The sequence below is a fragment of the Micromonospora sp. NPDC023888 genome (genome assembly GCF_040639415.1).
Classification (GTDB): Bacteria; Actinomycetota; Actinomycetes; order Mycobacteriales; family Micromonosporaceae; genus Micromonospora.
Genome location: NZ_JBEZZW010000004.1, coordinates 112239 through 224038 on the forward strand (window position 1 = coordinate 112239; position 111800 = coordinate 224038).

General features: G+C 72.1%; 107 protein-coding genes and 1 tRNA gene (2 of these 108 cut by a window edge). 68 read left to right on the top strand and 40 right to left on the bottom strand.

Annotated elements, in window-relative coordinates; all coding sequences use genetic code 11:
• On the bottom strand, positions 1 to 3936 hold the 5' portion of the coding sequence (gene eccCa / locus AB0F61_RS05065) for a type VII secretion protein EccCa (protein ID WP_357803419.1). Its footprint begins 45 nt before the window's first position; only the first 3936 of its 3981 coding nucleotides appear in the window; its start codon is at positions 3934 to 3936; its stop codon lies off the left edge, out of view.
• 101 nt (positions 3937 to 4037) lie between these two features.
• On the opposite strand from eccCa, the gene eccD reads away from it, so the two are divergent.
• A complete protein-coding gene (eccD, locus tag AB0F61_RS05070; protein WP_357803421.1) occupies positions 4038 to 5441 on the top strand; it encodes a type VII secretion integral membrane protein EccD in 1404 nt (467 codons plus the stop codon).
• Positions 5442 to 5472: 31 nt separating this feature from the next.
• Here eccD and AB0F61_RS05075 read toward each other — a convergent pair whose 3' ends face one another.
• Positions 5473 to 5979: an inorganic diphosphatase gene (locus AB0F61_RS05075; protein ID WP_109816465.1), complete on the bottom strand. Its 507-nt coding sequence runs from the start codon at positions 5977 to 5979 to the stop codon at positions 5473 to 5475.
• Positions 5980 to 6555: 576 nt separating this feature from the next.
• Between AB0F61_RS05075 and dacB the strand changes: the two genes are divergently transcribed.
• The 3 genes from dacB (at position 6556) to tilS (ending at position 10198) form a co-directional block, all read left to right on the top strand.
• The gene (gene dacB, locus AB0F61_RS05080; RefSeq protein WP_357803683.1) at positions 6556 to 8022 is read left to right on the top strand and encodes a D-alanyl-D-alanine carboxypeptidase/D-alanyl-D-alanine-endopeptidase; all 1467 of its coding nucleotides are present in this window, start codon (positions 6556 to 6558) and stop codon (positions 8020 to 8022) included.
• Between the two features lie 102 nt (positions 8023 to 8124).
• Complete coding sequence (locus tag AB0F61_RS05085; RefSeq protein WP_357803423.1) at positions 8125 to 9195, top strand: zinc-dependent metalloprotease; 1071 nt, start codon at positions 8125 to 8127, stop codon at positions 9193 to 9195.
• A gap of 10 nt (positions 9196 to 9205) precedes the next feature.
• A complete protein-coding gene (gene tilS / locus AB0F61_RS05090; protein ID WP_357803425.1) occupies positions 9206 to 10198 on the top strand; it encodes a tRNA lysidine(34) synthetase TilS in 993 nt (330 codons plus the stop codon).
• Between the two features lie 9 nt (positions 10199 to 10207).
• On the opposite strand, the gene AB0F61_RS05095 is transcribed toward tilS, so the two are convergent.
• Positions 10208 to 11170 carry a helix-turn-helix domain-containing protein gene (locus tag AB0F61_RS05095; protein ID WP_357803426.1) on the bottom strand — a complete coding sequence of 321 codons (963 nt, stop codon included), beginning with the start codon at positions 11168 to 11170 and terminating at the stop codon, positions 10208 to 10210.
• A 138-nt stretch (positions 11171 to 11308) separates the two neighbouring features.
• Between AB0F61_RS05095 and AB0F61_RS05100 the strand changes: the two genes are divergently transcribed.
• The 4 genes from AB0F61_RS05100 (at position 11309) to folE (ending at position 15329) form a co-directional block, all read left to right on the top strand.
• A complete protein-coding gene (locus AB0F61_RS05100; RefSeq protein WP_355032650.1) occupies positions 11309 to 11458 on the top strand; it encodes a hypothetical protein in 150 nt (49 codons plus the stop codon).
• A 100-nt stretch (positions 11459 to 11558) separates the two neighbouring features.
• A complete protein-coding gene (gene hpt, locus AB0F61_RS05105; RefSeq protein ID WP_357252898.1) occupies positions 11559 to 12134 on the top strand; it encodes a hypoxanthine phosphoribosyltransferase in 576 nt (191 codons plus the stop codon).
• 475 nt (positions 12135 to 12609) lie between these two features.
• Entirely contained in the window at positions 12610 to 14628 is a 2019-nt protein-coding gene (ftsH, locus tag AB0F61_RS05110; RefSeq protein ID WP_357803429.1) for an ATP-dependent zinc metalloprotease FtsH, read from the top strand.
• A gap of 35 nt (positions 14629 to 14663) precedes the next feature.
• Complete coding sequence (gene folE / locus AB0F61_RS05115) at positions 14664 to 15329, top strand: GTP cyclohydrolase I FolE (protein WP_139583250.1); 666 nt, start codon at positions 14664 to 14666, stop codon at positions 15327 to 15329.
• A gap of 99 nt (positions 15330 to 15428) precedes the next feature.
• On the opposite strand, the gene AB0F61_RS05120 is transcribed toward folE, so the two are convergent.
• A complete protein-coding gene (locus tag AB0F61_RS05120; RefSeq protein WP_357803431.1) occupies positions 15429 to 16154 on the bottom strand; it encodes a hypothetical protein in 726 nt (241 codons plus the stop codon).
• Positions 16155 to 16182: 28 nt separating this feature from the next.
• Positions 16183 to 18744, bottom strand: coding sequence for an FtsK/SpoIIIE domain-containing protein (locus tag AB0F61_RS05125; protein ID WP_357803433.1), 2562 nt, complete (start codon positions 18742 to 18744; stop codon positions 16183 to 16185).
• Positions 18745 to 18938: 194 nt separating this feature from the next.
• Here AB0F61_RS05125 and AB0F61_RS05130 point away from each other — a divergent pair, with 194 nt between their 5' ends.
• Positions 18939 to 19496: a hypothetical protein gene (locus AB0F61_RS05130; RefSeq protein WP_357803685.1), complete on the top strand. Its 558-nt coding sequence runs from the start codon at positions 18939 to 18941 to the stop codon at positions 19494 to 19496.
• A 2-nt stretch (positions 19497 to 19498) separates the two neighbouring features.
• Here the strand turns inward: AB0F61_RS05130 and AB0F61_RS05135 are convergent, their stop codons facing one another.
• The 7 genes from AB0F61_RS05135 to AB0F61_RS05165 all read right to left on the bottom strand — a co-directional run bounded on the left by AB0F61_RS05135 (position 19499) and on the right by AB0F61_RS05165 (position 27966).
• A complete protein-coding gene (locus AB0F61_RS05135) occupies positions 19499 to 20098 on the bottom strand; it encodes a hypothetical protein (RefSeq protein ID WP_357803435.1) in 600 nt (199 codons plus the stop codon).
• A gap of 13 nt (positions 20099 to 20111) precedes the next feature.
• Positions 20112 to 21287, bottom strand: a complete 1176-nt coding sequence (locus tag AB0F61_RS05140) for a M23 family metallopeptidase (protein WP_357803437.1) — start codon at positions 21285 to 21287, stop codon at positions 20112 to 20114.
• Positions 21284 to 21841 (bottom strand): hypothetical protein, encoded by a 558-nt coding sequence (locus AB0F61_RS05145; RefSeq protein ID WP_357803438.1) that lies wholly within the window; start codon positions 21839 to 21841, stop codon positions 21284 to 21286. The genes AB0F61_RS05140 and AB0F61_RS05145 overlap by 4 nt, the downstream gene beginning before the upstream one ends.
• Positions 21838 to 23787 (bottom strand): MFS transporter, encoded by a 1950-nt coding sequence (locus tag AB0F61_RS05150; protein ID WP_357803440.1) that lies wholly within the window; start codon positions 23785 to 23787, stop codon positions 21838 to 21840. Before AB0F61_RS05150 ends, AB0F61_RS05145 begins: the two co-directional genes overlap by 4 nt.
• A 1-nt stretch (position 23788) precedes the next feature.
• Positions 23789 to 27205 carry an ATP-binding protein gene (locus AB0F61_RS05155; RefSeq protein ID WP_357803441.1) on the bottom strand — a complete coding sequence of 1139 codons (3417 nt, stop codon included), beginning with the start codon at positions 27203 to 27205 and terminating at the stop codon, positions 23789 to 23791.
• A 70-nt stretch (positions 27206 to 27275) separates the two neighbouring features.
• Positions 27276 to 27638: a hypothetical protein gene (locus tag AB0F61_RS05160; RefSeq protein ID WP_139583242.1), complete on the bottom strand. Its 363-nt coding sequence runs from the start codon at positions 27636 to 27638 to the stop codon at positions 27276 to 27278.
• 13 nt (positions 27639 to 27651) lie between these two features.
• Positions 27652 to 27966 (bottom strand): hypothetical protein, encoded by a 315-nt coding sequence (locus AB0F61_RS05165; protein ID WP_074315118.1) that lies wholly within the window; start codon positions 27964 to 27966, stop codon positions 27652 to 27654.
• A gap of 355 nt (positions 27967 to 28321) precedes the next feature.
• Here AB0F61_RS05165 and folP point away from each other — a divergent pair, with 355 nt between their 5' ends.
• The 7 genes from folP to AB0F61_RS05200 all read left to right on the top strand — a co-directional run bounded on the left by folP (position 28322) and on the right by AB0F61_RS05200 (position 32937).
• Positions 28322 to 29218 carry a dihydropteroate synthase gene (gene folP / locus AB0F61_RS05170; protein WP_357803443.1) on the top strand — a complete coding sequence of 299 codons (897 nt, stop codon included), beginning with the start codon at positions 28322 to 28324 and terminating at the stop codon, positions 29216 to 29218.
• Positions 29215 to 29583 (top strand): dihydroneopterin aldolase, encoded by a 369-nt coding sequence (folB, locus tag AB0F61_RS05175; RefSeq protein ID WP_357803445.1) that lies wholly within the window; start codon positions 29215 to 29217, stop codon positions 29581 to 29583. Before folP ends, folB begins: the two co-directional genes overlap by 4 nt.
• Entirely contained in the window at positions 29580 to 30107 is a 528-nt protein-coding gene (gene folK / locus AB0F61_RS05180) for a 2-amino-4-hydroxy-6-hydroxymethyldihydropteridine diphosphokinase (protein ID WP_357803447.1), read from the top strand. The genes folB and folK overlap by 4 nt, the downstream gene beginning before the upstream one ends.
• Before the next feature lie 19 nt (positions 30108 to 30126).
• Positions 30127 to 30666 (top strand): DUF3180 domain-containing protein, encoded by a 540-nt coding sequence (locus AB0F61_RS05185; RefSeq protein WP_357803449.1) that lies wholly within the window; start codon positions 30127 to 30129, stop codon positions 30664 to 30666.
• 119 nt (positions 30667 to 30785) lie between these two features.
• Complete coding sequence (locus AB0F61_RS05190) at positions 30786 to 32018, top strand: ABC transporter permease (protein ID WP_357803450.1); 1233 nt, start codon at positions 30786 to 30788, stop codon at positions 32016 to 32018.
• Positions 32019 to 32071: 53 nt separating this feature from the next.
• On the top strand, positions 32072 to 32380 hold the full coding sequence (locus tag AB0F61_RS05195) for a hypothetical protein (protein WP_357803452.1): 309 nt from the start codon (positions 32072 to 32074) through the stop codon (positions 32378 to 32380).
• A gap of 65 nt (positions 32381 to 32445) precedes the next feature.
• Positions 32446 to 32937: a hypothetical protein gene (locus tag AB0F61_RS05200; RefSeq protein WP_357803454.1), complete on the top strand. Its 492-nt coding sequence runs from the start codon at positions 32446 to 32448 to the stop codon at positions 32935 to 32937.
• Between the two features lie 72 nt (positions 32938 to 33009).
• On the opposite strand, the gene AB0F61_RS05205 is transcribed toward AB0F61_RS05200, so the two are convergent.
• Positions 33010 to 34014 carry an ATP-binding cassette domain-containing protein gene (locus AB0F61_RS05205; protein WP_357803456.1) on the bottom strand — a complete coding sequence of 335 codons (1005 nt, stop codon included), beginning with the start codon at positions 34012 to 34014 and terminating at the stop codon, positions 33010 to 33012.
• A 2-nt stretch (positions 34015 to 34016) separates the two neighbouring features.
• Between AB0F61_RS05205 and AB0F61_RS05210 the strand changes: the two genes are divergently transcribed.
• The 4 genes from AB0F61_RS05210 (at position 34017) to AB0F61_RS05225 (ending at position 38575) form a co-directional block, all read left to right on the top strand.
• Positions 34017 to 34703 carry an ABC transporter permease gene (locus tag AB0F61_RS05210; protein ID WP_357803458.1) on the top strand — a complete coding sequence of 229 codons (687 nt, stop codon included), beginning with the start codon at positions 34017 to 34019 and terminating at the stop codon, positions 34701 to 34703.
• Positions 34700 to 35440: an ABC transporter permease gene (locus tag AB0F61_RS05215; protein ID WP_357803460.1), complete on the top strand. Its 741-nt coding sequence runs from the start codon at positions 34700 to 34702 to the stop codon at positions 35438 to 35440. The genes AB0F61_RS05210 and AB0F61_RS05215 overlap by 4 nt, the downstream gene beginning before the upstream one ends.
• A 201-nt stretch (positions 35441 to 35641) precedes the next feature.
• Positions 35642 to 36646, top strand: a complete 1005-nt coding sequence (locus AB0F61_RS05220) for a glycine betaine ABC transporter substrate-binding protein (RefSeq protein ID WP_357803462.1) — start codon at positions 35642 to 35644, stop codon at positions 36644 to 36646.
• A gap of 108 nt (positions 36647 to 36754) precedes the next feature.
• Positions 36755 to 38575, top strand: a complete 1821-nt coding sequence (locus AB0F61_RS05225; protein WP_357803464.1) for a hypothetical protein — start codon at positions 36755 to 36757, stop codon at positions 38573 to 38575.
• Between the two features lie 18 nt (positions 38576 to 38593).
• On the opposite strand, the gene AB0F61_RS05230 is transcribed toward AB0F61_RS05225, so the two are convergent.
• From AB0F61_RS05230 to AB0F61_RS05240, 3 genes are all read right to left on the bottom strand, one after another.
• Positions 38594 to 39781: an NADH-quinone oxidoreductase subunit D gene (locus AB0F61_RS05230; RefSeq protein WP_357803466.1), complete on the bottom strand. Its 1188-nt coding sequence runs from the start codon at positions 39779 to 39781 to the stop codon at positions 38594 to 38596.
• Positions 39778 to 40785: an SAM-dependent methyltransferase gene (locus AB0F61_RS05235; protein ID WP_357803468.1), complete on the bottom strand. Its 1008-nt coding sequence runs from the start codon at positions 40783 to 40785 to the stop codon at positions 39778 to 39780. The genes AB0F61_RS05230 and AB0F61_RS05235 overlap by 4 nt, the downstream gene beginning before the upstream one ends.
• 182 nt (positions 40786 to 40967) lie before the next feature.
• Positions 40968 to 41879, bottom strand: coding sequence for an SDR family oxidoreductase (locus AB0F61_RS05240; RefSeq protein ID WP_357803470.1), 912 nt, complete (start codon positions 41877 to 41879; stop codon positions 40968 to 40970).
• A gap of 118 nt (positions 41880 to 41997) precedes the next feature.
• Between AB0F61_RS05240 and AB0F61_RS05245 the strand changes: the two genes are divergently transcribed.
• From AB0F61_RS05245 to nadC, 7 genes are all read left to right on the top strand, one after another.
• The gene (locus AB0F61_RS05245; protein ID WP_357803472.1) at positions 41998 to 42570 is read left to right on the top strand and encodes a TetR family transcriptional regulator; all 573 of its coding nucleotides are present in this window, start codon (positions 41998 to 42000) and stop codon (positions 42568 to 42570) included.
• 112 nt (positions 42571 to 42682) lie between these two features.
• Entirely contained in the window at positions 42683 to 43639 is a 957-nt protein-coding gene (locus tag AB0F61_RS05250) for a Rossmann-like and DUF2520 domain-containing protein (protein WP_357803474.1), read from the top strand.
• On the top strand, positions 43636 to 44484 hold the full coding sequence (gene panC, locus AB0F61_RS05255) for a pantoate--beta-alanine ligase (protein ID WP_357803476.1): 849 nt from the start codon (positions 43636 to 43638) through the stop codon (positions 44482 to 44484). Before AB0F61_RS05250 ends, panC begins: the two co-directional genes overlap by 4 nt.
• A gap of 43 nt (positions 44485 to 44527) precedes the next feature.
• Positions 44528 to 44956, top strand: a complete 429-nt coding sequence (gene panD / locus AB0F61_RS05260) for an aspartate 1-decarboxylase (protein WP_357803478.1) — start codon at positions 44528 to 44530, stop codon at positions 44954 to 44956.
• 96 nt (positions 44957 to 45052) lie between these two features.
• Entirely contained in the window at positions 45053 to 45949 is an 897-nt protein-coding gene (locus AB0F61_RS05265; protein WP_357803480.1) for a septum formation family protein, read from the top strand.
• Between the two features lie 98 nt (positions 45950 to 46047).
• A complete protein-coding gene (locus tag AB0F61_RS05270) occupies positions 46048 to 47742 on the top strand; it encodes an L-aspartate oxidase (protein WP_357803482.1) in 1695 nt (564 codons plus the stop codon).
• On the top strand, positions 47739 to 48635 hold the full coding sequence (gene nadC / locus AB0F61_RS05275; RefSeq protein WP_357803484.1) for a carboxylating nicotinate-nucleotide diphosphorylase: 897 nt from the start codon (positions 47739 to 47741) through the stop codon (positions 48633 to 48635). The genes AB0F61_RS05270 and nadC overlap by 4 nt, the downstream gene beginning before the upstream one ends.
• Positions 48636 to 48653: 18 nt before the next feature.
• Here nadC and AB0F61_RS05280 read toward each other — a convergent pair whose 3' ends face one another.
• Positions 48654 to 49745 carry a hypothetical protein gene (locus AB0F61_RS05280; protein WP_357803486.1) on the bottom strand — a complete coding sequence of 364 codons (1092 nt, stop codon included), beginning with the start codon at positions 49743 to 49745 and terminating at the stop codon, positions 48654 to 48656.
• Between the two features lie 118 nt (positions 49746 to 49863).
• Here AB0F61_RS05280 and AB0F61_RS05285 point away from each other — a divergent pair, with 118 nt between their 5' ends.
• Positions 49864 to 50622: a type III pantothenate kinase gene (locus tag AB0F61_RS05285; RefSeq protein WP_357067967.1), complete on the top strand. Its 759-nt coding sequence runs from the start codon at positions 49864 to 49866 to the stop codon at positions 50620 to 50622.
• A 38-nt stretch (positions 50623 to 50660) separates the two neighbouring features.
• On the opposite strand, the gene AB0F61_RS05290 is transcribed toward AB0F61_RS05285, so the two are convergent.
• Complete coding sequence (locus AB0F61_RS05290) at positions 50661 to 51401, bottom strand: class I SAM-dependent methyltransferase (RefSeq protein ID WP_357803488.1); 741 nt, start codon at positions 51399 to 51401, stop codon at positions 50661 to 50663.
• An 88-nt stretch (positions 51402 to 51489) separates the two neighbouring features.
• Here AB0F61_RS05290 and lysS point away from each other — a divergent pair, with 88 nt between their 5' ends.
• The 3 genes from lysS (at position 51490) to AB0F61_RS05305 (ending at position 56492) form a co-directional block, all read left to right on the top strand.
• Positions 51490 to 52998, top strand: coding sequence for a lysine--tRNA ligase (gene lysS / locus AB0F61_RS05295; protein ID WP_357803490.1), 1509 nt, complete (start codon positions 51490 to 51492; stop codon positions 52996 to 52998).
• 111 nt (positions 52999 to 53109) lie between these two features.
• Positions 53110 to 53454, top strand: coding sequence for an Lsr2 family protein (locus AB0F61_RS05300; protein WP_110563841.1), 345 nt, complete (start codon positions 53110 to 53112; stop codon positions 53452 to 53454).
• 494 nt (positions 53455 to 53948) lie between these two features.
• On the top strand, positions 53949 to 56492 hold the full coding sequence (locus AB0F61_RS05305) for an ATP-dependent Clp protease ATP-binding subunit (protein WP_357803493.1): 2544 nt from the start codon (positions 53949 to 53951) through the stop codon (positions 56490 to 56492).
• Positions 56493 to 56707: 215 nt separating this feature from the next.
• Here the strand turns inward: AB0F61_RS05305 and AB0F61_RS05310 are convergent, their stop codons facing one another.
• Positions 56708 to 57619 (bottom strand): A/G-specific adenine glycosylase, encoded by a 912-nt coding sequence (locus AB0F61_RS05310; RefSeq protein WP_357803495.1) that lies wholly within the window; start codon positions 57617 to 57619, stop codon positions 56708 to 56710.
• Between the two features lie 96 nt (positions 57620 to 57715).
• Between AB0F61_RS05310 and AB0F61_RS05315 the strand changes: the two genes are divergently transcribed.
• The 3 genes from AB0F61_RS05315 to AB0F61_RS05325 all read left to right on the top strand — a co-directional run bounded on the left by AB0F61_RS05315 (position 57716) and on the right by AB0F61_RS05325 (position 59656).
• Positions 57716 to 58228, top strand: coding sequence for an ACT domain-containing protein (locus AB0F61_RS05315; RefSeq protein WP_357803497.1), 513 nt, complete (start codon positions 57716 to 57718; stop codon positions 58226 to 58228).
• Positions 58225 to 58809 carry a peptide deformylase gene (locus AB0F61_RS05320; protein ID WP_357803499.1) on the top strand — a complete coding sequence of 195 codons (585 nt, stop codon included), beginning with the start codon at positions 58225 to 58227 and terminating at the stop codon, positions 58807 to 58809. Before AB0F61_RS05315 ends, AB0F61_RS05320 begins: the two co-directional genes overlap by 4 nt.
• A 118-nt stretch (positions 58810 to 58927) precedes the next feature.
• Positions 58928 to 59656, top strand: a complete 729-nt coding sequence (locus AB0F61_RS05325; RefSeq protein WP_357803501.1) for a hypothetical protein — start codon at positions 58928 to 58930, stop codon at positions 59654 to 59656.
• Positions 59657 to 59662: 6 nt separating this feature from the next.
• Here the strand turns inward: AB0F61_RS05325 and disA are convergent, their stop codons facing one another.
• The 4 genes from disA to AB0F61_RS05345 form a co-directional block, all read right to left on the bottom strand.
• On the bottom strand, positions 59663 to 60847 hold the full coding sequence (gene disA, locus AB0F61_RS05330; protein WP_145778622.1) for a DNA integrity scanning diadenylate cyclase DisA: 1185 nt from the start codon (positions 60845 to 60847) through the stop codon (positions 59663 to 59665).
• Positions 60848 to 60979: 132 nt separating this feature from the next.
• Positions 60980 to 62437: a DNA repair protein RadA gene (gene radA / locus AB0F61_RS05335; RefSeq protein WP_357803504.1), complete on the bottom strand. Its 1458-nt coding sequence runs from the start codon at positions 62435 to 62437 to the stop codon at positions 60980 to 60982.
• 85 nt (positions 62438 to 62522) lie between these two features.
• Positions 62523 to 63326, bottom strand: coding sequence for a hypothetical protein (locus tag AB0F61_RS05340; RefSeq protein ID WP_357803506.1), 804 nt, complete (start codon positions 63324 to 63326; stop codon positions 62523 to 62525).
• Positions 63327 to 63466: 140 nt separating this feature from the next.
• On the bottom strand, positions 63467 to 64306 hold the full coding sequence (locus tag AB0F61_RS05345) for a UbiA family prenyltransferase (protein WP_357803508.1): 840 nt from the start codon (positions 64304 to 64306) through the stop codon (positions 63467 to 63469).
• Positions 64307 to 64352: 46 nt separating this feature from the next.
• Here AB0F61_RS05345 and AB0F61_RS05350 point away from each other — a divergent pair, with 46 nt between their 5' ends.
• The 4 genes from AB0F61_RS05350 (at position 64353) to AB0F61_RS05365 (ending at position 68144) form a co-directional block, all read left to right on the top strand.
• Positions 64353 to 65123, top strand: a complete 771-nt coding sequence (locus tag AB0F61_RS05350) for a methyltransferase domain-containing protein (protein ID WP_357803510.1) — start codon at positions 64353 to 64355, stop codon at positions 65121 to 65123.
• 42 nt (positions 65124 to 65165) lie between these two features.
• Entirely contained in the window at positions 65166 to 66332 is a 1167-nt protein-coding gene (locus AB0F61_RS05355) for an acyl-CoA dehydrogenase family protein (protein WP_357803512.1), read from the top strand.
• A gap of 85 nt (positions 66333 to 66417) precedes the next feature.
• Positions 66418 to 67476, top strand: coding sequence for a type III polyketide synthase (locus AB0F61_RS05360; RefSeq protein WP_357803514.1), 1059 nt, complete (start codon positions 66418 to 66420; stop codon positions 67474 to 67476).
• Positions 67477 to 67508: 32 nt separating this feature from the next.
• Positions 67509 to 68144, top strand: coding sequence for a hypothetical protein (locus AB0F61_RS05365; protein ID WP_357803516.1), 636 nt, complete (start codon positions 67509 to 67511; stop codon positions 68142 to 68144).
• Between the two features lie 7 nt (positions 68145 to 68151).
• Here AB0F61_RS05365 and AB0F61_RS05370 read toward each other — a convergent pair whose 3' ends face one another.
• Positions 68152 to 68838 (bottom strand): hypothetical protein, encoded by a 687-nt coding sequence (locus AB0F61_RS05370; protein ID WP_357803517.1) that lies wholly within the window; start codon positions 68836 to 68838, stop codon positions 68152 to 68154.
• Between the two features lie 328 nt (positions 68839 to 69166).
• Between AB0F61_RS05370 and AB0F61_RS05375 the strand changes: the two genes are divergently transcribed.
• The 4 genes from AB0F61_RS05375 to AB0F61_RS05390 are packed head-to-tail and all read left to right on the top strand — an operon-like array spanning position 69167 to position 71941.
• A complete protein-coding gene (locus tag AB0F61_RS05375; protein WP_007073334.1) occupies positions 69167 to 69652 on the top strand; it encodes a CarD family transcriptional regulator in 486 nt (161 codons plus the stop codon).
• Positions 69653 to 69707: 55 nt separating this feature from the next.
• On the top strand, positions 69708 to 70403 hold the full coding sequence (ispD, locus tag AB0F61_RS05380) for a 2-C-methyl-D-erythritol 4-phosphate cytidylyltransferase (RefSeq protein WP_357803519.1): 696 nt from the start codon (positions 69708 to 69710) through the stop codon (positions 70401 to 70403).
• Between the two features lie 13 nt (positions 70404 to 70416).
• Complete coding sequence (gene ispF / locus AB0F61_RS05385) at positions 70417 to 70902, top strand: 2-C-methyl-D-erythritol 2,4-cyclodiphosphate synthase (RefSeq protein ID WP_357803687.1); 486 nt, start codon at positions 70417 to 70419, stop codon at positions 70900 to 70902.
• Positions 70903 to 70912: 10 nt separating this feature from the next.
• Positions 70913 to 71941: a tetratricopeptide repeat protein gene (locus AB0F61_RS05390; protein ID WP_357803521.1), complete on the top strand. Its 1029-nt coding sequence runs from the start codon at positions 70913 to 70915 to the stop codon at positions 71939 to 71941.
• Positions 71942 to 71955: 14 nt separating this feature from the next.
• Here the strand turns inward: AB0F61_RS05390 and AB0F61_RS05395 are convergent, their stop codons facing one another.
• The gene (locus AB0F61_RS05395; RefSeq protein WP_357803522.1) at positions 71956 to 73122 is read right to left on the bottom strand and encodes a homogentisate 1,2-dioxygenase domain-containing protein; all 1167 of its coding nucleotides are present in this window, start codon (positions 73120 to 73122) and stop codon (positions 71956 to 71958) included.
• A 94-nt stretch (positions 73123 to 73216) separates the two neighbouring features.
• Between AB0F61_RS05395 and AB0F61_RS05400 the strand changes: the two genes are divergently transcribed.
• The 6 genes from AB0F61_RS05400 to AB0F61_RS05425 all read left to right on the top strand — a co-directional run bounded on the left by AB0F61_RS05400 (position 73217) and on the right by AB0F61_RS05425 (position 78153).
• Positions 73217 to 74086 carry a hypothetical protein gene (locus AB0F61_RS05400; RefSeq protein WP_357803524.1) on the top strand — a complete coding sequence of 290 codons (870 nt, stop codon included), beginning with the start codon at positions 73217 to 73219 and terminating at the stop codon, positions 74084 to 74086.
• Entirely contained in the window at positions 74083 to 75279 is a 1197-nt protein-coding gene (gene fahA, locus AB0F61_RS05405) for a fumarylacetoacetase (protein WP_357803526.1), read from the top strand. Before AB0F61_RS05400 ends, fahA begins: the two co-directional genes overlap by 4 nt.
• 174 nt (positions 75280 to 75453) lie before the next feature.
• Positions 75454 to 75663, top strand: a complete 210-nt coding sequence (locus tag AB0F61_RS05410) for a DUF397 domain-containing protein (RefSeq protein WP_357803528.1) — start codon at positions 75454 to 75456, stop codon at positions 75661 to 75663.
• A 143-nt stretch (positions 75664 to 75806) separates the two neighbouring features.
• Entirely contained in the window at positions 75807 to 76286 is a 480-nt protein-coding gene (locus AB0F61_RS05415; RefSeq protein WP_357803530.1) for an SRPBCC family protein, read from the top strand.
• Between the two features lie 96 nt (positions 76287 to 76382).
• The gene (locus AB0F61_RS05420) at positions 76383 to 77639 is read left to right on the top strand and encodes a PQQ-binding-like beta-propeller repeat protein (RefSeq protein ID WP_357803532.1); all 1257 of its coding nucleotides are present in this window, start codon (positions 76383 to 76385) and stop codon (positions 77637 to 77639) included.
• A gap of 103 nt (positions 77640 to 77742) precedes the next feature.
• Positions 77743 to 78153, top strand: coding sequence for an LPXTG cell wall anchor domain-containing protein (locus AB0F61_RS05425; protein WP_357803533.1), 411 nt, complete (start codon positions 77743 to 77745; stop codon positions 78151 to 78153).
• Positions 78154 to 78227: 74 nt separating this feature from the next.
• On the opposite strand, the gene AB0F61_RS05430 is transcribed toward AB0F61_RS05425, so the two are convergent.
• The 6 genes from AB0F61_RS05430 to hppD form a co-directional block, all read right to left on the bottom strand.
• The gene (locus tag AB0F61_RS05430) at positions 78228 to 79109 is read right to left on the bottom strand and encodes a hypothetical protein (RefSeq protein ID WP_357803535.1); all 882 of its coding nucleotides are present in this window, start codon (positions 79107 to 79109) and stop codon (positions 78228 to 78230) included.
• A 160-nt stretch (positions 79110 to 79269) separates the two neighbouring features.
• On the bottom strand, positions 79270 to 79824 hold the full coding sequence (locus AB0F61_RS05435) for a hypothetical protein (RefSeq protein ID WP_357803537.1): 555 nt from the start codon (positions 79822 to 79824) through the stop codon (positions 79270 to 79272).
• A gap of 123 nt (positions 79825 to 79947) precedes the next feature.
• On the bottom strand, positions 79948 to 81051 hold the full coding sequence (gene hisC, locus AB0F61_RS05440; protein ID WP_357803539.1) for a histidinol-phosphate transaminase: 1104 nt from the start codon (positions 81049 to 81051) through the stop codon (positions 79948 to 79950).
• Positions 81048 to 82031: an RDD family protein gene (locus AB0F61_RS05445; RefSeq protein ID WP_357803541.1), complete on the bottom strand. Its 984-nt coding sequence runs from the start codon at positions 82029 to 82031 to the stop codon at positions 81048 to 81050. Before AB0F61_RS05445 ends, hisC begins: the two co-directional genes overlap by 4 nt.
• A gap of 156 nt (positions 82032 to 82187) precedes the next feature.
• Positions 82188 to 82910 carry an RDD family protein gene (locus AB0F61_RS05450; RefSeq protein WP_357803543.1) on the bottom strand — a complete coding sequence of 241 codons (723 nt, stop codon included), beginning with the start codon at positions 82908 to 82910 and terminating at the stop codon, positions 82188 to 82190.
• 11 nt (positions 82911 to 82921) lie between these two features.
• Positions 82922 to 84127, bottom strand: a complete 1206-nt coding sequence (gene hppD / locus AB0F61_RS05455; RefSeq protein ID WP_357803545.1) for a 4-hydroxyphenylpyruvate dioxygenase — start codon at positions 84125 to 84127, stop codon at positions 82922 to 82924.
• Between the two features lie 139 nt (positions 84128 to 84266).
• On the opposite strand from hppD, the gene AB0F61_RS05460 reads away from it, so the two are divergent.
• The 5 genes from AB0F61_RS05460 (at position 84267) to AB0F61_RS05480 (ending at position 92742) form a co-directional block, all read left to right on the top strand.
• Positions 84267 to 84758, top strand: a complete 492-nt coding sequence (locus AB0F61_RS05460) for an Lrp/AsnC family transcriptional regulator (protein ID WP_357803547.1) — start codon at positions 84267 to 84269, stop codon at positions 84756 to 84758.
• 78 nt (positions 84759 to 84836) lie between these two features.
• The gene (locus AB0F61_RS05465; protein ID WP_357803549.1) at positions 84837 to 86273 is read left to right on the top strand and encodes a PQQ-binding-like beta-propeller repeat protein; all 1437 of its coding nucleotides are present in this window, start codon (positions 84837 to 84839) and stop codon (positions 86271 to 86273) included.
• A gap of 114 nt (positions 86274 to 86387) precedes the next feature.
• Positions 86388 to 88055 (top strand): fumarate hydratase, encoded by a 1668-nt coding sequence (locus tag AB0F61_RS05470; protein WP_357803551.1) that lies wholly within the window; start codon positions 86388 to 86390, stop codon positions 88053 to 88055.
• 263 nt (positions 88056 to 88318) lie between these two features.
• On the top strand, positions 88319 to 91297 hold the full coding sequence (locus AB0F61_RS05475) for a BTAD domain-containing putative transcriptional regulator (protein WP_357803553.1): 2979 nt from the start codon (positions 88319 to 88321) through the stop codon (positions 91295 to 91297).
• 35 nt (positions 91298 to 91332) lie between these two features.
• A complete protein-coding gene (locus AB0F61_RS05480; protein ID WP_357803555.1) occupies positions 91333 to 92742 on the top strand; it encodes a class II fumarate hydratase in 1410 nt (469 codons plus the stop codon).
• A gap of 11 nt (positions 92743 to 92753) precedes the next feature.
• Here AB0F61_RS05480 and AB0F61_RS05485 read toward each other — a convergent pair whose 3' ends face one another.
• Positions 92754 to 93047, bottom strand: a complete 294-nt coding sequence (locus AB0F61_RS05485; RefSeq protein ID WP_357803557.1) for a hypothetical protein — start codon at positions 93045 to 93047, stop codon at positions 92754 to 92756.
• A gap of 293 nt (positions 93048 to 93340) precedes the next feature.
• On the opposite strand from AB0F61_RS05485, the gene AB0F61_RS05490 reads away from it, so the two are divergent.
• From AB0F61_RS05490 to AB0F61_RS05500, 3 genes are all read left to right on the top strand, one after another.
• Positions 93341 to 94153, top strand: a complete 813-nt coding sequence (locus AB0F61_RS05490) for a helix-turn-helix transcriptional regulator (RefSeq protein WP_357803558.1) — start codon at positions 93341 to 93343, stop codon at positions 94151 to 94153.
• Entirely contained in the window at positions 94144 to 94326 is a 183-nt protein-coding gene (locus AB0F61_RS05495; RefSeq protein WP_357803560.1) for a DUF397 domain-containing protein, read from the top strand. The genes AB0F61_RS05490 and AB0F61_RS05495 overlap by 10 nt, the downstream gene beginning before the upstream one ends.
• A 175-nt stretch (positions 94327 to 94501) precedes the next feature.
• Positions 94502 to 95086: a GNAT family N-acetyltransferase gene (locus tag AB0F61_RS05500; protein WP_357803562.1), complete on the top strand. Its 585-nt coding sequence runs from the start codon at positions 94502 to 94504 to the stop codon at positions 95084 to 95086.
• On the opposite strand, the gene AB0F61_RS05505 is transcribed toward AB0F61_RS05500, so the two are convergent.
• Positions 95053 to 95598, bottom strand: a complete 546-nt coding sequence (locus tag AB0F61_RS05505) for a CGNR zinc finger domain-containing protein (protein WP_357803564.1) — start codon at positions 95596 to 95598, stop codon at positions 95053 to 95055. The two genes, AB0F61_RS05500 and AB0F61_RS05505, sit on opposite strands and share 34 nt — an antisense overlap.
• An 87-nt stretch (positions 95599 to 95685) precedes the next feature.
• Here AB0F61_RS05505 and AB0F61_RS05510 point away from each other — a divergent pair, with 87 nt between their 5' ends.
• Positions 95686 to 96651: a DMT family transporter gene (locus AB0F61_RS05510; protein ID WP_357803566.1), complete on the top strand. Its 966-nt coding sequence runs from the start codon at positions 95686 to 95688 to the stop codon at positions 96649 to 96651.
• Positions 96652 to 96664: 13 nt separating this feature from the next.
• Positions 96665 to 97372, top strand: a complete 708-nt coding sequence (locus AB0F61_RS05515; RefSeq protein ID WP_357803689.1) for an HAD family hydrolase — start codon at positions 96665 to 96667, stop codon at positions 97370 to 97372.
• 89 nt (positions 97373 to 97461) lie between these two features.
• Here AB0F61_RS05515 and AB0F61_RS05520 read toward each other — a convergent pair whose 3' ends face one another.
• On the bottom strand, positions 97462 to 98064 hold the full coding sequence (locus AB0F61_RS05520) for a DUF559 domain-containing protein (protein ID WP_357803567.1): 603 nt from the start codon (positions 98062 to 98064) through the stop codon (positions 97462 to 97464).
• Between the two features lie 279 nt (positions 98065 to 98343).
• Here AB0F61_RS05520 and AB0F61_RS05525 point away from each other — a divergent pair, with 279 nt between their 5' ends.
• Positions 98344 to 98841 (top strand): hypothetical protein, encoded by a 498-nt coding sequence (locus AB0F61_RS05525; RefSeq protein ID WP_357803569.1) that lies wholly within the window; start codon positions 98344 to 98346, stop codon positions 98839 to 98841.
• A 150-nt stretch (positions 98842 to 98991) separates the two neighbouring features.
• On the opposite strand, the gene AB0F61_RS05530 is transcribed toward AB0F61_RS05525, so the two are convergent.
• The gene (locus tag AB0F61_RS05530) at positions 98992 to 99612 is read right to left on the bottom strand and encodes a helix-turn-helix domain-containing protein (RefSeq protein ID WP_357803691.1); all 621 of its coding nucleotides are present in this window, start codon (positions 99610 to 99612) and stop codon (positions 98992 to 98994) included.
• 201 nt (positions 99613 to 99813) lie between these two features.
• Between AB0F61_RS05530 and cysS the strand changes: the two genes are divergently transcribed.
• Complete coding sequence (gene cysS, locus AB0F61_RS05535) at positions 99814 to 101229, top strand: cysteine--tRNA ligase (RefSeq protein WP_357803571.1); 1416 nt, start codon at positions 99814 to 99816, stop codon at positions 101227 to 101229.
• The gene (gene rlmB, locus AB0F61_RS05540) at positions 101229 to 102380 is read left to right on the top strand and encodes a 23S rRNA (guanosine(2251)-2'-O)-methyltransferase RlmB (RefSeq protein WP_357803572.1); all 1152 of its coding nucleotides are present in this window, start codon (positions 101229 to 101231) and stop codon (positions 102378 to 102380) included. Before cysS ends, rlmB begins: the two co-directional genes overlap by 1 nt.
• 51 nt (positions 102381 to 102431) lie before the next feature.
• Here rlmB and AB0F61_RS05545 read toward each other — a convergent pair whose 3' ends face one another.
• Both AB0F61_RS05545 and ugpC read right to left on the bottom strand, forming a co-directional pair.
• Positions 102432 to 103013, bottom strand: a complete 582-nt coding sequence (locus AB0F61_RS05545; protein ID WP_357803574.1) for a hypothetical protein — start codon at positions 103011 to 103013, stop codon at positions 102432 to 102434.
• 168 nt (positions 103014 to 103181) lie between these two features.
• Complete coding sequence (gene ugpC, locus AB0F61_RS05550; protein ID WP_357803576.1) at positions 103182 to 104273, bottom strand: sn-glycerol-3-phosphate ABC transporter ATP-binding protein UgpC; 1092 nt, start codon at positions 104271 to 104273, stop codon at positions 103182 to 103184.
• Between the two features lie 340 nt (positions 104274 to 104613).
• Between ugpC and AB0F61_RS05555 the strand changes: the two genes are divergently transcribed.
• Positions 104614 to 104690 (top strand) — tRNA-Thr (locus AB0F61_RS05555).
• 140 nt (positions 104691 to 104830) lie between these two features.
• Here the strand turns inward: AB0F61_RS05555 and AB0F61_RS05560 are convergent.
• Positions 104831 to 105211: a VOC family protein gene (locus AB0F61_RS05560; RefSeq protein WP_357803577.1), complete on the bottom strand. Its 381-nt coding sequence runs from the start codon at positions 105209 to 105211 to the stop codon at positions 104831 to 104833.
• 186 nt (positions 105212 to 105397) lie between these two features.
• Here AB0F61_RS05560 and AB0F61_RS05565 point away from each other — a divergent pair, with 186 nt between their 5' ends.
• From AB0F61_RS05565 to AB0F61_RS05580, 4 genes are all read left to right on the top strand, one after another.
• Entirely contained in the window at positions 105398 to 105901 is a 504-nt protein-coding gene (locus tag AB0F61_RS05565; protein ID WP_357803579.1) for an SRPBCC family protein, read from the top strand.
• A gap of 121 nt (positions 105902 to 106022) precedes the next feature.
• Complete coding sequence (locus AB0F61_RS05570; RefSeq protein ID WP_357803581.1) at positions 106023 to 106424, top strand: AraC family transcriptional regulator; 402 nt, start codon at positions 106023 to 106025, stop codon at positions 106422 to 106424.
• A 34-nt stretch (positions 106425 to 106458) separates the two neighbouring features.
• Positions 106459 to 106878: a VOC family protein gene (locus tag AB0F61_RS05575; protein ID WP_357803582.1), complete on the top strand. Its 420-nt coding sequence runs from the start codon at positions 106459 to 106461 to the stop codon at positions 106876 to 106878.
• A 52-nt stretch (positions 106879 to 106930) separates the two neighbouring features.
• Positions 106931 to 107575 (top strand): histidine phosphatase family protein, encoded by a 645-nt coding sequence (locus AB0F61_RS05580; protein ID WP_357803584.1) that lies wholly within the window; start codon positions 106931 to 106933, stop codon positions 107573 to 107575.
• On the opposite strand, the gene AB0F61_RS05585 is transcribed toward AB0F61_RS05580, so the two are convergent.
• Positions 107563 to 108093 carry a hypothetical protein gene (locus AB0F61_RS05585; protein WP_357803586.1) on the bottom strand — a complete coding sequence of 177 codons (531 nt, stop codon included), beginning with the start codon at positions 108091 to 108093 and terminating at the stop codon, positions 107563 to 107565. The two genes, AB0F61_RS05580 and AB0F61_RS05585, sit on opposite strands and share 13 nt — an antisense overlap.
• A 165-nt stretch (positions 108094 to 108258) precedes the next feature.
• Here AB0F61_RS05585 and AB0F61_RS05590 point away from each other — a divergent pair, with 165 nt between their 5' ends.
• Positions 108259 to 109023: an enoyl-CoA hydratase/isomerase family protein gene (locus tag AB0F61_RS05590; protein ID WP_357803588.1), complete on the top strand. Its 765-nt coding sequence runs from the start codon at positions 108259 to 108261 to the stop codon at positions 109021 to 109023.
• A 112-nt stretch (positions 109024 to 109135) separates the two neighbouring features.
• Positions 109136 to 110608 carry a protein kinase gene (locus tag AB0F61_RS05595; protein ID WP_357803590.1) on the top strand — a complete coding sequence of 491 codons (1473 nt, stop codon included), beginning with the start codon at positions 109136 to 109138 and terminating at the stop codon, positions 110606 to 110608.
• Between the two features lie 166 nt (positions 110609 to 110774).
• Here AB0F61_RS05595 and AB0F61_RS05600 read toward each other — a convergent pair whose 3' ends face one another.
• A protein-coding gene (locus tag AB0F61_RS05600; RefSeq protein ID WP_357803592.1) for a hypothetical protein crosses the window boundary here: on the bottom strand, positions 110775 to 111800 show its 3' portion. 186 nt of this gene lie beyond the right edge of the window; only the last 1026 of its 1212 coding nucleotides appear in the window; its start codon lies beyond the right edge, outside the window; the stop codon is at positions 110775 to 110777.

Sequence of the window (111800 nt, forward strand, 5' to 3'; positions counted from 1 at the left end):
CCGCCGGGTGACCAACCGACCACGCCCCGGCGGCAGCGGGCCCGGCCGCACCGGCCCGACGAGCGCACCCTCCTCCGGGCTGCCCGCCATCACCAGACCGGCGGTGGACAGCTCCCGCAGCCGCTGCACGATCGGCTCGTACTGGGCCCGCCCCGCGCCACCGGAGCGGCGGGCCAGCACCAGGTGCAACCCGACGTCCCGAGCGTGCGGCAGGTGCTCCTCAAGCGCCCGCAGCGGGTTCGCCGGCCCGGCCGCCACCAGGTCGTAGTCGTCGACGAGCACGAACAGCTCCGGCCCGGACCACCAGGATCGGTCCCGCAGTTGTTGCGGGGTGACCTCCGGCCCGGGAGCCCGCCGCTCCAGGTAACCGGCGGCCGACTCGATCAGCTCGGCGGTGTGCGCCGCGGCGGTGCCGTACCCGATCAGGTGTGGCGTCTCGATGGCGCCGAGCAGGCTGCGCCGGTAGTCGACCAGGATTACCCGGGCCTGCTCGGGGGTGAACCGGGTGATGATCGACGTGGCAAGCGCCCGCAGGAACGACGACTTGCCGCACTCCGAGTCCCCGAAGACCACGAAGTGTGGCTCGGTGGCGAAGTCGAGCAGCACCGGGCGCAGATCCGCCTCCGCGATCCCGATCGGCAGCCGCAGCCCGGTCGTCGCGGCGAGGTCCAGATCGGCGTACGGCAGTACCGGCGGGAGCAGCCGCACCCGGGGCGCCGGCGGGCCACCCCAACTGCCGGCGACCCGTTTGACCAGATCGGCGGTGTCCCCGTTGTCGGCGAGTTGGGGCAGCGCGGTGAGGAAGTGCAGGCCCTCCGCTGTCACCCCCCGACCGGCGCGCTCCGGCACGTTCGCGGCGGCCCGCCGGGCCACCAGCGAGTCGGACGGGTCACCGAGGCGCAACTCCAACCGGGAGCCGAACAGGTCCCGGATGGCCGGCCGGAAGTCCAACCAGCGCAACGCGGTGGCGACCACGTGCAGCCCGTACGACAGACCCCGGGTGGCCAGGTCGGTGACGAGCGGTTCCAGGTCGTCGTACTCGCCGCGGACCGTGCTCCAACCGTCGATCACCAGGAACACGTCGCCGAACGGGTCAGCGCCCGGCTGACCGATCGTTCCCGCCGCGGCACGACGCTGCCGGTACCCGGCCATCGACTCCACGCCCAGCTCCGCGAAGCGACGTTCCCGATCGGCCAGCAGGGTGCTCATCTCGCCGACGGTGCGCCGGACGGCGGTCGGGTCGGCCCGACCGGTCACCCCGCCCACGTGCGGAAGGTCGCGCAGCGCGGCCAGCCCGCCGCCACCGAAGTCGAGACAGTAGACCTGCACCTCGGCCGGGGTGTGGGTGAGCGCCAACGCGCAGATCAGCGTGCGCAGCGCTGTGGACTTGCCGCTCTGCGGCGCACCGACCACCGCGACGTGCCCGGCGGCGCCGTCAAGTGCCAACCAGAGCAGGTCCCGGCGCTGCTCCAACGGCCTGTCCACGACGGCCAGTGGCACCCCGAGCGCGCCGTGCAGCTCCGGGTTGCCCACGGTCAGCCCGCGCCTCTGGTCCACCTCGACCGGGCCGAGCAGCTCGTCCAGGGCCGGTGGCGGGCCGAGCGGCGGGAGCCAGACCTGGTGGGCCGGCGGGCCCTGCCCGACGAGCCGGTCCACCAGCAGGTCGAGCAGTGTCTCCCGGCCCCCCTCCTCCACCACGAGGGGCTCGGCCGGGGTTGCCGGCTCGGGCACCGGCACGACATGAGTGGTGAAGGTGAGCAGCCGGGCACCCCCCTCGGCGGGGACGCCGGCCGGCACGGCCCGACGCCGGACGGCACCGGAGACGTACGCGGCCTTGAACCGGGCCAGGGGATCGGTGCCGGCGCGCAGGTAGCCGTGACCCGGCGAGCGGGGCAGCTCGTGGGCGTCGGCCACCCCGAGCACGGTGCGGGATTCCAGCGCGGAGAATGTACGCAACCCGATCCGGTAGGAGAGATGGGTGTCCAGCCCGCGGAGCCGCCCCTCCTCCAGTCGCTGGCTGGCGAGCAGCAGATGCACGCCGAGCGACCGACCCAGTCGGCCGATCTGCACGAACAGGTCGATGAAGTCGGGCTTGGCGGACAGCAGTTCGGAGAACTCGTCGCAGATCAACAGCAGCGACGGCAGCGGGGCCAGTGGGGTGCCGGCCGCCCGGGTCCGCTCGTAGTCGCGCACGCTCGCGAAGTTGCCGGCGCGGCGCAGCAGCTCCTGGCGGCGGACGAGCTCCCCGTTGATGGCGTCGACCATCCGGTCGACCAGGGGTAACGCGTCGGCCAGGTTCGTGATCACCGCGGCGGTGTGCGGCAGCCGGTCGAACGAGGCGAAGGTGGCCCCGCCCTTGAAGTCGACGAGCACGAAGTTGAGCTGCTCGGAGCTGTGCGTGACGGCCAGCCCCAGCACCAGCGTGCGGAGCAGCTCGGACTTGCCGGAGCCGGTCGCTCCGATGAGCAGGCCGTGCGGGCCCATCCCGTCCTGGGCGGACTCCTTCAGGTCCAGCTCGATGGCGCCGCCGTCCACGCCGACCCCGATCGGCACCCGCAGCCGGTCGCGTGCCGAGCGCGGCAACCAGCCCTGCTCAGCGGTGAAGCTCTCCGGGTCGCCGAGCCCGAGCAGCTCGGGAAGGCCCAGGTCGGCCTGGAGCGGGGAGTCCGGTCCGCGGGCCGCGCCGGCCAGCCGCAGCGGCGCCAACCGTCGTGCGACCGCCTCGGCGTCGGCGAGGTCGAGCTGGTCGGCGGTGCCCACCTCGGCGTGCCCGTCGGACGACCACGAGTGCAGCCGCCGGCCGTGCAACTCCAGGAGCAGCGCGTACCTGTCGAGCAGCCGGGGCGGCGGGGTGTCCAGGTCCAACACGGTGACCGCGTCGATGCCGCCGTCACCGGTCAGGTCACTGGCACCGGTCAGGTCGCCGCCGTCGAGGACCACCACCACGTGCGGGCCGTCGGTGGCCGGGCCGGCCGGGCTGAACCGCGATCGGCTGGACAGCACGTCGGCGAGCAGCCGTTCCAGGTCGGCGGCTGAGCTGGTGACCAGCCGTACCGGGCCGAGCGCGTCGGTGCGGCCGGGATGGTGGGCGTGCGGGAGCCACTTCACCCACTCCCAGCAGGTTCTGCGTTCCGGCCCGGCGCAGACCGCGACGAGCAGCTCGTCGGGGGCGTGGAAGACCGCGAGCTGGGTCAGCACCGCCCGGACCAGCGCCTGCGTCGCCGGGTCGCCGGTGGGTGACCCACTGGTGGTCGGGGTGCCGCCCCCGGTCCGGCCGGCGGGCCGGACGTGCACCCGGGCGAAGCTGCGCAGCGACAACGCCACCGGCAGGTCCGGCACCACGGAGTACGCGTCCAGAAAGCGGCGCAGCGCGCCCGCCGTCATCGGCTCCAGCTCCTCCAGCGGCCGGGTGACCGGTGGGACGAGCGGGGTGGCCAGGGTCTGTGGGCCGACGGCGACCCGCACCACCGCGAAGTCCGGGTCGGCGGGGCGTCGTTCCCAGACCCGGTGGCTGTCCACGGTCGACCAGAGCCCGCCCGGGTCGGGGTGCCGGTAGTACAGCCCGGCCCGCTGCTGTTCCGCGGTCCGGCGGACCCGCCGCCGCAGCGTCGCGAGGTGGCGCAGGTACTCCCTGCGGGCGGCCATCATCTCGGACTTCTTCGGCGTGCCCGAGGCGCTGCCCCAGGAGGTCACCAGCATCGCCAACGAGGAGAGCCCGAACATCCCACCCACCACGTACGAGTAGGCGCCACCGCCCCGGCCGAACATCATCGCCATCGCCACGGTGCCACCGAGCATGGGCAGCAGCATGAGCATCTGCTGCCACCGCCCGCCGGTCACCACCGGGATCTCCGGCGGTGCCTCGACCGGGAGTTCGCCGGCGGGGATCTCCGGCGCCGGTCGACGCGGCGGGCGCTTGATGACGACTGTCGACACTCGGCCTCCTGACAGCGCTGGGTAACCCGAGCCGGACTCATCGTAGGTAAAGTCCTGTCGTCCGCGCAGCCTCCGATCCCCCTCGATATGGAGCCAAGTCGATGACTACCGGTCTGGCCCGCGTCACGATCAGCGCGCCGCAACGACGGGTGGACGTCGCCCTGCCGGAGCAGGTGCCCTTGGCCGAGCTGCTGCCCGACGTGCTCCGGCACGCCGGTGTCGGGCTGGCCGACGACGGCGAGCAGCACGGCGGTTGGGTTCTGCGCCGCACCGACGGAGCGCTGCTGACGACCGCTCAGGCACTGCTGCCGCAGGGGGTCCGTGACGGTGAGGTGCTGCACCTCGTGCCGGCCCGCGCGCACTGGCCCGAGCTGGAGTACGACGACGTGGTCGAGGCGATCGCCGACGGTGCCCGCCGCCGCGGCGGCGCCTGGTCACCCACCGCCACCCGGGCCGCCGGTCTGGCCGGTGCGGCAGTGCCGCTCACCGTCGGGCTGCTCGCCCTGCTCGTCGGCGGCCCGACGTACCGGGCTGGCTGGCTCGCGGCCGCCGTGGTGGCGCTGCTGCTCACCGTGGCCGGTGCGGTGGCCTCCCGCGCCAACGGCGACGGCACCGCCGGGGCGACACTCGGTGGCTACGCGCTGCCGTACGCGTTCACGGCCGGCGCCCTCGCGGTCGGCTCCGGCGACCCGGTCGGGCCGTTCGGGCCGGTCCGCTGGGTGGGCGCGCCCGAGCTGCTGGCCGGCTCGGTGGCGCTGTCGCTGGTGGCGCTGATCGGCCTGCTCGGGGTGGCCAGCCGGCTACGGGTCTTCGTGGCCGGTGTCACGGTCGGCCTGATCGGCGTCGCGGCGGCCCTCGGTGGGCTGCTGCTGACCCCGGCCGGCGCGGCGGCGGTGCTGCTCAGCGCGCTGGTCTTCGCCGTCGGCGTGATCCCACTGCTGGCCATCCGGCTGGGCAAGCTGCCCCTGCCGCCGATCACCCTGCCGACCTCGGCCCCCACCGAAGGGCCGGAGCGGGCCCGGGATCTGCCGGACCGGAGCCGGGTACACGCCGCGGTGACCCGCACCGAGGAGGTGCTCACCGGGATGTTGATCGGGCACGCCCTGCTGGCGGTGGCTGCCGCGGTCGTACTCGGGGTTGCCGGCGCGACGGCCGGTCGGGTGCTGCTGGCGGTCACCTCGGCGGTGCTGCTGCTGCGGTCGCGGCTGTTCGTGGCGTTGCGGCACCGGGTCCCGACGGTGCTGGCCGGGCTGGCCGGCTACGCCGTGCTGGGCGCGGTGCTGGTCGGCCGGGCCGACGACGTCGGGCGGTTGGCGCTGGTCCTGGGCGGCGCGGCGCTGGCCCTGGTGGCCGCCGCCAGCGGCACCGCATACGCCCGCCGGCCGGTCTCGCCGTACCTCGGGAGGGTCGCCGACCTCACCGACACGGCCCTGGCGGTCGCCGTGGTGCCGATCGCCTGCGCGGTGCTCGACCTGTACGACCGGGCCCGAGGGTTGCTCGGTTGAGCGACCCTCGGGCCCGGTACGTCAGCGGTCGTCAGTGGGCGGATTCGCCGCGCGCCTCGGCGTCCCTGGCCCGCTGGTAGGAGGCGTGGATCTCGGCCTCGGCCTCGGTGCGGCCGACCCAGGTCGCGCCCTCCACCGACTTGCCGGGCTCCAGGTCCTTGTACACCTCGAAGAAGTGCTGGATCTCCAGCCGGTCGAACTCGCCGAGGTGGTGGATGTCGCGCAGGTGCTCCTGGCGGGGATCCTCGTAGGGCACGCAGAGGACCTTGTCGTCCCCGCCCTTCTCGTCGGTCATCCGGAACATGCCGATGGTGCGGCAGCGGATCAGGCAGCCCGGGAAGGTCGGCTCGGGGACCAGCACCAGCGCGTCAAGCGGGTCACCGTCCTCGCCCAGGGTGCCCTCGATGAACCCGTAGTCGGCCGGGTACTGGGTGGAGGTGAAGAGGGTGCGGTCCAGCCGGATCCGGCCGGTCTTGTGGTCCACCTCGTACTTGTTCCGGTGACCTTTGGGGATCTCAACCGTCACGTCGAAATCCATCTGCACGCTCCCTCGTCTGCCCACGCTGGCTAACGGAACCACTGGCGGCCCCTCCGGACAGGTGAATGCCCACCCGCCGACTCCGGCCGCCGCATAGTCTTCGGACCGAAGTAGTGTCACCCAAGCCGATTTTCGCTGGGGGAGGAGGGGGTCGTGGGGAGGGAAGATTCACACTACCGCCCGGACGGGGGCTCCGCGCACGGTACCGGACGATCCGGCTCGGGTGGTGCCACGGGCCGGGTCCCGGTGCCCGGGGCCCACCTGCCACGGGCTCCCGAGCCAGGGACCCCGGCCCCTGAGACACCCCCACCACTGCCCTGGAATCCCCCGGCCGGCTCGCCCCCACCCAGCCCGAACAACGGTCGCTTTCCGGCGGTCGGCGGTGATCGGCCGACGAGCGGCCCGCCGCGTGGTAGCGCGTCGGTTCCGGTGAGTCCGGCTCCGCCGGCTCCGACCTCGGGCGGCCCGTCTCGTGGTAGCGCGTCGGTTCCGGTGAGTCCGGCCCCGCCCGGCCCGTGGCCCGGGTCGAGCGCCGCCCCCGGTGACGTTCCACCGCTGGGTCCGCCGATCTCCGCGCTGCCGTCGCCCGCCGGTGCCGCGCCGGCGCCCACGCCCGCCGCGCCGGCTCGACGGCGGCTGCTGCCGGTGGTGCTGGCCGTCGTGCTGCTGCTCGTGCTCGCCGGCGTCGGAGTCGTCGTCGTCCGACCCGGCCCGGTCGCCGGATGGCTGGGCGACGACGCCGGGTCCGCGCCGAACGCCGTTGGCGGGACCCCGGAGCCGGACCCGTCGGACGTGCTGCCCGGCCCGGACCCGAACGCTCCGACACCCACCCCGGACGGGCTTCGCGCCGCGCTCGACCCGCTGGTCGGGGCGTCCGCCCTGGGTGATCGGGTGAACGTCTCGGTGGCCGACGTCATCTCCGGTCAGACGCTCTTCGACAAGGGGGCGGACGACGGCACCGTGCCCGCCTCGGTGACCAAACTGGCGACCGCGGTGACGGCGCTGGCAGCCCGAGGACCGGGCTACCGGATCCCCACCCGCGCGGTGGCCGGCGCGAAGGCCGGCGAGGTGGTGATCATCGGTGGTGGCGATCCCACGCTCGCGATCGACAAGAAGGGCTACTACCCGGGCGCGGCGCGGCTCGACGACCTGGCCGCCCAGGTGCGTACGGCGCTCGGCAGCACCACCCCGACGAGCGTCACGGTCGACGGATCGGTCTACTCCGGCCCGGTCTACGGCCCGGGGTGGGACGACGACATCCCCACCGGTGGGTCTGGTGGCGCGGTGACGGCGTTGATGACCGACGGCGCTCGCCGGGACCCGAGCGCCCCGCACGGGGCCGCGGAGCGGTTCGCCGAGCCGGACCTGGCCGCCGGCAGGTCGTTCGCCCGCCTGCTCGGTGTGCCGGGCGACGCCGTGAAGCGTGGCACGGCACCGGCGCCCGCCGCAGCCGGTGGCGCCCCGGCGCCGGGCACCGAGCTGGGTGTGGTGCAGTCTCCGCCGATGATCCGGCTGGTCGACATCATGATCAGCGAGAGTGACAACCTGGTGGCCGAGGCGCTGGCCCGTCAGGTCGCGTTGGCCCGCAACCAGCCGGCCTCGTTCGACGGCGGCGCTGCGGCGATGGACGCGGAGGTGGCCGAGCTGGGCCTGCCCGCCGAGGAGATCACCCTCTCCGACGGCAGCGGGCTGTCCCGCAACAATCGGATCAGCCCGTCGTTGCTTACCGACCTGATCCGACTGGCTGCCAGCCCGGACCATCCGGAGTTGGCAGGTGTCTTCGGCGGTCTGCCGGTGGGTGGCTGGTCCGGGACCCTGAATGAGCGCTACCGCGCCGCCGGCACCGCCGCCGGGGCTGGCAGTGTGCGGGCGAAGACCGGCACCCTGACCGCTGTGCACTCCATCGCGGGCCTGGTCACCACCGCCGATGGTCGGCTGCTCACCTTCGCGGTGCTCACGGATCGGGTGCCCGGCGGGAAGGAAACCGCCCAACCGGCGCTGGACCGGATCACCGCCGCGCTGGCCGGCTGCGGCTGCCGCTGACCGTCACCGCCCGGGGTCTCCGCCCCGGAGCGAAACCGCCATCGGCGTCGATCGGGGACGCGAGCCCGGGCCGGGGTGTCGCGGCGCGGGTACGGTGGGTCCATGGCGCAGTTCGTGGACTGGGATCTGGCCGCCGCCACCGCGGGGGCGTTGAGCAAGTCGGGCCCCCGGGTGTCGTACGCCGAGGCCACCGACGTGGTCGGTGACCTGCGCCGGCTGACCGATGAGGCGGCCGGGCACGTGGCTGACTACACGGGGTTGCGGGCGCAGGTGGCGCACCCGCCGGTCCGGGTCGTCGACCGGCGTGACTGGGCCGCGACGAACATCGCCGGCCTTCGCGAGGTGATCACTCCGCTGGTGAGCCGGCTGTCCGGCGACAAGCAGCCGAGCGCGTTGACCGAGGCGGTCGGGTCCCGGCTGACCGGGGTGCAGGCCGGCACGGTGCTGGCCTACCTCTCCGGCCGGGTGCTCGGCCAGTACGAGGTCTTCTCGGCCGACCCGGGCCAGCTACTGCTGGTCGCGCCGAACATCGTCGAGGTGGAGCGCAAGCTCGGCGCGGATCCGCGCGACTTCCGGCTCTGGGTGTGTCTGCACGAGGTCACCCACCGGACCCAGTTCACCGCCGTCCCGTGGATGCGGGCCTACTTCCTCGGCGAGGTGCAGGCGTTCGTCGACGCCTCGTCCAGCGGCAGCGAGCACCTGGTCGAGCGGCTGCGGCGCGGGGTGGCCACGCTGTCCGAGGCGGTCCGTGACCCGGAGAGCCGCACCAGCGTGCTGGACATCGTGCAGACTCCGGCGCAGCGTGCGGTGCTCGACCGGCTCACCGCGTTGATGACCCTGCTGGAGGGGCACGCCGAGTTCGTGATGGACGGCGTCGGTCCGCAGGTGATCCCGAGCGTGGAGCGGATCCGGGCGTCGTTCAACCGGCGTCGGGAGGCGGGCAACCCGCTGGAGAAGGCGATCCGCCGGCTGCTCGGGGTGGACGTCAAGATGCGCCAGTACGCCGAGGGCCGCAAGTTCGTGCACGGCGTGGTGGAGCGGGTCGGCATGGAGGGGTTCAACTCGATCTTCAACTCGCCGCTCACGCTGCCCCGGTTGTCCGAGTTGGGCGACCCGGACGCCTGGGTGGCCCGGGTGCACGGCCCGGCCGGCACCATTCCGGCCGCTGGCTGACCGCCCGCCGGTGGCCGCGCTCGCCCCGCCGGTGGCCGCGATCCGGGTGGCGGTCCGTCGCGCGCTGACCGGTCTGCCGTCCGGTGGGCCGGTGCTTGTCGCCTGTTCCGGCGGAGCCGACTCGCTCGCCCTCGCGGCGGCCACCGCGTTCGTGGCGCCCCGACTGGGCCGCGCCGCCGCGCTGGTCACCGTCGACCACGGCCTGCAGGACGGCTCGGCGGAGCGTGCCGAGGCGGTGGCCGCCTGGGCCGGTGGGTTCGGGTTTTCGTCGACGACAGTGGTGCGGGTGGAGGTGGCGGGTCGTCCGGGTGGGCCGGAGGCGGCCGCCCGGGAGGCCCGTTACCAGGCGTTGACCGAGGTGGCCCGGGAGCAGAACGCGGTCGCGGTGCTGACCGGGCACACCCGCGACGACCAGGCGGAGACGGTGCTGCTCGCGCTCGCCCGGGGCGCCGGTCCGCGCGGGCTGGCCGGGATGCCGGCCCGGCGGGACCTGAACGGGGTGCCGCTGCTGCGTCCACTGCTGGAGATCGGCCGGGAGCAGACGCGCGCCGCGTGTGCCGTGCTGGGGTTGAGCCCGTGGCAGGACCCGCACAACACCGACCCGTCGTACGCCCGCTCCCGGGTTCGGGCCGACCTGCTGCCGGCGCTGGTGCGGGCGCTCGGGCCCGGCGTGGTGGACAACCTCGCGCGTACCGCCGGTCTGGTGGCGGCCGACAACGCCGCGCTCGACGAGTTGGCGGCGACGGCGCTGGCGGGGGCCCGTTGTCCCGACGGGGGGCTCCGGGTGTCGGCGCTCGCCGGTCTGGTTCCCGCGGTGCGGGGCCGGGTGCTGCACGCCTGGGCGCGGGAGTTGGGCGCCCTGCCCGGTGCGTTGTCGCACCGGCACGTCAACGCCCTGGACGCGCTGGTCACCGCTTGGCACGGTCAGGGCCCGACCGACCTGCCCGGGGGTGTCCGGGTGCTCCGTCGTGCCGACCGGTTGGCGCCTGTCCTCCCGGGGTGAGAGACCTGCTCAGTCGTTGTGCGTCCGGTCCCGGAAGGTGGTCCGGTAGCTGTGTGGGGTGGCGCCGACCCGGCGACTGAAGTGGTGGCGTAGCGCCGCGGCGTCGCCGAAGCCGGACTGGTCGGCGACGGCCTCCACGCTCAACGGGGTCTCCTCCAGCAGCCGCCGGGCGAGCAGCACCCGTTGGTTGGTGAGCCAGTCGTGCGGCGTGGTGCCGGTCTCGGCGCGGAACCGGCGGGCGAACGTGCGTGGTGCCATGCCGGCGCGGGCGGCCAACTCCTCCACGGTGGTCGTCCGGTCCAGGTGACCCATCAGCCACTCCAGCACCGGTTCCAGGGTGGGCGCCTCGGGCGCCTTCGGGATGGGCGCCTCGACGTACTGTGACTGGCCGCCGTCGCGGTGCGGGGGGACCACCATCCGCCGGGCCAGCCGGGTCGCGGTGGCCGAACCGTGCTCCTGACGGATCAGGTGCAGGCAGGCGTCGATGCCGGCGGCCGTGCCGGCGCTGGTGAGCAGCCGGCCGTCCTGCACGTAGAGCGAGTTGCAGCGCACCCGGGCGCGTGGGTGGCGGCGTTGCAGTTCGTCCACGTACCGCCAGTGGGTTGTGCATTCCCGGTCGTCGAGCAGGCCGGCCTCGCCGAGCAGGAAGGCGCCCGAGCAGACGCTGAACAGGTGCGCTCCGCGGGTGTCGGCCCGGCGCAGCGCCTCCAGCACCGGGTCGGGAACGGTGGTGCCCTGGCTGTGCGCGGGGATGGCCACCAGGTCGGCCTCGTCGACCGGGCCGAGGTCGGCGTGCGGGGTGAGGTGGAAGCCGGACGACGTACGCACCGGAGCGCCGTCGGGGCTGCACACCTGGAAGCGGTAGCCGGGGAAACCGTCGGCGGTGCGGTCGGTGCCGAACACCTCGGCGAGCACGCCGAGTTCGAAGGGGGCGACCTGGTCGAGCGCGAGGACGGCGATGGACCGGAGCATGTGACGAGGGTAACCCGACAGGTGGCAGTAAATCGATGACCAATGGCATTGCTGCCACTGTCCGGTCGGCGTGAGCGGGCGCAGACTTGTCTCAGTCCGGTGCGCACCGGCGGCGAAACCGACAGCAATCATGCGAAAGTGAGCGCCGCCATGGAGTTCCTGCTCTTCCTCCTCTTCCTCGTCCTGCTCGTCGCCGCCTCGGCGGCTGGGCTGACCGTCGACAGTCACGATTCGGCCGACTGGAAGCCCAGCGACGACGGCCGCCGCTGGCGGTCCCGTACCAACTGATGCGATTAGCATCGTTTGCCCAGAAAATCCCCGGCGGGACCGCGCCAAAAGGTGCGGCCCCGCCGACGGAGGCCATCCGACGTACGGCAGGCTAGGAGTCATGGCTGACGGCTCCTGGTACGACGCCGACATCGACCACGTGATCATTTCCGAGGCGCAGATTCGCGAGAAGACGGCGGAGCTGGCCAAGCAGGTCTCCGCCGACTACTCCCACGTCAACGACGGGCTGCTGCTCGTGTGCGTGCTCAAGGGTGCGGTGATGTTCATGGCGGACTTCGCCCGGGCGTTGGGCCGTAACGGCCCCCCGGCCGAACTCGACTTCATGGCCATCTCCTCCTACGGCCAGGGCACCACCTCGTCCGGGGTGGTCCGCATCCTCAAGGACCTGGACCGGGACATCGCCGGTCGGCACGTGGTGGTCGTCGAGGACATCGTCGACTCCGGGCTCACTCTCTCCTGGCTGCTGCGCTACCTGGAGTCCCGCTCGGCGGCGAGCGTCGAGGTCGTCGCGCTGTTCCGCAAGCCGGACGCGGTCAAGGTGCCGGTCCCGGTCAAGTACGTCGGCTTCGACATCCCCACCGAGTTCGTGGTCGGCTACGGCCTGGACTTCGGCGAGCGCTACCGGGAGCTGCCGTACGTCGGGGTGCTCAAGCCCGAGGTCTACGCCCGCTCCTGACGCCGGCCGCGCCCCGCCGGGGTGCCCCGGAGGGGGCGTGAGGCCGACTCGCATCGGCATCCATCGAGCCGACGTTCAGCGCGCTCTCAGCTCTTGCGGCTACCGTGGACCCGGTGGCCCGGAGGTTACTCCGTGCCCGACCCCCCTCGGCCGCGTGATCGGGCCGTCGGGTGGCCGGGCCGGACTCCCCGCCACGCCGGTTTCCACCCGGACCCGCCGTACGCGGGTGGCGGGGCTGGTGGGCCTGCCCACGGTGCGCGCCATCGATATGAAAGGTGCGCCCAGTGCGGGGCTCGCGAGCTCACTCCTCGCGTACACGGTGTACCGTCGAATGACCGCGGCGCGGCAGTTTTCGCGTCTCGGGGTCGAGGCCGCCCCGCATGGCAGCTCCGACCGCCGCTCACCGCGGCGACACCAATCAGATGGTCAGGACGTCGATCAGGAGGATGCGGGCGCTCCGGCGCTCGACAACAGTATGGAACGTACGCGTTTCTTCCGCCGACCGGTGGTCTGGATCATCCTGGTCATCCTCGGCGCAGTTGTGCTCAGTCAGCTGTTCACCGCTGGTCCCAGCTACCACCGCGTGGACACTTCCGTTGCGCTCGACCAGCTCCACACCGCCAAGATCAACAAGGTGGTCTTCCAGGACAAGGAGCAGACGCTCCAGTTGGACCTGGCCCAGAAGACCAGGTTCGGCAAGACCGAGACCAACAAGATCGAGGCTCAGTTCCCGTACCAGGTCGGTGACGAGATCTGGAACGAGGTGCTGGACGCCAAGGCGGCCAACCGGGTCACCGGCCCGGCCGACGCCAAGGTCTCGTCGGACAGCATCTGGGTGAGCCTGCTGGTCAACCTGCTGCCGATCGCGTTGCTCGTCCTCCTGCTGCTGTTCTTCATGTCGCAGATGCAGGGCGGCGGCTCCCGGGTGCTCAACTTCGGCAAGTCCAAGGCGAAGATGATCACCAAGGACACTCCGAAGACGACCTTCGCGGACGTCGCGGGCGCCGAGGAGGCCGTCGAAGAGCTGTACGAGATCAAGGACTTCCTGCAGAACCCGGCCAAGTACCAGGCCCTGGGCGCCAAGATCCCGAAGGGCGTGCTGCTGTTCGGCCCGCCCGGCACTGGTAAGACGCTGCTGGCCCGCGCCGTCGCCGGCGAGGCCGGGGTGCCGTTCTACTCCATCTCCGGCTCCGACTTCGTGGAGATGTTCGTCGGTGTCGGCGCCAGCCGGGTCCGCGACCTCTTCGAGCAGGCCAAGACCAACGCTCCGGCGATCGTCTTCGTCGACGAGATCGACGCCGTCGGTCGACACCGTGGCGCCGGCATGGGCGGCGGTCACGACGAGCGCGAGCAGACGCTCAACCAGTTGCTCGTCGAGATGGACGGCTTCGACACCAAGGGCGGCGTCATCCTGATCGCGGCCACCAACCGGCCGGACATCCTCGACCCGGCGCTGCTGCGCCCGGGCCGGTTCGACAGGCAGATCCCGGTGGACGCCCCCGACATGGAGGGCCGCAAGGCCATCCTGCGGGTGCACGCCAAGGGCAAGCCGTTCGCCCCCGACGTCGACCTCGACTCGGTGGCACGGCGTACCCCGGGCTTCAGCGGCGCCGACCTGGCCAACGTGATCAACGAGTCGGCCCTGCTCACCGCCCGCAAGGACCAGCGGGCGATCAGCAACGACTCGCTCGAAGAGTCGATCGACCGGGTGATCGCTGGTCCACAGCGACGGACCCGCGTGATGAGCGACCAGGAAAAGAAGATCACCGCGTACCACGAGGCTGGGCACGCGCTTGTCGCCTGGGCGCTGCCGCACGCCGCGCCGGTGCACAAGGTGACGATCCTGTCCCGTGGTCGCTCGCTGGGCCACACCCTGGTGCTCCCGACCGAAGACAAGTACACCCAGACCCGCGCCGAGATGATCGACACTCTGGCGTACGCGCTGGGCGGTCGGGCCGCCGAGGAGCTGGTCTTCCACGAGCCCACCACCGGTGCCGGCAACGACATCGAGAAGGCCACCCAACTGGCCCGCGCGATGATCACCCAGTACGGCATGAGCTCGAAACTCGGCGCCATCAAGTACGGCACCAGCGGAGACGAGCCGTTCCTCGGCCGCAACATGGGCCACGAGCGGGACTACTCGGACTCCGTGGCCGCCGAGATCGACGGTGAGATGCGGGCACTCGTCGAGCTGGCGCACGACGAAGCCTGGGAGATCCTTGTGGAATACCGGGATGTCCTGGACAACATCGTGCTCGAACTGATCGAGAAGGAAACCCTTTCCACGGCCGACATGGCGCGGATCGGTTCCCGGGTGGTCAAGCGCCCGCCGCTGGCGCCCTACAACGGCTTCGGTAAGCGCCAGCCGTCCACCGAGCCGCCCGTGCTCACCCCCGCGGAGAAGGACAAGCTCAAGGCGCAGGCCCAGGCCGACGGCGCGCAGGCGTCCGTTGGCGGTGGCGCACCGTCCAACAACTCGGACGGTACGCACTGAGCAACGACCCGACGGCCAGCTCCCCCCACCGGGAGCTGGCCGTCTCCGCGACCGAGCCCGACGGCGACGACGGGCTGGACTACGTTGCCGCCCGGCTGATCAGCGGCCGGCTCACCGGCCGGCCCGTCGAGGACGCCGTCGACCTCGGCCGTATCGAGAAGGCCGTCCGGGAGATCCTCATCGCGGTCGGTGAGGACCCGGACCGCGACGGGCTCCAGCAGACCCCGGCCCGGGTCGCCCGCGCGTACGCCGAACTCTTCGCCGGCCTGCGGGTCGACCCGGCCCAGGTGCTCAGCACCACCTTCGAGGCCAACCACGAAGAGCTGGTGATCGTCCGGGACATCGACGTGATGAGCCTCTGCGAACACCACCTGCTGCCCTTCCGCGGCAGCGCGCACATCGGCTACATCCCCGGCCCGGACGGACGCATCACCGGCCTGTCCAAGCTGGCCCGGCTGGTCGAGGTCTTCGCCCGCCGACCCCAGGTGCAGGAACGGCTCACCTCGCAGGTCGCCGACCTGCTGATGAGCAAACTCGCCCCCCGCGGCGTCGTCGTCGTGCTGGAGTGCGAGCACATGTGCATGGCGATGCGCGGCATCCAGAAATCCGGCGCCAAGACCATCACGTCGGCGGTACGCGGCATCCTGCAGACGGACTCCAAGTCCCGTGCCGAGGCAATGGCGCTGATCATCCCGCGCTGACAGCCGACGCATCCCGGCCGGTCGACCCCTGCGGGGGACGGCCGGCCGTCGCCTTTCCACCCGTCCGCTCTCCTGCCCGCCGCCGACCAGCCGGGCAGGTCAGCCGGCGAGCAGGACCAGCAGCAGGCCCGCCGTCACCAGCACCGCCGGCACCAGGCACACAAGCGCGCCGAAGCGCACCGTGCGGTCCAGTCGCTCGGCGGGGCTCACCCGGAACAACCGCCCAATGCCCACCCAACCGGCGACGAACGCGACCGCCGGCATCGGCAGCCCACAGATCAACGCTGCCACACTGGCCGGTCCCACCCCCGTCGCCGACCACACCGCGACCTGGATCAGCGGCACCACGAGCGCCAACGGCCCGTACACCAGAAGGTTGCGCACCCGCGCCGGCCAGGACCCCGGCCGGAAGAACCGGCGTCGCGCCGCGAGGGCCGCGTCCGCCGCCTCGGCCCGCCCCCGCGCGGCCCGCAGCGCCGCCAGCACGGCCGCCGGACCGCCCGCCATCGACCGGGACGCCTCGGTCAGTTCCGGCGGTGACGGCACCAGCGAAATCGCCGGTACGCCCAACTCGCGCAGCCGTTCCTGCTGGCTCGCCAGCCCGGTACGGACCACCGTCAGCTCCTCCCGGGCGGTCTCCGCCGACCTGGCCTGCTCACCGGCGGCGGCAGCCGCACTGCGGCGTACCCCGTCAAGCTGGCGGGCCGCGGCCAGGTACTCCCCCCAGGCCGTGCCGGGCTCGACCGCAGCCTGAGTGGCGTCCCCGGTCGCCGCGGCGACCCGCTGCCGCCCCGGCCCGGTCACCGTCGTCGCCTCCGGAGTCATCTCGACATCCCCTGCCCGCGCCACCGGATCACCCGGCCTCGTCGGCGAACGGCACCAGGACCGTGCCCCGCTCGTCCGGACCATCCCAGAGCACCGCCCGGTCCGGTCGAGCCCGCCACTCCACAGTTCGACCGAAGACCGCGGTGAGCTGCCCGACCGGCACATCCAGCACGACCACGGCGGCCAACTTGTCGACCTCGCCCGGCGGCTCGAACAGCGCCGCGAACGGGGGCACCGCGCGCCACCAGCCCAACAGGTGTCTCCCCGTCGGCGGCCCGTTGCGCAGCAGCGCACGCAACCGCTCCACCGGCAGCTCCCGAGGGCCCGGCCGGTCCAGACCGAAGGCCACCAGGTACGTCGGCAGGTCGTCGGCCGGAGCCGCGAGCAGCGTCGGCAGATCCACCAGTTCGGCCGGATGCCGGGCAGCCAACTCCGCCGTCAACGACTCCGCCAGCGCCCGAGCGCCCGGGTCCGCCACCGCCACCAGGAAACGGGCGGTGCCCGGCGCATGATGGTCCGCGGTGCTCCGGGCCGCCGTCGCCAGCAACCCGCCCGCCGCGGCACCCGACCCCAGCACCGCGAGGTTGCGGCCCGCGGCCGGCCCCAACGGTACGGCGACCGTCGAGCGGGCCACGTCCACCGCGCGGCCCAACAGGGCAGCCGGCCCGTGCGCCTGCCCCGCCAACGCCGCCCGGTGTCGCGGATCGTTGCCCAGCAGCGGGCGAGCGTAACCGGCGAAGACGACAGGCGGCACCGACCCGGCCGGCCGAGCCGCCCACAGCTCGTGCCGCAGCTCCTCCACCACCGCCGGATGGTCCTGCGGATCAGGGTGCCGGATCAGCCGCTCATGACCTCGGGTCGCGCCCCGGGGACCGCCGAGGCCGCCTGCGGTGTTCACCACCGCACTGCCCACCGGCAGCCCGGCGGCCGAGTCGTTCGTCGGCTCCAGGACCGGACTGCCACCCGGCAGCGCCACCCGTACCGGAAACTGCCCGAGCACCGAATCCCGATGACCCGCATCCGCGCGGGCACTCAACCCCAGCTCACCCGCACCGGCCAACACCAGGTGCACGCCGTACGCCCGACCGGCCCGAGCCAGCCCGTCCAACTGGGCGGCCACCTCGGCGGCCAACCGGTCCCGCTCGGCGAAGAGGAACGGCACATTGTCCAACACACAGACGACCCGGGGCAGCTTCTGGTGCTGCCGCAACTCGGCGAAGCGTTGGCCGCCGGCCCGCGCCCCAGCCTCCGTCCTACGCTGCACCTCGGCCGTCAACTCGTCGAGCAGGTCCCGGACGTACTCCCGATCCGCGGCCATCGCGGCGGCGCGCACCTGCGGAATCCACGACCGGTCCCGCTCGGTCTGCAGAAACTCCACGAACGACTCACCATCGCCGAGATCCACCAGGTAGAGCGCCAGGTCGTCCGGGCCGTACCGGGCGGCCAACCCCAGCAACGCGGTGGTCAGGAACGCCGAGCGACCCGCCGCGGACCGCCCACTGACCAGCCAGTGCGGAGTCAGCTCGGTGAAACCCAGCGGCACCGACCGCCCCCCGGCATCACCGACCGTGGTGGTCATCCCCTCCGCGGAATCCGACTCCCACAGACGCTCACCCGTCGGCGGCAGCAGAGCCGCCAACCCCAACCGCGAACCGGCCTCCACCTGCTCGGCCAGCCGCCGACACACCGCGTCGACCAACTCAACCGGCGGGTCCGCCTCGACGAAGACCGGTGAGTTCAGTCCACCCGGTGGATCCGCGCCCGGACTGGCGAAGGACGCCCTCGGTGGGTCACCGAGCAGCGCGTACGCGTTGCGCAGCGCCAACGGTGTGCTGTGCGGCAGCGCGGCCCGAGTCGCGTACGGGCCGGCCGGAGGCCAGCCGGCCACCACCAGATGCAAGCCGGCGGCAGGCCCCTGCTCGGCGAGCGCCTCGATCCGTGCCAGATCGGTCGGGCTGGTCGACTCCGGCAGAGCGGCGAACACGAGCAACAGCGTGCGATCGTGCCGACGTCGTCCACTGGCCCCCGGCGTGACCCACTGCTCCGCCTCCGTCAGCACCGCCCGCAGACCCGCCACGTCCACCGCCGGCGGCGGCAGCAGGCCAGCATCAGCGAGCGCCCCGAACGGGGTCAGCGCCGCACCCGTGGCATCCACCGCGCGAATCAACAGCGCACCCGCCGGCGTCGCCGCCAACAACCGCAGGAGTACGGCCCGGAGCAACCCCGCCACCCGAGGCTCCCGAGCGTCAGCGTCCACGCTCAGATGACCGGTGCCGACAAGTGGCACCAACGCGGGAAAACGGGCATCGTCCAACGGTGCCGCCGTGCCGACCCGCACGAACGGCGGCGGGCCGTCACCCGCCGGAGAGTCCACGGTGAGCGAGTCCAACGCGGCGCCCGACCAACCCGGGGCCAACCGCGCGGCGGCCACTCGGAGACGATCGGCCAGCTCGTACTGGCGGCGCTGATCGGCAGGGGCCGGCCGGGTCTCGTCCAGAATTCCGGCCGCAGCGGTCGCGACGGCCGCTGCCCGGCGATGCAGCGCAGCGGCGCGGTTCGTACGTGCCTTCGGACCGGCCACCGCGTCCACCCCCTCTGCCCGAGGTTGGCAACCCCTCCCGAGCAGAGACGGTATCCCAGCCGAGGCTGCTCCTTCGGGAGGTGGCACGGCGCTGCGCCAGTGATGTCGTGGATCTCACCGATGGATAGGGGTCCGTCACGATCCGCTGGATCTGAGGCATTGGCTCCGGGGCGTCCAGCCGATAACGTCAGGAGGTGGAATCAGTGCAGCCCCCCGCCGGTTCCCAGGTCTCCCACGTACCGGCCCAACGGGCACCCTCGGAGCAGCTTCCACCCGCCCCGGTGCCACCGGAGACGCAGCCACCACGCCGCCGAATGCGGACGGTGCTCACGGTCGTCGCCGGGGTGCTTGCGCTGCTCTGCGTCGGCGGGCTCGCCATGGGCCTTGTGCTGTATCACCGCGCGTCCGCCCCGGACCGCAGCGCGCCCGACGTGGTGGTGGACAACTATCTGCGTGCGTTTCTCGTCGATCGCAACGACGCGAGAGCAGACCTCTTCACCTGCGAGGGCGGGTCGCAACTGCAGTCGCTTCGCTCGCTGCGAGCCGACCTACTTACGCGTGAGCAGGAACTTAACGTCACAATCTTGGTTAGCTGGGGCAGCCTTGAGGTCAAAGGCGAAGGCGATGCGGCCTCCGTCGTGACGGTGATCCGGCGTAGCGCCACAGTCGATGGTATCCAGCAGAGCCTAACGGACACCTGGCAGTTCGACGTGAGAAAACAGGATGACTGGCGGGTGTGTGGAGGCATCAAAGTGGCTTAGCTTCATTCAATCCAGAGCAGGTGGACCGGAACCTCCAATGTGGTGGGTGACTGGCCGCGCCAGGCCCAGCGGTACCACTCCACCTCCGGAGTGATCCGGACGCAGATGTCTCCCTCGGCACCCGAGTAGGTCTCGGTGACCGCCCGCAGGTCGCGGTGCTCCAGACCGCCCTCGACGTGCACCACCCGGCGGCCGGTGACGGCGTCCGCCTCGAAGACGGGTGTGGGGACCCGATGTGCCGGGCCGTCCAGCGAGACCAACCGGATGCCAGTTTCGCGAGGGCTCTCCGATTCCGGCCGGCTGCCAACGGTCTCGACCCAGACCCGTTCCACCGGCACCAGGGGCGCGAACACCTCGACCTGGTCGGCCTCGGCCCGGTACCACTCGTGCTCGGGAATCACCGGCACATAGGTCCGGGCGCTCTGCACCACCCGGTCGTCCGCGCGCAGGTCCCCTCGCCAACCCAACCCCGGCAGACCGACCAGCACCCGTCGCCCGCGTAGTTCCACCCGCTCGGTGGCGGGAACCATGGACAGCGGGCGGGGTGGTCGGGGAGCCCAGTCGGGCTGGTCGGCGAACGGGTCCGGCAACGGTCCGGTCATACCCGTGGTGGCCTTACTCGGCAGCGCGCAGCGGGGCACCCCGCTCGCGCATGAACGGGATCGGATCGATCGCACCGCGGCTGGACCGGTCGCTGCGCAGGTGCACCTCGAAATGCAAATGTGGGCCCGACGAGTTTCCACTGCTGCCGACCTGCCCGATGACCTCACCGGCCGGCACGATCTGGTCCGGTGCGACTCGGGGACGGACCACCATGTGGCAGTACCGGGTGATGTTGCCGCCAGCGTGCAAGAGGTCGACGAACCACCCGCAGCCACCCTTGCCGGGGTACCCGTCCACGTCGCAGTTCCGCCGTCCCTGGTTGTCCGGGTCGCAACGGGCCACCAGCACCCGCCCGGCGGCCGCGGCTCGGATCTCGGTGCCCTTGGCCGCCCCGATGTCGACCCCGTTGTGGCTGGGGCGGTCGGCGGTCCGGAATCCGGAACCGACGTCACCGGGGATCGGGGCGGTCCAGCCGGAGGCGGCAATCTCGCCGTGCTCGGCCGCGTTGCACACGGCCTTGCCGTTGATCTCGACGGTGCGGGCCGCCCCGCCAGCAAGGGCGTCGACGATTTTGCTTGCCAACTCCTCGTGCTTGGCGTACGCGTCTGGATAGGCGCTGACCTGCACCTGCTGCGCCACCACGGTCAGTGGCCGGCGTTGCCAGCTCCGCACCTTGACGAGTTTCTCGTAGAACTTGCGAGCGGTGTACGCGGGTGTCATCCGCTCGGCGACGGACCCCCAGCCCGGCCGTTGTTGAAAAAGGCCAAGCGAGTCGTGGTCGGCTCCGACTCCCTCGTGTGGCAGGGCCAGAGACGCGGGAACGTCGCTGTTCGCCAGGTTGCGCAGGGCCGACTCCTGCATCGCGGTGGCCAGGGCGATCACCCAGCCCCGTGAGGGCACCCCCATGTCCTGGCCGATCTTGATGATGATCGCGGCATTGCGGACCTGGGCGTCGCCGTACTCGGTGAACCGTGGCAACTCGCCGGCGATGTCTACCGGACGGACCGGGCCGCAGCCCCAACCGGCCAGGGTGTCCCCGTTCTCGGCGTCGCCACCGAGCCCACTGAGGAAGAACGCGGCGGTGCCGCCGGTGCAACAGAGCAGGAGTAGTACCCCGGTGAGGATCGTGGCGATCACCCCGATCCGCAGGCGCCGACGCGGAGGGGCCGCGTCACCGCCGACGGTCATTGCCGTTCCCAATCCACCACGTCGACCAGCCAGCCGCCGTCGGCGGCGACCAACTCCAGCCGGAGCCGACCGCTGTCGAGCGGCAACAGCACCTCGACGAACGTCTGGGTGCGTGCCCGCACCTCCGGTGGCCCGGTGACCTCCTCGGCCGGAACTCCGCCGGGGTCGGCACCGGACAGCTTCTCCGTCAACGCCGGTGTCGACAACGGCCGAAGGCCGGCCTGCCACTGCTCGGCGGCTAGCCCGGGCCGGCCGAGCCAGGCCTTGGCGAACCGGTCGGCGGTCTGCTCAGGTGTGCGGGCACCCGCCCGAGTGACCGGCGACGGCGGAGCCTCGGTGGACTTCACGCCATCGTCACCGGCCGTCGGGTCCACTGTGGTGATCGGTCGGTCCGGCCGGTTGCTCAGTCCGTCCGTCGGATCGGGCGGGCCGGAGACCAGGCGTGCAGCCCCGATCACACCGAAGATGAGCACCGCGATCACCAGCGCCACCCCCAGCCGGGACCGCAGCGCCCGGGTGAAGAGAAACTCCAGGGCCCGTCGCATCGCCGTCACCGGGCCTCTGAGCGCACCCGCGGTCCGGTACGGTCCGGCACGCGCTCCGTGGAGCCCGGTCGGTAGACCACGAACGACGGGTTCTCGGCCGGCACGTCGGGCTCGGTCCAGGTCGCCGGCTGCCGCCGCCGAGGCTGAGGCGGGACCTTGCGGCCCCGGCCGCCGGTCTCCTCCTTCGTGGCCTCATCAGCGCGTTCCTGACCGTCCGGTCGCACGTTGCCGGTCCGTTCGGACCCGACCGGAGCGGCTGGCGCCGGCGCCGGGTCCTCCCTGCGCGCCTCTGGGCGCAGTCGGGTCTGCTCGGCGACCGGCGACCGGCGACGTCCACCCACCGGCTCCGCGGTGCCGCCGGGCTCGACCACGTCGAGCCGCGCCGCGACGCGAATGTCCCGGAAGAACCGACGGTGCCAGGAGCCCGCCGAGCTGACCGCCTCGCTGCTGTCCTTGCCGCCGAGCTGGGTTATCCGCCGGTACGGGCGCAGCAACAGCCAGCCGACCACCCCGCAGAGCCAGACCAACACCACCTGGAGCCAGCCGGGCAGGGTGGGCGTACTCATGATCAGATCGACAGCGAACAGATAGATTGCGGCCCCGGTGCCGAAGATCGCGATGTTGAAGACTGCGGCGACCACGGCGTTCGCCAGGCGGCGCAGCCCGGCGCTCGCCGGCCGGAGCAGGCCGACCGTGCCCAGGATGGGTGCCGCGATCACCGCCCACCGGAAGATCAGGAACCCCAGCAGAACCAGCAGCGACGCGGTCAGGTCGAACATGGCGAAGAGCACCGAGGCCAGCACGGCAATGAACCCGGCACCGACCCGGTCCATGTCCCGCACTCCCTGGAGGTACTCGTAGGCCTCCGGGTCCTCGGTCTGGATCTGCTGGGCCACCCGCGCCCACTGCTGCTGCTTCGCCTTGATCGTCGGTTCGCGGGTGGCCGGGTTGGCGCGTAACTTCTCGACTTCATCCCAGGACAGCGCCTTGGCGTCGTAGAGCGCCGGGCCATACTTACGAGCAGTTTCACTGTCAGCCGAGCCGAGTACCCCTCGCACCCAGTTCCGGTAGAGCATGGTTTCGGTCGCGGTGTCGCTGGCTCGGACGGCAGGGGTCCTGAGGTCCTTGCACCGATCAGCATCGATGCATCTTCCTGGGGCCGGTTCCTTTGCCTGCGGGCCGACTGCGTCGTGCACAACTCCGAGACTGGTGACGAGCGCACCGTCGGCGACGTTGGCTGACTTGACTGGCCAAGCGGCCAGCGCCGTGACCGCGACCATCACCAACAGGGCCCACCCGGCGGTGGTCATCGCATTGCTCATGTCGGACTGACGGGACCGCCAAAGGAGGTACAGCCCCACTACGCACAGGGTGACGATCCCGAAGACGCTGAATACCTTCTCGTACACAGCCTTCGTCGCTTGCTCGACAAGCGGGTCAGCCCAGCCCCACATCGAGCCGGGATCCCACGCGCGCTCTCTGAGTGCGTTCGAGGCGCCGATGACGGCCGTAGCGGCCATGAACTCGCCGTTCGCGATCGTGGTGGTGAACTTGTAGTCCGGATGTAGCACGCTCGACGCGCAGCCACCGTCTATGTCATAGGTGTTATAGCTGTAGCCCGCATATCCGTAGAGGCTGTACCGACCAGCTACTCCGTTCGCAGCCTCTGTTGGCGGCGCGGCGGCGAACCAGCCGGCGAGGCCGGAATCCGGCGTACCCGGGGTCGGCGCGTTACGGCACTTGACCTCGTCCTCACTGACCGCTTGCAGTTTCCCCACGCAGGTGCGGAAGTCGGCCTGCCATTCCTGGGTCGTGCAGAGGTCGGCGCGGGCCTGGGCGGCGGGCGGCGCGGCGGCTGCGGCCCCAGCGCCGATCAGCGGCCAGGTGAGAGTGGCCCCGGCCAGTACGCCGAGGGCGAGCAGGAACGACGCGATCCTTGCCCAAGCCCTCGCCATGTCACGCCTCCAGATCCGGCAGGGAGATGCTCGGCAGCACGCCGGCTGCCGCGGCTATCGCGGCGGGCGTCGTGTCGAGGTGGTCCAACAGCCCTTCGACGTACGAGACGTCGACGCGGACCTTCTGCACCCGGCCGTCGACGTCGCGCATCACGAACTCGCGGAAGCCGAGACGGCTGGACGAGCTGGTGTCGGCGGCGGAGAGTGAGGCCAGGGTTGCTTCGTACCCGTCGTTGACCGGCACCCGCAGCAGCCGTAGCGCTTCGGAGGCGATCTCGGCGTCCTCGGCGATCCGGCCGACGAAGACGGTGGAGACGAGGTTTTGCACGTCGAGGCCGAGGATGTCGCGGGGGTTCTGCGAGGCGACCAGGGCGGCGAGGTTCCATTTGCGGGAGTCCCGGGCGAGCCGGACCAGGAACGAACGCCCGGAGCGCCAGCCCTCCATGAAGTGCGCCTCGTCGAGGCCGACGAGCTTGCGTGACGACATCGACCCGCCGTAGCAGCGGCGGACGGCGAGCCGGTGCGCGGTGTGCAGCATCGGCAGGGCGAGCGCCTCCTCGGCGGACCAGTACTCACGTTCGATCTTGAGGTCGGGCAACCGCAGCCCCGCCATGGTGATCACGGTGAGTGCGGCGTCGGCGCCGAGCAGCCCTTCGGGTGGCCGGCCGAAGAAGAGCATGGCCAGTGGCATCTCGGCGGTGTCCAGCAGGAGGTTCGCCAGCTCCTTGCCGGCGTCGTCGTCGAGACGACCGAGGCAGCTCACCACGTCGTCCAGGGTGGACGTCTCCTCGGCGGGGACCTGCCGGACCGCGTGCCGGAACAGGGTGGCGGTCGACGCCTCGCGGGCCACCTGCGGCGGAACGAGCATCATGCAGATGTCCTGGACGAGCATGCGCCGCTCGGCCCGGGCGTTGGAGACCGCGATCTCGAACTCCCGGTCACCAGACGCGCCGGCAGCGAACTCGGTACGCAGCGGTGTGGGGATGAGGGAGTAGGGCGCCAGGGTGCCGTGCTCCGAGCCGGTCAGGTTCAACACCCGGGAGTACGGTCGCAGCTCGGGCATCGCGCAGAGCCGGGCCAGCGGCCCGGACGGGTCGAGTAGGGTCACCTGGACACCTCGGCGGGCGGCCAGGTAGCCGAGCGCGCCGAGCAGGGTCGACTTGCCACCTCCCGGTTCGGCGACGAAGACCGCCAGCCCGGAGCGTTCCCGGACCTCCATGGGGAAGTGCAGGTCGAGGAAGACGGGCCGGCGGCAGGTGCCGGCGGTCCGGCCGATCAGGTCGCCCCGCCGGTCGCCGACGTTCGAGGCGGCCTGGGGGAGCGCGGCGGCGAGCAGTGGCACCGGCATGCGTCGGACGTAGCCGGTGTTGGCGATCGGCTCGCCGGGGATGAACTCGCGGGCCAGCCAGTCCTGGTTCTTCGGGTGTTGCAGGGAGATGCGCAGCTCCCGGGAGTAGAGCTGGATGAGCCGGCGGGCGCGCTCCAGGCATTCCTCCCTGGTCCGGCCGCCGACGGCGATCCGGTGCCAGCCGTGTGCGCGGGCCGAGTCGACCGGCAGGCCGGTGGTCATCTCGTCGCCGATCACCAGCGCGCGCTTGGCAAGTCGTTCCAGCTCCGGGGGTGCGTCGATGCCGTGCTCGGCGTAGTCGAGCTGCTGCGAGCGGATCATCCGCAGCCGGTGTTCGAGATTGCGGAAGGAGTCACCGGAGCCGAGGATGTCGACGCGGGTGGAAATCTCCATCGGCCACGGCAGCCGCTCGTGGAAGTGCAGCCAGGGCTCGTGCCGCTCGGGGATTTCTAGCGGCTCCATCCGGCCGACGGCGAGCACGGCGACGTGCCGTTCCTCGCCGGTCATCCGGTTGACGAGTTTCACCGTCGAGCCGTACGGGGTGCGGTAGCGCTCCACCTGTTCGGTCAGGGCGAGCAGGTCACCGCGTTCCCAGCGCCCGTCGGTGACCGGCGAGAGCGTGCCGGGCGGGGACATGCACAGCGCCACCGAGCGGTAGAGCAGCCACTCCAACTCCTGGGCGGTGACCCGCCGGCCGCGCATGCCGAACGCACCGAGCACCTCGTCGAACTGCTCCACGGTGCGGCCCAGCTTGCGGCGTTCGCCCTCGGCGGTGCCTCGGCCGAAGGTACGCAGCAACCGCTCGGTGAGCGAGTCGCCGAGGGAGCGGCGGGCGAAGGTGACGCCCAGATAGGTCTGCCCCTCGGCGTGGTTGACCGCCATCAGGTGCCGCTGGGCGGCGACCAGGTGATCGGCCCAACCGGTGGTGCCGGCCACGTCGGCGAGCGGCGCGGGGGTGTGTGCGTCGATGGTGCGCGCCCACTCGTCGGCGGGGAACGGCCGGGTGGTGCGGCGCAGGTGCAGCCGGAAGCCCGCCAGGCCGGCGTACTGCTCGGAGATGGCTGACAGGAGCGCTTCACGTTCGGCGTCCGGCCGGAATGCCCAGCGGACCTCGGGCAGCCAGTACCAGGCGGTCACGGTGTTGGGGGTGAAGGTCAGGTGACCGGCGATCTCGGTGATGGCCAGCTCGACCGACGGGTCCCGATCGCCGAATTTGATCTTCGGGGCGCGGACCCGGGTCGGTTTGGTCGGCCGGTCCGGTCGGCTCGCGGCGCGCTGTCGGGACGGCGCGATCTCGCGCCCGGTCGGCCCGGTGCCCGAGCCCCTGGGTCGATCCGGGTCGGCGGCGCGCCGTGGCGTGCGCTCCAGCGCCGGCCGATCCGTCGGCCCGGCGTTGGCTGGCTGCTCGGCCGTGGGCGTCGGCCGGGCCGTCTGGGCAGCCGGTCGGCTTGGAGTTGCCTGCCGATTCGCCGGCGCGGCCGTCGGACGGCTGTCCGGCGTGGCGTTCGCTGGCCCGCTGACGGGACCGGTGCTCGCCGGTGTGGTGGGGGTCGGGTCGGGCTCATCCGAAGGGCGGAGCATCGGCAGTCGGTCGCCGGCCTGGTGGGGCACCCGGGGCTCGCTGGCCGGGTGGACACCGCCGTGCCGTGGCTCGGTGGACCGGCGGCCGGGCTTGTCGTCGGGCGTCCATGGTGGTTCCAGCTCGGGAACCGGCCGGGCCGGTGTCTGGACAGCCTGCGGTGGGACCGTTGGCTGCTCCGGGGTGCTCGGGCCGGCCGTGACAGCTCGCGCGGCGCTCGGCCGTGCCCCGCCGAAGAGGTCAAGGAAGGGCGAGTCGATGTCGGCGTTCTCGCCGGCCGACACCGCACTGGGCTCGGCGGGTGGGGTTCGGCGGGGGATCGGCCGGGGCGCCTGGAACACGCCCACCGCGCCGTGACCGGGCGACGTCACGAGGGCAGGGTCGAGCGCCACCTCGTCCTCGTCGTCGGTGTAGTCGAACGATTGCGCACGGTGACCGGCCGGCACGGCCGGGTGGCCGGCCGGGGAGCCCGGCGTGGACGAGCGACTCATGCGACCGCCTTCGCGAATGGCGGCAGGCTCTCACCCGCGTCGTGTGACGAACCGATCGGCGTACGCCCGGTCATGCCAGCTCCTCCCGGATCCTGATCCGGCTGCCGACCAGGCGCGGGTCGCGCTGCTCGACCGCCGGCTCCCGGGTGCGTCGCCAGTCGGTGAGCGCGGTGCGGATGACCACCCGCGCCGGCCGATCGGGGTCGACGTGCCGGAAGATGAACGACGTGGTCACGATGGCGAGCGCGATCTCCCAGGCCGGGAAGAGCTCGACCGTGAACGTGAACAGCCAGTGGATGAACATGTAGAGGGGGACCAGCAGCATGAAGAGCCCGTACTGGGCGTAGGGCAGGTGGACCGGAAGGGTGTAACCGGGCGGCCCGAGGTAGACCAGGCGGGCCCGGTAGATGTCGTCGTCGGTGCGCAGCCGCATCTGGTGAACGCGCCTATTCGAAGATCAGGTCGATCAGGTAATCGCCGACGAAGAAGAGTGTTGCCGCGCCGGCGATGAAGGCGAGCCCGACGATCGCGATCGCGGAGCTGGTAAGCACCTTGGAGATCTCGCCCCGGCTGGCTCGGCCGATGAAGATGACGCCCAGGACGGCGAGCAGGATCGGCGCGATCTTGCTGGCGAAGAAGGTGACCACACTGTTGGTGTCGATCCCCTTCGGTGCCGGCTCCGCGAGCGGAGTCGACGCCAGGGTGGAGAGCGCGTGGGCGACGCCTGACGACGCCGTCTCCATGAGCTCGAAGGCGATCACTGGAACCTCCCCATAGCGCGGCCGGCGGTGCCGCGGCGGTGCGATAGGCAAGCCTGACGGGAAATCTGCTCCACAGGGCATGGCGTTCTTGACCCTGCGTTCGTTACTCACCACGGAGGGTGGCGAGGTTTGGGCGGATTTTCCCCGCTTCGGCCCTCCCTCCAAGCTTCGCCATCTCGATGCTGGGCAATTCCAAAGCGTACGGGCCGCCCCGGATTGCGACAAGCCGTGAAGGGACTGCCCGATACTGCCCGGATGACCGATCGTACACCTGTTCTAACTAGCACGTCAGGGGTGGTCGGTTGAGCCGACCCGGGTCGGTTGGCGCCGCTGCCGCGACCGGTACCGTCTAGTCGTGACCGATCTGGTGCGGGCCTCGGGCCCGGTGGTGATGGGCGTCCTCAACGTCACACCGGACTCCTTCTCCGACGGCGGACGGTACGCCGACCTCGACTCGGCCGTCGGACACGGCGTCCGACTGCGCGACGCCGGGGCGCACCTGATCGACGTCGGCGGTGAGTCGACCCGTCCCGGCGCTGAACGGATCGACGCCGCGACCGAGGTCGCCCGGGTGTTGCCGGTCATCCGCGAGCTGACGGCCGCCGGCGTGGCGGTCAGCATCGACACCACTCGCGCCCGGGTGGCGGAGGCCGCCCTGTCCGCCGGGGCGGCTGTGGTGAACGACGTCTCCGGCGGGCTGGCCGACCCGGACATGGCCCGAGTGGTTCGCGACGCACACTGCCCCTGGGTGTTGATGCACTGGCGTGGCCCCTCCCGCACCATGCGCGAGCTGGCCAGCTACGGGGACGTGGTGGCCGACGTCCGGGCCGAGCTGGCCCAGCGGATCGACGCGGCACTGGCCGCCGGAGTGGCCGCCGACCGCCTCATCGTCGATCCGGGCCTCGGTTTCGCCAAGACCGCCGCGCACAACTGGGAACTCAGCGCCCGTCTGCCGGAGCTGCTGGACCTCGGCTTTCCGCTGCTCTTCGCGGCCAGCCGCAAGTCGTACCTCGGCCGGTTGCTTGCCGCCCCGGACGGCACCCCGCGACCGACCGCCGAACGGGAGGCGGCCACCGTGGCCACCAGCCTGCTGGCGGTCGCCGCCGGCGCCTGGGGCGTACGCGTGCACGACGTGCGGGCCACCGTCGACGCGCTGGCCGTCTGGGCCGCGACCGGCAGCCCGCGCCTGGCGATGCCGTCGCCCGGCGAGGAGCGGACACGACACGATCACGAGCAGGAGGTGCGGCGATGACACCCGACCGGATCCACCTGACCGGCCTGCGGGCGCGCGGCCGACACGGGGTGTACGACTTCGAGCGGGCCCAGGGGCAGGACTTCGTGGTCGACGCCGTCCTCGAGATGGACCTGGCCCCGGCGGCGGCCAGCGACGACGTCACCGACACCGTCCACTACGGCGAGCTGGCCGAACGCCTGGTCGCAGTGGTGACCGGCGAGCCGGTGAACCTGATCGAGACCCTCGCTGATCGGCTCCTCGCGGTCTGCCTGGCCGACGAGCGGGTCCGCACCGCCACGATCACCGTCCACAAACCGGAGGCCCCGGTGCCGCACACCTTCACCGACGTGGCCGTCACCATGACCCGGACGCGGGACCGGTGACCAGGGCCGTGCTGTCGCTCGGCAGCAACCTGGGCGACCGGCTGGGCCACCTGCGCACGGCGGTCGCCACGTTCGGCGACACCGTACTCGTGCTCTCCGGGGTGTACGAGACTCCACCGTGGGGCGACGCCGACCAGCCCGCGTACCTGAACGCCGTGTTGCTGGCCCAGGACGCGACCGCGACCCCCCGCGACTGGCTGGAGCGGGCTCGCGACGCGGAGCGCGCGGCCGGCCGGGTCCGCGACCCGCGGCGGCGGTTCGGGCCGCGCACCCTCGACGTGGACGTGATCGCGGTCTGGGGCGACGACGACGAGCCGGTGTTCAGCGACGAGGAGGAGCTGACCCTGCCGCACCCCCGGGCGCACCTGCGGGCCTTCGTGCTGCGGCCGTGGATCGACATCCAGCCGTACGGTCGGCTGCCCGGCCACGGCTGGCTGACCGACCTGCTCACCACCGGCCCCGCGGCAGACGACGCGCTGGAACTGCGTCCCCGGCCGGAGTTGGCGTTAGAGTCGACGGCATGACCGAGCGGAGTCGGCCGGCATGACGCAGGCGAAGTCCCCACCACCGGGCGGGTCGGGCCCGGATCGGTCCCGGATGGGCCCCACCCGGATTTCGACACTTGTCGTGGCCGCACTGGCCGCGGCGGCGGTGGCCTGGCTGCTGATCAGCAGCCTCTACTACAGCGGCGTCCCCCGGCTGCCCTGGCTGCCGGTGGTGACGCTCGCCGGGCTCGCCGTGCTCGAGGGGTACGCCGCGATCAACACCCGGGGCCGGATCGAGCGCAAGCCCGGCCGGGATCCGGTCGACCCACTGCTGGTTGCCCGTCTCGTGGTGCTTGCCAAGGCGTCGGCGCTGGCCGCGGCCATCTTCGCCGGCTTCTACGCGGGGCTCACCGGCTGGCTCTTCCTGGAGACCACCCGGGCGGCCCTGGACGATCGACCGGCCGCTGGCGGGGGTCTGCTCGCCTCGCTGGCTCTGGTTGGTGCCGCGCTGTGGCTGGAGCGCTCGTGTCGGGTGCCGGAACGCCCTGACGACGAACACGAGCAGGACCCCCGGGAGAGCCGTCCCGGCCAGCGCTGAGCAGGGGGTTACGCCCGGCTCCGAGCGCGGGTACGGTGCCTGCGATCGGAGAGCAAGGGCCGCCCATGGTCCGTCCGCGCGCCGGACCGGGGCCGGCCGGCCACTGGGGAGGCGGCGTGATGGGTTACGAAGAAGGGGGCCGGGACCGCTCGGCCGAGCCCTCGTCCGGGGTGCCCGCCGCCGTCCTGGAGAACGTCTTCGACGACCCCACGCATGGTGAGCCCGGCCGGGACCGGATCGGCGTGCAGGTGGGCTGGGAGTTCGTGCTGCTGGCCGGGCTTGCCGCCGTGGGCTGGCTGCTCTGGCAGGAGGATCAGGCCGCCCTGCGCGCCGACAACCTGCGCACGTTGCTCGTCGACGCGGTCGGGTTGGGGTTGCTCGCCCTGGCCGCCGGGCTGAGCCTGCGGACGGCCGCACCGAACCTGGCAGTCGGGCCGGTCGCGGTCGCCGCCGCCCTGCACTACGCCGAGCAGGGTGACCGGGGCCTGCCGGCGTCGGTCGGCCCGGCCGTGGCGGTCGCCGCGCTGGGCGGGCTCGCGCTGGCGCTGACCGTGGTGGTGCTGCACGTGCCGGGCTGGGCCGCCAGCCTGGCCGGCGCGGCGGGTGTGGTGGTGTTCATCGAACGCCGTTCGGCGAGCGTGCTGGTGCAGGGCGACTACGACCCGGGGCGCAGCGCCGGATACCTGTTCGCCGGCTTCGCGGCGTTGGCCGTTCTTGGCGGGTTGTTCGGCGCGGTCCGGGCGATCCGCCGACTGGTCGGCCGGTACCGGCCGATCGCCGACCCGGCCCGCCGGCGGGGCGCGGTGGCCGCCGTGGTCACCGCGGTCGCGCTTGTCGGCTCCACCGTGCTGGCCGCCCTCGCCGGTGTCCTCATCGCCGCCAACAACCCCGGGTCGGCCACGGAACCCGGGTCGGTCGCGCCCACCTCGGGGCTGGACCTGACGGTCCTGGCGATGGGGGTGGCCCTGCTCGCCGGCACCAGCGCGTACGGCCGTCGCGGCGGTGTGTTCGGCACGGTGCTCGCGGTCAGCCTGGTCACCGTCTTCCAGGCGTACGCGCCGGAGCGTGGTTGGACGCTGAGCACCTGGGCGGTGGGTGGTGCCGCGCTCGGCGTCGGGTTGCTCGTCACCCGGCTGGTCGAGACGTTCGGTCGGCCCCGACCGGGCCACACCGACAAACCCGAACCGGTCACCGACGGCACGATCAGCACGGGTTGGACCATGCCGCAGTCGCAGTCGGTGGACAACTGGCCGCCGACGCTGCCGACGCCGGCCGCGCCGCAACCGGTCGACCCGTGGCGGGATCCGCGTTGGGAGGACAGCCCGCGTCGGTGGGACGCCGACGAGCGGTGACCAGGGTGGCGTCCGCCGAGCCGGAGCTGATCTCGACCGTTAGGCTCGGCGGCATGACCGACACACCTGCCGCCACCCCCGGCGGAACCTCGTTCGCCGAGCTTGACGCGCTGTCCACCGAGGAGTTGCGGGAGCGGGCGTTCGCGCTGGCCCGGGAGCGTCACGACGTCAAGTTCTACTGGTCGGTGCTGCGGCACCTGCCGAACGCGGACGAGGCCATGGTGCTCGACGGCGCGCCGAACTCGATCGGCCCGACCATCGACGAGGCCAACGCGCTGTGGCGGGAGCTGACCGGTCACGGTTACGAGGAGTCCGCGCCGCTGCTGCGGGCCGCCTTCATCGACTACCTGCTGAAGCACTGAACCGCTCGGGGCAGCCCAGGTCCGCCCGAACGACGGGTTCGGGGCCTGGGCGGATGGCGTCGCTCATGCACCGCTCGGGCCGGGTCAGCCGCTACGGCACGGCCGCCGGCACCGGCGCGCTAGCCGTGTTGTTGCTGGTCGGGATCTGTGGCAGCCCGGCGTACACCGGTTGGGCCGCCACCCAGACCGACCCGGAGTCGGCCGGCGCCTTCTATCTGCGTCTGCTCGCATGGCCGGCCTGGCGGCTCGACGCGGACGGGCAGGCCGGCGGCTTGTTCGCCGCCGACCTGCGGGCCGTGCTGCTTGTGGTCCTCGCGGTCGCTCTGCTCTACCTGCTGCCCGCCGCGCAGGTGGCCCGGGTGCCCGGCTCGGTCAGCCAGTTCCTCTCCGGCTGGGCCGCGTACGTGCTCGCCGGAGGGCTCGCCGCCGTGCTGGCGGCGCTGCTCAGCCCGGGTCCGTCGCTGCTGGACGCACTCCAGGGCGCCAGCACCGGTGCCGGCTACGGCTTCCTCACCGGGTGGATCATCGGCACCGCCAGCCTCGGCGGTCGCGCCTGAGCTGACCCGGCAAGGTCGTCCGGAGGTGGCCGGGACCGGGCCGCCGACCGCGGCAGCCCGGTCGCCGTCAGGTCAGTTCGCCGGTCGGCCCAGGTCGAGCAGGCGGTGCCGGCTGAGCGCACCCACCGGTCGGCCGGCGTCGGTGACCACGAGCTGGTCCCGTCCCGAGGTGAGCAGCACCGCGAGCGCGTCGTACGCGGTGCCGTCCAGTGCCACGGTGGGCAGGTCCGCGGCGGCGTCGCCGGGTACGGGCTCCAGGGACTCCCGGTCGAGTGGGGTCACCGCCAGCCGGCGGATTCCCCGGTCGGCTCCGACGAACTCGCGGACGAACGGGGTGGCGGGTGCGCCGAGCAGCGCGGCGGGCGTGTCGTACTGCTCCAGGTGCCCGCCCTCGGAGAGGACCGCGATCCGGTCGCCGAGCCGGACCGCCTCGTCGAGGTCGTGGGTGACCAGGACCGTCGTCTTGCGGACCTCGGCCTGAAGGCGGAGGAACTCCTCCTGTAGGCGGGTCCGGACGATCGGGTCGACGGCCGAGAACGGCTCGTCCATCAGCAGCACCACCGGGTCGGCGGCGAGCGCGCGGGCCACCCCGACCCGTTGCCGCTGGCCACCGGAGAGCTCGTGCGGGTAGCGGCCGCCGAACTGGGCCGGGTCCAGGCCGACCAGGTCGAGCAACTCGTCGACCCGGGCCCGGGTCTGCCGCTTGGGCCACCGCAGCAGGCCCGGCACTGTGGCCACGTTGGCCCGGACGGTCTGGTGTGGAAAGAGGCCGACGTTCTGGATCACGTACCCGATTCGGCGGCGCAGCCGCACCGGGTCGGCGTCGGTGACGTCCTCGTCACCGAGCGTGATCCGGCCGGCGGTCGGCTCGATCAGGCGATTGATCATGCGCAGCACTGTCGACTTGCCGCAGCCGGACGGGCCGATCAGCACCATCAGCTCGCCGGCCCGGACGTCCAGGCTGAGATCCCGGACGGCCTCGGTGCCGTTCGGGTAGCGCTTCTGGATGCCCTGTAGGGAGATCGACGCCGCGCGAGGGGATCGGGCCGCCTCGGCAGCCTCCGGGGTAACGTCCACGTATGTCCTTCCGCCTGAGCTACCGGGCCGACCCGGGTAACCCCTGGTTCTCCTGGCAGTACGTGCGGGACAACTCTGACACGATCCTCGTCGCCGTGCGTGAACACGCCTCCCTCACCGGGCGGGCGGTGCTGCTCGCCGTGTTGATCGCGCTGCCGTTGTCCGTGCTGGCGTACTGGTTCCGGCCGCTCGCCGGCCCGATTCTGGCCGTCAGCGGGGTCGTCTACACCATCCCGTCGTTGGCGCTCTTCGCGTTTATCGCGCCCTACCTGGGCACCGGGACCACCACCGTGCTGGTCGGGCTGGTTCTCTACGCGCTGCTGTTGATCGTGCGCAACGTGGTGGCCGGGCTCAACCAGGTGCCCCCGGAGGTCGGGGAGGCCGCCGAGGGGATGGGGTACGGCCGGTGGGGGCGGCTGTTCCGGATCGACCTGCCGCTGGCGCTTCCGGGCATCGTGACGGGTGTGCGGTTGGCGACCGTCTCGACTGTGGCGTTGGTCACGGTCGGCGTGCTGGTCGGGCATGGCGGCCTCGGGCAGTTGATCTTCGCGGGCTTCCAGAACAACCTCTACAAGGCCGAGATCATGACCGCCGCGCTGCTCTGCGTGGCGCTCGCGGTCGTGCTCGACCTCCTGCTCGTCCTGGTCGCCCGGCTGGTGACCCCCTGGTCCGCCCGGAGGGCACGGTGACCGTCGCGGAAAATCCGATCGGCCAGGCGATCACCTGGATCAACGACCCACTGAACTGGACAAACCCGGGCGGCATGCTGGACCGGCTCGGTGAGCACCTGACGATCTCGGCCCTGGCGGTGGCGCTCGGCTGCCTGGTGGCCTGGCCGCTGGGCCTCTGGCTGGGGCACCTCGGCCGCGGCGGCGGCCTCGTGGTGCTGGTGTCCAACGCCACCCTGGCCATCCCCACCCTGGCGCTGCTCACCATCCTGCCGGTGGCCTTCGCCAGCGGCTTCGGGCGGACGCCGGTCGTGGTGGCCCTGGCCGTCTTCGCCGTGCCGCCGCTGCTGGCCAACGCGTACACCGGGGTGCGACAGGTGGACCCGGAGGCACGCGACGCGGCCCGGGGGATGGGCCTGTCCGGCGGGCAGTTGCTGCGCCGCGTCGAGTTGCCGCTCGCGGTGCCCTACCTGGCCGCCGGTTTCCGGACCGCCGCGGTGCAGGTGATCGCGACCGCCGCACTGGCCTCGTTCGTCAACGGCGGCGGCCTCGGTCAGATCATCCGGACCGGCTTCGGCATCGGTATCGCGGCCGGCGGCGGGCAGATCGTCGCCGGCGGTGTGCTGGTGGCCGGGCTCGCGTTGCTGGCCGAGGTGGTTCTCGGCGGGGTCGAACGCCTGGTCACTCCCCGTCCGCTGCGACGTGGACGGCAACGGACGGGTCGGCCCCGGCCCGCGGACGCCACCGGGAGCGCCTGACCCGTGCGGGTGAGCCCCGCGTCAGGCTGGCTACCCACGCTCGTCGGATCGGTGACGATGAGGTGACGAAGTCCATCCCAGGTTGTCGGTCGGTTGCGGAGCATGTTGGGTGGACATTCGCGGGCGGCCGACAGTCAGGATCGCCCGTCGGACACGCGGCCGGCCCGGGACGGGCCGCGCCGGGACACGGAAGGCGGGCACATGCGCGCACGTACACGTCTGGCGATCGGCGCTATCGGCGCCGTCGCCGGGGCAGCGATCCTCACCGGCTGCGGTGACGCCGGCTCGTCCGGCACCGACGCACCCCAGCAGAGCGCCTCCGGCGCCGGCTGCGCCCCGGTCGCCGGCAAGCAGCTCATCGCTCTGCAGGACGACAAGAAGCTCCAGAACTCGGACAACGTCATCCCCGCGGTCAACAGCAAGGCGGCCAACCCGCAGTTGATCGCCGCACTGGACAAGGTCTCCGCCGCGCTCGACACCCCGAAGCTGATCCAGCTCAACAAGGCGGTCAACGAGGACCGCAAGACCGCAAAGGTGGCGGCCGAGGAGTTCGCCAGCGCCAACAACATCACCGCGGGCATCGCCAAGGGGCCGGGCGGCGACATCGTGGTGGGCGCCGCGAACTTCGCCGAGAGCCAGATTCTGGGCGAGCTGTACCGGATCACGCTCACGGCCGCCGGCTACCAGGTCAAGGTGCAGCAGATCGGCAACCGCGAGCTGTACGAGCCGGCGCTGGTGAAGGGCGAGATCCAGGTCGTCCCGGAGTACGCGGCGACGATGGCCGAGTTCCTCAACACCAAGGAGAAGGGCGGCACTCCTCCGCCGGTCTCCTCGCCCGACATCAACACCACTGTCACCGCGCTCAAGGCCGAGGGCGACAAGGTCGGCATCACCTTCGGCGCCCCGGCCGCCGCCCAGGACCAGAACGCCTTCGCCGTCACCCAGGCGTTCGCCGACAAGTACGGCGTGCGGACCCTCTCCGAGCTGGCCGCGAAGTGCTCCGGCAGCGCGACGGTGCTGGGTGGCCCGCCGGAGTGCGAGCAGCGTCCGTTCTGCAAGCCGGGTCTGGAGAAGACGTACGGGCTGTCGGTGGGCAAGTTCTCCTCGCTGGACCAGGGTGGGCCGCTCACCAAGAGCGGTCTGCGCGACGGCTCGATCAGCGTGGGCCTGATCTTCTCCTCGGACGGCGCGTTCGCCACCAGCTGAGCCCTCTCCGGGCGTGCTGAGGACGCCCCCGCCCCGACCGGGCGGGGGCGTCCGCGCGTCCCGGGACCCCGTTCCCTCCGGCGAGGCTCGTCGGTAGGCTGCACATCCATGCCAGCCCCGGCCACCTCTGACGCCCGGCGTCAACCACAGCTGCTGACCGTGCTCTTCTGGGCGGGGGTCGCGCTCGCGCCGGTGGCGGCGCTGATCCTGCTGGTCGCCGACGGTAACGGTCCGCTGCGCTTCGCCGCTGTGCTCGCCATCGTCGCGGTGGTGCTGATCGGCCTCTCCATCGCGTTGCGGCCCGACGGCGAGGGCGCGCGGGCCGACGAGCTGCTGGACGAGATCGAGGAGCTTCGCCAGGAGCTGCGTACCGAGATCGCGACCGCCGCGCAGCGGGGTAGCCAGGCGCTCGACCAGGCGCACCGGGCGCAGGAGGGGATTGCCGCGGTCCGTCGCCGGCTGGACGCCAGCGGTGCCGCTCTCGCCGGTGCCGCCCCCGCCGGTGCCGCCCCCGTCGCGGAGCCGCCGGGTCCCGGCCGGGCGCGGGTGCCGGGTGTCGAGCCGCCGGTGGACAACGCGCCGGTGGCCCGTAGCCGCGTCCAGGCGCCGGGTGACGCACCGCCGGGCCGGGCCTGGGTGTCCGGCCCGGACGACGCGTCCCGGTGGGGCCGTTCCGCGCACCAGGACGACGACGAGCCGGCCTACCCGCGGGAGGCCGCCGAGCCGCGGGCGACCGCGAGGACGTACGGCGCACCGCGGCCCGCCGACACCGCGTACGGCTCAGCCCGTCCCCGCGAGCACGACCGGCCCGAGCCGGCGCCCCGGCCGGTGGGCGTGGTCCGGCACACCGAAACCGTGCACGTCACCACCCGGCACACGGTGGTGGACGGCGGGCCGGCCGAGCCGGCTGGGCGCTACGACAGCGAATACCCGGGCCGGTGGACCCCACCGGCGCAGGAGTGGACCCGGGGCGGCGGCACGGACGAGCGTGCCCGCTCGGCCGGCCGATCGAGGGGCGAGCCGGGGGAGCACCCCCGAGCCGCCCACGACGACAGGCGCCGCCCTGGCGACAACCGCGCGTGGGGGGCGCAGCCCTCGACCGCTGGGGAGCCCGAGTGGACCGGCGCACGGGAGGCGTCGGGCCGCAGTGCCGACCGGAACGGGCCCGACGGGCACGAGCCGGGCTGGACAGGTCGCCGCGACGAGCCGGAGTGGACCGATCCACGCGACGCGTACGCCCAGCCCGACGAGCCCGGCCCGGCCGTCAGGTCGCACCACGCGCCGGAGCGGCCGACCTCGGGTGCCTGGGACAGCCCGGACGATCGTGGTTGGTCGGCTGAGCGCGATCGGGCGGGTGCGGGCGCTCCGCAGCCCGGGCCGGCCCTGCGGGCCGACGACACGGGCGAGTACTGGTCGCAGTTGCGGGCCGGGGACCGGTGGGCCGCCGTCCGCGATGACGAGAACGGCCGTGAGCTGCGGGTCGGCGAACGCCGGGCCGAGGTGCGCGCCGACGCCACCGGCACCGAGTACCGGGTGGCCGACCGCTGGGCCGAGGTGCGCCATGAGGAACCCCGCCAGCAGCCGCGCCGCTATGAGGAGCCGCGCCAGCAGGACGAGCCGCGCCAGCACGAGCAACAGCGCCGCTACGAGGAGCCGCGCCGCCCTGACGAGCCGCGCCGCTACGGGGAGCCCCGTCGGCCCGAGGAGCGCGAGTCGTACCACCGGGGCGAGCCGGCGGACCGGCCGGCGCTGCCGGTGGGCGGCGTCCCGGTGCCGGACGAGTGGCGCCCACCGCGCCAGCGTGCCCACGAGGCCGAACCCGCGCCGGAGCGGACCGGTCGACGCCGGGTCGACGAGCGTTACGGCTACCCGCCGCAGGACGACGCCCCGCGTGCCGGCGGCACCCCGCCCGGCGACCGCTGGCGCTGACCGGTCAGCCGGATCGCGTCACTTGTCGATGTCGCCGACCACGAAGAACATCGAACCGAGGATCGCGATCAGGTCCGGCACCAGGCAGCCGGGCAGCAGGGTGGCCAGCGCCTGCACGTTCGCGTACGAGGCGGTGCGCAACTTCAACCGCCACGGCGTCTTCTCACCCCGGGACACCAGGTAGTAGCCGTTGATGCCGAGCGGGTTCTCCGTCCAGGCGTACGTGTGCCCCTCCGGCGCCTTGAGCACCTTCGGCAGGCGGGTGTTGATCGGCCCGGTGAGCTGGTCCACCCGGTCCAGGCACTGCTCGGCGAGGTCCAGCGACGCGTACACCTGATCCAGCAGTACCTCGAAACGGGCGTGGCAGTCGCCGGCGGTGCGGGTGACCACCGGCACGTCCAGCTCGTCGTAGGCCAGGTAGGGGTCGTCGCGGCGCAGGTCCAGGTCGAGCCCGGAGGCGCGGGCCACCGGCCCGGACGCGCCGAACGCGGCGGCGTCGGCGGCGGTGAGCACCCCCACGCCCACGGTGCGGGCCAGGAAGATCTCGTTGCGCCGGATCAGGTGGTCCAGGTCGGGCAGCCGCCGGCGGACCTCGCCGATCGCCGCGCGCGCCCGGCCGGTCCACCCGTACGGCACCTCCTCCTTGAGGCCGCCCACCCGGTTGAACATGTAGTGGATCCGGCCGCCGGAGACCTCCTCCATCACCGCCTGGATGGTCTCCCGTTCCCGGAAGGCGTAGAAGATCGGCGTGATCGCCCCGATCTCCAGTGGGTAGGAGCCGAGGAACATCAGGTGGTTGAGCACCCGGTTCAGCTCGGCGAGGGCCATCCGCAGCCAGGTGGCCCGCTCCGGCACCTCCATGCCCATCAGGCGTTCCACAGCGAGCACCACACCCAGCTCGTTCGAGAACGCCGAGAGCCAGTCGTGCCGGTTGGCAAGCACGATGATCTGCCGGTAGTCGCGCACCTCGAAGAGCTTCTCCGCGCCCCGGTGCATGTAACCGATGATCGGTTCGCAGGAGACGACCCGCTCACCGTCGAGCACCAGCTTGAGTCGCAGCACACCGTGCGTGGAGGGGTGCTGCGGGCCGATGTTCAGCACCATGTCGGTGCCGAGCTGCTGGTCGCCGGCGCCGGCGACCAGCCCGGCCCCGGTGCCGACGGTCAGTTCACGGAGGTCCCCGGCGTCGGTGGTCATGCCCGTCATCGTGCCACGGACGGGCCGAGCGGGATGCCGACCGGTTGGCGCAGCCACAGGTGCCCGCCGAGCCCGGCCGGGTCGGTCAGCTCGGCCACCGCCGACGCGGCGGCAAGCGCCCGCACGTACCCCGCCGGGTCAATGCCGGCCAGACTCAGCGGCGGTCGGCCGCCGTCGGCCCCGAGCGCCCGCAGCGCCTCCCGCTGCGAGACCAGGGAGTACGCGCACCGGGCGACCGCCGCGCCGGCGGAGGCGACCGAGTCCATGGCCACGTGGGCGGTCACGTCACTCGACCCGTCCGGGACCGGAGGCACCTGCCGTCCACCCCGGTAACCCGTGAGCGTCCCGTTCGTCGGCCTGCTGTCGCGCAGGTGTCCGTAGTCGACAGTGACCGCGAGCCCGCGACCGACCGCCCGGACCGCTTCCGCCCAGGCTTCGTCCCTCGGCCTGCCGATCTCGGCGCGGTGGTCGCGATGGCTCGCGGGGCTGGGCCACCAGGTGGTCAACCAGTCGTGGTCGGCGGCGCTTACCGGTTCACCTACCGATTCCGTGCCGCTCGTGGGATCGACGAGCACGTACCGCCAGCCGGCCGCGGTGTGCACCGCCACGTCCAGCGGGACGTTGTCCAACCACTCGGTGGCGATCAACAGCCCGTTGATCCCCGCGGGTGTCTCGGACACCCAGCCGATCCGGTCGGGCAGGCGCTCGGGACGGGGTGCCACCTCGACGGCGGTGAGGCGTACCCGTTGCGCGAGCCCGGCGGAGCCCTCGATGGATTGCAGCAGGCCGCGCAGCAGTTCTCCGCGCCCGGCGCCGACGTCGACCACGTCGAGCCGGTCTGGGTGGCCGAGGGCCGAGTCGACCTGGTTGAGCAGGCGCAGCAGTGCGTTGGTGAAGGCGGGGGAGGCGTGCACGCTGGTGCGGAAGTGGTCGGCCGGCCCGGTGCCGGCGACGAAGAAGCCGCCCGGCCCGTAGAGGGCTCTGCTCATGGCGTCCCGCCAGCCGATCGACATCCGTCCCCTCCGGTTCCGGTCCACCCGCCGATCATCCGTGCCGTCTCGCTCGGCCCCTGCGAGACGCGCGGTGATCAAGTGATGAAAAGTAGGTCAGGAACGCTCCCGGCACCTACTTTTCATCATTTGATCAACCTGGGCGCGGTGATCCGACGGCCCGGGGGCGGGGTCGGCTTCGTGGCTCAGGACCGGAAGTAGTGCCCTTCGTGCAGGTCGGCGATCAGGCCGGGGTGGGTAGGGGTCCAGCCCAGCAGTTCCCGGGTGATGGCGGACGACGTCGGGTTGTCCAGTTGCACGAACGACCCGAGGAAGCCGAAGTGGTCGTTGGCCTCGTCGGGGCTGATGCTCCGGACCGGGATGCCGAGGTTGTGGCCGATGGCCTCGGCGATCTGCTGGAAGGGGACCCCTTCGTCGGCGGCTCCGTGCAGGCGCGTGCCGGCCGGGGCCTTTTCGAGGGCGAGTCGGTACAGCACGGCCGCGTCGAGTGTGTGGACGGCCGGCCACCGGTTGGCGCCCTCGCCGACGTAGGCGGAGTACCCCTTGCCTCGGGCCGCGGCGATGATGGCCGTGATGAACCCGTAGCGGTCGAGGGAACTGTGCACCGTGGGCGCGAGCCGGACGATGGAGGAGCGCACACCGCGGGAGGCGAGGCCGGCCACGAGGTTCTCCGCGTCGATCCGGTAGCCGCCGCTCGGGAAGGTGTCGCGTTCGGTGCCGGGGCGCCCGACGATGCCGCCCATCACGAGCATGGCCGTCCCGCCGGTGCCGACCAGGGGCTTGCCGGAGCCGGCCAGGCCGTCGGCGAGTGCCGTGAGAGCCGCCAGGTCGACAGTGGCGGCGCCCGCCAGGTCGCCGTTGACCATGAGGTCGTGGCGGAACGCCAGGTGGATCACCCCGTCGGAGGCGGCCGCCTCTTCCCGGAGCACGTCGAGGTCGGACAGGTCGCCGCGGTGTGCCTGGGCGCCAAGCTTCTCGATGGCTGCGGCGGACGTGTCGGAGCGGGCGAGACCGACGACCTCGTGCCCGGCGGAGAGGAGTTCCGGGACGACTGCGGAGCCGAGATGGCCGGAGGCGCCTGTGACGAATACGCGCATGGTGGTTCCTTCGTGAGTGCCGATGTCACCTTGCGACATCACCGTACCTCGCGTGATGTCGCCGCGCGACATCACGGCGGAAGTAATGTCGCAGTGTGACGTCGGATACCATCGCCGGATGGCCCGCTGGCAACCCGACGCGCGCGGCCGCCTGGAGGCGGCCGCCTTCGAGCTGTTCCGCGAGCGCGGTTTCGAGCAGACCACCGTCGCCGACATCGCCGGGCGCGCCGGCCTCGACAAGCGCACCTTCTACCGGCTCTTCGGCGACAAGCGCGAGGCGCTCTTCAGCGGCAGCGGGCGCGTGGAGGAGGTCCTGGTCCGGGCGGTGACCGAGACGGACGCCGCCCCCTTCGAGGCGGTCATCGCCGCCTTCCGGCGGGTGGCTGCGGAAATTTTCGCCGACCGCCTCGAGCTGGTCCGGGTGCGCCAGTCCATCATCGAGAGCAGCCCCGAGCTACAGGAGCGTGAGCTGCGGAAAACGGGCTCACTTGTGGTCGCGGTCACCGCTGCCCTACGTGCCAAGGGCCTTGGCGAGACCACTGCCACGCTGGCCACCGAGTCCGGTGTCACGGTCTTCCGGGTCGCGTACGCCCGCTGGGTCGCGCCCGACAGCGACGCGTCGCTCGCCGACCTGATCGCCGAGGTGGCCACCGAGCTGCGCGCGATCACGTCCGCCCCGGGAGGGCGTTGACGAAGGCCTTCCTTCGGTGGTGAAGGTTTTCACACATGCTTGTCCTGGTTCGACGGGCCGGGCGCATACTTGCGATCGACCGGTACCCCTGCTCGAGGACTGGATCGTTGTCATGAGCGCACCGCTGCGCCCGCGTCCGGCCGACCCACCCGGGTCCGCCGCTCCCGGCTTCCCCGCCACCTCCCGCGTGCTCACCGTCGGCGTTGTCGGCGCCGGTCGGGTCGGAGCCGTCCTGGGCGCCGCACTCGTCACCGCCGGGCACCGCGTGGTCGCGGTCACCGGTGACTCCGGGGCCAGCCGGGCCCGCCTCGCCCTGCTGCTGCCCGAGGTGCCCCGCCGCCCGGCCGCCGCCGTCGCCCACGCCGCCGCCGACCTGCTGCTGATCGCGGTGCCGGACGACGCGTTGGCCGGTGTGGTGGCCGACCTCGCCCACCGGGGCGCGCTGCGTCCCGGCCAGGTGGTCGCGCACACCTCCGGCGCGCACGGCCTGACCGTGCTGGGTCCGGCCGCCGAGGTCGGTGCCCGGCCGCTCGCCCTGCACCCCGCGATGACCTTCACCGGTACGCCTGACGACCTGGCCCGGTTGGCCGGCATCTCGTACGGCGTGACCGCCCCGGCGGAGCTGCGCCCGCTGGCTGCCCGGCTGGTCGCCGACCTGGGTGGCGTGCCCGAGTGGGTGGCCGAGTCGGACCGCCCGCTGTACCACGCCGCGCTTGCCCACGGCGCGAACCACCTGGTGACCCTTGTGAACGAGGCGACCGACCGGCTGCGCGACGCCGGGGTGGCCCGGCCGGAGAAGGTGCTCGCCCCGCTGCTGCGGGCCGCCCTGGAGAATGCGTTGCGGCTCGGTGACGACGCGTTGACCGGCCCGGTCTCCCGGGGCGACGCCGGCACCGTCCAGCGGCACCTGGCCCGGTTGGCCGCCACCGCACCGGAATCCGTCCCCGCCTATCTCGCGTTGGCCCGACGTACCGCCGACCGGGCGATCGCCGCCGGCCGACTGCGGCCGGTGGACGCGCAGTCGCTGCTCGGCGTGCTCGCCGACACCGCCCGGGAGGTGGCCGCATGACACAGCTCGTCCACTCACGCGCCGAGCTGGCCGAGGCTCGGGCCGGGCTGAAGGGCACGGTCGGTGTGGTGATGACGATGGGCGCGCTGCACTCCGGACACGAGACGTTGCTGCGGGCGGCCCGGGAGCGGGCCGACCACGTGCTGGTGACGATCTTCGTGAACCCGTTGCAGTTCGGGCCGAACGAGGACTTCGACCGCTATCCGCGCACCCTCGACGCCGATCTGGAGGTGTGCCGGCGGGCGGGGGCGGATCTCGTCTTCGCCCCGTCGGTGGCGGACATGTACCCGGACGGCCAGCCCCGCGTACGCCTCGACCCGGGCCCGCTCGGCGCGGAGTTGGAGGGCGCGAGCCGCCCCGGCTTCTTCCACGGGGTGCTCACCGTGGTGCTGAAGCTGCTCCAGCTCACCCGACCGGACCTGACGTTCTTCGGCGAGAAGGACTACCAGCAGCTCACCCTGGTCCGGCGAATGACCCGGGACCTGGACGTGCCGGTCGAGGTGGTCGGCGTGCCGACCGTCCGGGAGCCGGACGGGTTGGCGCTGTCCAGCCGCAACCGCTACCTGAGCGAGTCGGAGCGGGCTGCGGCGCTGAGCCTGTCCGCCGCGTTGCGGGCCGGAGCGCGGGCCGCCGAGGACGGCCTGGACGCGGGTGCGGTGCTGACCGCCGCGCACGCCGCGTTCGGCGCCGGTACGCCGGGTGCCCGCCTCGACTACCTGGTGCTCACCGACCCCGAGTTGGAGCCGGGGCCGGTCACCGGGCCGGCGCGGCTGGTGATCGCCGCGTGGGTGGGTGCCACCCGCCTGATCGACAACGCGGCGATCCACCTCGCCCCCCGCCCCTGACCGGGCCGCACCACCCTCCACCACTTCGTGAAAGGCCACCCCGATGCTGCGGACCATGCTCAAGTCGAAGATCCACCGGGCCACGGTGACCCAGGCCGACCTGCACTACGTCGGTTCGGTGACGGTGGACGAGGACCTGCTCGACGCCGCCGACCTGCTCCCCGGCGAGCAGGTGGCGATCGTGGACATCACCAACGGTGCACGACTGGAGACGTACGTGATTCCCGGCGTGCGCGGCAGCGGCGTGATCGGCATCAACGGTGCCGCCGCGCACCTGGTGCACCCCGGTGACCTGGTCATCCTGATCTCGTACGGCCAGATGGACGATGCCGAGGCCCGGTCGTACCGCCCGCGGGTGGTGCACGTGGACGCCGACAACCGGGTGCTTGAGTTGGGCGCCGACCCGGCCGCGGTGGCACCCGGCACGGCCGGACACCCGGTGCCCAGCCCGTTGGCCGTGTCCGGAGTCTGATCCCGCGCGAGGCGATTCCGGTCTGTCACCGGAAGGTCATTTCCGGTTACCCTTGGCGCGCTGGCGGAAGCCGGTCGGTGGCTGGGGGAGGCCGCTATGCGCAGTGCCAGGACGACCGTGTTCGCCGCTGCCGTGACGGCAGTGCTGCTGGCGGGCTGCGCCGGGTCGGGTGGCCTGGACGGTGACCTGACCGACGACTGGGCGGCGCTGCCGCCGGCGTCGGCGTTCACCCCGGCCGCCGGTGTCTGCCAGGCCGCCGACTTCACCGACGTGGTCACCCTGGCCGCCTACGAGCCGGTGGACTGCGCCGGCCCACACCGGCTGGAAACGGTGCATGTGGGGGCGTTTCCGGTCGAACGGGCGAGTGCGCCGGCGGGTGGCTCGGCCGAGTTGCGGGGCGCGTTCACCGAGTGCGACACCCGGGCGACGGGATACGTGGGCGACGACTGGCGGGCCGGCCGGCTGCGGCTGTCGGTGGCGTTGCCCTCCGGGCCGGGCTGGGCGGCCGGTTCCCGGTGGTTCCGATGCGACCTCACCGAGCTGACCACTGTCGAGGCCGCCGCCACCGTGGTGGTCCGGTCGGGCAGCCTGCGGGACGCGTTGAAGGGGGCGGCCGGGTTGCGGCTCGGTTGCCAACAGACCCGCACCGGGGCCGGTGCGGGGGTGCAGACACTGATCCCGGTGGAGTGCGCGCGACAGCACGACGCCGAGTTCGTCGGGGTGTGGCGCGCGCCGGACATGGCGTATCCGACCCGGGACGCCGACTGGGCGCCGCTCTACAACGGGTGCCGTAGCGTCCTCGGCCGGTACGTGGGTGTGCCGGACGACGTCCACCTGCGCTTTCGCAGTGGGTTGGTGGTTCGCCCGCCGGGTACGGGGCGTTGGCGGGTCGGTGACCGGGGTGTCCGCTGCTACCTGTGGCTCAGCGACCGTACGGTGACCGCCTCGTTGAAGGGCGCGGGTCCGGCCGGCCTTCCGGTCCGGACGAAGTGACCACAGGCTGACGGTCGGCACGGCGCGGACGGGGTAGCCCAGACCACTCGTCCCGCCCCCGCCGCCCCGAGCGAGGACGGTTCGGGTTGACTGGGGGGATGGACGTTCCGACCGTCGACCTGCCGGCCCTGCCCGCGTTGCTGGCCGCACCCGCGCCCGGCTGGGTGGAGACCACCGACGTGATCGTGGTGGGTTCCGGGGTGGCCGGGTTGACCGCGGCGCTGCACCTGCGTGAGGCGGGTCTGCACGTCACGGTGGTTACCAAGGTCAACATCGACGACGGCTCGACGCGGTGGGCGCAGGGCGGCATCGCCGCCGTGCTCGACCCGACGGACACCCCGGCGGCGCACGCCCGCGACACCGAGATCGCCGGGGTTGGGCTCTGCGACCCGGCGGCGGTGCGGGTGCTCGTCGAGGAGGGGCCGACCCGGCTGCGGGAGCTGATGCGCATCGGTGCCGAGTTCGACCGCCACCCGGACGGCTCGCTGATGCTGACCCGCGAGGGCGGCCACCGGGCGGACCGGATCGTGCACGCCGGCGGTGATGCCACCGGCGCGGAGGTGCAGCGGGCCCTGCACGCCGCGGTGCAGCGCGACCCGTGGATCCGACTTGTCGAACACGCCCTGGTGCTGGACCTGTTACGAGCGCCGGGCGACGGCCCGGACGGGCTCGGCCCGGCCTGCGGGATCACCCTGCACGTGCTCGGCGAGGGCAGCGAGGACGGCGTCGGCGCGCTGCTGGCCCGGGCGGTGGTGCTCGCCACCGGTGGCATGGGGCAGATCTTCGCGGCCACCACCAACCCGGCGGTCTCCACCGGCGACGGGGTGGCGCTGGCGCTGCGGGCCGGCGCGGCGGTGACCGACGTGGAGTTCGTCCAGTTCCACCCGACCGCACTGATCACCCCGCCCGGCGCGGGAGTGCCCGGTGCCGGGCACGCGCAGCAGCCGCTGGTCTCCGAGGCGCTGCGCGGTGAGGGCGCGTACCTGGTGGACGCCGACGGCAAGCGGTTCATGGTGGGCCAGCACGAGTTGGCCGAGCTGGCGCCCCGGGACGTGGTGGCCAAGGGCATCCACCGGGTGTTGCTGTCCACCGGCGCGGACCACGTCTTCCTCGACGCGCGGCACCTGGGCGGGGATTTCCTGGCCGGTCGGTTCCCCACCATCGTGGCGTCCTGCCTGGCGATCGGCGTGGACCCGGCGACGGAGCTGATCCCGGTCGCGCCGGCCGCCCACTACGCCTCCGGCGGTGTCCGCACGGATCTGCACGGTCGCACCTCGATTCCCGGCCTGTACGCCTGCGGCGAGGTGGCCTGCACGGGCGTGCACGGCGCGAACCGGCTGGCCAGCAACTCGCTACTGGAAGGTCTGGTCTTCTCCCGGCGGATCGCCGAGGACATCGCGGTCGGCCTGCCCGAGCAGATCCAGCCGGCGGACACCGGTGCCTGGCGCGGGGGCGCGGGCTGGGTGCTGCCCGCGGCGGCGACGCCGACCCTGCAACGGGCGATGACCCGGGGGGCCGGGGTGCTCCGATCGGCGGCGACACTTGCCGAGGCGGCCGGGACGCTGCGGGAGTTGGGCGGTGCACGGGGCCGGCCCCGGACCGCCGACTGGGAGGCGACCAACCTGCTCACCGTGGCGTCGACGCTTGTCGCGGCCGCGTACGCGCGCGGTGAGACCCGGGGTTGCCACTGGCGGGAGGACTTCCCGACGGCCGACGAGCGGTGGCTGGGTCACCTGGTCGGGTCGGTCGGGGCGGAGGGCCGGGTGGGCCAACAGTGGGAGGGAAACTCATGACGGGGTCGACAGAGGCGGCGTTGCGGGCGGCCGGGCTGGATCCGGCGCAGGTGCGGCAGGTGATCGAAACCGCGCTGGTCGAGGATCTGGGCCCCGATTTCCTGGACGTCACGAGCGTCGCCACCATTCCGGCGGAGCAGACCGACACCGCCGACCTGGTGGCCCGCGCGGATGGTGTGCTGGCCGGGATGGCCGTGGCGGCCGCCGTGTTCGAGCTGGTGGGTGAGGTGACCGGCTTCGGTCGTACCGTGGAGGTGTCGGTGCTGGCCCGCGACGGTGAGCGGGTGGCCCGTGGTGCGGTGCTGGCGACGGTGGCCGGGCCGACCCGGCTGCTGCTGACGGCCGAGCGGACGGCACTCAACCTGCTCTGCCGGATGTCCGGAGTGGCTACCCACACCCGAGCCTGGGCGGACGCGTTGGCCGGCACGAAGGCGATGGTGCTGGACACCCGTAAGACGACGCCGGGCCTGCGGGCGCTGGAGAAGTACGCGGTGCGGGCCGGCGGGGGCACCAACAAGCGGATGGGCCTCTACGACGTGGCCATGATCAAGGACAACCACAAGCTGGCGGCCGGGAGCATCACGGCGGCGTACCGGCGGGTCCGGGAGGCGTTCCCGGAGGTGCCGGTGCAGGTCGAGGTGACAGGAGTCGACGAGGCGGTGGAGGCGGTGGAGGCCGGGGCGGATTTCCTGCTCTGCGACAACATGACGCCTGAGGTGTTGGCCGAGGCGGTGGCCGCGGTGGGTGACCGGGCCGAGTTGGAGGCGACCGGGGGGTTGACCCTGGACGTCGCGGGTCGGTACGCGGCGACCGGCGTCGACTTCCTCTCGGTGGGCGCGTTGACCCACTCGTCGCCGATCCTGGACATCGCGCTGGACCTGCGCACCGGGTAGCGGGCCGAGGTCGGCGTCTCAGACGGTGGTGAGCGAGCTGGCGGCCAGGTTGAAGATCACCCGGTTCTCGGTGTCCTGCCGGCCGTCCAGACCGTACTTGGCGCGGAAGAGCTCCAGCACCCGGTTGTAGATCTCCGGCGGCAGCTCGTCGGCCTCACCGATGGCGAAGATCTCGCCGGCCGCCTCGGGCCGGTCCAGTACGACGGTGAGCCCGGCCAGGCCGTGGCGGGCCACGTTGCGCACCAGGTCGGTGCCGGCGATGTACCAGTCGCCGTCGGAGCGTACGTAGAGCGCGTCGCAGGTCTCCAGGTCCCGACCGGCCTGGCGCAGGCAGAGCCGCAGCGTGAGGCAGGCCGCCAGGTCCTCCAGCGGAGCGGTGTCCCAGAGTTCGGCGAACCGGTCGTCGACGAACTCGCCCAACGGGGTCGAGACGAACGCCTCGATCTGCTGGGTGTCGAAGGTGCTGCCCTGCACCGGGAAGAACGAGATGAAGGCCTTCCCGTCCCAGCGGTACATCTGTACGGAGGGGGCGGCGCTGTAGACCCGGACCTGAAGCCGGGCGCGGGCCGACTCGGGCAGTTCCTCGCTGAGCCGGGCGAGGTGCCACAGGTTGTTGAGGATGGCGACCGAGGCGTCCCGCCGACGCAGTTCCTCGCCGCGCAGCCGGACCGCCGGCGAGTCCGGGTCGAGCAGCAACACCTTGACCACTGCGCCGTTGGCGAGCGCGGAGCGCAACGCGGCCACGAACCGGGCCGCGTACGGGCCTTCCAGCATGCTGGTCCAGGTCTCCAGGATGGCCACGATCTCCCGGGACTGGGCGACCCGTTCGATGAGGGCGTCCCGGTCCAGTCGGGGGTGCTCGATGATGCTCACCGTCTGGAGTTCGCGGAAGAGCGGGTTGAGCACCACGTACGTCAGCAGCGTCATGATCAGAGCCGCGCCGATGTTGAGGTAGAGGTCGCCGGCGAAGCTGCCGCTCTCCCGAACGGACGCCCGCCAGGCCTGCACGATCATCCAGACAGCGCCGCCGGCCAACGCGACGAGCACCAACACGTGTCGTCGACGCCGGCGCAGGGTGTTACGACCCCGCATCCACCACGTCCCCGACATGTCCGCTCCCCGTCCGGCCGCGCCGTGGATTGATCCATGCTCATGTCGCGATACGACAAGGATACGGTCCGTCGCCCGGTCCGCACCCGCCCGTACGGTCGTTGTCTAGGCTGCGTGCGTGCTGCTCTGCATCGACATCGGAAACACCAACACCGTGCTGGCGACCTTCGACGGCGACAAGCTGGTGCACTCCTGGCGGATCAAGACCGATGCCCGCTCGACGGCGGACGAGTTGGGCCTCATGTTCCGGGGCCTGCTCGCCGGGGACAACGTCGAGATCACCGGTGTGGCCGCCTGCTCGACAGTGCCGGCCGCGCTGCGCTCGCTGCGCACCATGCTCGGTCGCTACTACGCCGACCTGCCGAGCGTGATCGTCGAGCCGGGCGTGCGGACCGGGGTGCAGTTGGCGATCGACAATCCGAAGGAGGTGGGCGCCGACCGGGTGGTGAACACGCTTGCCGCGTACTCCCTCTACGGCGGGCCGTCGATCGTGGTGGACTTCGGCACCACCACCAACTTCGACGTGATCAGCGGTCGGGGCGAGTTCCTGGGCGGGGCGTTCGCCCCGGGCATCGAGATCTCCTTCGACGCACTGGCCGCCCGCGCGGCCCAGCTCCGCAAGGTCGAGGCCACCAAGCCCCGTTCGGTGATCGGCAAGAACACCGTGGAGTGCCTCCAGGCCGGCCTCTACTTCGGTTTCGCCGGTCAGGTGGACCGCATCGTCGAGCGGATGACCGAGGAGTTGGGCGAGGTGAAGGCGGTGATCGCCACCGGCGGTCTGGCCTCCCTGGTGATCAACGAGTGCCGCACCATCACCCACCACGAGCCGATGATCACGCTGATCGGCCTCCGGATGGTCTACGAACGCAACCTGTGAACCCCCGCCCGCCGCGGGGGCCGCCGCTGGGCGGAGCTTCAGCGCCGCCGTGCCCGCAGCACGACCGTGCGGTACGGCAGCTCCACTGTCGCGCGCCCGGCCAGGTCGGGATGGGCGGACAGGAGCTCCCACAGCTCCTGGTCGATCGTCTCCCGCCGCTCGGCCGGGGCGGTGAGCCAGTACGAGCGGGTGTGCAGCATCGAGACGAGCTCGTCCGGCGTGAGCGTGGTGTGGTGGGTGAACTCGCCCAGCTCGATCGGCTCGAAGGCGGGGCCGAAGTCGGTGTATTTGTCCAGCACGCTGCCGCTGCTGTCCCCCATGTGTGCGATCCGGCCCAGCTCGGCGACCCACTCGATCCGATCGTCCCGAAGGTTCCAGATGGGGGCGAACGTCCCGCCGGGCCGGAGCACCCGCGCGATCTCGGCGTGCGCCCGCTCCCTGTCGAACCAGTGGTACGCCTGCCCCACCACCACGGCGTCGGCGACCCCGTCGGGCAGGGGCACCGACTCGGCGCCGCCGGCCAACGCGGTGGTGCCGGGGGTCGTGGCGTCCAGTTGGGCGCGCATCTCGGGGTCGGGCTCCACCGAGGTCACCTGGTGGCCGAGGGCGAGCACCCCCCGGGTGAGGATGCCGGTGCCCGCGCCCAGGTCGACGACCCGGGCGGAGCCAGCCAACCCGTCGAGCGCCCACCGCACCGCCTCCACCGGATAACGGGGCCGAAACCGGTCGTAGTCGGCAGCCGCCGCGCCGAACGAGAGCGCCTGAGTGTGATCCACCATGGCGGGCAGGTTATCCGATAACGACCACCTGGGCGCTTGAGTACGCTCGGGCCTGACCCCCGTAATCTTCGTGACGAGGAAGCGTGCCGTGAGCGAGCAGAACGCCGTGCCAGTCGACCCCGCCGACGACCTTCCCGAGCAGATGAAGGTCCGCCGGGAGAAGCGGGACCGGATGCTCGCCGAGGGCGTCGAGCCCTACCCGGTCGGCTTTCCCCGGACGACCACCCTGGCGCAGGTCCGGGCCCGCTACGCCGACCTGCCGACCGACACCGCTACCGGCGACCAGGTCGCGGTCACCGGCCGCGTGATCTTCGTACGTAACACCGGCAAGCTGTGCTTCGCGACCCTGCGCGACGGCGACGGCACCGAGTTGCAGGCGATGCTCTCCCTGGACCGGGTCGGGCCGGAGCGGCTGGAGGCGTGGAAGCGCCTTGTCGACCTCGGCGACCACGTCGGCGTCACCGGCGAGGTGATCACCAGCCGCCGGGGTGAGCTGTCGGTGCTGGCACAGCAGTGGGAGATGACCGCCAAGGCGCTGCGACCGTTGCCGGTGGCCCACAAGCCGCTCTCGGAGGAGGCCCGCGTCCGGCAGCGCTACGTCGACCTGATCGTCCGGCCGCAGGCACGGGAGATGGTCCGTACCCGAGCCGCCGCGGTGCGCAGTCTGCGCGATTCACTGCACGGGCAGGGCTTCATCGAGGTGGAAACGCCGATGCTGCAACTGCTGCATGGTGGCGCTGCGGCCCGACCGTTCGTGACCCACAGCAATGCGTTGAACACCGATCTGTATCTGCGAATCGCTCCGGAACTGTTTCTCAAGCGCGCCGTGGTTGGCGGCGTCGACCGCGTCTTCGAGATCAACCGCAACTTCCGTAATGAGGGTGTCGACTCTTCGCACTCGCCCGAGTTCGCGATGCTGGAGACGTACCAGGCGTACGGCGACTACGACACGATCGGCGAGCTGACCCGCAATCTCGTGCAACAGGCCGCGATCGCGGTCAGCGGTTCGACGGTGGTGACCCACGCCGACGGACGGGAGTTCGACCTGGGTGGTGAGTGGCGGTCGGTGACACTCTTCGGCGTGCTTTCCGAAGCGCTCGGCGAGGAGGTCACGGTCCGCACCGACCGATCCCGCCTGGTGGAGTACGCGGACAAGGTGGGATTGGCGGTCGACCCGAAGTGGGGGCCGGGCAAGCTGGCCGAGGAACTGTTCGAGGAGTTGGTGGTCCCCGGCCTGGTGGCACCCACCTTCGTGCGGGACTACCCGGAGGAGACCAGCCCGCTCACCCGGGCCCACCGCAGTGAGCCGGGGCTGGCCGAGAAGTGGGACCTCTACGTGCTCGGCTTCGAACTGGGCACCGGATACTCCGAGCTGGTCGACCCGGTCGTGCAGCGGGAGCGGCTGGTGGCCCAGGCGCAGCTCGCGGCCCGTGGCGACGACGAGGCGATGCGTCTCGACGAGGACTTTCTCCGGGCGATGGAGTACGGAATGCCGCCGGCCGGCGGTATGGGAATGGGAATCGACCGCCTGTTGATGGCCCTGACCGGCCTCGGAATTCGGGAAACGATCCTCTTCCCGTTGGTCCGCCCGGAGTAGTCCCGCCCGGCTCGTCCCACGCCGTAACAGCATCCTATTGACGCGGCAAGCAGTGCGGGGGTTATTGTGCTCTCGTTAGCAGGAGTGCCCTGCTCGAAAGGAATGTGGGACGTGGCCAAGCAGATCATTCACAAGCTGGTCGATGACCTGGACGGCGGGGACGCGGACGAGACCGTCAAGTTCGCCCTCGACGGCGTTCAGTACGAGATCGACCTGTCGAGTGCCAACGCCGCTAAATTGCGCGACGCTTTTGCCTCGTACGTGGGCGCCGGCACCAAGGTCGGCCGGGGCGGCGTGGTGATCGGTGGACGGGCTGCCCGCGGTCGGGGCGGCGCGACCGCCGATCGGGAACAGAACAAGGCGATCCGGGAGTGGGCCAAGAAGGCCGGCAAGGACATCTCGGACCGGGGTCGTATCCCGCAGGAGATCGTTGACGAGTACCACGCGAAGCGCTGATCCATCAGCGGTTGGTGGCGAGTCGCCACCGCAGGCGACACCGACGCCGGGCCGGAGCAGTTCTCCGGGCCGGCGTCGCCGTGTCCGGGGGGCGGGTGGGAAGAATGCCGTACCCGCCGGCGTTGTCCACAACCAGTGGAGCAACCATCCACAGCCTGTGGACAACCTTCCCCAGGGGTGGGGCGCGGCGGTCGTCGCGACCCTGGTTCCCCCTCCGAGGGCTTCCGCGGCGCCTCCGAGGCCCGGATCGGGCTCCGGTCGTGCCAGTCGGATTTCGCTCTGCGCGTAGCGACAGGACTACCGGAACACCTCCTGAGCGCGGACGGTTGTCCAAAACGACGTGCAACCGACCCAGACCAGAGACACACGACCTCAGCCAAGTCGGTAAGCGACGATAGAGTAAGGAGGCACGGACGCCCGTCCCGGACGTTCGTGCACCGGCCCCGCCAAGATCTTGACCATCAAGGCGCACGGCACGTGAGGAGCACGAGGGCATGTTCGAGCGGTTCACCGACCGAGCGCGACGGGTTGTCGTCCTGGCCCAAGAAGAGGCCCGGATGCTCAACCACAACTACATCGGTACGGAACACATCCTGCTGGGCCTGATCCACGAAGGTGAAGGCGTCGCGGCGAAGGCCCTGGAGAGCCTCGGCATCTCCCTGGAGGGCGTCCGCCAGCAGGTCGAGGAGATCATCGGCCAGGGCCAGCAGGCGCCGAGCGGGCACATCCCGTTCACGCCGCGGGCCAAGAAGGTGCTGGAGCTGTCGCTGCGCGAGGCGCTGCAGCTCGGCCACAACTACATCGGCACCGAGCACATCCTGCTCGGGCTGATCCGCGAGGGCGAGGGCGTCGCCGCCCAGGTGCTGGTCAAGCTCGGCGCCGACCTCAACCGGGTCCGCCAGCAGGTGATCCAGTTGCTCTCCGGCTACCAGGGCAAGGAGCCTGCCGCGGCGGGCGCCGCGCCGGGTGAGGCCGCGCCGTCGACCAGCCTCGTGCTGGACCAGTTCGGTCGCAACCTGACTCAGGCCGCCCGCGAGGGCAAGCTCGACCCGGTCATCGGGCGCGAGAAGGAAATCGAGCGGGTCATGCAGGTGCTCTCCCGCCGTACCAAGAACAACCCGGTCCTGATCGGTGAGCCCGGCGTCGGTAAGACCGCCGTGGTGGAGGGGCTTTCCCAGAAGATCATCAAGGGCGAGGTGCCCGAGACTCTCAAGGACAAGCAGCTCTACACGCTCGACCTCGGTGCGCTGGTCGCCGGTTCCCGCTACCGCGGTGACTTCGAGGAGCGCCTCAAGAAGGTGCTCAAGGAGATCCGCACCCGCGGCGACATCATCCTGTTCATCGACGAGATCCACACCCTGGTGGGTGCGGGTGCCGCCGAGGGCGCGATCGACGCCGCGAGCATCCTGAAGCCGATGCTGGCCCGTGGTGAGCTGCAGACCATCGGCGCCACCACGCTCGACGAGTACCGCAAGCACCTGGAGAAGGACGCCGCTCTCGAGCGCCGGTTCCAGCCGATCCAGGTGGGTGAGCCGTCGCTGGCGCACACCATCGAGATCCTCAAGGGCCTGCGCGACAGGTACGAGGCGCACCACCGGGTCTCGATCACCGATGCCGCCCTGGTGGCAGCCGCGACGCTGGCCGACCGGTACATCTCCGACCGCTTCCTGCCGGACAAGGCGATCGACCTGATCGACGAGGCCGGCGCCCGGATGCGGATCCGTCGGATGACCGCGCCGCCAGACCTGCGTGACTTCGACGAGCGCATCGCCCAGGTGCGTCGCGACAAGGAGTCCGCGATCGACGCTCAGGACTTCGAGCGCGCCGCCCAGCTGCGCGACAAGGAGAAGCAGCTCCTCGGCCAGAAGGCTCAGCGGGAGAAGGAGTGGAAGGCCGGTGACCTGGACGTCGTCAGCGAGGTCGACGACGAGCAGATCGCCGAGGTGCTCGGCAACTGGACCGGCATCCCGGTCTACAAGCTGACCGAGGAGGAGACCTCGCGCCTGCTGCGCATGGAGGACGAGCTGCACAAGCGCGTCATCGGCCAGGAGGACGCGGTCAAGGCGGTCTCGAAGGCGATCCGGCGTACCCGGGCCGGCCTGAAGGACCCGAAGCGCCCGTCGGGCTCGTTCATCTTCGCCGGTCCGTCCGGTGTCGGTAAGACCGAGCTGTCCAAGGCGCTCGCCGAGTTCCTCTTCGGCAGCGAGGATGCCCTCATCCAGCTGGACATGTCCGAGTTCCACGACCGTTACACGGTCTCCCGGCTCGTGGGTGCCCCTCCCGGCTACGTCGGCTACGACGAGGGCGGGCAGCTTACCGAGAAGGTGCGGCGTCGGCCGTTCTCGGTGGTCCTCTTCGACGAGATCGAGAAGGCCCACCCGGACGTGTTCAACACGCTGCTCCAGATCCTGGAGGACGGTCGGCTCACCGACGGTCAGGGTCGGATCGTGGACTTCAAGAACACGGTCATCATCCTGACCACCAACCTGGGCACCCGTGACGTCGCCAAGGCGGTGTCGCTGGGCTTCCAGCAGTCGGAGGACTCCGAGTCCAACTACGACCGGATGAAGCAGAAGGTCAACGACGAGCTCAAGCAGCACTTCCGGCCTGAGTTCCTCAACCGGATCGACGACACCATCGTCTTCCACCAGCTGCGTCAGACCGAGATCCTCTCGATCGTGGACATCATGATCCAGCGGATCGAGGGCCAGCTGCGCAACAAGGACATGGGTCTGGAGCTGACCGACAACGCCAAGAAGTACCTGGCGGCGAAGGGCTTCGACCCGGTGCTCGGTGCCCGTCCGCTTCGTCGCACGATCCAGCGCGACATCGAGGACAACCTCTCCGAGCGGATCCTGTTCAACGAGCTGACCCCGGGTCAGATCGTCGTGGTGGACTGCGAGGGCGACCCGAACGACATCGACAAGTCCAAGCTCGTCTTCCGGGGCGCGGACAAGCCGGTCGAAGTTCCGGACGCCGTGCCGGCCGACCTCGGTGGCACTGCCGCTGGCACCGCCGCAGCGGCTACGGACGAGTAGCACAACCAGCAGCAAGGAGGCGGGGCCTCGGTGGCGTGAGCCATCGGGGCCCCGCCTCGTTGTGCTATCCCAGCAGGTCCCATGCGCCTGGCCGCGCCTTCCCACAAGATCTGCACAACATCGGGGAAAGTGCTGCCTCCGGGCGTCCGGAGGCAGCAACTTCCCTGATGTTGTGGGCGCAGGCAGGGCAGGGCCCGTGGGACAGGCCCGGTGGGTCAGGTGGTGAGGTCGGCGGTGGGGAGGGACGGGCCGTCGCCGGTGAGGCGGAAAGAGTCGGCGCCGGCCGCTTCGACCAGCCCGTCCTGCACCAGGCCGGCCAGGGCTCGGGCGCGCTGCACGTCATCGGTCCAGACCTGGTCCAGCCGTTCGTGCGGCACCGGACCGGTGGTTTCCCGGAGCACCCCGAGCAGCAGGCCGCGTACCTGTCGGTCGGTGCCCGCGTACCGCTGGGGTTTGCGGGTTGGCCCGGTTGGGGCCTCCTTGCCGGAGGCCCGCCACGCGCAGATCGACTCGACCGGGCAGGCCGTGCAGCGCGGCGACCGGGCGGTGCAGATGACCGCGCCCAGTTCCATGAACGCGGCGCTGGCCAGCGCCGCCGCGGCCGGTTCCGTCGGGAGTAGCTCTTCGGTGGCGACCAGGTCGGCTGGTCGGGTGACCGGCCCGGCGTCCGCCTCGCCGGCTATCGCCCGGCAGACCACCCGGCGCACGTTGGTGTCGACCACCGGGTGCCGCTGACCGTATGCGAATGCGGCCACCGCCCGTGCCGTGTACGTGCCGACTCCGGGCAGGGCCAGCAGTTGCTCCAGGCGGTCCGGCACCTGGCCGCCGTGCCGGTCGACGATCGCGACCGCGCATTCCCGCAGGCGGACGGCCCGACGGGGGTAACCGAGTCGTCCCCACATCCGGATCGCCTCGGCGGGGCTGTCCGCCGCCAACGCGGCCGGCTCCGGCCAGCGGGCCAGCCACGCCTGCCAGGCCGGCACCACCCGGACCACGGGTGTCTGTTGAAGCATGACCTCGCTGACCAGGATGGCCCACGGGCTGGTGCCCGGCGCGCGCCACGGGAGGTCACGGGCGTGTTGCTGGAACCATCGGCTGACCGCTGTGGCGAAATCGGGTTGAGTCATGGCGTCGTCGATGATGTCACGCGCCGGGGTCCCGCTTGGTGGGCGGCTCGGGCGGGGTGTGCCGGCGGCGTCTTCCGGATCGGAGAGAATGCGCGGATGAACGAGCTCGCGATCACTGTCATCGGTCGGGACCGGCCGGGCATCGTGGCCGACGTCGCCGAGGTGCTGGCTCGACTGGGCGCGAACCTCACCGACAGCACGATGACGCGGCTGCGGGGGCATTTCGCGATGACCCTGATCTGCACGGGGCCGGCCGCCGCCGAGGTCGAGGCCGCGCTGGCGCCGCTGGCCGCCGAGGGCCAACTGCTGGCGACGGTACGCGCGGTCACGCCCGACGGGGAGGTGCCCGTGGCGGGTGAGCCGTACGTGCTGGCGGTGCACGGTTCGGACCGGATGGGCATCGTCGCGGCGATGACCCGGGTGCTTGTCGGCGCGGGCGGAAATGTCACAGACCTGAGCACCCGGTTGGCGGGTTCGCTCTACGTGGTGCTGGCCGAGGTCGAGTTGCCGGCCGGCGTGGCTGACGCACTTGCGGACCGGCTGCATCGGACGGCTGCCGACCTGGGCGTGGAGGTCACGCTCCGACCGGCGGACCCGGATCTGTTGTGAGCGGCGGGGAGAGCGTGCCGGACGCCGAGGCGTACGCCGGTCTGGGCGGCTGGACACCGGAGGCGCTTGTCGTGTCGGGCGCGGTGCGGGCGGTGTTGTCCGCCCCGCATCCGGTGCTGAGCCGGGCCGCCGGAGAGGTCGACCCGACGGCGGACGAGACGGTCCAGCTCGCGGCCGACCTGGTCGCCACGATGCGGGTTTCGCCGGGCTGTGTGGGGCTGGCCGCGCCGCAGGTCGGGGTGGGTGCTCGTGTCTTCGCCGTCGACGTGACGGGGCACCCGAAGGCGGTGACGGTGCACGGGACCTTCGTGTTGTGCAATGCCCGCGTGGTGGAGGCGACCCGGTGGAAGCCGGGCCGGGAGGGTTGCATGTCGGTGCCGGATCTCACCGGTGACGTGAAGCGGGCCAGCCGGCTGGTGGTGGAGGGTGACCTGCCGGGCACCGGCGGGCCGGTCCGGTTGGTGACCGACGGTTTCGAGGCGCGGGCGTTGCAGCACGAGATCGATCACTGCTCGGGGTTGCTGTTCCTGGACCGGGTGGCCGGCGCGCACGCCGTCTATCAGCGCAAGGTCTACCTCTGAGCGGGTGCCGGACGATGGGGTTGTCCGTCCTGAGTGGAGGGTTGGGTCCGCGTCCCGGCGGGGCTCCGGCGCGTCGCAACGCACCGGGGGGCACAGCGCGGCTACGGTGGGGGGCATCATGCGTCTGACGGTCGGCCCCCTGCCACCCGCCGTGTACTGGCGGCGTCGCGTCGTCGTACTCGGAGCGGGGCTTCTCTTCCTGATTGTCCTGCTGTATTCCTGCACCGGCTCGGGTCGCTCCGACGACGACGACCCGAATGCGGCCGGGTCGTCGACGGCCACGCCCACCGGGGCGGCCGGTCCGGGCGGGCCGGTGCTGACGCCACAGACCGGGACCCCGTCGCCGCCCGCGTCCGCCGAGGCGGGCGCGACGGGCGCGACGACCCCGAGCCCCGCGATCACCAGCAACGAACCTCCGCCGGGCGCGGTGGGCGGTTCGGTGGACGACGGCACCTGCACCGACGCGGAGATCCGCGTGGTCTCGATGGCGAGTCCGGCCTCGGTCCAGCGGGGGGCGGTCGTCGACCTGCAACTCAAGATCAAAAACACGTCGGACCGGACGTGCAGCCGCAACGTCGGCGCCGACCTGCAGGAGATCTTCATCAAGTCCGGTGCCGAGAAGATCTGGTCCTCGGACACCTGCGGCAAGGTCCAGGGCTCGGACGTGCAGTCCTTCACCCCGAACTTCGAGCGCTCCTACGAGGTGGCGTGGAACGGGCGGGACACCAGCCGGTGTGACAGCAGCGGGTTGGCCGCCGGGCCGTTCCCACCGCTCGGCTCGTACGAGGTGTTCGCCCGGGTCGGCACGAAGCTCAGCGCGCCGGTGAAGCTCACCGTCACCGGCTGAGCCGGATCAGACGTACCGTTCCAGGATCGACGCCTCGGCGAGCCGGGACAGCCCCTCACGGACGCCGCGCGCCCGGGCGTCACCGACCCCCTCGACGGCCTGTAGATCCTCCACTGTCGCGCCGAGCAGCCGTTGCAGGCTGCCGAAGTGCACCACCAGGCGGTCGACCACCGCCACCGGCAGCCGTGGCACCTTGGCCAGCAGCCGGAAGCCGCGAGGGCTGACCGCCGCGTCCAGTGCGTCGGACGCGGCCGGATAGCCGATCGCCTTCGCCACCGACACCAGATCGATCAACTCGGTGGCACCGAGCAGGTCCAGTTCGACAAGTGCCTCGTCCAGGGTGCGCGACTTGCGGCCGACCGGGAGGTAGTCCCGGATGACGAGAGTGCGGTCGGCGTCCACGCCGGCCATCAGCTCGTCGAGCTGGAGGGCCAGCAGACGGCCGTCGGTGCCCAACTCGACCACGTAACCGGCGATCTCGTCGGCGATCCGGCGAACCATCTCCAGGCGCTGCACCACGGCCACCGCGTCCCGCACGGTGACCAGATCCTCGATCTCCAGTGCGGAGAGCGTGCCGGAGACCTCGTCCAGCCGGAGCTTGTAGCGCTCCAGGGTGGCGAGCGCCTGGTTGGCGCGGGAGAGGATCGCCGCCGAGTCGTCGAGCACGTGCCGTTGGCCGTTGACGTAGAGGCTGATGATCCGCATGGACTGGCTTACCGAAATGACCGGGTAGCCGGTCTGCCGGGCCACCCGCTCGGCGGTGCGGTGCCGGGTGCCGGACTCTTCGGTCGGGATGGACGGGTCGGGCATCAGGTGCACGGCTGCCCGGACGATCCGGGTGCCGTCGCTGGAGAGCACGACGGCGCCGTCCATCTTGCACAACTCCCGGACCCGCGTCGCGGAGAACTCCACGTCCAGCGGGAAGCCGCCGGTGCACAGGCCCTCGACGACCTTGTCGTAGCCGAGCACGATGAGCGCGCCCGTACGGCCGCGCAGGATGCGCTCCAACCCGTCGCGCAGGGCGGTGCCAGGGGCCATCAGGGCGAGGTTGGCGCGCAGTGGGTCCCCGGCGCTCCCGGCGGCTCCCGCCGTCACGCTCACGCTGATCGGGCGGGCGGGCGAGCCCACGGCGCCGGTGCGGGCCTGGGGCGGCGCGCCGGCTGGCTTGGTGGTATCGCGGTCGATCGGCACGGACACAGTCTACGGACTGCCGTGCGGTGGGTGCTGTCGTGGTTACTGTGATGTGTCACGATGCGGCCCTTCCAACCCGTTTCCCGCTTGCGACGTGCTGTCCGGTTTTTCCGTCTGCGTCGGCACGGTGGGTCACTCGGCGGACGCGCGGGCCGCGTGGTGCAGTGCCGAACGGACGTCCGTGACCTCGGTCACCCGCATCTGCTCGGGGCCGGCGCCGGTGCTGGCCGGGCCGCAACCGGGCGGCACCAGGGCCATCTTGAACCCCAGTCGGGCCGCCTCGGCGAGCCGGCGCGGCACCGCCCCGACCCGGCGCACCTCGCCGGTCAGACCCACCTCGCCGATCGCCACCAGATGCGGCGCGATGGCCAGGTTGAGCCCGCCGGAGGCGACCGCCAACGCGACCGCCAGGTCTGCGGCCGGCTCCACCACCCGGATGCCGCCGACCGTGGCGGCGAAGACCTCCCGGTCGTGCAGGGTCAGCCGCTCGGTGCGCCGTTGCAGCACCGCGAGCACCATCGCCAGTCGCGCCGAGTCGAGGCCGGAGACCGTGCGGCGGGGAGAACCGGCCACCGTCGCGCCGATGAGCGCCTGCACCTCGGTGACCAGGGCCCGCCGCCCCTCCATCGCCACAGTGACGCAGGTGCCCGGGACCGGCTCGGAGTATCGGGTCAGGAACAGCCCGGACGGGTCGGCCAGGCTGCTGATCCCGCCCTCGTGCATCTCGAAGCAGCCGACCTCGTCGGCCGCGCCGAACCGGTTCTTCACACCGCGCACCAGGCGCAGCGAGGAGTGCTTGTCACCCTCGAAGTGCAACACCACGTCGACCAGGTGCTCCAGCACCCGAGGCCCGGCCACCTGGCCGTCCTTGGTGACGTGCCCGACCAGCACGGTGGCGATGCCCCGCTCCTTGGCGATCGAGACCAGCGCGGCGGTGACCGCGCGCACCTGGGTCACCCCGCCGGGCACCCCCTCGGTGCCGGTGGTCGAGATGGTCTGCACCGAGTCGAGCACCAGCAGGCCCGGCTTGACCGCGTCGAGGTGACCGAGCACCGCCCCCAGATCGCTCTCCGCCGCGAGGTAGAGCTGGTCGTGCAGGGTGCCCATCCGTTCGGCACGCAACCGCACCTGACTGACCGACTCTTCCCCACTGACCACCAGCGACGGGCTGCCCGAGCCGGCCGCCCACTGCTGGGCCACGTCCAGCAGCAGGGTCGACTTGCCGACACCGGGCTCGCCGGCGAGTAGCACCACGGCACCGGGCACCAGACCGCCGCCGAGCACCCGGTCGAGCTCACTCACCCCGGTGGGCACGGCGCGGGCCGGGGCGGCGCTGATGGTGGCGATGGGCCGGGCCGGCTCGGCCGGCATCCGGGAGCTGACCACCCGACCGGCCACGGTCGGGCCGGTCACCGTGCTCTCGACCACCGCGCCCCACTCCCCGCACTCCGGGCAACGCCCCACCCACTTGGGCGGCTGGTGCCCGCAGGCGTCGCACTCGTAGGCGGGACGCGGCTCGCGGGCGGCGGACCGGCCACGGGCGGCACCGGCAGTGCCGCTACGCGAAGGGGTCGATCGGGAGGTGGTCACATCAGGACGCTAGCCCTCTCGTACGACGAAAACACCCCGGCGTGGTGGTCACCACGCCGGGGCGTCTGTCGATGCGGAGGTCGGGTCACTCGTGGGTGGTGCCGCCCTCGTCGCCCTCGTAGCCACCCTCGCGCTCGATGATCGGCGAGGGACGCGCCGCCGGGGTGAGCGGCACCGCGATCGGCGCCTGGCCGGTCACCGTGTTGCCGTTGCCGAAGTCGAAGGTCACCGAGACGTTCTGACCGGAGCGCAGCGCCTCGGTCAGGCCGACAAGCCGGAGCTGCGAGGTGGCCTCGGAGTTGAGCTGGATGTAGCTCAGCGGAGCCAGCTCGATCCGAGCCAGTTGGCCGGGGGCGGCCGGGCTGGCCGAGCCCGACGCCCGCGCCGACTCCGGGGCGGACGGCGTGGCCGAGGACGACCCGGTCTCGGACGGCGTCGCCGACGGGCTGGCCGAGCGCGACGCGGAGGTCGACGGGCTCTGCGAGCCGGACGGCGAAGCGCTGCCGGACGGAGACGCGCTGGCCGAGGCGGACGCGGACTCCGAGGCGGACGGCAGCGGGCTCGCCGACCCGCCGCCGATCCGCACCTCGCGAGCGCTCTCGGTGGTGACGGTGACGGTGACCGTCTGCTTGGAGTCGTTGTAGATCACGGCGTTCAGCCCAGCGTCCTGGCCGGCCTTGTAACCCTCGGTGCCCGGGTAGTCCACGAGCAGGCCCCGCACGGAGAAGGAGCCGTTGTTGGTGGTGAGGTTTACGCCCTGGACCGACGGCTCCTTCAACGAGGTCTCGGCGATCTGACCGGCGCCGCATCCGGACGCCAGCAGGCCGGTTGCCGCAATCCCGGACAGCAACAGGGCCGCCCGCCGGGATCCCCTGATCGAGCGCGTCACGTCGGTCCTCCTCGTCACAATCCCCACCCGGGCCGCACGCCGGGCACGGTGGCCATACCCGCGCAGACCGCGCTCCAGGGTAGTTGGGGCTGATCGAGGGCCGCACGCGGACCCGGCAATGCCACCTGGCCGGGGGCTCCTCACACCACCCGACCGCTCGCCACCAGCAGGACCACGTCGATCAGGGCCACCAGCATGACCGCCCGGAAGGCCGCCACCGGTCGCCGGCCGGCCCGGACCGCCGAGCGTCCGGCGTACCAGCTCAGTGCCGGAACCACGGCGGCCGTGCCGACCGCGGCCAACCCGATGGCCGACGGCGGCCCGGGTGGTCCGAGGACCAGGGTCGCGGTCGCCGCGAGGAGCAGACCGGCCGCCGCCGCCCGGCTCCCGGCGGCCCCCAGCCGATGGGGCAGGCCGCGCACCCCGGTCCGGGCGTCGTCGGCCAGGTCGGGCAGCACGTTGGCGAAGTGCGCGCCGGCCCCCAGGCAGGCCGCCGCCACCAACAGCCAGGCGGGTGGGGCCGGCTGACCGGGCAGCGCGAGCACCACGAAGGCGGGCAGCGCGCCGAAGGAGACGGCGTACGGCAGCACCGAGAAGGCGGTGGCCTTGAGCGGCCAGTCGTAGAGCAGCGCCGAGACCAGGGCGACGGTCAGCCAGAACGCCGCCGTCGGGTTCGTGGTCAGCGCCAGCAGCGGACAGGCCACCGCGGCCGCCGCCGCGGACCAGGCCGTGGTGCGCCGGCCGACCGCGCCGGCGGCGACCGGTTTGTCGGTACGCCCCACCGTGGCGTCCCGCTCGGCGTCGAGCGCGTCGTTGGTCCAGCCCACGGCGAGCTGGCTGGCCAGCACGGCGAGCACCACCGAGACGATTCCGGACGGCCGGTGGCCCACTCCCCACGCCAGCAGACCGGCGACCGTGGTCACCGCTGCGGCCGGTTCCGGATGGCTCGCCCTGACCAGCCCTAACACCCTCGGCGACATAAGGGAAGTCTGGTCGTTACCGAGCAGTCGTGCCACTCTCGGTGCCATGCGAGACGTGGCTGCGTCCGCGGCGTCCACCGGCCTCCGGGTGCTGCCGCGAAACGACCCGCGCCAGTACGACGACCTGGCCGGTGAGTGGTGGCGGCCGGATGGCGCGTTCGCGATGCTGCACTGGCTGGCCGCGGCCCGCGCGGCGCTGGTGCCACCGGCGACCCGCCCCGACGAGCTGCTTGTGGACCTGGGTTGCGGTGCCGGCCTGCTCGCGCCGCACCTGACCGGCAAGGGCTACCGCCACGTCGGTGTGGATCTGACCCGCTCGGCGTTGCTCCAGGCGGCCGACCACGGGGTACGCGTCGTCCAGGGTGATGCGACAGCGGTCCCGCTCCCGGACGGTTGCGCCGACGTGGTCTCCGCGGGCGAGCTGCTGGAGCATGTGCCGGCCTGGCCGCGGGTGGTCGCCGAGGCGTGCCGCCTGCTGCGTCCGGGCGGCCTGTTGGTGTTGGACACCCTGAACGACACGGCGCTGGCCCGGCTCGTCGCGGTACGGATCGCCGAGCGGTTGCCGACGGTGCCGCGCGGCATCCACGACCCACGGTTGTTCGTGGACGCTCGGGCGCTTGTCGCCGAGTGTGCTCGGCACGGTGTCGACCTGCGGGTGCGCGGCATCCGTCCGCAGGTGGGCGGCCTGGCCGTCTGGTTGCTGCGGCGAGCCCGCGCGGGCCGGCCGGGCACGACGTCGGCCGGCCGTGCTCCGCGCATCGTGCCGACCCGGTCCACCGCGGTGCTCTACCAGGGGTGGGGGGTCCGAAACGGATAGTCGGGCCGTGGCGGGGTACGGCACTGGTGAGGAGGAGGCGACATGACGGTGCACGCGCTTGAGGCGGCCCGCCGGTTGGCGCCGCGGTTCGCCGCGCGGGCCGCGGAGCACGACCGGGACGGTTCCTTTCCGGTGGACGACTTCCGTGATCTGCGGGAGGCCGGCCTGTTCGGGTTGCTGGTGCCCCGCGCGCTGGGAGGCATGGGAGCGACCTTCGCCGAGTACGCCGCAGTGGCCACTGAGCTTGCCCGGGGCAACGGGGCGACGGCCCTGGTGTTCAACATGCACGCCTCGGTGACCGGCGCGCTCGGCGCGGTCACCGAGGAGTTGGCCGAGGCGTTGGGCGTCCCGGACGAGGCGCTGGCCGCCCGGGATCGCCTGCTCACCGCCGCTGCGCGGGGCTCCTGGTACGCGGTCGCGATGAGCGAGCGTGGGGCCGGCGCCCGGCTGTCCCAACTGAGCACTGTCTACGAGGCCACCGACGAGGGCTGGCATCTCAAGGGCAGCAAGACCTTCTGTTCCGGTGCCGGGCACGCCGACGGCTACCTGGTGGCGGCGCGCAGCGTGGCCGACCAGTCGGTGGTCTCGCAGTTCCTGGTGCCGGCCGGCGACGGCCTGACCGTGGAACCGACCTGGGATTCGCTCGGCATGCGCGCCACCTCCTCCCACGACCTGCACCTAAACGTCAGCGTGTCCGGCGACCGGCTGCTCGGCGGGGTGGAGGGGCTGGCGCTCGTGGTGGCCCAGTTGATGCCGCACTGGCTGGTGGCAAGCTACGCGGCCGTCTACGTGGGGGTGGCCCGGGCTGCCATCGACGCGGCGGCCGAGCATCTCAACGAGCGCAGGTTGGCCGGTCTGCCGGCGGTGCGGGCCCGGCTGGGTCGGGCGGACGCGGCGACGGCCGCCGCGCAACTGGTGGTGGCGGAGGCGGCCCGTCGGGTGGACGAGGCGCCCGGTGACGAGGAGACCAACCGCTGGGTGTGGCGGGCGAAGCTGCTCGCCGGCACCACGGCCGCCGAGGTGGCGGCGTCGGTGCTGGAGGCGGCGGGCACCTCGGCGACCCGTCGTGGTCACCCGTTGGAGCGGCTCTACCGGGATGCCCGCTGCGGCTCACTGCACCCGGCCACGTCTGACGTCTGCGCCGACTGGCTCGGCATCGCCGCGCTGGGCGGCGACCCGGATCGTGACGGATCGGCACCGCGTTGGTGAGCCGACCGTACGGGGCTCGCACGGAAAATAAGCCAGCCGAGGTGGTTGGTGGGACGGCCAGGGGGAGGACAGCATCTGACGAGAGGTGGGGATCGTGTCCGTACCAGTGATCGCGGGGCTCGGGACTGCGCAGCCGCCGTCCGCTTCGCAGGACGAGTTGTGGGAGGGCTTCTTCTCCCGGCACTTCTCCGGCACCACCCGGTCGTTGGCCCAACGGATCTTCGCGAACGCAGGGGTGACCCGGCGGCAGGCCGCGGTCAATCCTCTGCTGGAGGACGTCTCGGACTGGCCGACCGAGCGGCGGATGCGCCGCTACCAGGTGGAGGCTCTGCCGTTGGGCAAGGAGGCGGTGGGTCGTGCGTTGACCGCCGCCGGGTTGGGCGCCGGCGACATCGGGCTGTTCATCGTCTGCTCCTGCACCGGCTACGCCACCCCGGGGCTGGACATCCTGCTCGCCCGGGACCTCGGTATGGCGGCGGACACCCAGCGGATGTTCATCGGCCACATGGGTTGTTACGCGGCGCTGCCGGGGCTCGGCGCGGCGAGTGACTTCGTCACCGCTCGGGGGCGCCCGGCGCTGCTGCTCTGCGCGGAGCTGACCAGCCTGCACATCCAGCCGTCAAGCGCCCGGGTGGACACCCAGCAGATCGTCTCCCACGCGCTCTTCTCGGACGCCGCGGTCGCCGCCGTGGTCGTGCCGGGTGGCCCGGGGTACGCGCTGCGTGAGGTCACCTCGGTCACCGACACCTCGACCGCCGACCACATGACCTGGGACGTCACCGACGCCGGCTTCCGGATGGGGTTGTCGCCGAAGGTGCCGCAGGTGCTGTCGAGGCACGTGCGTGGGCTGGTCGACGAGCTGTTGGCCCGGCACGGCGTCACCACCTCCGAGGTGGACGGATGGGCTGTGCATCCGGGCGGGCCGCGGATCCTCAACGTGGTGGAGCGGGAGTTGGCCCTGCCCGCGCAGGGGTTGGCGGCGTCCCGGGCGACGCTCGACGAGCACGGCAACTGCTCGTCGCCGACCGTGTTGCTGATCCTGGACCGGTTGGGCCGCTCGACGCCTGCGGTCCGACGCATCGTCATGCTGGCGTTCGGCCCTGGCCTCACCCTGTACGCCGCCCTGCTCGATCGACAGGACTGAACGTCTGTCGATCCGGTCGGTACGCTTGATGGATGGATGCGACGGCGGACGAGCGGCTTCGTTCGGCGGTGTTGTTCGGCGCGGCGGTGGCCGTCCTGGTTGCCGGTGGCTGGTGGTGGCGCACCGCCGCGCCCGCCCCGGCGGCCCGGCCGGCTGGTGCGGCGGCGACGCCTGTCGTGGGGCCGAGCGTCAGCACGCCGTTGGAGCGCGCCCTGCTCCGGGGTGCTGGGGTGAATGTGCGGGTCGATGCCGAGACGGGAGCGGTCGTCCGGGCGGTGGATGCCCCGGCGACGGTGATCGACCCGGCCACCGGCAAGATCATCGACATCGAGGGTGATCCGAGCTGGCTCGTCTTCCAGGGTGAGCTGCCCTCGTTCCGCGAGACGATCTGGCAGGAGCGGGCGGTGCTCGTGCCGGGGCAGCGCGTCGTCCGGCAGGCGGGCGGCGGTGACTCCCGTTACCTGTTGCAGTACCGGTGTACCAGGCCGGGCACCCTGTCGGTGACGGTCGTCGAGGGCGATCTGGCCGGGCCGGCGGAGATCGACTGCGACGGCATGATCACCAGCGCCGAGGTGCTCTCGCACGGCAGGCCGTTCCGGGTGTGGCTGTCGACAGTCGGGGTGCGCGAGATCGATGTCGAGGCGCAACTCGTCGGCCTGCCCCTCTAGCGTGGCGTCAGCCGGCGAGGGCGATCAGGTCGTTCCGGTAGGAGTCGACCGGGCCCAGGTCGGGCAGCATCCGGGTCACTGTGCCGGCGCGGTCGACAAGCAGTGCGGTCAGGGTGCCGGGGCGGGCCGGTTGGCCCAGGAACGACCGCAGTCCGCCGGCGGGGTCGGCAAGCGCCCGGGCCCCCGCGCCGGCCGTTGGCGGGGTCGCTACCGCCCGCCCTCCGGCGACGGTGACCACCGCGACTCCGGGAGGCGCTGCCGCCACGGCCTCGTCGATCTGCTCGGGACAGGGGCAGCCGTCCGTCAGGATGATCATGGCGGGCAGCAGGCCGCGCAGCGGTACCGGCGACTGGGCGGCGTCGACCAGGTCCAGCGCGGGCAGTGCCCGGCCGGCGACGGTCGCGGGAGGCGCGTACGGGGCCGGGGTCGGGCGGTCGGTGCCCCGGCTGGCGCGGGGCCAGGCGACGGCGAGCAGGCCGGCCATCGTGGTGAGTAGCGCGACCATCAGCACCAGCAGTGGCAGGGCCAGGTGGCCGGAGCGGCCGCCGGCGGCCCGGCGCAGCTCGCGACGGAGTTGGGCGGCCTCGTCGGCGAGCGCCGAGGCGTCGTCCGGGACCACGACGCGGCCCCACTCGGGCGGTAGGCCGGGCAGGCCGTCGGCTGGCCCGTGACCCTCGGCATCCGGCTTGCCCATCGGACCTCCTGGAAGGGGCTCGAGAGCGGTGTGCGGCTCGGTCTCCAGGGTCCCGCACCAGGGGCACCTCCCGCTACACCTGGGCGCATTCCCGCCGGCCGGGATACCATGGGAAGAGCGCATAGCCCTTGATCTCGACGTTCTGTTCACCCGTGCCGGGCAGTCATCCGCACGTTACGGAGCGTGTTCGAACCATTGGTTTGACCGCCTGTCAAGCTGAAGCAAGACCTCTCACAGGGCCCCTGAGCTGCGCCAACGGTCAGGACATCGGTGAGACATCGGTGCCTGAGCGTGTTACCCTAGACACAGCGAAAGGGGTTTCGAACCTATGGTTTTCAGTGTCGGCGAGACCGTTGTTTACCCCCACCACGGGGCCGCACTCATCGAGGCAATCGAGACTCGGGTCATCAAGGGCGAGCCTAAGCAATACCTCGTCCTGAGGGTCGCGCAGGGTGACCTGACGGTCCGGGTGCCGGCCGAGAACGCCGAGATCGTGGGCGTGCGTGAGGTGGTCGGCGAAGAGGGCCTCGGTAAGGTCTTCGACGTTCTGCGGGCTCCGCACACCGAGGAGCCGACCAACTGGTCGCGGCGTTACAAGGCCAACTTGGAAAAGCTGGCCTCCGGCAATCCGCTGAAGGTCGCCGAGGTCGTGCGTGACCTGTGGCGCCGGGAGCGGGAGCGGGGCCTCTCTGCGGGCGAGAAGCGGATGCTTGCCAAGGCCCGCGACATTCTCGTTGGTGAGGTCGCGCTGGCCGAGAAGAGCACCAAGGATGAGGCGGAGACGCTGCTCGACAAGGTCCTCACCGAGGCCTAGTCCGTAGAGCATCGTCGTCCCACTAAGTAGCGAAGAAACCACCGAGGACCGCGACGTGACCGCGCAGCTCAACCCGCGCGGTGACGTCGCGGTCCTCGTGCCTGCGGCGGGCGCCGGTGTACGGCTCGGCCCCGGCCGACCCAAGGCGCTGCGCCTGCTCGCCGGCGAGCCGCTGTTGGTGCACGCCGTGCGTCGACTGGCCGCCGCACCGTCGGTGCACACGATCGTGGTGGCCGCGCCGGCCGCCGACGTGCAGGCCGTCCGCGAGCTGCTGGCCCCGGTCGCCCCGGTGATCGTGGTGGCCGGCGGTGCGGAACGGCAGGCGTCGGTGGCCGCCGCGCTGGCCGCGGTACCCGCCGGCCCGACGATCGTCCTGGTGCACGACGCCGCCCGCGCGCTCACCCCACCCGCGCTCGTCGAAGCTGTCGCGGCGGCAGTTCGCGACGGGCGGGACGCGGTGATCCCGGTGCTGCCGGTCGTCGACACGATCAAGGAGGTCGGTGCCGGCGAGGTGGTGCTCGGCACCGTCGACCGTTCTGCCCTGCGCGCGGTGCAGACCCCGCAGGGTTTCCGCCGGGCCGTGCTCAGCGCCGCGCACGCCGCGGCCGGCGACCCCCTCACCGACGACGCCGGGTTGGTCGAGAAGCAGGGCGTCGCGGTGAGCTGCGTGCCGGGCTCGGAGTACGCCCTGAAAATCACCAGGCCGTTCGACCTGACGCTGGCCGAGCACCTCCTTGCCGCCTCGGGTTGACGCGTACCCTCTGATCATGATCGTTCCCCGGGTGGCCATCGGCACCGACGTGCACGCGTTCGAGCCCGGCCGGCCCTGCTGGGTCGCGGGCCTGCTCTGGCCCGACCAGGACGGCCTCGCCGGGCACTCGGACGCCGATGTGGCCGCGCACGCCGCCTGCAACGCGCTGCTCTCCGCCGCCGGCCTCGGTGATCTCGGTTCGGCCTTCGGGGTGGATCAGCCGGAGTGGGCCGGCGCCTCCGGGGTGGCGCTGCTGACCGAGACGGCCCGCCGGGTGCGCGCCAGCGGCCTGCAGATCGGCAATGTGTCGGTGCAGGTCATCGGCAACCGACCCAAGATCGGTCGCCGCCGGGCAGAGGCCCAGGAGGTGCTGTCCGCCGCCGTCGGCGCCCCGGTCACCGTCTCCGCCGCGACCACCGACGGGCTTGGCTTCACGGGCCGCGAGGAAGGGCTGGCCGGCGTCGCGGTGGCCCTGGTGTACGACGCGCCGGCCGCCTAAGCTCGCCGCGATGTCCAGCGACCCAGCCCCCGACCGCTCCGCCGCGGACGGCTACCTCCAGCGGGCCCAACTTCTCGCCGAACTCGGCCGCCACGACGAGGCGGCCGGCGAGCTGACCTACGGGTTGGCCCTGCAACCGGATGACGTGGACGCCCTCACCACGCTGGCTCGGGTGCACCTGGCCGCCGGCCGCCCCAGCGAGGCGCTCACCGCCGCGGACACGGCCGTGGCGGCCGCACCGGAGGCCCTCCCGCCGCTTGTCGCCAGGGGCATGGCGCTCGCCGACCTGGAGCGATATGCCGAGTCGGCCGCCACCGCCGACCGGATCCTGGCCCTCGGCCCGGCCGACGCGTACGCCCAGTGGAGCGCGGCGGCGCTCCTGGCGGACGCCCGCAACGGACAACCCGCGCTGAACGCGGCCTGGCGTGGCGTCGAACTGGCACCGGAGGAGCCGCAGGCGCACCTGGTGCTCAGTCTGGTCGCCGCCCGGCTGAACCTGTTCGACCTGGCCGAGCGGGCCTACCGGGAGGCGTTGCGGCTCGATCCGCGCGTCGCCGAGGCTGGGCACGATGTGGGTGTCCTGCGCCTGGAGCAGCGCCGCTGGTCGGACGCGTTGGCGCACGTCGCCGAGACCGTGGCGATCACCCCGAGCCGCATCGACTCGCCGCGGACGCTCGCGCACGGCCTGCACCGCCTGGTGCTCTACGGCGCGGGTTGGTCGCTGGTGGCGGCGGTGCTCGTGGCCTTCGCGGCCTCGGCCAGCGACGGGTTCTCCCGCGTCCTGGCGGTGCTCGCCGCGCTCACCGGGGGGATCGTCGTCTGGCAGCTCGCGGCCCGGTTGCCGGGGCTGACCCGGACCGTTCTGCCGGCGCTGCTGCACTTGGATCGGGCGATCGCGCTGGCGATCTACGCCGTGGCCGCCGCGCCGCTGCTGCTGCTGGTGTACGCGGTGGTCGGCTCGCCGTGGCCGCTGGTGCTGGCCATCGCCGTCACGGCCGTAGCCGAGTTCGCCATCTTCACCAGAACCGCCTTCCGCTAACCCACCCTCCGCGACTAAACCGAACGCGCCCACGTCCAGGCGTACCCCTCGTCCTCGCAGCCGCTGGCGGCGGCGCAGAGATCGAGGGGGCGGAAGGTGTCGACCATGACGGCAAGCTCGTCGAAGTAGTCGGCCCCGATGGAACGCTCGGCGGCACCCGGCTGGGGGCCGTGGGTGAACCCGGACGGGTGCAGCGAGATCGAGCCCTGCTCGATGCCCGAGCCACGGCGGGCCTCGTAGTTGCCGCCGGTGTAGAAGAGCATCTCGTCGGAGTCGACGTTGTGGTGGTTGTACGGCACCGGGATCGAGTCCGGGTGGTAGTCGACCTTGCGGGGCACGAACGAGCAGATGACGAAGTTGGGGCCCTGGAAGGTCTGGTGCACCGGCGGGGGCTGGTGGATGCGGCCGGTGATCGGCTCGAAGTCGTGGATGGAGAACGCCCACGGGTAGAGGTGGCCGTCCCAGCCGACCACGTCGAACGGGTGGTTGGCGTAGACGTAGCGGGTCCAACCACGCCGGTGGCGGACCAGCACCTCGACCTCCTCGCCGTCGACGAGCAGCGGGGCGTCGGGGCCCCGGACGTCGCGCTCGCAGTACGGCGAGTGCTCCAGGAACTGGCCGCGTACGGAGAGGTAGCGCTTGGGCGGGCCGATGTGCCCGGACGCCTCGACGGCGAGCAGCCGGACCGGCTGGTCACCGGTGGGCACCAGCCGGTGGATGGTCGAGGTGGGGATGACGACGTAGTCGCCGGCGACCGCGTCCAGCACCCCGAACGGGGATTCGACCCGCAGGGCGCCCGACTCGACGTAGAGGCAGTGGTCGCCGGTGGCGTCGCGGAACAGGGGTGAGGGCCGGTCGGCGAGCACGTACCCGATCCGGACGTCGTCGTTGGCGAGCAGGTACTGCCGGCCGAGGACGGGGTCGGCGCCGCCGGTGTCCAGCTTGTGGGTGCGCAGGTGGCGGGGCTTGAGCGGCAGGTTCGGTGCCCGGGTGAACGCCGGTGGGGTGAACTCGTCGGCGGCCAGGATCGCCGTGGGCGCGTGCCGGTGGTAGAGCAGGGACGAGTCGGAGGAGAAGCCCTCCTGCCCCATCAGCTCCTCGGCGTAGAGGCTGCCGTCGGGCTGACGGAACTGGGTGTGGCGCTTGCGCGGCACCTCGCCGATGCTGCGGTAATACGGCATCACGCCTCCCGAAATGTCCCGTCCACCGGCCAGGTGTGTCCGATAATCGGACGTTGTTGTCCGATCCTTGTAGCGTCCCGTACATTCTTGTTCCGTGTCAACGCAGGTGCCAGCACTCCTCCACGGCCTGGTGGACGACGCCGCCGTCTTCCCGCCGGGCAGCGCCACGCTGCCCGACGCCCTGGCCGCCCACCGCCAGCACCGCGTCGCCTGGTACGCCGATCTGGTCGGCCCGCTGCTGATCCCGGCCTCGACCGTGGCGCGCGGCGACCTGAGCGGTCTCGTCGATCCCGGCGAGGGTCTGGTCGTCGGCGTGATCGGTGACACCGGGATCGGGAACCTGCCGTTCGCGCTGTCGTCCCTCGCCCCGGACGGCGTCACCGCGCGGCAGGTCGAGGTGGCGGTCGCCAAGCGGGGCGAGGACCCGCTGCCCGGCGTCGCCGAGCTGCTGCGACGTACCGACGCCACGCCGGGCGTCGAGGCCGTGTACGCCGAACTTCCGTTGACCTTCGGGCTGATGGGCGCGCTCGACGCGATCGCCGCCGCCCGGGCCGACGGCGTGCCGATCGCCGCCAAGTTCCGCACCGGCGGACTGGCCGCCGAACTGTTCCCCACCCCGGCCGAGCTGGCCGCCGTGATCTGCGCCTGCCGGGACCGGAACCTGCCGTTCAAGCTCACCGCCGGGCTGCACCAGGCGGTCCGGCACCTCGACCCGGAGACCGGGTTCACCCACCACGGGTACGCCAACGTGCTGGCCGCGACGCTGGCCGCCGCCGACGGCGAGGGCGCGGCCCGGGTCGCCGAGCTGCTGACCGCGCTGGACCCGCGCCCTCTGTTGGAGCGCGCGACCGCACACCTGCACGAACCCCGCCCACTCTGGGTCGGTTTCGGCTCGTGCAGCATCCTGGAACCACTTACCGATCTGATCCGGCTGGGGCTGGTGAACGGGGGCTACGACGCATGACCTGGGTGACCGGCGTTGACGGCTCGCCGTACGGGGTGACGAACCTGCCGTACGGGGTCTTCCGGCGTGACGGGGGCCGGCCGCGGATCGGCGTACGGATCGGGTCGTGGGTGTTCGACCTGGCCGCGGCGGAGGCCGCCGAGCTGGTGCTGGCCGCCGGTGCGTTGTGCCGACCCACCCTCAACGAGTTCATGGCGCTGGGCCGTCCGCAGTGGATCGCGGTGCGGCAGCGGATCACCGAGCTGCTGACCGACCCGGCGCACCGGGCCGACGTGGAGCCGATGCTGCTGCCCCTCGACGACGTGGAGCTGTTGCTGCCGATCGAGGTGGCCGACTACGTCGACTTCTACTCCTCCGAGCACCATGCGTCGAACGTGGGGCAGATCTTCCGCCCCGGTCAGCCGCCGCTGCTGCCGAACTGGAAGCACCTGCCGATCGGCTACCACGGACGGGCCGGCACCGTTGTCGTCTCCGGCACGCCGGTGGTCCGGCCGACCGGCCAGCGGGCCTCCGCCGAGGGGCCGGTCACCGGCCCGTCGGTACGCCTCGACATCGAGGCCGAGGTCGGCTTCGTGGTGGGCGTACCGAGCCGGTTGGGTGATCGGGTGTCGGTCGACGACTTCGCCGACCACGTCTTCGGGGTGGTGCTCGTCAACGACTGGTCGGCCCGGGACATCCAGGCCTGGGAGTACCAGCCGCTCGGCCCGTTCCTCGGCAAGTCGTTCGCCACCTCGATCTCGGCCTGGGTGACGCCGCTGGACGCTCTCGGCGACGCCTTCGTACCGGCGCCCGACCAGGACCCGCCGGTCGTCGACTATCTGCGCGACGTGCCGCACCTGGGTCTGGACCTCCGACTGGCGGTCGAGTGGAACGGCGAGCGGGTGAGCGAGCCGCCGTTCGCCACCATGTACTGGACGCCGGCACAGCAGTTGGCGCACCTCACCGTCAACGGCGCGTCGCTGCGCACCGGCGACCTGTACGCCTCCGGCACCGTCTCCGGCCCCGACCGATCGGAGGTCGGCTCGTTCCTGGAACTCACCTGGGGTGGGGCGGAGCCGGTGAAGGTGGGCGACGAGAGCCGCACCTTCCTCGCCGACGGTGACACGGTGACCATCACCGCCACCGCGCCCGGTCCGGACGGCACCACCATCGCGTTGGGCGAGGTGAGCGGCACCATTCGTCCGGCCGCCTGAGCGGTCGCATTCCATCCGTCTCGTGCACGGGACCGGTTATCGCACAGCCCGTGCGATAACCGGCCCCGGTTGACCCGTTGATCGTCCGGATCCCGTTGCCTCGCCGCGTGATCCGAGCCGGGCTCAATCCGGCTGTCAGCGGTGGGGCATCCATCGCACACGGAGGTAACGACGATGCACGATCTTGCGGACGCGGTCTGGCGTACCAGCAGCCGTTCCAACGACCAGGGGCTCTGCGTGGAAGTGGCGGACAACCTGGTCGACGTCCATGGTCTGGTCGCGATCCGCGACTCCAAGGACCAGGCCGGTCCCACACTCGCGGTCAGCCCGCCGGGGTGGACAGCCTTCATCGGGGCGATCCGGGCCGGTCGCTTCGAACACTGACCGGAGCATCGGCACCGGACGACGACGTCTGGTGCCGAGCGTCGGTCCAATCGGACAGCGTGGCCTCCGGGAGGTGAAAAACCCGTCCCGGGGGCCCCGGCCGGCCCTCACTCCGCGTACCGTCGGGGACACGGGAGGCTGGCATGTCGACGGTGGCGGTTACCAGGTTCATCGAGGCGCACGCTGTCGATGTCTGGTGTCTGCTGACCGACCTGCCCGGCCGCACGGCCCGGCTGACCGCCGCCGGCCCGATCGAGGTGCTCACTCCGGGTCCGTTCGGGCCGGGCACCGCCTGGCGTGAGGCGCGTGCCCAGCCCGGCGGCGGCACGCTTACCGAAGAGTTCCTGGTGGTGGAGGCGCTCGCCCCACACCGGTTGGTGCTCTGTTCGTCAGGTGCTGGCGTGGACTACCGGATCACCTGGAGTTTGCGACAGGTCCGGCGTCGCCGTCGCGGTTGCACGGCGGTCACCGTCACCCACGAGGCCGTGCCGACCGCTCCGTACGGTCGGGTGGTGGCCCTGCTGCTCGGCGGCCTCGCCGCGCGGGCGGTCGAGGTGGCGCTCGGGCGCGACCTCGCCGACCTGGCCGTCGCGGCCGGTGCCGGCTCCGTCGAAGCCGCCTGAGCCCCGGCTGGTCACCTCCGCCACCGCGCGTGGTCGTCGTGACCTGCGCGGGGTTCGGCCGGTTCCGCTGGGTAGGGTGCCGGGCGGAGGTGCGGCATGGGGATCCCGAGGGGCCGACGGCGGCTCGCGATGGCTGTCGCGGCGCTGCTCGCGACAGTGGCTGTCGCGGTCATCGTCCACCGGGTGCTCGCGCCGGCCGAGGTGAGCACGGTGGCCCGGGCCGAGTATCCACCGGCTGCCCAACCGGCCGCCGGTGTGGTCGGTCGACTGCCGGTCGCCCCGTTGATCGTGGACGGGAGGCTGCGGGTGTACGCCGCGCACCGCCAGGTCTACGCCGACCGGCCCGTCGACGGTCGGCACCGGACCACCCCGTACTGGTCGTACCGCCGCTGGCCGGCGGCGTTGACCGGGGTGGTGGCCAGCGGCAGCACGGTGGTCAGCCGTTGGTCCGACGGGCAACTGGTCGCGCTCGACGCGCCTACCGGTCGGGTGCTCTGGAAGGCCGACGGCCCGGAGCCCGCCGAGAGCGAGGCGGTGGTGCGGCGTACCGGTGCGGTGACCGTCTGGGATCCGCGCGGGCTCCACCTCACCGACCTCCCGGACGGCCGCACGGTCGTGGTGGTCAGCGGCGACGCCGAGGCACGCGGCGTCGAGGTGAGCGGTGGTCAGCGGCTGTGGCGGGTCGACCTGCCGGGCAGTTGCCGCAGCGACGTCGGCACCACCGCCGCCGGCGAGCTGATCGGTCTGGACCGATGTGCCGGGCCCGCGACCGTCGAGTTCCGGGATGCGGCGACCGGCGCGGTGCGCGAACGGTGGCGACCGCCCGGTGGGTCGGGCGAGTTGGTGGTGACTCCGCTCGGTTGTCGTACCGGCCGGTCGGACTGCCCGGCCCTGCGCACCGGGGGACCGGGCGACGCGGCCGGCCGAGGGTGGCTGGTGGGCGCCGGCCAGCCGGTCGCCGCCCCCGGGCTCGATCCGGCCGGCGCCACGGTGGTGGGTGACCAGGCCGTCGTGGTGCTCGACGGGGTGGCGGTGGGTCGGTCGGCGCGTACGGGCGCCGAGCTGTGGCGGTCCGCCGGCCTCGGTGCGGCCCGGGTCCTGGCCGCGCAGCCTGGTCGGGTGCACCTGCTGACCGAAGCCAACGACCTGGTGACGCTGGACCCGGTGACCGGTAGGCGACTGTCCCGCTTCTCGCTGAACGTCGGACGGGACGGAACGGGTTGGGTGCCCGGCGCGGTGGGGGTCGGGGGCGGCTACCTGGCGGTGGAACGACTCCGCAGGCCGGTCGACCCTGCTGCCGACGACAGGCGCTACTACCTGACCGCGGAAGCGGTGATCCTGGCGGCCACCTGATCGTGGCGTCTCCGGCACCCGGAGAGCCGAACCGTCCATACCCTTTGTCAGGAAAAGGTATGTTTCTCACGGTTCAGGTTTTTCTTCCGGAAGGGGTCGGCGCATGGGCAGGACAGCAGCCAACTACGTCGCGGGCGGTGCACTAGCCGCAGCCGCGAGCCTCGCGCTGGCGGTTCCGCCGCTGCTGGCCGCGGATCCCGCTTCGGCGCGCGGGTTCGGTGCCGTCCAGGCCGCGCCGTCGGCCGACACCGGCGTCACCTTCGAGATCCTGCCGGCGACGCCGACACCCACACCGACGCAACCCGCGCCACCCACCCCCACACCAACGCAACCCGCGCCACCCACGCCCACGCCGACGCAGCCCACGCCGGCACCGCCCCAGCCCACGCCCAGCCACAGCGGTCAACTGCCGGTCACCGGTTCCGGCGGGTCGACGTTGCTGCTCGCCGGACTGGGCGTGATCCTGCTGATCGTCGGTGGGCTGCTCGCCGCCCGTCGCCGGCGGCCAGTGTGACGTACGCCGGCCGTCGGCGGCTGGTGCGAGCCCGCCGCCGGCGGCCGATGCGCTGCGCGGCCGCCGGCGTCGCGTCAGTGTCCGGCCGAGACCCGCTCCCGTGGTCTGCCGCTGGGCGGCCGAGGGGACTGCCGGGAGCGCCGGACCAGCACCGCGAGGCCGGCGAGGAGCAGAAGGCCCGCGACGACCGCCGCCACGGTCCAACCGGACGTCATCCGGGAGATGGCGCTGCCCCGCTTGCCGACCTGACCCGCGTCGGGGAACCGGATCTGCGCGCTGATGCTGCGTTTCACCAGCCCGCTCTCCAGGTTCACCTCGATCTTCCAGGGCCCGTTCGGCAACTCGGCGGGTAGCCGGGCGACGACCTGGCCGGAGCCACCCGGCGGTAGCGTGACGCCCTGCCCGACCTGGAACGGGCCGGCTCGGCTGCCGGCTGGCCCGTCGCTGAGGGTGACCGAGCCGGTCAGGTCGATGGCGCGGCCACCGGTGTTGGTGACCTGGGCGGTCACCGAGGGCTCGCCCGCCGGGCTGCGGGCCGGGCGAAGCTCACCTATCGAGAAGTCGGAGACCGGCTCGCCCCCGGGCCCGATGTCGAGGTACATCCGGACGCCGACCCGGTGGATCTGGGTGACCTCCCCGTCGGAGCGGGGCGCGGAGGTGGCGGACGCCCAGATCACCCCGTACCGCTCGCCGCGCGAGGCGGCCGGTGGCACCGTGATGGTCGCCCGGACCCGCGCCTCGCCCCACGGTTCCACCTCCACGACGGAGCTGTCGAGGGTGATCCAGGAGGTCAGCTCGTTGGCCGCGCGGCCCTCGCCGAACCTGAACTCCGAGCCAGCCACGGCCGCCGCTCCCGCGTACACGTCGATGCGGCGGGCCTCGTCGGTGCGATTGCTGATCAGCAGTTGCCGCTTGATGGTGGTGCCCGGCGGCAGGTGATCGACGATGTAGCGCAACGCCCGGGGGTCGTCGCGGCGATTGCTCGGCGCCTCCAGCAGCCGGATCCCGAGGCGGTCGTCGGCGTCCGGCTCGGCCGCGCCGGCCCGGGTCGACAGACCCGGACCGGCGAGGCAGAGCAGCGCCAGCGCGACCGCGACGGTCGACCGGCCGTGGCGGCTAGGCCACCGAATGCGTCACCGTCCCGGTGTAGACGCCCGCGATGCTGTCCAGCGGCACGTTGACGACCAGAGTGGGGTTCCAGGTCGCCGTGTTGCCGCCGGTGCCACCGGTGTGGGTGAACGCCGTGACCGGGGTGACGCTGTCCAGCGGTTCCGCCTCCGGGGCGGTGGGCTGACCGGGCGTGAAGGTGCCGGTGCCGGTGGTCGCCGTTGCCGGGCCCGACCAGTAGTCGATCTCCCCCGGGAGAACTGTCTCGGCGGGGGTGCCGCCACCGGTCTGGAAGACGGTGGCGGTCACCGTGGCCACCCAGGAGGCGTCCGCCGCACCCCGGGAGTCGGTGACCGTGACCGGGCCGAGCTGGCCGGTGATGACGCTGCCGGGCGCGCCGCTGCCCAGGTCGGCGGTGGCCGGCGCGTCGATGTCGAGGGTTCCCGCTGCCACCTCGAACGTGACGGTGGTGGTGTCGGTCGGCGCGGCGGCGGCCGGTGCGGCGAGGAAGCCCACCATCGCGGCGGCGGCCGCTCCGGCGAGGCAGATCTTGGCAGTACGCACTGTTTGTTACCCCGTTTTCTCGAAGTGGGCCGGCGTGATTCCTCGATACAGCCGGCTACTTCGGAAGATAGGGCAGTTAAAGGGACGGAAGTGGACAAACAGCGCTTATGGCACCGATCCGGGTCAGCTCAGCGCCGACTCCGCAGCGGCCAGGAACGCGTCGTTCTCCGCGGAGGTGCCGATGGTGACCCGGACGCCGTCCCCGGCGAACGGCCGCACGATCACCCCGCGCGCCTCGCATGCCTTGCCGAACGCCACGGCCCGCTCGCCAAGCGGCAGCCAGACGAAGTTGGCCTGGCTCGCCGGCACCTCGGGCACGAACTTGCGCAGCGCCTCACCGACCCGATCCCGCTCGGCGACGACCAGGGCGCAGCGGCGCGCCATCTCCGTCGCCTGGGTCAGCGCGGCGAGCGCCCCGGCCTGAGCCGCCGTGCTGCTGGAGAACGGGGTCGCCACCTTGCGGATGGCCGCGGCCACCACCGGCTGGGCAACCAGCCAGCCCATCCGGAGCCCGGCCAGACCCCACGCCTTCGACAGCGTGCGCAACACCGCCACGTTCGGCCGGTCCAGGTAGTCGAGACCATCCGGCACCTCCGGATCCGTGACGAACTCCCGGTACGCCTCGTCGATCACCACAAGCACGTCGTCCGGCACCGCGTCGAGGAACCGGTCCAGCTCGGCCCGGCGCACCGCCGTACCGGTCGGGTTGTTCGGGTTGCAAACGAAGATCACCCGGGTCCGGTCGGTCACCGCCGCGGCCATCGCCGCCAGGTCGTGCCCGTGCCCGGCGTCGTTCGGCACCCGCACGCTTGTCGCGCCACTTGTCGCCACGATGATCGGGTACGCCTCGAAGGACCGCCACGAGTAGAGCACCTCGTCGCCGGGCAGGCAGGTGGCCCGGACCAGGTGCTCGGCGAGCGCCACCGACCCGCAGCCGGTCGCGATCCGGTCGGCGTCCACCCCGTACCGCTCGGCCAGCGCGTCCCGCAGCGCGACCACGCCCATGTCCGGGTAGCGGTGCGAGGTGGTGATCGCCTCGGTGACCGCCTCCACCACGCCCGGCAGCGGCCCGTACGGCACCTCGTTGCTGGCCAGCTTGATGGCCTCCGGGAGGCCCAACTCCCGAGCCAGGTCGGCCGGACTGCGCCCCGGCACGTAGCTGGGTAGCGCGTCCAGGTCGGCGCGGGTCAGCCGCAGCGCCGGCTGGTGACGTCCGGAGTCGGTCATGGGGTGTCTCCCGGGGGCTGGTTGCGGTCGTTCGAGGGGGTGGAAGCGGTGGGGGGCGGAACTTCGACGACGACTGTCTGCGCGCGCTTGTCGTGCAGCGCCTGGCGCAGCGGATGGTCGAAGAGCGGGGAGAGGGCGTCGACCAGTTGCAGCACCAGACCGATCCCGGCGCAGTACCAGAACAGCGTCGGCGGACCCAGCAGAATCCACCGGGCCAGCGACCGGCCCATGCCCAGCGGCTGGTCGGCGGCGAGCGGCACCGCCCGGATCCGCATCAGCCGCTTGCCGACGGTCTGCCCACTGGCGGCCATGGCCGGCACCTCGTACGCCAGCCAGAGCGCGGTGGCGATCAGCAGGATCACCACCAGGAGCGAGTTGGCCTGCTCGCCTGGCAACGGCAGGCCCTCGGCGGAGGTCTCGCCCCGCTCCGCCCGCCGGAAGATCTCCCGCCAGTACGGTGCCCACTCCTGCGCCCAACGCCAGACGAACCAGCCGTTGGCCACGATGTTCAGTGCGAAGAGAAGCCCGAAGTCGATGATCCGAGCGACCAACCGGCGGCCGTAGCCGGCCAGCACGAGGCCATGTGGTCGTGGCTCGGGCGGTCGCATCGACCACCCGGGGTGGCCGGGCGGGGGCGCCCAGCCAGGTTGGCCGCCCGGAGGCGCCCAGCCCGGCGGACTGCTCTGTGGACCCCAACCAGGAGGGCCGGCGGCCGGGCCCCAGCCTGGGCCGTGGCCCGGCTGCGGGCCGTACCCCGGTGGTGGACCCTGCTGCGGTGGCCCGCCGGGCACGACGGTCGCCGGGCCCACGGCGGCGGGCGCGGCCGGGGCGACCGGAGCGGGCGACGGCTCGGCCGGTGGAGGACCGTCCGGCGGGGTGGCATCGACGGGGATGGGCGCGCCGAGCCAACCCTCGCCGTCCCAGTAACGTCGGGTGTCGGTGTCGGCCGGATCCACGTACCAGCCAGGTTGAACGCTCACGCCGCCGCTCCGCTTCGCTGCGCGACGGCGCGAGGCGCCACGCTACTGAGCCTGCTGGTTCGTTCGCTGCGCTCGCTCACGTCGCCGCTCCGCTTCGCTGCGCGACGGCGCGAGGCGCCACACTACTGAGCCTGCTGGTTCGCTCGCTGCGCTCGCTCACCAGGACACCTTAACGACGACCGTCTCAGCGAACTTGTCGTGGAGGCACTGCTGCCACGGCTTGTCCCAGAGCTGCCACAATCCGTCGACGTAGACGCCGGCCGGGACCAACGAGCCCCCCAGGTACTGCACGAGCCAGCGCCGGCCGGCCATCCGCCGGTCCAGCGTGCGGGTCGGGTCGATCGGCACCACGCGCAGGTTCAGCACCTTCTTGCCGACCGTCTGACCGCCGCGCTTGAGGTACTCCACGTGGTAGAGCCAGTAGAACCCGAGCGTCACGACGAGGAACCCGAGTTGCAGCAGCATGATCGGCAGGAAGAACTCGAGGAAGAAGGTGGCCATGTCGGGTGCCACAAGTGAGCCGTCCGGGTTGGTCCGGCCCATCTCGGTGACCATCCGCCACCAGAGGATGACGAAGAACGGCAGGAACAGCACAAGCGACACGGCGCTCGCCAGGGCCGTGTCGATCAGCCAGGCCAGCAGCCGGTCGGCGAAGCTCGCCAGCGGCTGACCGCCCGGGCTCAGCGGTGGAGGCAGCGGGCCGGGTGGTCCGGCGTGCCACGGCGGCGGGGCGTACCCGGGCGGGGCGTACCCGGGTGGGGCGTACTGCGGCGGCGCGGCGTACCCATGGGGGATCTGTCCGGGCGGCGGCGCGACGCCGCCGGCGGCGGGCGGAGGCCCACCGACCGGCGGCGTCGGGTACGACGGAGGCTGCGTCACGCTCGACAGTGTTACAGGTTGCCGCGGGCTTCCTGCTCCCGCTCGATGGCCTGGAAGAGCGCCTTGAAGTTGCCCTTGCCGAAGCCCAGCGAGCCGTGCCGCTCGATCAGCTCGAAGAAGACGGTGGGGCGGTCCTGCACCGGCTTGGTGAAGATCTGGAGCAGGTAGCCGTCCTCGTCCCGGTCGACCAGGATCTTGCGGGCCTTCAGCTCCTCGATCGGCACCCGCACCTTGCCGATGCGGGCGCGCAGCTCGGGGTCCTCGTAGTACGAGTCCGGGGTGTCCAGGAACTCCACCCCGGCGGCCCGCATCGCGTCGACGCTGGCCAGGATGTCGTTGGTGGCGACGGCGATGTGCTGCGCCCCGGGGCCCTGGTAGAACTCCAGGTACTCGTCGATCTGGGACTTCTTGCGGGCGATCGCCGGCTCGTTGAGCGGGAACTTCACCTTGCGGGTGCCGTTCGCGACGACCTTGCTCATCAGCGCCGAGTAGTCGGTGGCGATGTCGTCGCCGACGAACTCCGCCATGTTGGAGAAGCCCATCACCCGCTTGTAGAACTCGACCCACTCGTCCATCCGGCCCAGCTCCACGTTGCCGACGACGTGGTCGACGGCCTGGAAGAAGCGCTTCGGCTGGATGCCGGCGTCGATCATCGGCTGCCGGTCCACGATCGGGCCGCGAGCGGTGAAGCCGGGCAGGAACGGGCCGGTGTAGCGGGACCGGTCGACCAGGGTGTGCCGGGTGTCGCCGTACGCGGCGATGGCGGCCATCCGGACGGTGCCGTGCTCGTCGGTCACCTCGTGCGGCTCGACGACGCTGGCAGCGCCCTGCGCGATGGCGTGCGCGTACGCGGCGTCGACGTCCGGCACCTCAAGCGCGATGTCGCTGATCCCGTCGCTGTGCTTCGCCACGTGCTCGGCGCCGTCGGCGTCCGGGCGCACCGCGCCGGTCAGCACGAACCGGGCCGAGCCGCTGGTGAGCACGTACTGGGCGTGGTCGCGGTAACCCTGCTCCGGGCCGCGGTACGCCACGCAGGTCATGCCGAACGCGGTGGAGTAGTAGTGCGCGGCCTGCTTGGCGTTGCCGACCAGGAAGTGCACGTGGTCGAGGCCCCGGACCGGGAACGGGTCGTGGCTGATGTCGTGGTCGACAGCGCCGACGAGCCGGTCGACGTCGACGTCCTCGGTCGACTGGGGTCGGTCGATCGCCTGGGTCATGGTGGGCTCCCTCGCGTACCGGCCGGCCTCGTGGGCCGCCGTGGTCGGTTCTTTCAGGGAGGATCGCTGCCCCGGCACCGGGTGGGCAACTGTGGCAGGAAATGCTGGTCAGGTTGCGCATTCGGTATGGTCTTCACTCATGAATGGTGAGCAGAATGTACAGCTCGACGCGCTCGACGTGCGCTTGATCGAACTGCTCGCCGAGGAGCCGCGGATCGGGGTGCTGGAGTGCTCCCGCCGGCTCGGGGTGGCCCGCGGCACCGTGCAGGCCCGGCTGGACAAGCTCATCGAGCGGGGGGTCATCAAGGGCTTCGGCCCGGAGATCGCGCCGGAAGCGATCGGGTTCGGGGTGACCAGCTTCGTCACCCTGGAGATCAGCCAGCGGCACGGCCACGACCCGGTCACCGCCCACCTCGCCGCCATTCCCGAGGTGCTGGAGGCGCACACCATCACCGGCTCCAGCGACCTGCTCTGCCGGATCGTGGCCCGCTCCAACACCGACCTGCAACGGGTCATCGACCAGATCGTCTCCTCCGCCGGCATCACCCGGGCTTCGACGATCATCGCGCTGGCCGAGCAGATTCCGTACCGCACGCTTCCCCTCGTCCGCAGTGCCGTACGGGCGCTCTAACACCTTCCGCCGCAGAAAGCGCGGCGACACGACGGCGCGGGCGTACGGAAGATCCGCGATCGTGGCTACGGTGTGCGAGTGGCGAAGGGGAGCGTGCGCGGTGGGCTGCTGCTCGGCCTCGCCGTGGTCGTCGCACTCGCCGCGACCGGCGTGTGGAACCCGTTCCCCGGCCTGTGGGACTGGGTGGACCGCAGCGAACCCATCTCCGAGCCCGACGTGGTCTGGCAGCAACGGATCGGCGGCACTCCGCGCAGCGTGACAATCGCCGGCGACGCCGTGGTGGTCGAGCAGCGGACCCGGGTGGAAGCCCGCAGCCTGGCCACCGGCACGCAGCTCTGGGAGCGCAAGGCGGACTGGTCGGCGGTCGCGGGCGGCGACCGGGACCCGGTCGTCGCCGTGGGCAAGCTCCTGGTCAAGGGGTACGAGCTGCTCGACCCGGCCACCGGGGCGACCCGGCGACGCGACGACGACGCGGTGGCCGTGTGGACGTACCGCAACCTGCTCCTCGACGCCCGCTGCACGGACGCCACCGACTGCACCCTGAGCGCCTGGGACCCACGCGGCACCGCGCCACTCTGGACGGCCTTCCTGCCCGGGGTGCACAGCGGCCTGCTCGCCGACAACCCGGGCCTGCGCGGCACCCGCCGGCTCACCGCCACCCGGATCGACGACGGGGTGGCCGGGGCGGAACCAGCACCACCGCTGCTCGGCTTCCCGGTGGACGGCCGGGTGCACGTCGTCGACACCGCCACCGGTCGCGTGTTGCAGAACGTCGAACCCGGGCGGGACGAGCGGCTGTCCGTGGTGGGCGGGCGGATGCTGCGGATCACCGCCCGTTCCCAGGACGGCGCCTGTTACTTCGCCATCTCCGCCCGCGACCCGGCGACCGGGCAGGAGGCCTGGCAGCGGGCCGGGATCAACCTGCGGACCGCCGACAGCGCCGGCTGCGTGCAGCGCGAAGACCCGCAGGGCGCCCGGAACGTGCTGATCGGTGTCGGCCCGGACGGCCGCGAGGCGGTCATCGACGGATACGACGGCCGGCTGCTGTGGGTCGGCGAGTCGGGCACCAAGCTGATCGCGGTCGACGACCGCTACGCGGTGTTCCGCGCCGCCGACAAACGTTCGGTGGTCGCCCGTCAGCTCGGCACCGACCGGGTGCTGTGGACGCGGCCCGCCAGCGGCAAGGCCGGTGCCGCGCTGACCCCGTACGCGGCGGTGGTGGCGGACGAGAAGCCGTCCCGGTTGGCCGCCGTGGACCCGCGCAACGGCCGGGAGTTGGCCGTGCTGCGTACCTCGGCGAACGCCCTAGCGGTCGGGTCACAGGGGATGATCATTGGTGAGGGGCGCGAGATCGGGTACGTCCGCTTCGGCGCTGCCGGGGGCTCACCGGCCCGCCCGCCCGGCGACGGCGGGACCTCCGGGCCGGGTGGCACCGGCCCCGGCGGCCCGGACAACGGTGACTGCGGCCCGAAGGGGGAACTCTGCCCCGACCCGGACGGCGGCAAGGACGGCTGAGGGCCTGGTCGCCCGGCGGCTGAGCGGGCGGCGGGCCCGCGGGATGAGAGCGGCGTCCCAGGACCCGCCCGGCGGGTGGGAGTGATCGACCGGTCTGCCCTAGGCTTGCCGCTCATGAGCAGTGCCGCCGCATTCTCGTACGCCCCCCTGCTGCCGACCGGCCCCGACCAGACGGACTATCGCCTGGTCACCGACGAGGGCGTCGACGTCGTACACGGCCCGGGAGGCCGCCGGTTCCTCACCGTGGAGCCGGCCGCGCTCACCGCGCTGACCGCCGAGGCGATGCACGACATCGCGCACTTCCTCCGCCCCGCGCACCTGGCCCAGCTCCGGGCGATCATCGACGACCCGGCCGCCTCGCCGAACGACCGGTTCGTCGCGCTGGACCTGCTGCGCAACGCCAACATCGCCGCCGGCGGGGTGTTGCCGATGTGCCAGGACACCGGCACCGCGATCGTGATGGGCAAGCGCGGTCGGCACGTGCTCACCGACGGCGCGGATGCCGAGGCCATCTCCCGGGGCGTCTACCAGGCGTACACCAAGCTCAACCTGCGGTACTCCCAGCTCGCCCCGCTGACCATGTGGGACGAGCGGAACACCGGCAGCAACCTGCCGGCCCAGGTGGACCTGTACGCCGAGGACCCGGACGGGCACCCCGACGCGTACAAGTTCCTGTTCATGGCCAAGGGTGGTGGCTCGGCCAACAAGTCGTACCTCTACCAGGAGACCAAGGCGCTGCTCAACCCGACGCGGATGATGCAGTTCCTGGAGGAGAAGCTGCGGCTCATCGGCACCGCCGCCTGCCCGCCGTACCACCTGGCCATCGTCATCGGCGGCACCTCCGCCGAGTACGCCCTGAAGACGGCGAAGTACGCCTCCGCGAAGTACCTGGACGCTCTCCCGACGCAGGGCTCGATGAGCGCGCACGGCTTCCGCGACCTGGAGTTGGAGGCCGAGGTGCTGGAGCTGACCCGCAACTTCGGCATCGGGGCGCAGTTCGGCGGCAGGTACTTCTGCCACGACGTACGGGTGGTCCGGCTGCCCCGCCACGGTGCGTCCTGCCCGGTGGCGATCGCCGTCTCCTGTTCGGCGGACCGGCAGGCGGTTGCCAAGATCACCCCGTCGGGTGTGTGGCTGGAACGACTGGAAACCGACCCGGCCCGCTTCCTGCCCGACGTCACCGACGACGCGCTCGACGCCGAGCTGGTGGTCCGGGTCGACCTGAACCGGCCGATGGACGAGATCCGCGCCGAGCTGTCCAAGTACCCGGTGAAGACCCGGCTGTCGCTGTCCGGCCCGCTCGTGGTGGCCCGGGACATCGCGCACGCGAAGATCGCCGAGCGGCTTGATGCCGGTGAGCCGATGCCGCAGTACCTGCGCGACCACGCGGTCTACTACGCCGGCCCGGCGAAGACCCCCGAGGGCTACGCGTCCGGCTCCTTCGGCCCGACCACCGCCGGGCGGATGGACGCCTACGTGGAGAAGTTCCAGGCCGCGGGCGGCTCCCAGGTGATGCTCGCCAAGGGCAACAGGTCCGGCCAGGTGACCCGCTCCTGCCAACGGCACGGCGGCTTCTACCTCGGCTCGATCGGCGGCCCCGCGGCCCGCCTCGCCCAGGACTGCATCAAGCACGTCGAGGTGCTCGAATACCCGGAGCTGGGCATGGAGGCGGTCTGGAAGATCGAGGTGGAGGACTTCCCCGCCTTCATCGTGGTCGACGACAAGGGCAACGACTTCTTCGCCGAGGTCACCAAGCCGGTGCTCACCGTCGGCCGCCGCTGACCCGACCGGCATGGGAAGGGGCGTCGAGCGTATTCGCTCGACGCCCCTTTTGTCGTCCGTGCTGAACCGACATCGGTACGCCCGCCCCCCTGGGGGTGATGGGACGTGCGCACCGCCCCCGTCGGATGCCGTCACCGACAACCCGCAGTGAGTGTCCGATGCACCGCTGCCGATCCGCTCTCACATCGCTATCGCCTGACTGAGCCGATCTGTTACCGCCGGACTACTCTGCTGAAAGTCGGGCCAGTGAGGCGGGGGAGCAGATGCGGTTCGGGATCCTGGGGCCCCTGCGGGTCGGCGGTGGCGAGGCCACTGTCACCGCTGGTCGAGACCGGATCGTGCTCGCCATGCTGCTGTTGCGGGCCGGCCGGCTCGTGCCTGTCGAAGAGTTGGTCGACGCGGTGTGGGAGGAACGCCCCCCGGCCACCGCCCGCGCCCAACTGCAGACCTGTGTGTCGCGGTTGCGCCGCCGGTTCGCCGAACTCGGGCTCCCACCGGAGGTCATCGTCACCGACCCGGTGGGGTACGGCGTCCGCACCGCACCGGACGACCTGGACGTCGAGGTCTTCGCCCGGGGTGTGGAGACCGCCCGCGTGGCCGTGGAGGCTGGTCGGCTGGACGACGCGCGGACGGAATACCGCGCCGCTCTGGCGCTCTGGCGGGGGCCGGCCCTCGGCGGTATCCCGAGCCGGAGCATCCGCCGCCGTGCGCAGGCCCTCGACGAGCAGCGCCTGACCGCGTTGGAGGAGTGCGTCGACGTCGAGCTGCGTCTCGGCCGAGGCGCCGAGCTGATCGACGAACTCGCCGAGAGCGTCGACCAGCACCCGCTGCGAGAGCGGCTGCGCGGCCAACTGATGCTCGCCCTCTCCTCGGTCGGTCGGCAGGCCGACGCGCTCGCGGTCTACCGGGAGGGCCGGCGGTTCTACGCCGACGAGCTGGGCATCGAGCCGGGCGCCGAGCTGCAGAAGCTGCATCAGCGCGTCCTCGCCGGCGATCTTGTCCTGGCCGGTCGGTCGTCGTCGCCGATCCACCCGGTCCGCTCGCTGCCCCGGGCGATCGGCGACTTCACCGGTCGGCAGCAGACGCTGGCGCGGCTGGTGAAGGAGGTGGAGGGCGGCGCACGAATCCAACTCATCGACGGAATGGCCGGCAGCGGTAAGACCACCCTGGCGGTGCACGTCGCCACCGCTCTCGCGGACGACTACCCGGACGCCCAGCTCTACATCGACCTGCACGGGCACAGTGAGCGCACCCCGCTGACACCGGCCGCGGCGGTGGCCACGCTGCTGCGGCAGCTCGGTCTGCCCGCCGAGCGGGTGCCGACGAACCAGGACGACCGGTTGGCGCTCTGGCGCACCGAGCTGGCCGGCCGGCGGGCCCTCCTGGTGCTGGACAACGCGGCCACCGCAGACCAGGTGACACCCCTGCTGCCCACCGGCTCGCACTGCCTGGTCCTGATCACCAGCCGTCGCCGCCTGGTCGGGGTGGACGAGGGGCGACCGTCGTCGCTGCCCGTGTTCGACCCGGACGAGGCGGTCGAGCTGCTCGGGCACGTGGTCGGCGTCGAGCGGGTGGCCGCCGAGCCGGAGGCGGCCGGCGAGGTCGTCCGCCGTTGCGGCCACCTGCCACTCGCCATCCGGCTGGCCGGTGCCCGACTGGCGCACCGGCCCCGCTGGCGCATCGCCGACCTGGCCGAGCGGCTGACGAGCCGACCCGATCCGTTGGCCGAGTTCGAAGCGGGCGACCGGTCCGTCGGTCGGGCCTTCGCCCTGTCGTACGCCCAGGTGTCGCCGTCGGCGCAGCGTGCGTTCCGGCTGCTCGGCCTGCACCCGGGGGTACGGTTCGACAACTCCGTCGCCGCCGTCCTCGCCGAGCTGCCCCTGCCCGACGCCCAGGACCTGCTCGACGAGTTGGTCGACGCGAACCTGGTCGAGGAGGCCGAGCCGGGTCGGTACCGGTTGCACGACCTGGTCCGGGAGTACGCCCGGACCCTGGTGTCCGAGCCGGGCCGAGAAGTCGAGCGGCGGGACGGCATCGAACGTCTGCTCGACCACCACCTGCACGTCGCCACGGCGATCGCCCGCAGGACGGAGCTCTCCTCGCTCCACTCGCTGATCGTGGTGGCGGAACCGCTCCGCCCTGACCTGGTCGCGCTCGTCGCCGAGCAGGGCCAGGCCTGGCTCGACGACAACCTGCCCGTGTGGACCGCCCTGGTCCGGTTGGCGGAGACCGAGGCGTTCCTCCGCTACTGCTGGCAGTTGGCGAGGGCCTGCTGGTACGCCCAGTTCGAGGGCGGTCGGCTGGACGAGCTGATCGAGACACACACCATCGGCCTGCGTGCCGCGGAGGCGTTGGGCGACGACCGGGCAGTGGCGACGATGCTCAACTATCTGGCCTCGGCCCACTACCGACTGGGTAATTTCCCCGAGTCGATCCGGGTCATGGAGAGGTCACTCGAAATTTTCCGTGGGCTGGGTCTGCGCAGCGGGTTCCGCAACTCGCTCGGCAACCTGGGCAGCTCGTACGCCGCCAACTTCGAGTTCCGCCGCGCCCAGGAGTGCTTCGACGAGGCCCGCGCGGTGGCGACGCGGATGCGTGACAAGGAGGCGCTGACGAACGAACTCAACAACCTGTCGATGACCCTGCTGCTGTGGGGACGGTACGACGAGGCGCTGCGCGTTGCCCGACGGCACCTGAGCATCGCTCGCGAGGTCAGCGACCCGCGCCGGATCGCCAACGCCTTCGGGCATCTCGGGATGATCCGGCATCGGATGGGTGACGTGGGCCCGGCCAGTCGGTTGCTGCGGGTGGCTCTGCGTGTCAAGCGGCAGATGGGCAACCGGTTCGGTGAGGGTGAGGCGTTGAACGAGATCGGGATGATGGAACGGGAGGCTGGGCGCCCGGAACAGGCCGCCGACCTGCATCGTGCGGCACTTGTCGCGATGACCGAGGCGGGGGACCGCGTCGCCCAGTGCGGCTCGCGCAACCTGCTGGCCCGGGCGATCCTGGACCAGGGGGACGTGACGAGCGCACTCGACCTGCATCGTCGGGTGCTCGCCGACGCCACCGGGCTGGGTTCCCGAAACGAGCAGGGCCGGGCGCTGGAAGGCATCGCCCGCTGTCTGCTTCCGACCGACCCGGCGGCGGCGCGCGCGCACCTGACCCGGGCGCTCTCCCTGTTCCGCCAGATCGAGTCGCCGGAGCAGCACGAGGTGGCACGCCTGCTGGCCGAGTTGGGCTGACGGATCATCTGCGAGTCGGCGACGGGCGCGGCAGGATGGGACCTGTGACGACTCCAGAGGCGACCGGTTACCGGATCGAACGCGACTCGATGGGCGAGGTGGAGGTGCCCGCCGAGGCGCTGTGGCGGGCACAGACCCAGCGCGCGGTGCAGAATTTCCCGATCTCCGGCCGGGGCATCGAACCGGCCCAGATCAAGGCCCTCGCCCAGATCAAGGGCGCGGCGGCCGAGGTCAACGGTGAGTTGGGCGTGATCGAGGCCAACGTGGCCGCCGCCATCGCCGCCGCCGCCGCGCACGTGGCCGACGGTGGCTACGACGACCAGTTTCCGGTGGATGTGTTCCAGACCGGGTCGGGCACCTCGTCGAACATGAACGCCAACGAGGTCATCGCCACCCTGGCGAGCCGGGAACTGGGCTCACCGGTGCACCCGAACGATCACGTCAACGCCTCCCAGTCCAGCAACGACGTCTTCCCGTCGTCGATCCACCTGGCTGCCACCCAGTTCATCGTGGAGGATCTGCTGCCGTCGCTGGGCCACCTGGCGGCGGCGTTGGAGGCCAAGGCGGCGGAGTTCGAGACGGTGGTCAAGGCCGGACGCACCCACCTGATGGACGCCACCCCGGTCACCCTGGGTCAGGAGTTCGGCGGGTACGCCGCCCAGGTCCGCTACGGCATGGACCGGCTGGAAGGCGCGTTGCCCCGACTGGCCGAGCTGCCACTGGGTGGCACCGCCGTCGGCACCGGGATCAACACCCCGCTCGGCTTCGCCGCTGCCGTGATCGGCAAGCTCCGCGAGTCGACCGGGCTGCCGCTGTCCGAGGCGCGCAACCACTTCGAGGCGCAGGGTGCGCGGGACGCCCTGGTGGAGACCTCGGGGCAACTGCGTACCGTGGCGGTCGGCCTCTACAAGATCGCCAACGACATCCGGTGGATGGGCTCCGGCCCGCGTGCCGGCCTTCGCGAACTGCGTATCCCCGACCTCCAGCCCGGCTCGTCGATCATGCCCGGCAAGGTCAACCCGGTGGTCGCCGAGGCGATGCGGCAGGTCTGCGCGCAGGTGATCGGCAACGACGCGACAGTCGGCTTCGCCGGCTCGCAGGGCGACTTCGAGCTGAACGTGATGCTCCCCGTGATGGGTCGCAACCTGCTGGAGTCGATCCGGCTGCTCTCCGCGACCAGCCGGTTGTTCGCCGACCGGCTGGTGGTCGGCCTGGTCGCGGACGCCGAGGTCTGCCTGGCGTACGCCGAGGGCTCACCGTCGATCGTCACCCCGCTCAACCGTTACCTGGGGTACGACGAGGCCGCCTCGATCGCCAAGGAGGCGCTCGCCAAGCAGACCTCCATCCGTGAGGTGGTGATCTCCCGAGGCCACGTCGATTCCGGCAAGCTCACCGAGACCCAACTCGACGAGACGCTGGACCTGCTCCGGATGACCCACCCCTGACCGGGGGCCGCTCAACGCGGGCCGGCGCGCGGGGCCGCCCAGCCGAGGAAGCGGGTGAAGAGGGCCGCCGGGTCCGGGCCGTCGTGCGGGTTGAGCCGATACAGGTCGGCAGCCGCGTCGTGCAGCGCCGTGCACAGGTAGATGCTCAACCCGATCCGGTCGTGCGCGTACTCCTGGCGGAGGTTGAGCCGGGCGACCGGGCACGGCCAGGGCGCGGCGCAGACCCGGCAGAGCCAGAGCGGGCGCAGGGCCAGGTGCGGTCGGCGTGGAGTCGTGGCGCGGTCGTCCGGGGTGGTCCGGGACATGCGGCGGCCTTCCTGTCGAGCTGACTCGTTTGTGGCATCACCCCCTTGTCCTGGCGGGTGCGCTCCGGTCGTGCTCCCTGGCGGGTGGGGACCGCCCGGCCGGGGGAGCGGGCGGTCCCCTGCGACGCCGACGGCCCGGGGGACGGGGAGCAGCGCCGCGCTTCACAGTCTGGTGATCAGGCGACTACGGTCGGAAGGGTTTGGTCGCGTCGTCATAGTCGCCCTGTTTCGGGTGGCACCGCCGTTGGCGGCCGGCTGGAGATGATCGTCGGCGGGGTGGAGGGCGGTACGGCATGGCCGATGGGCAGATGACGGCGGCGGCGTTCCTGGTCGCGGAACTGCGCCGGGCGCGGGCCCGGCGGGGCTGGAGTCAGGACGAGCTGGCCAAGGCGGTCAACTACTCGGCGTCGATGGTCAGCGCCGTCGAGCTGGGCCAGCAACAGCCCACCGCCAAGTACCTGGAACTCGTCGACCGTGCCCTGGACACCGGCGGCCTGTTCAGCCGGATGTCCGCCGAACTGGTCAGCCTGGACCGGGCGCAGCCCTGGCTGCGCGGCTGGCAGGCGATCTTTGCCCAGGCGCGCACACTTCGGTGGTATGAGCCCCGCTACGTGCCCGGGCTGTTCCAGACGGAGGCCTACGCGCGGGCGGTCTTCGAGGCGGGCGGCCTGCTCGCCCCAGAAGAGGTCGACCGGCGACTGGCCGCCCGGATGGAGCGTCAGGACGTGCTGCACAGCGAGCGTGCGCCGCAGATCGTGGCGGTGCTGGACGAGGCGGTGTTGCGACGACGGGTGGGCGGGCGGAAGGTGATGCGCGACCAGACGCTGCACCTCGTGGGCGTCGCCACCGGGCACCCCCGGGTTCGGTTGCACGTGGTGCCGCGATCGGCCGAGGAGTATCCGGGGCTCGGTGGACAGTTCGCGCTCGCCGTCCTGCCCGACGGCACGGAAGTGGCCTACCTGGACTGTCAGGTCCGCGGCCAGGAGCTGGACCAGCCGAAGGATCTGTTGCGGTTGCAGCGGGTCTGGGAGGCTACCCTGGGCGAAGCCCTGCCCCCGCAGGCGTCAATCGAGTTGATGAACGAGGTGGCCGAGTCGTGGAGTTGACCGGCGCTCGATGGCGCAAGAGCAGCCGCAGCAACCAGGACGCCAACTGCGTCGAGGTGGCGACGAATCTCGGGGACGTGGTCGGGGTGCGCGACAGCAAGGACTCGGACGGACCCGTGCTCGTTGTCGACGCGTACTCCTGGCGGCTCTTCGTGGCCGCGCCCCCACGCTGACGCGACTGCCTCGCCCGCGACGGTGGTCGCGGGGTTTCTGCCCGCAACTTCACCGAAGTTGCTGCCTCGTCGCGGCCCGAGGCAGCAACTTCTCCGATGTTGCGCGGATCTTGCGGGCGGGCGGGTGTGGGGAAACGGCTCGACGGTGGGGGTGGGGTGGCGGGATGATCCCGTGGTGAGTGACCTGCCGGGGACGGAGCGGCTGCGGTTGCGGCGGCTGACCATGGCCGACGTGGACGCGCTTGTCGAGTTGGACAGCGATCCCGAGGTGATGCGGTTCCTGACCGGCGGCGTCGCCACCTTGCGCGCCACGGTCCGTGACGAGCAGTTGCCCAGGCTTCTCGGCCAGTACGAGCGGCATCCCCGGCTGGGCCGCTGGGCGGCGCTCGACCGGGAGAGCGGCGACTTCCTGGGCTGGTTCGCGCTCGACCCGTCGGGGGACGGCACGGAGGCCGAGTTGGGCTACCGGCTGCGCCGCTCGACGTGGGGGCGGGGGTTGGCCACCGAGGGGTCGCGGGCGCTGGTCCGGTACGCCTTCGACACCGTCGGGGTGCGCCGGGTCTGGGCCGAGACGATGGCGGTGAACGAACGCTCGCGGCGGGTGCTGACCAAGGCGGGTCTGCGCCATGTGCGGACCTTCCACCTCCAGTGGGACGACCCGATTCCGGGGACTGAGCAGGGCGAGGTGGAGTACGAGTTGCGGGCCGAGGAGTGGTCAGCCGCTGCTCAGGAGCGGCCGGCGGCCCGCCGGGCGCGGTAGGCGGTCACCGCGGCGCGGTTGCCGCAGCCGGCCTCGCAGAACCGCCGCGACCGGTTGCGGGACAGGTCGACGACCACGTTGTCGCAGTCCGGGTACTCGCAGATCCGCAGTCGGCTCAGCTCGCCCATCCGGACCAGGTCGGCGGTCGCCATCGCCGCCTCCACCGCCATCCGGGTGGCCAGCGGCGCGTCGCGGGGCACGGCGTGCAGGTGGTACGGCTCGTCGTCGTGCTCGATGAGCTGCGGCAGCGCCTTGTGTTCCAGCAGTAGGCCGTTGACGATGGCGACGATCTCGGGCGGCTCGGCGTACCAGATGCGGCGCAGCGGGGGCCGCAACCGCTGGACGGCGTGCAGCTCCGCGTCGGTGTGTTCGTGCCGCCCGCTGTAGGAGTGGCGGACAAAGAATGCGTCCAACGCGGCAACGTCGGGCAGCAGTTCGCCGTCCCGACCTGCGGTGTTGACAAGTGCGGCGGCAGCGATCAGGGAACACTCGGTGTCATGAGCAAATAGCATCTTGACTCCTGTCATGGCTTCCGCCTAGCGTCATCAGTACGAGGATAGTTTGCTCATGACACGGTGCCGACCCGAGGAGCGTGCGACATGCACTCACGACCTGCCGCCGGCGCCGCGTTGGCGGTGCTCTCCGCAGTCACCTTCGCCACCTCCGGCACCTTCGCGCGATCACTCATCGAGGCCGGCTGGTCCGCCGAGTCCGCAGTGATCGCCCGGGTCGGCATCGCCGCCCTGGTGCTGGCGATCCCCGCCCTGCTGTCGCTGCGGGGCAGGTGGACCGTGCTGCGGAGCAACGCCACGGCCATCGCGCTGTTCGGGCTCCTTGGGGTGGCGCTGGCCCAGGTCTGCTTCTTCAACGCCGTGCGCTACCTGCCGGTCGGTGTCGCGTTGCTGCTCGAATACCTGGGCATCATCCTCGTCGTGGGGTGGATGTGGCTGCGGCACGGGCAGCGGCCCCGGCGGCTCACCGTCGCCGGGTCGGTAGCCGCCCTGGCCGGGCTGGTGTTCGTGCTCGACCTCGCCGGCACCGCCGACTTCCACCCGGTAGGTGTGCTCTGGGGTCTGGGCGCGGCATTCGGCCTGGCCGGGTACTTCGTGCTCGCCGGGCGGGTCGACCCCCGGCTGCCCTCGGTCGCCCTGGCCAGCGGCGGAATGGCAATCGGTGCCATCGTGCTGCTCCTCATCGGGCTGACCGGTCTGCTGCCGCTGCACGCCACCTTCGGCGAGGTCACCTTCGCCGGGCAGCCCACCAGTTGGCTGCTGCCCATCGCCGGGCTCTCGCTGGTGGCCGCCGTCATCGCGTACCTGGCCGGTATCGCCGGCACCCGGATCCTCGGCCCCCGGCTGTCGTCGTTCGTCGGGCTGACCGAGGTGCTCTTCGCGGTGCTGATCGCCTGGCTGTTCCTGGACGAGTTGCCCACCGGTTGGCAGCTCCTGGGCGGCGCGTTGATCGTCGCCGGGGTCGCGCTGGTCCGGCTCGACGAGCTGCGCGGAACTCCGTCGGCGTCCGCGCCCGGCTCGCCCGAGCCCGTGCTGGCGCTCGACGGTCGGTGAGACAGTGGGCAGCGTGCTGACCACAGTGGTGTTCGACGCCGACGAAACCCTGCTCGACCTGCGCCCCGCGGTGACCGGCGGGCTGGTGGCCGTCCTCGACGAGATGCGGCGGCGTACCCCGGCGGCGACCGAGGTGACACTCGCCGAACTGGAATCGGACTGGGACGCCGTCTTCGGTGACCTGTCGGCCGCCCCGGTCATCGAGATCCGCCGCGCCGCGCTGGCCCGGTCGCTGGCCCGCGCCGGTCTGGACGACCACCTGGACGAGATCGCCGCGCTCTTCTTCGCTCGCCGGTTCGCCCTCACCAGGCCCTTCCCGGACGTGTCAGCGGCGCTTGCCACGCTGCGCTCCCGGTACCGGCTGGGCTTCGCCACCAACGGCAACAGCCGCACCGAGCGCTGCGGGCTCACCGGCGAGTTCGCCTTCGAGGTGTACGCCCACGAGAACGGCCTGCCCAAGAAGCCGGCCCCGGAGTTCTACGGGGCGGTGGTTGCCGCAGCCGGGGTGCCAGCCGGGCAGATCGTGTACGTCGGGGACTCGTGGGAGCACGACGTGGTGGCACCTCGGCGGGCGGGGCTGCGGTCGGTGTGGTTGAACCGGCGCGGGCTGCCTCGTCCGCACGGCGGGTTCGCGCCCGATGCCGAAGTGTCGAGCCTGGCCGAGCTGCCAGCCGCGCTCGCCGCCCTGCCAGCCGAGGCACCGGCCGGTCTGCCTGCTTGATCCACTCGGGTTCTTTGAAGGTGGGGTGTCGACGTTCGGTGGACGGCGCGGTTTCCAGAAACCCGAGATGATCGTGGTCGAGTGGAGGGTCATCGTCGCCACCCGCGGGAGGCCAGCGCGGCGCGCACCTCTTGGAGCACCGCCGGGAACTCGCCGTGCAGCCGTCGACTGGTCACGTGCAGGACCAGCCAACCCGCGCCGACCAGCAGGTTCAGCCGACGGCGGTCGCGGTGCACCTGATCTGCGTCAGAGTGCCACTGCCCGTCGTACTCGACCGCGACCCGAAACGCGGGCCACGCCAGGTCGGGGTGCAGGACAACGCCGCCGGGCAGGTGCACCGGATGGTGAACGACTGGGCGGGGCAGCCCACCGAGCACCAGCCGTACGCGTAGGTGCGACTCCGGTGGGGACTGGGCTGCGCCGTCGGCCAGGTCGAAGAGCCACCGGGCTCGTCGCCCACCGGGCCGGTCCGCGTTCCTGGCTGCCAGAGCGGCCAGGGTGTCGCGATCGGTCAGCCCCTGCCCAAGCAGCGAGTCGACGATGGCCACGGCACGGACCGGGTCGAGCCAGACGGCGGTCTCCCAGGCGGACCGTCCCGGGTCGGAACGGGGAAGCCAGCCGCCCTGCTCCCAAGGGGGCCCGGGCGTGCCGACGGCATCCCGTCGACCGTCACCGGGTCCGGCCGTTGCCACGCTGCCCGCTCCGACAGACAATGCGGCTGGCCTGGGCAGTTGCCGTGTCAGGCCTGGCGGGCGTCCTCCGTCTGGTGTTCGGCTTGGGCTTGGCGGGCGTCCTCCGTCTGGTGTTCGGCTTGGGCCTGGCGGGCGTCCTCCGTCTGGTGCTCGGCCTGGGCCCGTCAGACGACGTCCGTAGTCCGGGGTTCGATTTCCGTTCGTCGCACGCCTCGGGGTCGGCACGCTCCCGGTCTGCCCCGGTGACTCGTCGGTTGCCAGTGGGGTGAGGGCGTTGACGTGCACGCGGAGGCCGCGTTGTGGGCCGATCCGCAGCGGTCGGGGCACGAGGACGTGAACGTCGTCGGTGAACGCGGCGGCGTGTTCGACACCGTGCAGGTAGGCGGCCGACGGGCCCGCGACCGTCACCCCCGGCGGCAGCCGGAGGAGGGCCGCGCGACAGGCCAGGGCGTGGTCCCGGTCCAGCCGAGCGTCGGCGTAGATGTCGTGACGCAGTCGCACCCAGGCGGCGCTGCGGAGCTGATGTTCGGTGAGCAGACCATCCCGGACAGCGTCGGAGCCGCGGAAGACCTGCCAGGTCAGGGCGTCGGGGCGGTGCGGACGTGGTGGCATGCCGAGCAGCTTGCCGACCACCGGTCGGCCGCCGAAACCCCTGTGGACAACCTGGCCCATGCCCGCCGTCCGCCCTGTGGACAACCACGAGCACGCCCCGCGATCGTGGTATGGCGCGGCCGGGTCGGCCGCCTGATCAGCGCCAGGCCGCTCCGTGCCCGGTGATCCGGGCCGTGGGTGGGCATTGATCGACTCGCGTTCCTGGAAACCGGGCCTTCGCAGGCCCTGGGATACCGCGCCATCTTTGAACCCGAGTCGATCAAGCCGCCGCCGGCCGCCGGCCGCCGCCGCTCGGGGCGGGCGGGTGGTGGAGGCTCAGCTGAGGGCGGTGGTGATGGCGGTGGCGGCGGCCCGCACCTGGGGACCGATCGTGTCGACGTCCAGCGGGGCGAGCGCGACCACGCCGACGCTGGCCTCCAGGCCGGGCACGCCGAGCACCGGCGCGGCCACCCCGTACGCCCCGGCCTGCAACTCCCCGCTGCTGCTCACGGGCGCCGCCTCCCCGGCCCGACCGGCCAGGATGGCCCGGCCCGCCGCCCCTCGGTCCAGCGGATGCCGTGCCCCGGCCCGGTACGCGACGTGGAACGACGTCCAGGTTGGCTCGACCACGGCCAGGGCGACGCCCTCCCCACCCTCGACGACTGTCAGATGCGCGGTCGCGCCGGCCTGTTCGGCGAGGCGGCGTAGCGCGGGCAGGGCACCTTCGGCGAGCAACGGTTGGGCGCGTCGGGCCAGGTGCAGCAATCCGGCGCCGAGGCGCAGCCGACCGTCGCCGTCGCGGCGCAGCATGCCGTGCCCGGTCAGTGGGCCGACCAACCGGTAGACGGCGGCCCGGCCGATGCCGAGCCGGTTGGCGGCCTCGGTGACGGTCAGGCCGCCCGAGGCGTCGGCAACCAGGTGTAGCAGCCGCAACCCCCGGTCGAGGGTCTGCGACATCTCCCCGGCCCGCCCCGCGACGGCATCGACAGGCCCAGCCGTGCCGGCCTGCCCGACCGTGCCGGCCTGTCCCGGGACAGCGTCGGTGGGGGCACCCGGGTGGGCTGGAGTCTCACCGGAGCGTGCGGTCGCGTCCACGCCTGGCAGCGTACGACCCGGCACCGGCAGATCCGGACAGGCACGGACAGCTACCCTTGTACGGTGACGCTACGCCTGTATGACACCGCCACCCGATCGGTGCGGGACTTCGTCCCGCGGGAAGCCGGCAAGGTGGGGGTCTACCTGTGTGGTCTCACCCTCCAGTCCCCGCCGCACATCGGTCACCTTCGCTCCGGCGTCAACTACGACGTGCTGCGCCGTTGGCTGCTGGCCGCCGGCTACCAGGTCACCTTCATTCGCAACCTGACCGACATCGACGACAAGCTCCTGGTCAAGGCGGGTGAGCAGGGTCGGCCGTTCTGGTCGATCGCGTACGCCAACGAGCTGCTGCTCGCCGAGTCGTACCGGGCGTTGAACGTGCTGCCGCCCACCTACGAGCCGCGCGCCACCGGGCACATCCCGGAGATGCACGAGCTGATCACCAAGTTGGTCGCCGACGGGCACGCTTACCCGGCCACCGACGGCTCCGGCGACGTCTACTTCGACGTGGCGTCGTGGCCGGCGTACGGGTCGCTGTCGGGCCAGTCTCCGGACGCGATGCAGTCGGCCGGGGACGCCCCGGACCGGGGCAAGCGGGACCCGCGCGACTTCGCGCTCTGGAAGGGCGCCAAACCGGACGAGCCGGCGGACGCCTACTGGCCGTCGCCCTGGGGGCTGGGCCGTCCCGGTTGGCACATCGAGTGCTCGGCGATGTGCTGGCGGTACCTCGGCCCGGAGTTCGACATCCACGGCGGCGGGCTGGACCTGACGTTCCCGCACCACGAGAACGAGATCGCCCAGTCCAAGGCCGCCGGTCTGCCGTTCGCCCGCTACTGGGTGCACCACGGGCTGCTGAGCATTGGCGGGGCCAAGATGGGCAAGTCCGCCGGCAACGCGCTCGACCTGGCGTACGTGGACTCGCTCGGGGTGCGGCCGGTGGAGCTGCGTTACTACTATGCCGCCGCGCACTACCGCTCGGTGATCGACTACTCGGAGGACTCGCTGCGCGACGCGGCGACCACCTACCGGCGGATCGAGGGTTTCGTGCTGCGGGCGGCCGAGCTGGTCGGCGTCGAGCAGCCCGGTGAGCTGCCCAGCGGCTTCGTCGCGGCGATGGACGACGACCTCAACACGTCCGCCGCGCTGGCCGTGCTGCAACAGCACATTCGGGACGGCAACACCGCGCTGAGCGTCGGCGACGATGTGACCGTCCGCACCACCCTGGCCGCGGTGCGGGCGATGCTGGATATCCTCGGGATCGACCCCCTCAGCCCGGCCTGGACCGGCGGTGGCCGCACGGATGATCTACGCGCCGTGGTGGACTCCCTGATCGCGTTGGCCCTGGAGCAGCGCGCGCAGGCCCGGGGCCGCAAGGACTGGGCTGCCGCCGACACGGTACGGGACCAGCTCAAGCTGGCCGGTGTGGTGGTCGAGGACACCCCCCAGGGCCCCCGTTGGACTATTGGAGAGCAGGACTGATGGCCGGCAACTCGCAGCGCCGTGGCCGGCGACTGACGTCGAAGGCAGGCGCCCCCAAGGGCACCGGCGGCAAGAACAAGGACTCGCTTGCCGGGCGCGGGCGCACCCTGCCCGCCGACGAGCGGCCGTGGCACAAGGGCTACTCGGGCACCGAGAAGCTGCCCCAGCGCACCGCCTGGAAGCAGGACAAGGAGCGCCGCGCGGCAGCCGAGGAGGGGCGCGCCCCCAAGATCGGTCAGCCGGGCAGTAAGGACACCACCTGGGGCCGGGGCGGCGGTCGGGGCGTACCGGGGGGTCGGGGCGCTGCCACCGGCGGCCGGGGTGCTGCCGCCGGGCGCGGCGGGAAGCCCACCGGGCGGTCCGGTCCCCGGGTCGCGCCGGGGCGCAAGTCCAACCCGAGCAAGGACACGCCGGAGCTGCTGGTCGGGCGCAACCCGGTGCTGGAGGCGCTGCGCGCCCAGGTGCCGGCGACGGCGCTCTACACCGCCCAGGGCATCGACATGGACGACCGGATCAACGAGATCATCCGGACTGCCGCCGACCGGGGCATCGCCAACCTGGAGATCAGCCGGGCCGAACTGGACCGGATGACCGGTGGTGTGCTGCACCAGGGCGTCGGGTTGCAGGTGCCGCCGTTCGCGTACCAGCCGTTCGAGGACATGGTCGCCGCCGCCCTGGAGCAGCAGGCTCCGCTGCTCGTCGCGCTGGACGGGGTCACCGACCCGCGCAACCTGGGTGCCGTGATCCGGTCGGCTGCCGCGTTCGGCGCGCAGGGTGTCTTCGTACCCGAGCGGCGGGCCGCCGGGATCACCGCGACCGCCTGGCGGACCAGCGCCGGCGCGGCCGCGCGGGTGCCCGTCGCGCAGGTGACAAACCTGACCCGGTCGCTGAAGGCGTGCCGGGACGCCGGCTTCATGGTGGTCGGCCTGGACGCCGACGGCGACACCGACCTGTACGACCTGGAGGCCGCCGTCGGTCCGCTGGTGGTCGTGGTCGGGTCCGAGGGGCGCGGGCTGTCCCGCCTGGTCGGGGAGACCTGCGACCTGACCGTCAGCATCCCGATGATCTCCGAGGTGGAGTCGCTCAACGCCAGCGTGGCCGCCGCGGTCACCCTGGCCGAGGTCGCCCGCCGGCGCTCGGTCGAGCTGTAACGACGTCGACGAGGCCCCTTCCCGCCCGGCGCGGGAGGGGGCCTCGTCGTCTCAGATCTGGTGGGTCCAGGCGACGAAGAGCAGCGCACCGGCGAGCGCCATGAGCAGGGTGGTCGGGATCAGCCAGAGCGGGCTGCGCTCCCCGTCGAGACGGCGGGTCAGCCGCTGGTGCACGGCGGCGATACCGATGAGCGCGGCGAGCCCGGCGGCGGCCATCGGCAGGCCGACGAGGAAGTGCGCAAGCCACGCGCCGGCGCGGGTCGGACCACCCCAGGAGTGGTCGTACGGGCCGGGGTCGACGATGCCGTACAGCACCCCGCGCAGCACCATCAGCAGTTCGACGCCGAGCGGCAGCAGGGCCACGACGCCGAGGAGCAGGCTGAACAGCGCGTGGCCGAGCACCGCGACCGGGCCGGGGCGTCGGCCGGGCGCGGGCGTCGGGGGCGCGCCGAGCAGTCCGGTACGGAGGCCGCGCCACCGTGCGACGGCGGCGTCGGCCCCACCCCACGGGGTGGTCACCAGCGTGAGCAGGGCGACCGGCACCAGCGTCGCGCAGTAGGCGAGGCTGCGGCCGGCCAGGCGGACCACCAGGTACGACCTTGAACGGTTGATCGGCTGAGCGGTGGCGGACACGGCGTCTCCTCGGGTCGGGTGTGCCGTGACGCTACGAGCGCGGCCCGCCCTGCCGAGTCACCCCGAAGAGCCACATCCGCGCTGGCTCCGTGGGGTGAAGAGCCACCACCGGTACGACGACAGGGGCGGCCCGCCGAAGCGGACCGCCCCTGTCGGTTGAGCGTTACGTCAGATCCGGCTGCCGGTGGCGGCGTGGAAGACGTGGCTGCGTCCGGTACGCGGCTTGACGAACACGGTGTCACCCATGTTCGGCATCGAGCGCCGGTCGGTGCGGACGACGAAGCGCTCCGAGCTGCCACCCAGCGCGGCGTGCCCGTAGACGTTGGCGTCCGAGCCGAGGTCCTCGACGAGCTCGACCACGACCGGCATGCCGCCCTCGGTCGGGCTGACCAGGTCGCAGTCCTCCGGGCGGAAGCCCACTGTCACCTTGCCGTTGCCACCCTCGGCGCGGGCCGCCGCGACCTGCTCCCGGGTCAGCGGGATGTTCAGCTCGGCGAACTCGGCGCCCTGCTCGTTGAGCGAAACGGTCTTGATGTTCATGGCCGGCGAGCCCATGAAGCCGGCGACGAACACGTTCGCCGGGGTGTCGTAGAGCGCGCGGGGGGTGTCCACCTGCTGGAGGACACCGTCGAGCAGCACGGCGACGCGGTGACCCATGGTCATGGCCTCGACCTGGTCGTGCGTGACGTAGACCGTGGTGACGCCCAGCTTGGCCTGCAGGGACGCGATCTGCGTACGGGTCTGCACCCGCAGCTTGGCGTCGAGGTTCGACAGCGGCTCGTCCATGAGGAAGACCTGCGGCTCGCGGACGATCGCGCGGCCCATCGCGACACGCTGACGCTGACCACCGGAGAGCGCCTTCGGCTTGCGGCTGAGGTACTCCTCCAACTGGAGCAGAGCTGCCGCTTCCTTGACCCGCCGGTCGATCTCCGACTTGGAGGTCTTGCGCAGCTTGAGGGCGAACGCCATGTTCTCGTACACCGTCATGTGCGGGTAGAGGGCGTAGTTCTGGAAGACCATCGCGATGTCGCGGGCCTTCGGGGGAAGGTGGGTGACGTCACGCTGGTCGATGTAGATCGAACCGGCGTCCACGTCCTCCAGGCCGGCGAGCATCCGCAGGCTCGTGGACTTGCCGCAACCGGAGGGGCCGACCAGGACGAGGAACTCGCCGTCGCCGATCTCGAGGTCCAGCTCGTTGACGGCGGGACGCTCTTGGCCCGGGTAGATCCGGGACGCCTTGGAATAGGTGACCGTAGCCATGGTGAAGCGCTTCCTTTCACCGGCAGGAACGTGCCGGACGATCCGAGTGAAGGAGCGACCGGCGCGTATCCGTGCCGGTCAGCGGACGGTGGCTCGGGCGCGGGGGCACCGGGCTGTCGTCCGTGTGAGTGAACCGTAAACGGGTTTCCCCTTGCTGCCAAGGCGGGGCACCGCCCAACCTGGCTCACGGCCTACGCATTCCGGGCACTCGGGCACGCTCATACATCAATCGACGCCCCGCAAACCCCGTTCGCGTCGGGTTGTTGACGTTTCCCATGCTCGGGGGGCCTCGCGAGCGGGATATCCGGACGTCACTCGCTATGCTGACCTCGACGCACGCGCCCCTGTAGCTCAGCTGGCCAGAGCACTCGCCTTGTAAGCGAGATGTCGCCGGTTCGATCCCGGCCGGGGGCTCCAATTTCACAAGGGCCTTTCGAGGCTCCCCCGCCTGGGCGCGCGCCGGCCACTGCCGCTATCGCTCAGCCATTGATGGGGTCGCCAGATCTTGTCGGCGGCTGCGGGGTGGCGGCTGCGTCGATCGTTTTGGGCGAGGTCCGTCAGAGTGGGTCGAGGCGGCGCTTGAGCAGGCAGAATTCGTTGCCTTCTGGATCGGCGAGGACGTGCCAGGACGCATCCGCAGGCTGACCGATGTCGACGAGTTTGGCCCCGGCGGCCAGGAGACGCTCGAGTTCGGCGTCCTGATCGCGGTCGGTGGGGTTGACGTCGATGTGCAGCCGGGCATGCCCGTTCTTCGGCTCGTCGTCGCGGATGAGGAAGATAGTCGGCTGCGGGCCGCCGAACCCTTCGCGCGGGCCTACCTCGACGTAGACCCCCTCTTCGCGATCGAGCACGATGAAGTCCAGGACCTCGCACCAGAACCGCGCCAGCACCTCGGGGTCGCGGCACTTGAGCACGATCTCACCGATACGGCATGCCATTGACGAAACCTACTCTCAGCATGGGAACTGTCGGGGCGGCTGCGAACAAGCTCGCGATCGTAGCGGGCGAGGCGAGCGGGGCTGGACGAAGGTCGCCCGTCGGGTTGAGCCCGGACGGCGAGCAGCGGGGGTCGTCGGCGGCGAGCCGGGTACTCGCCCGTCAGCACGGATGACGGGGGGACCACCATGCCGGGAAGTTCACGCCTGACGCACGGCCTCGACGCGGCCGAGGCGCGGATAACGATCGACCGCACCGTCGAGGACACCTTCCGGTTCTACCGGGACTTCACGAACATGCCCCGTTTCCTGGGCGACGTCATGAGTGTGGAGCAGATCGGACCGGAAACCTCTCGGTGGGCGATTCAGGGCCCGCTGGGCGTTCACCTCACCTGGACGGTGAGGCTGGCCGAGGAACGCGCGAACGAGCTGATTCGCTACGAGACGGTGTCGCCGACCGGCCTCAGCACCTGCTGGGAGGTCTCTTTCCGGCCGGGGCCCAGGGCCGGGCAGACCGAGGTCCGCGAGTCGATGACGACGCCGTTCGGGTGGCTGGGTCGCGCCGGCCTGGCGCTGATCGGGAAACCTCCCGCCGCCGAGGTGCGAGCAAATCTGCAAAGGCTGAAGGAGCTGCTGGAGCAGGGCAGGGTCAGGCACAACGAGCACGCGGTGGCCGGCAAGTTCACTCGTTGACGGTCGGCCCGGGTGGCGGCGCCGCGGATGCCCGGAGTTGAGCGGCGCGCCACCCGCCCGGACGACGGGTCGCCCGGCGGTAGCCTGGGGCCGGGCAGCGAGCAGAGCGGGACGGGGGCCGATGAGTCGCGCGGTGGAGGAGTCGAACCGGGCGATGCTGCGTGCCCGGGACGCGATGGACCGGGCGTACGCCGAGCCGCTGGACATTCCCGCGCTGGCCCGGATCGCGTACGTCTCCGAGGCGCACTTCATCCGCACCTTCCGGGCCACGTTCGGTGAGACCCCGCACCGTTACCTGCAACGCCGCCGGGTGGAGCGGGCGATGACGTTGCTGGTGGAGACCGAGCGGGATGTCACTGACATCTGCTACGCCGTCGGCTTCAGCAGCCTCGGTACGTTCAGCCGGACGTTCCGCCAGATCGTCGGCGAGTCGCCCTCGGATTTCCGGCGGCACCGCGTCGCGCCGGTGAACGTGCCGTCGTGCTTCACCAAGGCCTGGACGCGACCAAGCAGTTTTGGATAAGCAGCAGGTCACGGCCGACCTTTACCGTTGTGGCATGACGATGAACGCGATCAGCCGCTCCCAGATCTACGTCCTCGACCAGGACGAGGCGCTCGATTTCTACGTGAACAAGCTCGGCATGGAGGTCAACACCGACCAGGATCTCGGCTTCATGCGGTGGCTGACTGTCAACCTGCCCGGCGACCCGGAGCGGGAGATCCTGCTGGAGAAGCCGGGCGCGCCGGCGCTGGACCCGGCCACCGCCGAGCAGGTCCGTGAGCTGCTCACCAAGGGCGCCCTGGGCGGGTACCTCTTCATGACCACCGACGACGCCCACAAGACCCACGAGGATCTCGTGGCGAAGGGCGTCGAGATTACCGACGAGCCGACCGAGCGTCCGTACGGGATCGACTTCGGCATCCGGGACCCGTTCGGCAACCGGATCCGCATCGGCCAGATGTTCCCTCGGGGCTAGGGGCGGGACGCGGGGTCGCACCGCCGGTTCCGGTTGTGGTGAGGTGGGCGGCATGGTTACCCGGCTGCTCTACCTCACCCGACACGCCGAGCAGGACCTGACCGGGGCGCGGGAGTCGGATGCCGGGGAACCGGACACCGGCCTGTCGGAGCGCGGCCGGCGGCAGGCCACCCTGCTCGGTGAACGTCTGCGGGGCCAGCGGTTCACCGCCATCCACCACGGGCCGCTGCGCCGGGCCGCGCAGACCGCCGGACTGGTCGCCGCGGCGCTGCCCGAGGTGCCGGTGTACGAGACGGACCTGGCCGGTGACCACCTCCCGCACGACACGGATCCGGTTGGGCTGCCCCCGGCGTACGCGAAATTCCTCGAGCAGTTCTCGGCAGCCGAACGGGTCGACGGGCCGCGGGTGACGGCGGCGGCGGTACGGCGGTTCACCGGACCGGTCGACGACGGGCCCACCGGTGACGAGCCGGTTCGCGAGGTGGTCGTGACGCACAGCTTCCTGATCGCCTGGCTGGTGCGGCACGCGCTCGACGCGCCGGAGCGGCGTTGGCTGGGCTTGAACCTGCACAACGCGGGCCTGACCGTGATCCGGTACGGCCCGGCCGGCCCGCCGAACCTGATCGCCGTCAACGACGTGGCCCACCTTCCGCCGGAGTTGCGGGGCACCGGCCTGCCCCCGGACTACCTGGTCTGAGTGCCGGTGGCCCGTAGCAGCAGCTTGACCAGGGCGTGTGTGGCCGGCGGCGGGGCGGCGTCGGCAGGGCAGTCGACGTAGCCGGTCTCGATGCCGCCCACGGTGAGCTGGTAGCTGAACGCGTCCGCGCAGACGGTCGAGCTGGTCGGCCGCCGTGCCTCGGCGGTGAGCCGGGGGTCGGCGGCCAGTCCCGTCAGGCGGCCGAGATCTGCGGCGGTGAGCTGGCCGGTACGCCGACTGCCGGCCCGGTCCACCGCGGTCCACCGACCGTCCGGCTCGACGGTCACGGCGTCACCGCGGCCGGCGAAGCCGCCGGAGGTGCGCAACGTGATCTGGGTGGGCGTACCGCTGGTCGCGGGCGCGACGGTCGGCGGCGGGGTGGCGGCGTCGGTGGGGTCGGAGGCGGTGGTGGCCGGGGGTTGCGTCGGGGTGGTGGGGGCTCGGTCGACGCTTGTGCAACCGGTCAGGAGCGCGGCCAGGAGCGCGACCGTGACGGCAGTCGTCGATACGGGTCTCATCTCCGTCGGACGCGCGACCCCAACCGTTGGTTCCTCCCGCCGTCCAACCGGAAGCGGTTCGCGCCGGGCCCGGACCGGTCGTCTTCGCTATGGTCGCCGCACCGGCGCGCGACGCCGGCGGACAGATTGGCGGCGTCGCTCCGGGTGGCGCGGGAAGAGGCGGACGTGTCGGATGCGGAGTTGACAGTCGAGGTGACCGGACCGGTAGCGACGGTGGTGATCGACAACCCGGCCCGGCGCAACGCGATGACCGCCACCATGTGGCGTCAGCTCCCCGAGTTGCTCGACCGGCTGGAACCCGACCCCGAGGTGCGGGCCCTTGTGCTCACCGGCGCGGGCGACGCCTTCTGCGCCGGTGCGGACCTGGGTGATCTGACCGAGCTGCTGGACGCCGGTGACGCCAGCATCGCGGTGGCCGCCGAGGAACGGCTGGCCCGCTTCGCCAAGCCGACCATCGCGGCCATCCGGGGCGCCTGCGTCGGCGGTGGTGCTCAGCTCGCCGTCGCCTGTGACCTGCGGATCGCGGCGGACGACGCCCGTTTCGGCGTACCGCCGGCCCGGCTCGGTCTGGTCTATCCGGCACCGACGACCCGCCGGCTGGCCCGGCTGGTCGGCCCCTCCGCCGCCAAGCATCTGCTGTTCACCGCCGAGCTGATCGACGCTGAGCGGGCCCTGCGGATCGGCCTGGTCGACGAGGTGCTGGCGGCCGACCGGCTCGCCGCGCGGGTGGACGAGTTGACGACGACGATCGCCAAACGGTCGGCGCTGAGCGTCGCCGCCGCGAAGGAGATCATCGACGACCGGGCCGGGGCGGCGCGGATCGCCTGGTGGCACCGGAAGGTGTCGGCCACCGGCGAGGCCCGGGAAGGGGTCGCGGCGATGGCCGAGCGGCGTACGCCCCGCTTCGCCTGGCGGCCACCGACCGACTGACCCCGTTTCCGCCGGTATCGGTGGGGAGGGCGGCCGGGATCGTCGTAACACCCATCGCGACGGCTCGATCCCGGGTGGCCGGCTGCCGGGTCCGTACGGCAGGCTGTCCATCGTGCAGCGTGATCAGTTGCTTGCGGGCCGCTACCGGCTCCTGGAGCGCCTCGGCAGTGGTGGCATGTCGGCGGTGTACCGGGCGTACGACGAGGTGCTCGAACGGGATGTCGCGGTGAAGATGCTCGTCGCCTCGGACACCAACGCCCGGAAGCGGATCCGAGCCGAGGCCAAGGCCGCTGCCCGGCTGTCGCACCCGCACGTCACAGGGGTGTACGACTACGGGGAGTCGCCTGTGGACGGCTCGCCGGTCCCGTTCGTGGTGATGGAGTTGCTCGGCGGTCTCACCCTCGAACAGCGGCTGGAGACCGGGCCGTTGCCGCCGCGCGCTGGCTTACGGGTCTGCGCCGAGGTGGCTGCTGCTCTCGTGGCCGCGCACGCTCAGGGGTTGGTGCACCGCGACATCAAGCCGAGCAACGTGATGCTCACCCCAACCGGCGCCAAGGTGCTCGACTTCGGTATCGCGGCCGTCGCCGGCGCGCCGGAGATCGACTTCGACGGGCGGCTGCTGGGCACGCCTGCCTATCTGGCCCCGGAGCGGCTGGACGCCGGCGAGGTGCTGCCCGCCTGCGACGTGTACGCCCTGGGCGTGCTGCTGTACCGGGTGCTCACCGGCCGGCTGCCGTGGCCGGCCGAGGCGCAGACCGGGATACTCCGCGGGCAGGCGTACGTCGAGCCGGACCCGCTGCCGGAGATCGACGACGTGCCGCCCGAGATACATCGGCTCTACCGCTGGTGCCTGGCCCGTGACCCCGCCGACCGGCCACCGGCCGCCGAGGCGGCCCGCATCCTGCTCGCCGGCATGAGCGGAGCCACGTCCGACGCGGCTGCCGTCGCCGAGCCCACCGACACCGCGACCGTCGCTCCGGCGGGAGCCGGTGTGGTCACCGAGCGCAGCCCATGGCGTCGGCGTCGGGCCCTCCTGGTGGTCGGCGGTGCGGTGCTTGCCACGATCGCGGTGGCCGGGTCGCTCGGCGACTTCACCAATCGTCGACCGGGGCAGGCTGCGCCGTCGACGGGCAAGGGGCCGGGTACCACCGCGGTGGGGATGCCGCGTACCGAGGGGCCGGCCGACGAGGTCGACACCGGAGTGTCCGACGCCCCACCGGCCCGGCGGACCGCGCCCGCTGCCCGGCCCGGTGCCCCGACCGCCCCGGACCCGACGGTGGCCCCGGGCCCGACCGCCAGCGCCCCCGGCCAAACGCCGACCGCGCCCGCGCCAACGCCGACGCCGACTCTTTCCGCTGGCGTACCCGTTCAGGCGAGCGGGGGGACGGTCACGGTCCGCTGTGTGGGGAAGTCCGTCGAGGTGCTCGCGGTGACGCTCGCTCCGGGGTTTCGGGCGGAGGCGTACGACCCGGGGCCGTTACCGCTGGCCCGGGTCGAGTTGACCTCCACGGAGCACCGCAGCGAGATCCAGGTGAACTGCCCCAACGGCCGTCCGAACCCGAAGGTGAAGGAACGTGCGGTGTGACGTGGGGGCCGACGGGTGCCGCGCCCGGGACGCGGCCCCCCGTTCCCGCCGGCCGGTCCGTCACCGCCCGGCGAGCGCCCTTCCGCTCGGCAGCCGTCGCCCGGCAGCGTCGACGGCACGGTGCTGACGTGCGACATCGTCGCGCCCTGCTCCCGCGGCGGTGGTGTCACGGTAGGTCGGGGCGGGAGAGACGGGCAACGTATTTCGATCGGCTGCCCGGCTCCTCCGGGCGGCGCGGACGGCGGGTCCGGGGTGCGACGACCGCCGTGCGCCGGGCGGCGGTCAGCGGCCGGTTCAGCCGCAGGGCCATTCGCGCGGTGAGTTCGCTGTCCAGCAGGGGGCGGTTGACCTCGCCGGCGACCGCCAGCGCCGGCCCGGAGACCGACCGCCAGATCGCGGCCAGCCCGGCGCCGAGACCCACCAGGGCGACGGTGGCCCGGGTGGTCGGTGAGCCGGCGGCCGCGGCGGCACTCACGCCGACCACCGCGAAGAGCACCAGCAGCAGGGGTACGAGCACGGGCCAGAAGATGCCACGCGCCGCCTGCGCCACCAGCCGTCGATCCCGGATGATCAGGTTCCGGGCGATCACCGCGTAGTCCTCCTCGTCGAGCAGGTCGCGTGGGTGCAGGCCGCCGGTGAGCACGTCCCGCCAGAGGTCACCCTGGCCGCGTAGGGCCCGGCTCAGCTCGCCGGGCGCTGGTTCGGCCGGGTCTCCGTGGCCGGCCCGGTCGACCGCGCTCGCCCAGTCGGCAAGCGACCGGCGCACCACCGCGGCCGAGTACGGCGGCAGCACGCTTGCCAGTTCGTCCAGCCAGCGGCTGATCTGGATCTGTCGACCGCCGAACTGCCGCAGCAACTGGGTGGCGTCGCCGGCCCGGACGGTGTCCGCCACCGATCGGCCCAGCCGGTAGGCGAGCCCGACCCGGTGGTTGGTGGCCATCGCCCAGCGCAGCACCTCGACGTTGAGGTCGTCGAGGGCGAGCAGCAGCGGCACCGGGTCGGCCGGGTCGGGCCGGCTCAGGTCGGGTAGCAGGGCTCGGGCGGCGGACGTGTCGGGCACCGGCCCGGTGTGCCTGGTGAGGTCGGCGATCTGGGCCAGCGCGACGTCCACCCCGTCGAGGTACATCCGCATTCGGCGGTGGGCGGACATCTCGGTGAGGTTGGAGAGCTTGGCCGGCGGTACGGGTGGTCG

Bases quoted from the DNA above. Each gene is read 5' to 3' on its own strand.
- eccD (WP_357803421.1), top strand. From the start codon at position 4,038: ATGACTACCGGTCTGGCCCGCGTCACGATCAGCGCGCCGCAACGACGG.
- AB0F61_RS05075 (WP_109816465.1), bottom strand. From the start codon at position 5,979: ATGGATTTCGACGTGACGGTTGAGATCCCCAAAGGTCACCGGAACAAG.
- AB0F61_RS05085 (WP_357803423.1), top strand. From the start codon at position 8,125: ATGGCGCAGTTCGTGGACTGGGATCTGGCCGCCGCCACCGCGGGGGCG.
- AB0F61_RS05095 (WP_357803426.1), bottom strand. From the start codon at position 11,170: ATGCTCCGGTCCATCGCCGTCCTCGCGCTCGACCAGGTCGCCCCCTTC.
- hpt (WP_357252898.1), top strand. From the start codon at position 11,559: ATGGCTGACGGCTCCTGGTACGACGCCGACATCGACCACGTGATCATT.
- ftsH (WP_357803429.1), top strand. From the start codon at position 12,610: ATGGAACGTACGCGTTTCTTCCGCCGACCGGTGGTCTGGATCATCCTG.
- AB0F61_RS05120 (WP_357803431.1), bottom strand. From the start codon at position 16,154: ATGACTCCGGAGGCGACGACGGTGACCGGGCCGGGGCGGCAGCGGGTC.
- AB0F61_RS05135 (WP_357803435.1), bottom strand. From the start codon at position 20,098: ATGACCGGACCGTTGCCGGACCCGTTCGCCGACCAGCCCGACTGGGCT.
- AB0F61_RS05140 (WP_357803437.1), bottom strand. From the start codon at position 21,287: ATGACCGTCGGCGGTGACGCGGCCCCTCCGCGTCGGCGCCTGCGGATC.
- AB0F61_RS05150 (WP_357803440.1), bottom strand. From the start codon at position 23,787: ATGGCGAGGGCTTGGGCAAGGATCGCGTCGTTCCTGCTCGCCCTCGGC.
- AB0F61_RS05155 (WP_357803441.1), bottom strand. From the start codon at position 27,205: ATGAGTCGCTCGTCCACGCCGGGCTCCCCGGCCGGCCACCCGGCCGTG.
- AB0F61_RS05160 (WP_139583242.1), bottom strand. From the start codon at position 27,638: ATGCGGCTGCGCACCGACGACGACATCTACCGGGCCCGCCTGGTCTAC.
- folB (WP_357803445.1), top strand. From the start codon at position 29,215: ATGACACCCGACCGGATCCACCTGACCGGCCTGCGGGCGCGCGGCCGA.
- AB0F61_RS05185 (WP_357803449.1), top strand. From the start codon at position 30,127: ATGACGCAGGCGAAGTCCCCACCACCGGGCGGGTCGGGCCCGGATCGG.
- AB0F61_RS05190 (WP_357803450.1), top strand. From the start codon at position 30,786: ATGGGTTACGAAGAAGGGGGCCGGGACCGCTCGGCCGAGCCCTCGTCC.
- AB0F61_RS05195 (WP_357803452.1), top strand. From the start codon at position 32,072: ATGACCGACACACCTGCCGCCACCCCCGGCGGAACCTCGTTCGCCGAG.
- AB0F61_RS05200 (WP_357803454.1), top strand. From the start codon at position 32,446: ATGCACCGCTCGGGCCGGGTCAGCCGCTACGGCACGGCCGCCGGCACC.
- AB0F61_RS05210 (WP_357803458.1), top strand. From the start codon at position 34,017: ATGTCCTTCCGCCTGAGCTACCGGGCCGACCCGGGTAACCCCTGGTTC.
- AB0F61_RS05220 (WP_357803462.1), top strand. From the start codon at position 35,642: ATGCGCGCACGTACACGTCTGGCGATCGGCGCTATCGGCGCCGTCGCC.
- AB0F61_RS05225 (WP_357803464.1), top strand. From the start codon at position 36,755: ATGCCAGCCCCGGCCACCTCTGACGCCCGGCGTCAACCACAGCTGCTG.
- AB0F61_RS05230 (WP_357803466.1), bottom strand. From the start codon at position 39,781: ATGACGGGCATGACCACCGACGCCGGGGACCTCCGTGAACTGACCGTC.
- AB0F61_RS05235 (WP_357803468.1), bottom strand. From the start codon at position 40,785: ATGTCGATCGGCTGGCGGGACGCCATGAGCAGAGCCCTCTACGGGCCG.
- AB0F61_RS05240 (WP_357803470.1), bottom strand. From the start codon at position 41,879: ATGCGCGTATTCGTCACAGGCGCCTCCGGCCATCTCGGCTCCGCAGTC.
- AB0F61_RS05245 (WP_357803472.1), top strand. From the start codon at position 41,998: ATGGCCCGCTGGCAACCCGACGCGCGCGGCCGCCTGGAGGCGGCCGCC.
- AB0F61_RS05250 (WP_357803474.1), top strand. From the start codon at position 42,683: ATGAGCGCACCGCTGCGCCCGCGTCCGGCCGACCCACCCGGGTCCGCC.
- panC (WP_357803476.1), top strand. From the start codon at position 43,636: ATGACACAGCTCGTCCACTCACGCGCCGAGCTGGCCGAGGCTCGGGCC.
- panD (WP_357803478.1), top strand. From the start codon at position 44,528: ATGCTGCGGACCATGCTCAAGTCGAAGATCCACCGGGCCACGGTGACC.
- AB0F61_RS05265 (WP_357803480.1), top strand. From the start codon at position 45,053: ATGCGCAGTGCCAGGACGACCGTGTTCGCCGCTGCCGTGACGGCAGTG.
- AB0F61_RS05270 (WP_357803482.1), top strand. From the start codon at position 46,048: ATGGACGTTCCGACCGTCGACCTGCCGGCCCTGCCCGCGTTGCTGGCC.
- nadC (WP_357803484.1), top strand. From the start codon at position 47,739: ATGACGGGGTCGACAGAGGCGGCGTTGCGGGCGGCCGGGCTGGATCCG.
- AB0F61_RS05280 (WP_357803486.1), bottom strand. From the start codon at position 49,745: ATGTCGGGGACGTGGTGGATGCGGGGTCGTAACACCCTGCGCCGGCGT.
- AB0F61_RS05290 (WP_357803488.1), bottom strand. From the start codon at position 51,401: ATGGTGGATCACACTCAGGCGCTCTCGTTCGGCGCGGCGGCTGCCGAC.
- AB0F61_RS05305 (WP_357803493.1), top strand. From the start codon at position 53,949: ATGTTCGAGCGGTTCACCGACCGAGCGCGACGGGTTGTCGTCCTGGCC.
- AB0F61_RS05310 (WP_357803495.1), bottom strand. From the start codon at position 57,619: ATGACTCAACCCGATTTCGCCACAGCGGTCAGCCGATGGTTCCAGCAA.
- AB0F61_RS05315 (WP_357803497.1), top strand. From the start codon at position 57,716: ATGAACGAGCTCGCGATCACTGTCATCGGTCGGGACCGGCCGGGCATC.
- AB0F61_RS05325 (WP_357803501.1), top strand. From the start codon at position 58,928: ATGCGTCTGACGGTCGGCCCCCTGCCACCCGCCGTGTACTGGCGGCGT.
- AB0F61_RS05345 (WP_357803508.1), bottom strand. From the start codon at position 64,306: ATGTCGCCGAGGGTGTTAGGGCTGGTCAGGGCGAGCCATCCGGAACCG.
- AB0F61_RS05350 (WP_357803510.1), top strand. From the start codon at position 64,353: ATGCGAGACGTGGCTGCGTCCGCGGCGTCCACCGGCCTCCGGGTGCTG.
- AB0F61_RS05355 (WP_357803512.1), top strand. From the start codon at position 65,166: ATGACGGTGCACGCGCTTGAGGCGGCCCGCCGGTTGGCGCCGCGGTTC.
- AB0F61_RS05365 (WP_357803516.1), top strand. From the start codon at position 67,509: ATGGATGCGACGGCGGACGAGCGGCTTCGTTCGGCGGTGTTGTTCGGC.
- AB0F61_RS05370 (WP_357803517.1), bottom strand. From the start codon at position 68,838: ATGGGCAAGCCGGATGCCGAGGGTCACGGGCCAGCCGACGGCCTGCCC.
- AB0F61_RS05375 (WP_007073334.1), top strand. From the start codon at position 69,167: ATGGTTTTCAGTGTCGGCGAGACCGTTGTTTACCCCCACCACGGGGCC.
- AB0F61_RS05390 (WP_357803521.1), top strand. From the start codon at position 70,913: ATGTCCAGCGACCCAGCCCCCGACCGCTCCGCCGCGGACGGCTACCTC.
- AB0F61_RS05395 (WP_357803522.1), bottom strand. From the start codon at position 73,122: ATGCCGTATTACCGCAGCATCGGCGAGGTGCCGCGCAAGCGCCACACC.
- fahA (WP_357803526.1), top strand. From the start codon at position 74,083: ATGACCTGGGTGACCGGCGTTGACGGCTCGCCGTACGGGGTGACGAAC.
- AB0F61_RS05410 (WP_357803528.1), top strand. From the start codon at position 75,454: ATGCACGATCTTGCGGACGCGGTCTGGCGTACCAGCAGCCGTTCCAAC.
- AB0F61_RS05415 (WP_357803530.1), top strand. From the start codon at position 75,807: ATGTCGACGGTGGCGGTTACCAGGTTCATCGAGGCGCACGCTGTCGAT.
- AB0F61_RS05420 (WP_357803532.1), top strand. From the start codon at position 76,383: ATGGGGATCCCGAGGGGCCGACGGCGGCTCGCGATGGCTGTCGCGGCG.
- AB0F61_RS05425 (WP_357803533.1), top strand. From the start codon at position 77,743: ATGGGCAGGACAGCAGCCAACTACGTCGCGGGCGGTGCACTAGCCGCA.
- hisC (WP_357803539.1), bottom strand. From the start codon at position 81,051: ATGACCGACTCCGGACGTCACCAGCCGGCGCTGCGGCTGACCCGCGCC.
- hppD (WP_357803545.1), bottom strand. From the start codon at position 84,127: ATGACCCAGGCGATCGACCGACCCCAGTCGACCGAGGACGTCGACGTC.
- AB0F61_RS05460 (WP_357803547.1), top strand. From the start codon at position 84,267: ATGAATGGTGAGCAGAATGTACAGCTCGACGCGCTCGACGTGCGCTTG.
- AB0F61_RS05470 (WP_357803551.1), top strand. From the start codon at position 86,388: ATGAGCAGTGCCGCCGCATTCTCGTACGCCCCCCTGCTGCCGACCGGC.
- AB0F61_RS05475 (WP_357803553.1), top strand. From the start codon at position 88,319: ATGCGGTTCGGGATCCTGGGGCCCCTGCGGGTCGGCGGTGGCGAGGCC.
- AB0F61_RS05480 (WP_357803555.1), top strand. From the start codon at position 91,333: ATGGGACCTGTGACGACTCCAGAGGCGACCGGTTACCGGATCGAACGC.
- AB0F61_RS05485 (WP_357803557.1), bottom strand. From the start codon at position 93,047: ATGTCCCGGACCACCCCGGACGACCGCGCCACGACTCCACGCCGACCG.
- AB0F61_RS05490 (WP_357803558.1), top strand. From the start codon at position 93,341: ATGGCCGATGGGCAGATGACGGCGGCGGCGTTCCTGGTCGCGGAACTG.
- AB0F61_RS05505 (WP_357803564.1), bottom strand. From the start codon at position 95,598: ATGCTATTTGCTCATGACACCGAGTGTTCCCTGATCGCTGCCGCCGCA.
- AB0F61_RS05510 (WP_357803566.1), top strand. From the start codon at position 95,686: ATGCACTCACGACCTGCCGCCGGCGCCGCGTTGGCGGTGCTCTCCGCA.
- AB0F61_RS05530 (WP_357803691.1), bottom strand. From the start codon at position 99,612: ATGTCGCAGACCCTCGACCGGGGGTTGCGGCTGCTACACCTGGTTGCC.
- rlmB (WP_357803572.1), top strand. From the start codon at position 101,229: ATGGCCGGCAACTCGCAGCGCCGTGGCCGGCGACTGACGTCGAAGGCA.
- ugpC (WP_357803576.1), bottom strand. From the start codon at position 104,273: ATGGCTACGGTCACCTATTCCAAGGCGTCCCGGATCTACCCGGGCCAA.
- AB0F61_RS05560 (WP_357803577.1), bottom strand. From the start codon at position 105,211: ATGGCATGCCGTATCGGTGAGATCGTGCTCAAGTGCCGCGACCCCGAG.
- AB0F61_RS05565 (WP_357803579.1), top strand. From the start codon at position 105,398: ATGCCGGGAAGTTCACGCCTGACGCACGGCCTCGACGCGGCCGAGGCG.
- AB0F61_RS05570 (WP_357803581.1), top strand. From the start codon at position 106,023: ATGAGTCGCGCGGTGGAGGAGTCGAACCGGGCGATGCTGCGTGCCCGG.
- AB0F61_RS05575 (WP_357803582.1), top strand. From the start codon at position 106,459: ATGACGATGAACGCGATCAGCCGCTCCCAGATCTACGTCCTCGACCAG.
- AB0F61_RS05580 (WP_357803584.1), top strand. From the start codon at position 106,931: ATGGTTACCCGGCTGCTCTACCTCACCCGACACGCCGAGCAGGACCTG.
- AB0F61_RS05585 (WP_357803586.1), bottom strand. From the start codon at position 108,093: ATGAGACCCGTATCGACGACTGCCGTCACGGTCGCGCTCCTGGCCGCG.